122 protein-coding genes, 1 tRNA gene and 1 other RNA gene (2 of these 124 cut by a window edge) are annotated in these 109,530 nt (G+C 70.1%); 57 read left to right on the top strand and 67 right to left on the bottom strand.

What is annotated here, in order from left to right; translation table 11 throughout:
* Positions 1 to 276: the 5' end (the start) of an NUDIX hydrolase gene (locus FK530_RS13305; RefSeq protein WP_146487504.1), read on the bottom strand. It extends 435 nt beyond the left edge of the window; only the first 276 of its 711 coding nucleotides appear in the window; the start codon lies at positions 274 to 276; the stop codon falls past the left edge of the window.
* Complete coding sequence (locus tag FK530_RS13300) at positions 273 to 1,142, bottom strand: ABC transporter ATP-binding protein (protein WP_146487503.1); 870 nt, start codon at positions 1,140 to 1,142, stop codon at positions 273 to 275. The genes FK530_RS13305 and FK530_RS13300 overlap by 4 nt, the downstream gene beginning before the upstream one ends.
* A 40-nt stretch (positions 1,143 to 1,182) precedes the next feature.
* Here FK530_RS13300 and glgX point away from each other — a divergent pair, with 40 nt between their 5' ends.
* Entirely contained in the window at positions 1,183 to 3,330 is a 2,148-nt protein-coding gene (gene glgX / locus FK530_RS13295) for a glycogen debranching protein GlgX (protein ID WP_146487502.1), read from the top strand.
* Between the two features lie 22 nt (positions 3,331 to 3,352).
* On the opposite strand, the gene serB is transcribed toward glgX, so the two are convergent.
* Positions 3,353 to 4,582 carry a phosphoserine phosphatase SerB gene (serB, locus tag FK530_RS13290; protein ID WP_146487501.1) on the bottom strand — a complete coding sequence of 410 codons (1,230 nt, stop codon included), beginning with the start codon at positions 4,580 to 4,582 and terminating at the stop codon, positions 3,353 to 3,355.
* Between the two features lie 87 nt (positions 4,583 to 4,669).
* Positions 4,670 to 6,406, bottom strand: coding sequence for an aa3-type cytochrome oxidase subunit I (ctaD, locus tag FK530_RS13285; protein ID WP_231706622.1), 1,737 nt, complete (start codon positions 6,404 to 6,406; stop codon positions 4,670 to 4,672).
* A 278-nt stretch (positions 6,407 to 6,684) separates the two neighbouring features.
* On the opposite strand from ctaD, the gene FK530_RS13280 reads away from it, so the two are divergent.
* The 4 genes from FK530_RS13280 (at position 6,685) to ligD (ending at position 11,573) form a co-directional block, all read left to right on the top strand.
* Positions 6,685 to 7,596, top strand: coding sequence for a TroA family protein (locus tag FK530_RS13280; RefSeq protein WP_146487500.1), 912 nt, complete (start codon positions 6,685 to 6,687; stop codon positions 7,594 to 7,596).
* A 398-nt stretch (positions 7,597 to 7,994) separates the two neighbouring features.
* Entirely contained in the window at positions 7,995 to 8,999 is a 1,005-nt protein-coding gene (locus FK530_RS13275; RefSeq protein ID WP_191834056.1) for an AurF N-oxygenase family protein, read from the top strand.
* Between the two features lie 93 nt (positions 9,000 to 9,092).
* A complete protein-coding gene (locus FK530_RS13270; protein ID WP_146487498.1) occupies positions 9,093 to 10,616 on the top strand; it encodes an FAD-dependent oxidoreductase in 1,524 nt (507 codons plus the stop codon).
* 9 nt (positions 10,617 to 10,625) lie between these two features.
* Entirely contained in the window at positions 10,626 to 11,573 is a 948-nt protein-coding gene (gene ligD / locus FK530_RS13265; protein ID WP_146487497.1) for a non-homologous end-joining DNA ligase, read from the top strand.
* Between the two features lie 64 nt (positions 11,574 to 11,637).
* Here the strand turns inward: ligD and FK530_RS13260 are convergent, their stop codons facing one another.
* The 5 genes from FK530_RS13260 to FK530_RS13240 form a co-directional block, all read right to left on the bottom strand.
* On the bottom strand, positions 11,638 to 11,877 hold the full coding sequence (locus FK530_RS13260) for a DUF1272 domain-containing protein (RefSeq protein ID WP_146487496.1): 240 nt from the start codon (positions 11,875 to 11,877) through the stop codon (positions 11,638 to 11,640).
* 81 nt (positions 11,878 to 11,958) lie between these two features.
* On the bottom strand, positions 11,959 to 12,657 hold the full coding sequence (locus FK530_RS13255) for a hypothetical protein (RefSeq protein WP_146487495.1): 699 nt from the start codon (positions 12,655 to 12,657) through the stop codon (positions 11,959 to 11,961).
* Positions 12,654 to 13,151 carry a hypothetical protein gene (locus tag FK530_RS13250; RefSeq protein ID WP_146487494.1) on the bottom strand — a complete coding sequence of 166 codons (498 nt, stop codon included), beginning with the start codon at positions 13,149 to 13,151 and terminating at the stop codon, positions 12,654 to 12,656. The genes FK530_RS13255 and FK530_RS13250 overlap by 4 nt, the downstream gene beginning before the upstream one ends.
* Before the next feature lie 35 nt (positions 13,152 to 13,186).
* On the bottom strand, positions 13,187 to 14,191 hold the full coding sequence (gene nrdF / locus FK530_RS13245) for a class 1b ribonucleoside-diphosphate reductase subunit beta (RefSeq protein ID WP_146487493.1): 1,005 nt from the start codon (positions 14,189 to 14,191) through the stop codon (positions 13,187 to 13,189).
* Positions 14,192 to 14,305: 114 nt separating this feature from the next.
* Positions 14,306 to 15,046, bottom strand: a complete 741-nt coding sequence (locus FK530_RS13240; RefSeq protein ID WP_158645095.1) for a maleylpyruvate isomerase N-terminal domain-containing protein — start codon at positions 15,044 to 15,046, stop codon at positions 14,306 to 14,308.
* 118 nt (positions 15,047 to 15,164) lie between these two features.
* On the opposite strand from FK530_RS13240, the gene FK530_RS13235 reads away from it, so the two are divergent.
* A complete protein-coding gene (locus FK530_RS13235; protein ID WP_146487491.1) occupies positions 15,165 to 15,785 on the top strand; it encodes a hypothetical protein in 621 nt (206 codons plus the stop codon).
* 16 nt (positions 15,786 to 15,801) lie between these two features.
* On the opposite strand, the gene FK530_RS13230 is transcribed toward FK530_RS13235, so the two are convergent.
* Positions 15,802 to 16,551 (bottom strand): maleylpyruvate isomerase family mycothiol-dependent enzyme, encoded by a 750-nt coding sequence (locus FK530_RS13230; RefSeq protein WP_146487490.1) that lies wholly within the window; start codon positions 16,549 to 16,551, stop codon positions 15,802 to 15,804.
* Between the two features lie 37 nt (positions 16,552 to 16,588).
* Here FK530_RS13230 and FK530_RS13225 point away from each other — a divergent pair, with 37 nt between their 5' ends.
* Both FK530_RS13225 and FK530_RS13220 read left to right on the top strand, forming a co-directional pair.
* Positions 16,589 to 17,206: an LON peptidase substrate-binding domain-containing protein gene (locus tag FK530_RS13225; protein WP_146487489.1), complete on the top strand. Its 618-nt coding sequence runs from the start codon at positions 16,589 to 16,591 to the stop codon at positions 17,204 to 17,206.
* A gap of 36 nt (positions 17,207 to 17,242) precedes the next feature.
* On the top strand, positions 17,243 to 17,620 hold the full coding sequence (locus tag FK530_RS13220) for a hypothetical protein (protein ID WP_231706621.1): 378 nt from the start codon (positions 17,243 to 17,245) through the stop codon (positions 17,618 to 17,620).
* Here FK530_RS13220 and FK530_RS13215 read toward each other — a convergent pair.
* Positions 17,605 to 18,219, bottom strand: a complete 615-nt coding sequence (locus FK530_RS13215) for a TetR/AcrR family transcriptional regulator (RefSeq protein ID WP_146487488.1) — start codon at positions 18,217 to 18,219, stop codon at positions 17,605 to 17,607. The genes FK530_RS13220 and FK530_RS13215 overlap by 16 nt on opposite strands.
* A 101-nt stretch (positions 18,220 to 18,320) precedes the next feature.
* On the opposite strand from FK530_RS13215, the gene FK530_RS13210 reads away from it, so the two are divergent.
* Positions 18,321 to 18,803, top strand: a complete 483-nt coding sequence (locus FK530_RS13210; protein ID WP_146487487.1) for an SRPBCC family protein — start codon at positions 18,321 to 18,323, stop codon at positions 18,801 to 18,803.
* 13 nt (positions 18,804 to 18,816) lie between these two features.
* Here the strand turns inward: FK530_RS13210 and FK530_RS13205 are convergent, their stop codons facing one another.
* The 3 genes from FK530_RS13205 to FK530_RS13200 all read right to left on the bottom strand — a co-directional run bounded on the left by FK530_RS13205 (position 18,817) and on the right by FK530_RS13200 (position 20,022).
* Positions 18,817 to 19,161, bottom strand: a complete 345-nt coding sequence (locus tag FK530_RS13205) for a hypothetical protein (RefSeq protein ID WP_146487486.1) — start codon at positions 19,159 to 19,161, stop codon at positions 18,817 to 18,819.
* A gap of 127 nt (positions 19,162 to 19,288) precedes the next feature.
* The gene (locus FK530_RS25850; protein WP_158645094.1) at positions 19,289 to 19,465 is read right to left on the bottom strand and encodes a hypothetical protein; all 177 of its coding nucleotides are present in this window, start codon (positions 19,463 to 19,465) and stop codon (positions 19,289 to 19,291) included.
* A gap of 65 nt (positions 19,466 to 19,530) precedes the next feature.
* A complete protein-coding gene (locus FK530_RS13200; protein WP_146487588.1) occupies positions 19,531 to 20,022 on the bottom strand; it encodes an Hsp20/alpha crystallin family protein in 492 nt (163 codons plus the stop codon).
* A gap of 258 nt (positions 20,023 to 20,280) precedes the next feature.
* On the opposite strand from FK530_RS13200, the gene FK530_RS13195 reads away from it, so the two are divergent.
* The 5 genes from FK530_RS13195 (at position 20,281) to FK530_RS13175 (ending at position 22,479) form a co-directional block, all read left to right on the top strand.
* The gene (locus FK530_RS13195; RefSeq protein ID WP_146487485.1) at positions 20,281 to 20,937 is read left to right on the top strand and encodes a PAS and ANTAR domain-containing protein; all 657 of its coding nucleotides are present in this window, start codon (positions 20,281 to 20,283) and stop codon (positions 20,935 to 20,937) included.
* Positions 20,938 to 21,046: 109 nt separating this feature from the next.
* Complete coding sequence (locus FK530_RS13190; RefSeq protein ID WP_146487484.1) at positions 21,047 to 21,463, top strand: CBS domain-containing protein; 417 nt, start codon at positions 21,047 to 21,049, stop codon at positions 21,461 to 21,463.
* A 10-nt stretch (positions 21,464 to 21,473) separates the two neighbouring features.
* A complete protein-coding gene (locus FK530_RS13185) occupies positions 21,474 to 21,716 on the top strand; it encodes a metallothionein (protein WP_146487483.1) in 243 nt (80 codons plus the stop codon).
* Between the two features lie 104 nt (positions 21,717 to 21,820).
* The gene (locus FK530_RS13180) at positions 21,821 to 22,021 is read left to right on the top strand and encodes a hypothetical protein (RefSeq protein ID WP_146487482.1); all 201 of its coding nucleotides are present in this window, start codon (positions 21,821 to 21,823) and stop codon (positions 22,019 to 22,021) included.
* A 125-nt stretch (positions 22,022 to 22,146) separates the two neighbouring features.
* Positions 22,147 to 22,479, top strand: a complete 333-nt coding sequence (locus FK530_RS13175) for a low affinity iron permease family protein (protein WP_146487587.1) — start codon at positions 22,147 to 22,149, stop codon at positions 22,477 to 22,479.
* A 78-nt stretch (positions 22,480 to 22,557) separates the two neighbouring features.
* Here the strand turns inward: FK530_RS13175 and FK530_RS13170 are convergent, their stop codons facing one another.
* A complete protein-coding gene (locus tag FK530_RS13170) occupies positions 22,558 to 22,770 on the bottom strand; it encodes a hypothetical protein (protein WP_146487481.1) in 213 nt (70 codons plus the stop codon).
* Positions 22,771 to 22,801: 31 nt separating this feature from the next.
* Here FK530_RS13170 and FK530_RS13165 point away from each other — a divergent pair, with 31 nt between their 5' ends.
* Positions 22,802 to 23,032 carry a hypothetical protein gene (locus tag FK530_RS13165; protein ID WP_146487480.1) on the top strand — a complete coding sequence of 77 codons (231 nt, stop codon included), beginning with the start codon at positions 22,802 to 22,804 and terminating at the stop codon, positions 23,030 to 23,032.
* Between the two features lie 58 nt (positions 23,033 to 23,090).
* On the opposite strand, the gene FK530_RS13160 is transcribed toward FK530_RS13165, so the two are convergent.
* The 8 genes from FK530_RS13160 to FK530_RS13125 all read right to left on the bottom strand — a co-directional run bounded on the left by FK530_RS13160 (position 23,091) and on the right by FK530_RS13125 (position 28,625).
* A complete protein-coding gene (locus FK530_RS13160; protein WP_146487479.1) occupies positions 23,091 to 23,339 on the bottom strand; it encodes a hypothetical protein in 249 nt (82 codons plus the stop codon).
* 4 nt (positions 23,340 to 23,343) lie between these two features.
* Positions 23,344 to 25,434 (bottom strand): catalase, encoded by a 2,091-nt coding sequence (locus tag FK530_RS13155; protein WP_146487478.1) that lies wholly within the window; start codon positions 25,432 to 25,434, stop codon positions 23,344 to 23,346.
* A 40-nt stretch (positions 25,435 to 25,474) separates the two neighbouring features.
* Positions 25,475 to 25,783: a hypothetical protein gene (locus FK530_RS13150; RefSeq protein WP_146487477.1), complete on the bottom strand. Its 309-nt coding sequence runs from the start codon at positions 25,781 to 25,783 to the stop codon at positions 25,475 to 25,477.
* The gene (locus FK530_RS13145; RefSeq protein ID WP_146487476.1) at positions 25,783 to 26,349 is read right to left on the bottom strand and encodes a hemerythrin domain-containing protein; all 567 of its coding nucleotides are present in this window, start codon (positions 26,347 to 26,349) and stop codon (positions 25,783 to 25,785) included. The genes FK530_RS13150 and FK530_RS13145 overlap by 1 nt, the downstream gene beginning before the upstream one ends.
* 74 nt (positions 26,350 to 26,423) lie before the next feature.
* A complete protein-coding gene (locus FK530_RS13140) occupies positions 26,424 to 26,753 on the bottom strand; it encodes an STAS domain-containing protein (protein WP_146487475.1) in 330 nt (109 codons plus the stop codon).
* 156 nt (positions 26,754 to 26,909) lie between these two features.
* The gene (locus FK530_RS13135; protein WP_146487474.1) at positions 26,910 to 27,731 is read right to left on the bottom strand and encodes a SigB/SigF/SigG family RNA polymerase sigma factor; all 822 of its coding nucleotides are present in this window, start codon (positions 27,729 to 27,731) and stop codon (positions 26,910 to 26,912) included.
* The gene (locus FK530_RS13130; RefSeq protein ID WP_146487473.1) at positions 27,686 to 28,096 is read right to left on the bottom strand and encodes an ATP-binding protein; all 411 of its coding nucleotides are present in this window, start codon (positions 28,094 to 28,096) and stop codon (positions 27,686 to 27,688) included. The genes FK530_RS13135 and FK530_RS13130 overlap by 46 nt, the downstream gene beginning before the upstream one ends.
* 118 nt (positions 28,097 to 28,214) lie before the next feature.
* A complete protein-coding gene (locus FK530_RS13125; RefSeq protein ID WP_146487472.1) occupies positions 28,215 to 28,625 on the bottom strand; it encodes a ChaB family protein in 411 nt (136 codons plus the stop codon).
* Positions 28,626 to 28,816: 191 nt separating this feature from the next.
* On the opposite strand from FK530_RS13125, the gene FK530_RS13120 reads away from it, so the two are divergent.
* Positions 28,817 to 29,614, top strand: coding sequence for an SDR family oxidoreductase (locus FK530_RS13120; RefSeq protein ID WP_146487586.1), 798 nt, complete (start codon positions 28,817 to 28,819; stop codon positions 29,612 to 29,614).
* Between the two features lie 10 nt (positions 29,615 to 29,624).
* Positions 29,625 to 30,302 carry a DUF6328 family protein gene (locus FK530_RS13115; RefSeq protein ID WP_231706619.1) on the top strand — a complete coding sequence of 226 codons (678 nt, stop codon included), beginning with the start codon at positions 29,625 to 29,627 and terminating at the stop codon, positions 30,300 to 30,302.
* A gap of 10 nt (positions 30,303 to 30,312) precedes the next feature.
* Here the strand turns inward: FK530_RS13115 and FK530_RS13110 are convergent, their stop codons facing one another.
* The 3 genes from FK530_RS13110 to FK530_RS13100 form a co-directional block, all read right to left on the bottom strand.
* Positions 30,313 to 30,807 (bottom strand): DUF6098 family protein, encoded by a 495-nt coding sequence (locus FK530_RS13110; protein WP_231706618.1) that lies wholly within the window; start codon positions 30,805 to 30,807, stop codon positions 30,313 to 30,315.
* Positions 30,808 to 30,897: 90 nt separating this feature from the next.
* Positions 30,898 to 31,641, bottom strand: a complete 744-nt coding sequence (locus FK530_RS13105; protein ID WP_146487471.1) for a hypothetical protein — start codon at positions 31,639 to 31,641, stop codon at positions 30,898 to 30,900.
* Positions 31,641 to 32,657 (bottom strand): iron-containing redox enzyme family protein, encoded by a 1,017-nt coding sequence (locus tag FK530_RS13100; RefSeq protein WP_146487470.1) that lies wholly within the window; start codon positions 32,655 to 32,657, stop codon positions 31,641 to 31,643. Before FK530_RS13100 ends, FK530_RS13105 begins: the two co-directional genes overlap by 1 nt.
* A 270-nt stretch (positions 32,658 to 32,927) precedes the next feature.
* Between FK530_RS13100 and FK530_RS13095 the strand changes: the two genes are divergently transcribed.
* Both FK530_RS13095 and FK530_RS13090 read left to right on the top strand, forming a co-directional pair.
* Positions 32,928 to 33,611, top strand: coding sequence for a HemK2/MTQ2 family protein methyltransferase (locus FK530_RS13095; RefSeq protein WP_231706617.1), 684 nt, complete (start codon positions 32,928 to 32,930; stop codon positions 33,609 to 33,611).
* Positions 33,608 to 33,865, top strand: a complete 258-nt coding sequence (locus FK530_RS13090; protein ID WP_146487468.1) for a CDGSH iron-sulfur domain-containing protein — start codon at positions 33,608 to 33,610, stop codon at positions 33,863 to 33,865. Before FK530_RS13095 ends, FK530_RS13090 begins: the two co-directional genes overlap by 4 nt.
* 101 nt (positions 33,866 to 33,966) lie before the next feature.
* Here the strand turns inward: FK530_RS13090 and FK530_RS13085 are convergent, their stop codons facing one another.
* Both FK530_RS13085 and FK530_RS13080 read right to left on the bottom strand, forming a co-directional pair.
* Positions 33,967 to 34,500, bottom strand: a complete 534-nt coding sequence (locus tag FK530_RS13085; protein ID WP_146487467.1) for a Dps family protein — start codon at positions 34,498 to 34,500, stop codon at positions 33,967 to 33,969.
* 66 nt (positions 34,501 to 34,566) lie between these two features.
* Complete coding sequence (locus FK530_RS13080; protein ID WP_146487466.1) at positions 34,567 to 35,172, bottom strand: flavodoxin family protein; 606 nt, start codon at positions 35,170 to 35,172, stop codon at positions 34,567 to 34,569.
* Between the two features lie 524 nt (positions 35,173 to 35,696).
* Between FK530_RS13080 and FK530_RS13075 the strand changes: the two genes are divergently transcribed.
* Genes FK530_RS13075 through FK530_RS13030 form a run of 10 tightly spaced genes read left to right on the top strand, consistent with a single transcriptional unit; the run spans position 35,697 to position 45,897 of the window.
* Positions 35,697 to 36,431 (top strand): MlaE family ABC transporter permease, encoded by a 735-nt coding sequence (locus tag FK530_RS13075; protein ID WP_146431851.1) that lies wholly within the window; start codon positions 35,697 to 35,699, stop codon positions 36,429 to 36,431.
* A gap of 3 nt (positions 36,432 to 36,434) precedes the next feature.
* Entirely contained in the window at positions 36,435 to 37,271 is an 837-nt protein-coding gene (locus FK530_RS13070) for an MlaE family ABC transporter permease (protein WP_146487465.1), read from the top strand.
* Entirely contained in the window at positions 37,271 to 38,605 is a 1,335-nt protein-coding gene (locus tag FK530_RS13065; RefSeq protein ID WP_146487464.1) for an MCE family protein, read from the top strand. The genes FK530_RS13070 and FK530_RS13065 overlap by 1 nt, the downstream gene beginning before the upstream one ends.
* The gene (locus tag FK530_RS13060) at positions 38,602 to 39,693 is read left to right on the top strand and encodes an MCE family protein (protein WP_146487463.1); all 1,092 of its coding nucleotides are present in this window, start codon (positions 38,602 to 38,604) and stop codon (positions 39,691 to 39,693) included. Before FK530_RS13065 ends, FK530_RS13060 begins: the two co-directional genes overlap by 4 nt.
* On the top strand, positions 39,690 to 40,739 hold the full coding sequence (locus FK530_RS13055; RefSeq protein WP_146487462.1) for an MlaD family protein: 1,050 nt from the start codon (positions 39,690 to 39,692) through the stop codon (positions 40,737 to 40,739). Before FK530_RS13060 ends, FK530_RS13055 begins: the two co-directional genes overlap by 4 nt.
* The gene (locus tag FK530_RS13050; RefSeq protein WP_146487461.1) at positions 40,736 to 42,124 is read left to right on the top strand and encodes an MCE family protein; all 1,389 of its coding nucleotides are present in this window, start codon (positions 40,736 to 40,738) and stop codon (positions 42,122 to 42,124) included. Before FK530_RS13055 ends, FK530_RS13050 begins: the two co-directional genes overlap by 4 nt.
* Entirely contained in the window at positions 42,121 to 43,197 is a 1,077-nt protein-coding gene (locus tag FK530_RS13045) for an MCE family protein (protein WP_146487460.1), read from the top strand. The genes FK530_RS13050 and FK530_RS13045 overlap by 4 nt, the downstream gene beginning before the upstream one ends.
* A complete protein-coding gene (locus FK530_RS13040) occupies positions 43,194 to 44,456 on the top strand; it encodes an MCE family protein (RefSeq protein ID WP_146487459.1) in 1,263 nt (420 codons plus the stop codon). The genes FK530_RS13045 and FK530_RS13040 overlap by 4 nt, the downstream gene beginning before the upstream one ends.
* Positions 44,453 to 45,124 carry an Rv1363c family protein gene (locus tag FK530_RS13035; RefSeq protein ID WP_146487458.1) on the top strand — a complete coding sequence of 224 codons (672 nt, stop codon included), beginning with the start codon at positions 44,453 to 44,455 and terminating at the stop codon, positions 45,122 to 45,124. Before FK530_RS13040 ends, FK530_RS13035 begins: the two co-directional genes overlap by 4 nt.
* A complete protein-coding gene (locus FK530_RS13030; RefSeq protein ID WP_146487457.1) occupies positions 45,121 to 45,897 on the top strand; it encodes a hypothetical protein in 777 nt (258 codons plus the stop codon). Before FK530_RS13035 ends, FK530_RS13030 begins: the two co-directional genes overlap by 4 nt.
* A gap of 9 nt (positions 45,898 to 45,906) precedes the next feature.
* On the opposite strand, the gene FK530_RS13025 is transcribed toward FK530_RS13030, so the two are convergent.
* The 5 genes from FK530_RS13025 to FK530_RS13005 form a co-directional block, all read right to left on the bottom strand.
* The gene (locus FK530_RS13025) at positions 45,907 to 46,341 is read right to left on the bottom strand and encodes a B-4DMT family transporter (protein ID WP_146487456.1); all 435 of its coding nucleotides are present in this window, start codon (positions 46,339 to 46,341) and stop codon (positions 45,907 to 45,909) included.
* Positions 46,342 to 46,467: 126 nt separating this feature from the next.
* Positions 46,468 to 48,648, bottom strand: a complete 2,181-nt coding sequence (gene nrdE / locus FK530_RS13020) for a class 1b ribonucleoside-diphosphate reductase subunit alpha (RefSeq protein WP_146487455.1) — start codon at positions 48,646 to 48,648, stop codon at positions 46,468 to 46,470.
* Entirely contained in the window at positions 48,645 to 49,094 is a 450-nt protein-coding gene (nrdI, locus tag FK530_RS13015) for a class Ib ribonucleoside-diphosphate reductase assembly flavoprotein NrdI (protein WP_146487454.1), read from the bottom strand. Before nrdI ends, nrdE begins: the two co-directional genes overlap by 4 nt.
* A 2-nt stretch (positions 49,095 to 49,096) precedes the next feature.
* Entirely contained in the window at positions 49,097 to 49,345 is a 249-nt protein-coding gene (nrdH, locus tag FK530_RS13010; protein WP_146487453.1) for a glutaredoxin-like protein NrdH, read from the bottom strand.
* A 364-nt stretch (positions 49,346 to 49,709) separates the two neighbouring features.
* Complete coding sequence (locus tag FK530_RS13005; RefSeq protein WP_205124208.1) at positions 49,710 to 50,228, bottom strand: NAD(P)H-dependent oxidoreductase; 519 nt, start codon at positions 50,226 to 50,228, stop codon at positions 49,710 to 49,712.
* Positions 50,229 to 50,373: 145 nt separating this feature from the next.
* Between FK530_RS13005 and FK530_RS13000 the strand changes: the two genes are divergently transcribed.
* Positions 50,374 to 50,970, top strand: a complete 597-nt coding sequence (locus tag FK530_RS13000; RefSeq protein ID WP_146487451.1) for a TetR/AcrR family transcriptional regulator — start codon at positions 50,374 to 50,376, stop codon at positions 50,968 to 50,970.
* On the opposite strand, the gene FK530_RS12995 is transcribed toward FK530_RS13000, so the two are convergent.
* The 4 genes from FK530_RS12995 to trhO all read right to left on the bottom strand — a co-directional run bounded on the left by FK530_RS12995 (position 50,953) and on the right by trhO (position 55,398).
* A complete protein-coding gene (locus FK530_RS12995; RefSeq protein WP_146487450.1) occupies positions 50,953 to 51,846 on the bottom strand; it encodes an SDR family oxidoreductase in 894 nt (297 codons plus the stop codon). The two genes, FK530_RS13000 and FK530_RS12995, sit on opposite strands and share 18 nt — an antisense overlap.
* Before the next feature lie 83 nt (positions 51,847 to 51,929).
* Positions 51,930 to 53,306, bottom strand: coding sequence for an N-acetylmuramoyl-L-alanine amidase family protein (locus FK530_RS12990; protein ID WP_146487449.1), 1,377 nt, complete (start codon positions 53,304 to 53,306; stop codon positions 51,930 to 51,932).
* A gap of 159 nt (positions 53,307 to 53,465) precedes the next feature.
* Positions 53,466 to 54,551, bottom strand: coding sequence for a CobW family GTP-binding protein (locus tag FK530_RS12985; RefSeq protein WP_146487448.1), 1,086 nt, complete (start codon positions 54,549 to 54,551; stop codon positions 53,466 to 53,468).
* 10 nt (positions 54,552 to 54,561) lie between these two features.
* Positions 54,562 to 55,398, bottom strand: a complete 837-nt coding sequence (gene trhO / locus FK530_RS12980; RefSeq protein WP_146487447.1) for an oxygen-dependent tRNA uridine(34) hydroxylase TrhO — start codon at positions 55,396 to 55,398, stop codon at positions 54,562 to 54,564.
* An 87-nt stretch (positions 55,399 to 55,485) separates the two neighbouring features.
* Between trhO and FK530_RS12975 the strand changes: the two genes are divergently transcribed.
* From FK530_RS12975 to FK530_RS12955, 5 genes are all read left to right on the top strand, one after another.
* Positions 55,486 to 56,514: an ABC transporter substrate-binding protein gene (locus FK530_RS12975; protein WP_158645093.1), complete on the top strand. Its 1,029-nt coding sequence runs from the start codon at positions 55,486 to 55,488 to the stop codon at positions 56,512 to 56,514.
* Positions 56,515 to 56,523: 9 nt separating this feature from the next.
* Complete coding sequence (locus FK530_RS12970; RefSeq protein ID WP_146487445.1) at positions 56,524 to 57,414, top strand: ABC transporter permease; 891 nt, start codon at positions 56,524 to 56,526, stop codon at positions 57,412 to 57,414.
* A complete protein-coding gene (locus FK530_RS12965) occupies positions 57,390 to 58,175 on the top strand; it encodes an ABC transporter ATP-binding protein (RefSeq protein ID WP_146487444.1) in 786 nt (261 codons plus the stop codon). The genes FK530_RS12970 and FK530_RS12965 overlap by 25 nt, the downstream gene beginning before the upstream one ends.
* Positions 58,172 to 60,475: an arylsulfatase gene (locus FK530_RS12960; protein ID WP_146487443.1), complete on the top strand. Its 2,304-nt coding sequence runs from the start codon at positions 58,172 to 58,174 to the stop codon at positions 60,473 to 60,475. Before FK530_RS12965 ends, FK530_RS12960 begins: the two co-directional genes overlap by 4 nt.
* 93 nt (positions 60,476 to 60,568) lie before the next feature.
* Positions 60,569 to 61,486, top strand: a complete 918-nt coding sequence (locus FK530_RS12955; RefSeq protein WP_146487442.1) for a TauD/TfdA dioxygenase family protein — start codon at positions 60,569 to 60,571, stop codon at positions 61,484 to 61,486.
* Here FK530_RS12955 and FK530_RS12950 read toward each other — a convergent pair.
* The 3 genes from FK530_RS12950 to FK530_RS12940 all read right to left on the bottom strand — a co-directional run bounded on the left by FK530_RS12950 (position 61,450) and on the right by FK530_RS12940 (position 65,191).
* On the bottom strand, positions 61,450 to 62,736 hold the full coding sequence (locus tag FK530_RS12950; protein ID WP_146487441.1) for an esterase/lipase family protein: 1,287 nt from the start codon (positions 62,734 to 62,736) through the stop codon (positions 61,450 to 61,452). The genes FK530_RS12955 and FK530_RS12950 overlap by 37 nt on opposite strands.
* Before the next feature lie 51 nt (positions 62,737 to 62,787).
* A complete protein-coding gene (locus FK530_RS12945) occupies positions 62,788 to 64,092 on the bottom strand; it encodes a UDP-glucose dehydrogenase family protein (protein WP_146487440.1) in 1,305 nt (434 codons plus the stop codon).
* A gap of 139 nt (positions 64,093 to 64,231) precedes the next feature.
* Positions 64,232 to 65,191 carry a hypothetical protein gene (locus FK530_RS12940; protein ID WP_438947251.1) on the bottom strand — a complete coding sequence of 320 codons (960 nt, stop codon included), beginning with the start codon at positions 65,189 to 65,191 and terminating at the stop codon, positions 64,232 to 64,234.
* A gap of 140 nt (positions 65,192 to 65,331) precedes the next feature.
* On the opposite strand from FK530_RS12940, the gene FK530_RS12935 reads away from it, so the two are divergent.
* Complete coding sequence (locus tag FK530_RS12935; RefSeq protein ID WP_146487439.1) at positions 65,332 to 65,778, top strand: helix-turn-helix domain-containing protein; 447 nt, start codon at positions 65,332 to 65,334, stop codon at positions 65,776 to 65,778.
* Between the two features lie 9 nt (positions 65,779 to 65,787).
* A complete protein-coding gene (locus tag FK530_RS12930) occupies positions 65,788 to 66,234 on the top strand; it encodes a VOC family protein (protein WP_146487438.1) in 447 nt (148 codons plus the stop codon).
* Positions 66,235 to 66,346: 112 nt separating this feature from the next.
* Here the strand turns inward: FK530_RS12930 and FK530_RS12925 are convergent, their stop codons facing one another.
* Entirely contained in the window at positions 66,347 to 67,270 is a 924-nt protein-coding gene (locus FK530_RS12925; protein WP_146487437.1) for an NAD(P)-dependent oxidoreductase, read from the bottom strand.
* Positions 67,271 to 67,353: 83 nt separating this feature from the next.
* Here FK530_RS12925 and FK530_RS12920 point away from each other — a divergent pair, with 83 nt between their 5' ends.
* From FK530_RS12920 to FK530_RS12905, 4 genes are read left to right on the top strand one after another with little or no spacing between them, the layout of a single operon-like run.
* On the top strand, positions 67,354 to 67,773 hold the full coding sequence (locus FK530_RS12920) for a winged helix-turn-helix transcriptional regulator (protein WP_146487436.1): 420 nt from the start codon (positions 67,354 to 67,356) through the stop codon (positions 67,771 to 67,773).
* Positions 67,770 to 68,093 (top strand): ArsR/SmtB family transcription factor, encoded by a 324-nt coding sequence (locus FK530_RS12915; protein WP_146487435.1) that lies wholly within the window; start codon positions 67,770 to 67,772, stop codon positions 68,091 to 68,093. Before FK530_RS12920 ends, FK530_RS12915 begins: the two co-directional genes overlap by 4 nt.
* A complete protein-coding gene (locus FK530_RS12910; RefSeq protein ID WP_146487434.1) occupies positions 68,094 to 68,486 on the top strand; it encodes an SRPBCC family protein in 393 nt (130 codons plus the stop codon).
* A gap of 27 nt (positions 68,487 to 68,513) precedes the next feature.
* Entirely contained in the window at positions 68,514 to 69,200 is a 687-nt protein-coding gene (locus FK530_RS12905) for a GNAT family N-acetyltransferase (RefSeq protein ID WP_146487433.1), read from the top strand.
* Here FK530_RS12905 and FK530_RS12900 read toward each other — a convergent pair.
* Positions 69,197 to 70,342, bottom strand: a complete 1,146-nt coding sequence (locus tag FK530_RS12900; protein WP_146487432.1) for a CopD family protein — start codon at positions 70,340 to 70,342, stop codon at positions 69,197 to 69,199. The two genes, FK530_RS12905 and FK530_RS12900, sit on opposite strands and share 4 nt — an antisense overlap.
* A gap of 252 nt (positions 70,343 to 70,594) precedes the next feature.
* Between FK530_RS12900 and FK530_RS12895 the strand changes: the two genes are divergently transcribed.
* Positions 70,595 to 71,902, top strand: coding sequence for an MFS transporter (locus FK530_RS12895; RefSeq protein WP_205124204.1), 1,308 nt, complete (start codon positions 70,595 to 70,597; stop codon positions 71,900 to 71,902).
* Here the strand turns inward: FK530_RS12895 and FK530_RS12890 are convergent.
* The 3 genes from FK530_RS12890 to FK530_RS12880 all read right to left on the bottom strand — a co-directional run bounded on the left by FK530_RS12890 (position 71,836) and on the right by FK530_RS12880 (position 73,681).
* Entirely contained in the window at positions 71,836 to 72,690 is an 855-nt protein-coding gene (locus FK530_RS12890) for a sterol desaturase family protein (protein ID WP_146487431.1), read from the bottom strand. The genes FK530_RS12895 and FK530_RS12890 overlap by 67 nt on opposite strands.
* An 18-nt stretch (positions 72,691 to 72,708) precedes the next feature.
* Positions 72,709 to 73,410: a FadR/GntR family transcriptional regulator gene (locus FK530_RS12885; RefSeq protein WP_146487430.1), complete on the bottom strand. Its 702-nt coding sequence runs from the start codon at positions 73,408 to 73,410 to the stop codon at positions 72,709 to 72,711.
* Between the two features lie 88 nt (positions 73,411 to 73,498).
* Positions 73,499 to 73,681 (bottom strand): hypothetical protein, encoded by a 183-nt coding sequence (locus FK530_RS12880; RefSeq protein WP_146487429.1) that lies wholly within the window; start codon positions 73,679 to 73,681, stop codon positions 73,499 to 73,501.
* Between the two features lie 51 nt (positions 73,682 to 73,732).
* Between FK530_RS12880 and FK530_RS12875 the strand changes: the two genes are divergently transcribed.
* Positions 73,733 to 74,197, top strand: a complete 465-nt coding sequence (locus FK530_RS12875) for an NUDIX hydrolase (protein ID WP_146487428.1) — start codon at positions 73,733 to 73,735, stop codon at positions 74,195 to 74,197.
* Here FK530_RS12875 and FK530_RS12870 read toward each other — a convergent pair.
* Positions 74,112 to 75,521 (bottom strand): MFS transporter, encoded by a 1,410-nt coding sequence (locus tag FK530_RS12870; RefSeq protein ID WP_158645092.1) that lies wholly within the window; start codon positions 75,519 to 75,521, stop codon positions 74,112 to 74,114. The two genes, FK530_RS12875 and FK530_RS12870, sit on opposite strands and share 86 nt — an antisense overlap.
* A gap of 61 nt (positions 75,522 to 75,582) precedes the next feature.
* Between FK530_RS12870 and FK530_RS12865 the strand changes: the two genes are divergently transcribed.
* On the top strand, positions 75,583 to 76,095 hold the full coding sequence (locus FK530_RS12865) for a winged helix-turn-helix transcriptional regulator (protein ID WP_146487426.1): 513 nt from the start codon (positions 75,583 to 75,585) through the stop codon (positions 76,093 to 76,095).
* 13 nt (positions 76,096 to 76,108) lie between these two features.
* Here the strand turns inward: FK530_RS12865 and FK530_RS12860 are convergent, their stop codons facing one another.
* Entirely contained in the window at positions 76,109 to 76,354 is a 246-nt protein-coding gene (locus tag FK530_RS12860; RefSeq protein WP_146487425.1) for a DUF2630 family protein, read from the bottom strand.
* Positions 76,355 to 76,404: 50 nt separating this feature from the next.
* Between FK530_RS12860 and FK530_RS12855 the strand changes: the two genes are divergently transcribed.
* A complete protein-coding gene (locus FK530_RS12855) occupies positions 76,405 to 77,463 on the top strand; it encodes a tellurite resistance/C4-dicarboxylate transporter family protein (protein WP_146487424.1) in 1,059 nt (352 codons plus the stop codon).
* Positions 77,464 to 77,544: 81 nt separating this feature from the next.
* Here the strand turns inward: FK530_RS12855 and ahpF are convergent, their stop codons facing one another.
* The 9 genes from ahpF to FK530_RS12810 form a co-directional block, all read right to left on the bottom strand.
* Positions 77,545 to 79,125 (bottom strand): alkyl hydroperoxide reductase subunit F, encoded by a 1,581-nt coding sequence (gene ahpF / locus FK530_RS12850; protein ID WP_146487423.1) that lies wholly within the window; start codon positions 79,123 to 79,125, stop codon positions 77,545 to 77,547.
* A gap of 90 nt (positions 79,126 to 79,215) precedes the next feature.
* Positions 79,216 to 79,779: an alkyl hydroperoxide reductase subunit C gene (gene ahpC, locus FK530_RS12845; protein ID WP_146487422.1), complete on the bottom strand. Its 564-nt coding sequence runs from the start codon at positions 79,777 to 79,779 to the stop codon at positions 79,216 to 79,218.
* Between the two features lie 360 nt (positions 79,780 to 80,139).
* A tRNA-Ala gene (locus FK530_RS12840) sits at positions 80,140 to 80,212 on the bottom strand.
* Between the two features lie 87 nt (positions 80,213 to 80,299).
* Complete coding sequence (locus FK530_RS12835; protein ID WP_146487421.1) at positions 80,300 to 81,040, bottom strand: DsbA family protein; 741 nt, start codon at positions 81,038 to 81,040, stop codon at positions 80,300 to 80,302.
* 46 nt (positions 81,041 to 81,086) lie between these two features.
* Positions 81,087 to 82,730 carry a phosphoglucomutase (alpha-D-glucose-1,6-bisphosphate-dependent) gene (gene pgm, locus FK530_RS12830; RefSeq protein WP_146487420.1) on the bottom strand — a complete coding sequence of 548 codons (1,644 nt, stop codon included), beginning with the start codon at positions 82,728 to 82,730 and terminating at the stop codon, positions 81,087 to 81,089.
* A gap of 176 nt (positions 82,731 to 82,906) precedes the next feature.
* The gene (locus FK530_RS12825) at positions 82,907 to 84,301 is read right to left on the bottom strand and encodes a GntP family permease (RefSeq protein WP_146487419.1); all 1,395 of its coding nucleotides are present in this window, start codon (positions 84,299 to 84,301) and stop codon (positions 82,907 to 82,909) included.
* Positions 84,302 to 84,328: 27 nt separating this feature from the next.
* Positions 84,329 to 84,961 carry a bifunctional 4-hydroxy-2-oxoglutarate aldolase/2-dehydro-3-deoxy-phosphogluconate aldolase gene (locus tag FK530_RS12820; protein ID WP_146487418.1) on the bottom strand — a complete coding sequence of 211 codons (633 nt, stop codon included), beginning with the start codon at positions 84,959 to 84,961 and terminating at the stop codon, positions 84,329 to 84,331.
* Complete coding sequence (locus FK530_RS12815; protein ID WP_146487417.1) at positions 84,958 to 86,559, bottom strand: N-acyl-D-amino-acid deacylase family protein; 1,602 nt, start codon at positions 86,557 to 86,559, stop codon at positions 84,958 to 84,960. Before FK530_RS12815 ends, FK530_RS12820 begins: the two co-directional genes overlap by 4 nt.
* Before the next feature lie 9 nt (positions 86,560 to 86,568).
* A complete protein-coding gene (locus tag FK530_RS12810; protein WP_231706616.1) occupies positions 86,569 to 87,825 on the bottom strand; it encodes a type III PLP-dependent enzyme domain-containing protein in 1,257 nt (418 codons plus the stop codon).
* Between the two features lie 116 nt (positions 87,826 to 87,941).
* On the opposite strand from FK530_RS12810, the gene FK530_RS12805 reads away from it, so the two are divergent.
* From FK530_RS12805 to FK530_RS12795, 3 genes are read left to right on the top strand one after another with little or no spacing between them, the layout of a single operon-like run.
* Positions 87,942 to 88,973: a sugar kinase gene (locus FK530_RS12805; protein ID WP_231706615.1), complete on the top strand. Its 1,032-nt coding sequence runs from the start codon at positions 87,942 to 87,944 to the stop codon at positions 88,971 to 88,973.
* A complete protein-coding gene (locus FK530_RS12800; protein WP_146487416.1) occupies positions 88,970 to 89,716 on the top strand; it encodes an IclR family transcriptional regulator in 747 nt (248 codons plus the stop codon). Before FK530_RS12805 ends, FK530_RS12800 begins: the two co-directional genes overlap by 4 nt.
* Before the next feature lie 55 nt (positions 89,717 to 89,771).
* The gene (locus FK530_RS12795) at positions 89,772 to 90,176 is read left to right on the top strand and encodes a RidA family protein (protein WP_146487415.1); all 405 of its coding nucleotides are present in this window, start codon (positions 89,772 to 89,774) and stop codon (positions 90,174 to 90,176) included.
* A 1-nt stretch (position 90,177) separates the two neighbouring features.
* On the opposite strand, the gene FK530_RS26895 is transcribed toward FK530_RS12795, so the two are convergent.
* Positions 90,178 to 91,485 carry a GMC family oxidoreductase gene (locus FK530_RS26895; protein ID WP_205124203.1) on the bottom strand — a complete coding sequence of 436 codons (1,308 nt, stop codon included), beginning with the start codon at positions 91,483 to 91,485 and terminating at the stop codon, positions 90,178 to 90,180.
* Complete coding sequence (locus tag FK530_RS26890) at positions 91,457 to 92,062, bottom strand: GMC family oxidoreductase (RefSeq protein ID WP_205124202.1); 606 nt, start codon at positions 92,060 to 92,062, stop codon at positions 91,457 to 91,459. Before FK530_RS26890 ends, FK530_RS26895 begins: the two co-directional genes overlap by 29 nt.
* Positions 92,063 to 92,178: 116 nt before the next feature.
* Here FK530_RS26890 and FK530_RS12785 point away from each other — a divergent pair, with 116 nt between their 5' ends.
* Positions 92,179 to 93,102, top strand: coding sequence for a cation diffusion facilitator family transporter (locus tag FK530_RS12785; RefSeq protein ID WP_146487414.1), 924 nt, complete (start codon positions 92,179 to 92,181; stop codon positions 93,100 to 93,102).
* Between the two features lie 51 nt (positions 93,103 to 93,153).
* Positions 93,154 to 93,903 carry an esterase/lipase family protein gene (locus tag FK530_RS12780; protein ID WP_146487413.1) on the top strand — a complete coding sequence of 250 codons (750 nt, stop codon included), beginning with the start codon at positions 93,154 to 93,156 and terminating at the stop codon, positions 93,901 to 93,903.
* Between the two features lie 32 nt (positions 93,904 to 93,935).
* On the opposite strand, the gene FK530_RS12775 is transcribed toward FK530_RS12780, so the two are convergent.
* Positions 93,936 to 94,883, bottom strand: a complete 948-nt coding sequence (locus FK530_RS12775; protein WP_146487412.1) for an esterase/lipase family protein — start codon at positions 94,881 to 94,883, stop codon at positions 93,936 to 93,938.
* Between the two features lie 215 nt (positions 94,884 to 95,098).
* On the opposite strand from FK530_RS12775, the gene FK530_RS12770 reads away from it, so the two are divergent.
* Positions 95,099 to 95,308 carry an excalibur calcium-binding domain-containing protein gene (locus FK530_RS12770; RefSeq protein WP_146487411.1) on the top strand — a complete coding sequence of 70 codons (210 nt, stop codon included), beginning with the start codon at positions 95,099 to 95,101 and terminating at the stop codon, positions 95,306 to 95,308.
* A 45-nt stretch (positions 95,309 to 95,353) separates the two neighbouring features.
* Here FK530_RS12770 and ssrA read toward each other — a convergent pair.
* The 8 genes from ssrA to FK530_RS12730 all read right to left on the bottom strand — a co-directional run bounded on the left by ssrA (position 95,354) and on the right by FK530_RS12730 (position 101,291).
* Positions 95,354 to 95,724, bottom strand: a transfer-messenger RNA (tmRNA) gene (gene ssrA, locus FK530_RS12765).
* A 360-nt stretch (positions 95,725 to 96,084) separates the two neighbouring features.
* A complete protein-coding gene (smpB, locus tag FK530_RS12760) occupies positions 96,085 to 96,564 on the bottom strand; it encodes an SsrA-binding protein SmpB (protein ID WP_068530451.1) in 480 nt (159 codons plus the stop codon).
* Positions 96,565 to 96,660: 96 nt separating this feature from the next.
* A complete protein-coding gene (gene ftsX / locus FK530_RS12755; protein ID WP_146487410.1) occupies positions 96,661 to 97,566 on the bottom strand; it encodes a permease-like cell division protein FtsX in 906 nt (301 codons plus the stop codon).
* A 54-nt stretch (positions 97,567 to 97,620) separates the two neighbouring features.
* Positions 97,621 to 98,310: a cell division ATP-binding protein FtsE gene (gene ftsE / locus FK530_RS12750; RefSeq protein ID WP_146487409.1), complete on the bottom strand. Its 690-nt coding sequence runs from the start codon at positions 98,308 to 98,310 to the stop codon at positions 97,621 to 97,623.
* A 27-nt stretch (positions 98,311 to 98,337) separates the two neighbouring features.
* Positions 98,338 to 98,883: an Rv3103c transmembrane domain-containing protein gene (locus FK530_RS12745; protein WP_146487408.1), complete on the bottom strand. Its 546-nt coding sequence runs from the start codon at positions 98,881 to 98,883 to the stop codon at positions 98,338 to 98,340.
* Complete coding sequence (locus FK530_RS12740) at positions 98,880 to 99,791, bottom strand: mechanosensitive ion channel family protein (RefSeq protein ID WP_146487407.1); 912 nt, start codon at positions 99,789 to 99,791, stop codon at positions 98,880 to 98,882. The genes FK530_RS12745 and FK530_RS12740 overlap by 4 nt, the downstream gene beginning before the upstream one ends.
* Positions 99,781 to 100,896, bottom strand: coding sequence for a peptide chain release factor 2 (prfB, locus tag FK530_RS12735; RefSeq protein ID WP_146487406.1), 1,116 nt, complete (start codon positions 100,894 to 100,896; stop codon positions 99,781 to 99,783). The genes FK530_RS12740 and prfB overlap by 11 nt, the downstream gene beginning before the upstream one ends.
* A 2-nt stretch (positions 100,897 to 100,898) precedes the next feature.
* Positions 100,899 to 101,291, bottom strand: a complete 393-nt coding sequence (locus FK530_RS12730) for a hypothetical protein (protein ID WP_146487405.1) — start codon at positions 101,289 to 101,291, stop codon at positions 100,899 to 100,901.
* Between the two features lie 62 nt (positions 101,292 to 101,353).
* On the opposite strand from FK530_RS12730, the gene hisN reads away from it, so the two are divergent.
* From hisN to FK530_RS12700, 6 genes are all read left to right on the top strand, one after another.
* Positions 101,354 to 102,154, top strand: a complete 801-nt coding sequence (hisN, locus tag FK530_RS12725) for a histidinol-phosphatase (protein WP_146487404.1) — start codon at positions 101,354 to 101,356, stop codon at positions 102,152 to 102,154.
* A 132-nt stretch (positions 102,155 to 102,286) separates the two neighbouring features.
* Positions 102,287 to 103,663 (top strand): acyl-CoA dehydrogenase family protein, encoded by a 1,377-nt coding sequence (locus tag FK530_RS12720; protein ID WP_410468432.1) that lies wholly within the window; start codon positions 102,287 to 102,289, stop codon positions 103,661 to 103,663.
* 29 nt (positions 103,664 to 103,692) lie between these two features.
* Positions 103,693 to 104,928 (top strand): acyl-CoA dehydrogenase family protein, encoded by a 1,236-nt coding sequence (locus FK530_RS12715; RefSeq protein WP_146487403.1) that lies wholly within the window; start codon positions 103,693 to 103,695, stop codon positions 104,926 to 104,928.
* A 191-nt stretch (positions 104,929 to 105,119) separates the two neighbouring features.
* The gene (locus tag FK530_RS12710; RefSeq protein ID WP_146487402.1) at positions 105,120 to 106,283 is read left to right on the top strand and encodes a sensor histidine kinase; all 1,164 of its coding nucleotides are present in this window, start codon (positions 105,120 to 105,122) and stop codon (positions 106,281 to 106,283) included.
* Between the two features lie 44 nt (positions 106,284 to 106,327).
* Positions 106,328 to 106,984 carry a response regulator gene (locus tag FK530_RS12705; RefSeq protein ID WP_146487401.1) on the top strand — a complete coding sequence of 219 codons (657 nt, stop codon included), beginning with the start codon at positions 106,328 to 106,330 and terminating at the stop codon, positions 106,982 to 106,984.
* Between the two features lie 140 nt (positions 106,985 to 107,124).
* Positions 107,125 to 109,530, top strand: the 5' portion of a protein-coding gene (locus tag FK530_RS12700; RefSeq protein WP_146487400.1) for a tRNA-guanine transglycosylase. The gene runs 1,176 nt beyond the window's last position; only the first 2,406 of its 3,582 coding nucleotides appear in the window; its start codon is at positions 107,125 to 107,127; the stop codon falls past the right edge of the window.

The following is a 109,530-nucleotide window of genomic DNA, read 5'->3' as shown; positions in this document are numbered from 1 at the left end:
GTCCGACGGCTCGATGCCGCCGCCCGGGAAGACCGTCACGTCGGGCGCGAACTCCATGCCACTCGCGCGGATCTGCACGAAGACCTCCAGGCCCTCCGGCGCCGTGCGCAGCAGGAGCACCGTCGCCGCGGGCCGGATCGGGACGTCCGGGAGCGAGCGCGGGTGATGAGCGCCTTCGCCGCGGCCGGCCGCCGGCGAGGCCGCACCGCCCCCGTCGCCCGGCGGTTCCCCAGCGCCCTCCGCCCGGCGGGCCTCCGCCGACTCGCCGCCGCTCATGCCTGCAACCTCCGGCGTCCGGGGCGGGAGGCCCGTCGGGCGAAGAACCGGCCGTCGACCTCGTCGAGCAGGATGCGCTGGCTGAAGGTCTCCGAGAGGACCTCGGCGGTGAGCACGTCGCCGATGAGGCCCTGCGCCACGACGCCGCCCTCCTTGAGCATGAGCGCGTGCGTGAAGCCCGGCGGCACCTCTTCGACGTGGTGCGTCACGAGCACGGTGGCGGGCGCGTCGGGGTCCTGCGCGAGGGTGTCGAGCCGGGCCACCAGCTCCTCACGGCCGCCGAGGTCGAGTCCGGCGGCGGGCTCGTCGAGCAGCATGAGCTCCGGGTCGGTCATGAGCGCCCGGGCGATGAGCACCCGCTTGCGCTCCCCCTCGGACAGGGTGCCGAACCGGCGGTTCGCCAGGTGCTCGGCGCCCATCGACTCGAGCACGTCGACGGCACGCCCGATGTCCACCTCGTCGTACCGCTCGCGCCAGCGTCCGAGCACGGCGTACCCGGCGGAGACCACGAGATCGGTCACCAGCTCGTCGTCCGGCACCCGCGAGGCCAGCGCCGCCGAGCACACGCCGATCCGCGCGGTGAGGTCCTGCACCACCGTCTTCCCGAGCACCTCGCCCAGGATGTGGGCGGTGCCCGCGCTCGGGAAGTCCTGCGCCGAGGCGAGCCGCATGAGCGAGGTCTTACCCGCCCCGTTGGGGCCGATGACGACCCAGCGCTCGTCCAGCTCGACCCGCCAATCGATGGGGCCCACCAGGGTTCGGCCGTCGCGCCGCAGGCTCACCCCGCGGAAATCGATCAGCAGATCCTGGTCGGGCTCGTCGGCGGGGTCTGGGGCGGGCGCGCTGGCGGCGGCGGGATCGGACACATCCCCATCCTGCCGCACGGGACCGGCCGCGGTTGGCAGGATGGTCCCCGTGTCCACAGACCACCGCTCCCCCACTCCCGGCGCCGCGCACCCCCTCGGCGCCGTCCCCCGGCCCGGCGGCGTGAACTTCGCCGTGCACGCCCCGCGCGCCACCGACGTCTGGGTGTGCCTGGTCGAGACCGACGATGCCGGCGTGCGCCGCGAGCAGCGTCTCCGCCTGCCCGCCCAGACCGCTGGAGTCCACCACGGCTTCGTCGCGGGTATAGGCGAGGGCGCACGGTACTGCCTCCGCGCCGCCGGCCCGTGGGAGCCCGATACCGGGCTGAGGTTCAACGAGCACAAGGCGCTCATCGACCCGTACGCCCGCCGGATCGACGGGGCCCTCGGCGACGGCGCGGCCCTCCTGCCCTACGGCGAGGACGGCGGACCGTCGGAGACCGATTCACTCGGCGACATCCCTCTGTGCGTGGTCACGGGGGCGCCACCGGCACCGGAGCCCGGGCCGGGTGTCCCGTGGGACCGGACGGTGATCTGCGAGGTGCACGTCGGCTCCTACACCGCGCGGCATCCGGGTGTCCCCGAAGAACTCCGGGGCACCTACGCGGGCCTGGCGCAGCCCGCGGTGCTCGACCACCTGCGGCGCATCGGCGTCACCGCGGTCGAACTCCTGCCGGTGCAGGCGTGTCTCACCGAGCCCGGGGTGCGCGATCGCGGGATGCGCAATCACTGGGGGTACTCGACGGGGGCGTACTTCGCTCCGGACCCCCGGTACGCGGCGCGGCCGGGCCGCGAGGTCGAGGAGTTCGCGGCGCTGGTCTCCGCGCTGCACTCCGCGGGCATCGAGGTCCTCATGGACGTGGTCTACAACCACACCGCCGAGGAGTCCGTGGCCGGGCCGTCGCTCTCCTGGCGCGGGCTCGACGCGCCCGGCTACTACCTGCTCGAGGACGGCGAGGACCTGGACTACACGGGCTGCGGCAACACGGTCGACTGCGCTTCGCCGGCGTCGGTGCGCATGGTGCTCGACAGCCTGCGGTACTTCGCGGGCGAGTTCGGGGTCGACGGCTTCCGGTTCGACCTCGCGAGCGTCCTCGGCCGCGGCCGCACGGGGACCGGTCCCCAGGGCCCGGTGATCCCGTTCGACCACCGCGCTCCGCTGCTGACGGCCATCGCGGCCGACCCGATCCTGTGTACGCGCAAGCTCATCGCCGAGCCCTGGGACGCGACGGGCGAGGGTTACCGGGTGGGCGGCTTCACGCCGGTGTGGGCGGAGTGGAACGACCGCTATCGCGACACGGTCCGCGACTTCTTCGCCGGCGGCGCGACCGTCGGCGCCCTCGCCTCGCGGGTGTCCGGCAGCCAGGACCTCTTCGGAGCGCAGGGCCGCACGCCCTTCTCGTCGATCAACTTCGTCACCGCCCACGACGGCTTCACCGCCCGCGACCTCGTCAGTTACGAGCGCAAGCACAACGAGGCCAACGGCGAGAACAACCGGGACGGCACGGACAACAACCACTCGGTGAACCACGGCTTCGAGGGCGGCACCACGGACCCCGCGATCCTCGCCGCGCGCGGGGCGCACGTCCGGGCGCTCCTGGCCACGCTGCTGCTCTCCACGGGCACGCCGATGCTGCTCGCCGGCGACGAGCTGGGGCACACCCAGTACGGCAACAACAACGCCTACTGCGTGCCGGAGGGCACCCCCGCGGCCGATGCCTTCGCCGTGGACTGGGACGCCGCGGACGCCGACCTGACGGCCTTCGTGGCCCGCGTCGCCGCGGTACGCCGGGCGGCGCCGGTGCTCCGACAGCACGAGTTCTTCGACGGCCGCGCCACCCGCGACGGCGAACCCGACCTCGCGTGGTTCGGCGCCGACGGGGCCGAGATGTCCGGCGAGGCGTGGCAGTCGCCGGAGGTGCGCACGTTGCAGGCCTGGGTCGACGGTTCCGACGTGCGCGCACCGGGCCGCGACAGCGCCGTCGCGGAGAAGGACGCGCTCATCGTGTGGCACGCGGGCGGCGAGGCCACCGTCGTGCTGGGCGGCCCCGAGTCGTGCACCCACGACTGGGAGCTCATCGTCGACACCACGCTGCCGACCGGCGAGCCCGCGCAGGACCGTACGCTCTATCCGTCGCGCGCCGAAGTCGCGGTGTCCGGCCCGACGGTGCTGGCCTTCCAGCAGGTCTGACCGGCGCAGCTCGCGAGCGGGCTCAGCCCTGGATGGGGACCCGGCGCAGCCGGCCGTCGACGGCGTCGGCCGCCTCGATCTCGTCGCGGGTGACGCCGAGCACGAACAGCACGGCATCCAGGTAGGGGTACGAGAGCGCGGCGTCGGCGACTTCGCGCAGCGCGGGCTTGGCGTTGAAGGCCACGCCCAGGCCGGCGGCGGAGAGCATGTCGATGTCGTTGGCGCCGTCTCCCACGGCCACCGTCTCCTCGACCGGGACGCCGAAGGCGTCGGCGAACTCCTGGAGGGCACGGGCCTTACCCGGCCGGTCGACGACCTCGCCGATCACGCGGCCGGTGAGCACACCGTCGACCACCTCGAGCGTGTTGGCGCGCACGAAGTCGAGTTCGAGGTCCTCCGCGAGCGGCTCGATGACGGCCGTGAAGCCGCCGGAGACGACCCCACAGCGGTAGCCGAGGCGCTTGAGCGTGCGGATCGTCGTCCGCGCCCCCGGAGTCAACTGCAGGCCGGCGGCCACGTCGTCGATGACCGACGCGGGCAGGCCGGCGAGGTTCTCCACGCGGGCGTGCAGCGATTGCTCGAAGTCCAGCTCTCCACGCATCGCTGCCTCGGTCACGGCGGCCACCTCGGCCTCCTTGCCAGCGCGGGCGGCGAGCATCTCGATGACCTCGCCCTGCACCAGGGTGGAGTCGACGTCGAAGCAGATGAGCCGCTTGGAGCGGCGCGCGATGCCGGCGCGCGAGGTGGCGATGTCGACGCCCTGCTCCTTCGCGACGGCCGCGAGCTCCGCGCGGAAGGCGACCTCGTCGGCACCGTCGGGCACCGTCACCATCAGTTCCAGCGCGGTCACGGGGTAGTCGGCGACGCCGGCGATCGACTCGATGTTGACGTTCCGCCCGGCGAGGGCCGTCGCGAGCGCCGAGAGTGCCCGAGCGCTGACGGGTGCCCCCAGCAGGACGACGGCGTGCGTGGGCACGGGCGGACGGGGCGGCTGCTCGGCGGTGATCTCCACCGCGACGTCCATCCCGACGGTCGCCATGGCCTGCTCGACGAGCTCCTGCACGTGCTCGGGGTCGCCGTGGACCGCGGCGAGCACGCCGAGGGTGAGCCGACCGCGGATGACGGTCTGTTCCACGTCGAGGACGCTGACCTCGTTGCGGGCCAGGACACCGAACAGGACCGAGCTGACGCCGGGCTTGTCGCCGCCGGTCACGGTGATGAGGATCGTGGGGGCCGAGGTCGCATCGTGCACGGGGAAAGCGTAGTCGCCGCCCCGTGGAACGCCGAACGGCGCCTCCCGTGCGGGAAGCGCCGTTCGGTTCAGCTCACGAGCCGGGCGTCACACCTTCGCGTCGCCGCGCTCCTGCGAGTGCTTGTCACCCACACCCGGACCCGAGTGGGCCTCGGTGCGCATGCGCTCGACCATGTGCGGGTAGTGCAGCTCGAACGCGGGACGCTCGGAGCGGATGCGCGGCAGCTCGGTGAAGTTGTGGCGCGGCGGCGGGCAGCTGGTGGCCCACTCGAGGCTGTTGCCGAAGCCCCACGGGTCGTCGACCGTGACGACCTCGCCGTAGCGGTAGCTCTTGAAGACGTTCCACACGAAGGGCAGCGTCGAGGCGCCCAGGATGAACGCGCCGACCGTCGAGATCTGGTTCAGCGTGGTGAAGCCGTCCGTGTCGAGGTAGTCGGCGTACCGACGCGGCATGCCCTCGGCGCCGACCCAGTGCTGGACCAGGAAGGTCATGTGGAAGCCGATGAAGGTGAGCCAGAAGTGCCAGCGGCCCAGGCCCTCGTCGAGCATGCGGCCCGTCATCTTCGGGAACCAGAAGTAGATACCGGCGTAGGTCGCGAAGACGATGGTGCCGAACAGCACGTAGTGGAAGTGCGCGACGACGAAGTAGGTGTCGGACACCGCGAAGTCGAGCGGCGGCGAGGCGAGCAGCACACCGGTCAGGCCACCGAAGAGGAAGGTCACGATGAAGCCGATCGAGAACAGCATCGGCGACTCGAACGTTATGTGACCTCTCCACATCGTGAGGATCCAGTTGAAGAACTTCACGCCTGTGGGCACGGCGATCAAGAAGGTCATGAAGCTGAAGAAGGGCAGCAGCACCGCGCCGGTGGCGTACATGTGGTGCGCCCACACCGCGACCGAGAGGGCCGCAATCGCCAGCGTCGCGAGGACCAGGCCGCTGTAGCCGAAGATCGGCTTGCGGCTGAAGACCGGGAAGATCTCCGAAACGATGCCGAAGAAGGGCAGCGCGATGATGTAGACCTCGGGGTGGCCGAAGAACCAGAACAGGTGCTGCCACAGGATGACGCCGCCGTTGGCGGGGTCGTAGATGTGGGCGCCGAACTGGCGGTCGACCTCGAGGCCCATGAGCGCGGCGGTCAGCAGCGGGAAGGCGAGCAGGATCAGCAGCGAGGTCACCAGGATGTTCCAGGTGAAGATCGGCATGCGGAACATCGTCATGCCGGGCGCACGCATGCAGATCACGGTGGTGACCATGTTGACGGCACCGAGGATGGTGCCGAGACCACCGACCGCGAGGCCCATGATCCACAGGTCCGCACCGGGTCCGGGCGAGTGGAGGGCGTCGGTCAGCGGGGTGTACGCGGTCCAGCCGAAGTCGGCCGCGCCACCGGGCGTGATGAAGCCGGCGATCACCATCAGGGCGCCGAAGACGAACAGCCAGTAACCGAAGGCGTTCAGGCGCGGGAAGGCGACGTCGGGCGCGCCGATCTGCAGCGGCAGCACGAAGTTGGCGAAGCCGATGACGATCGGCGTCGCGTACAGCAGCAGCATCACGGTGCCGTGCATCGTGAACAGCTGGTTGAACTGCTCGGTGGAGAGGAACTGCAGCCCCGGGTTGGCGAGCTCGGCGCGCATCAGGAGCGCCATCAGGCCACCGATGAGGAAGAACGCGAAGCACGTGACGATGTACATGATGCCCAGCGTCTTGTGATCGGTCGTCGTCACCAGCTTGTAGATGAACGACCCCTTGGGCCCGGTCCGCTGCGGGTACGGACGTGCGGCGGTCACCTCGACTGCCGGACGATGCGCTTGCGCGGTCACAAATCCTCCTGCCCTGGGCCACCTGCACCGCGGCTGTCGGTACCGGCTTCAGGCCTCTTCAATCAGGTCTTTCGGGCGGTGTTCGCTCACGGCGGACGCCACCCTTGTGGGGTAAGCGTAGCCCCTCGCCCCCGGGCTTGTCCTCGCGGTCCTACTCTGCGTCGTACTCGCGTCGCGGAGCCGGCCGGAAGGGCCGCTACTGCTACCGTGGCGCACGGCCGGAACTACAGGTGAGGACAGTCGTCGTGAACAGGGTCGGAACTATCAGGGCGAGTGCCGTGATCGCACTCACCGTCGTCGCCGGCACCGCCCTCAGCGCGTGCGGCGGCTCGGAACCGATCCAGCAGCCCTTCGCCTCGATCTCCACCACGACCACGCGCCTCGCGTCGGCGAACATCATCGGACTCGACCGCAAGCCCGACGAGGCCTGCGCCGCGCCCGTCACCGGCACCGCCGCGCCGGCCGCGATCGCCGTCGCCGACCCTGCGCTCCTCGACGGGCTGTGCGCCCTCGGGCTGCAGAACCGGGTGAAGGCGGTCGCCGGGGACGTACCCGTCTACCTCGGCACGACTCTCGCGAAGGCCCCGAAGCTCACCGGCGGCGCGCAGGCCGACGTGACCGTCGGAACCGCGCAGTCCGCCGAGGCGAACCGTCGGGCCGGCCGGGCCGTGATCGTGCCGGCACCGTCGGCGGACTGGCGGCGCAGCTTCCTCGCCCTGGCCGACGCGGTGCGGATGCCCGCCGAGGCCCGCGCAGTCCTCGACGAGTACCAGCGCGACGCGGCGGAGAAGTCCGTGAAGATCGACGCGGTGCACAACACCGTCTCGCTGGTGCGGTTCACCGCCGACGGCAAGGCGTGGGCCCTCGGCTCGTCGCCGCTCGCCGCGCAGGTCCTCGCGGACCTCAAGGTGGTGCGGCCCGAGCCCCAACGTAAGCCGGAGGCCGTGGAGATGTCCGATGACGACGTCTCGGCCGCTGAGGGCGACCTGATCTACGTCGGCTACGAGGGCGACAAGGGCCGCGAGCACGGCATGGCCGTGATGATGTCGAAGCCGTGGAAGCAGCTGCGCGCGGTGGTCGCCAAGCGGCAGCTCCTGGTCCAGGACTCCGCATGGTTCTCGGCCGGCGGCCCCGTCGCCGCCGGTGTCGTCCTGCACGACGTGAGCAACACCATCAAGGCGTCCTCCTAACTCCTCGACCGCCCCACGACCGGTCGCCCGCCGACCGGCGCCTCCCGCTGCCCGCCGGGGCGCCCGCCGCCGCGCCCACGCCCGGGAACGGGTGTGCGGTGAACGCGCCCGTGGACGCGCTGTACCAGCACCGGAACGCGAACGTTCCTCCGTGACGCCCCTCACATCGAGCCGCTAAAACCGCTGGCCCAGCGCTCGGTGTACACCTGTTCACGGATTCCGGGCGGAAGACCCTTCATTCATGCTTGTTTGAAGTGATAGTCTGACATCGATTCAATCTCATACACGGCTTCTACCAGCACAGACGTCTGTGGGATTTCCCACAGGGTCACGGAAGAAACACCAGGTACGAGCCGGACGAGGGTGCCAGGAAAGGATCCATCATGGCCCTGCTGAACATGCCCCGGGTGACCCACATGGCCCGCATGCGCGGTCGCTCGTTCCCCGGCCAGGCCGAGTACGAGCAGACGCTGAACGACCTCTCCGAGGCCTCGGTCCGCCGCAACTTCGATCCCTACGTCGACATCGACTGGGACTCCCCCGAGCTGGCGATCGTCCCCGACGACCCGCGCTGGGTCTGCAACCCGCGCTTCGATCCGATCGGCCGCCACCCCTGGTACCAGGCGCAGCCGCTGGCCAAGCAGATCGAGATCGGCATGTGGCGCCAGGCCAACGTCGCCAAGGTCGGCCTGCAGTTCGAGTCGATCCTGATCCGCGGGATCATGCAGTACACCGCCGTGCAGCCGAACAACTCCCCCGAGTTCCGCTACGCCACGCACGAGGCGAAGGAGGAGTGCCAGCACACGCTGATGTTCCAGGAGTTCGTCAACCGCGTGGGCATGGACGTGCCCGGCGGCGCCTGGTGGTTCCGGCGGCTGTCGCCGATCATCCCGCTCGCGGCCACCACCTTCCCGAACATCTTCTACATGGGTGTGCTCGCCGGCGAGGAGCCGATCGACCACCTGCAGAAGCAGTTCCTGCGCTCGGCCGATACGCAGCACCCGGCGATGACCTCGGTCATGCAGATCCACGTGGCCGAGGAGGCCCGCCACATCTCGTTCGCGCACCAGCTGCTGGAGCACAAGGTGCCGACGCGTGGCCCGATCCCGCGCTTCCTGCTCTCGCTGGCGATGCCGCTGGTGATGCGGATCCTGCTCGGCGCGATCATGGTCCCGCCGAAGCAGTTCTGGGACACCTTCGACATCCCGCGGTCGGTGAAGAAGGACATCTTCTGGCGCTCGCCGGAGTCGAAGGCCATGCGTCAGGAGATCTTCGGCGACGTCCGCCTGCTGGCGGAGCGCACGAACCTGATGAACCCGGTCTCCCGCCTGCTGTGGCGCGCCCTGGGCATCCACGGACGTACCTCGCGGTTCCGCAGCGAGCCGTCGTACGCCGCGCAGTAGTCTCGAACCACCCCGAAATCCGGCTCGGCGGTCACCCGCCGAGCCGGACCCGTATCCCGGCCCGGCTACGGCACCCACCGGAGGAGATTCCTCATGCCCCACGTCATCACCCAGTCCTGCTGTAGCGACGCGTCGTGCACCTTCGCGTGCCCCGTCAACTGCATCCACCCGACGCCCGACGAGCCGGGCTTCGCGACGGCCGAGATGCTGTACGTGGACCCCACGACGTGCGTCGACTGCGGCGCCTGCGTGACGGCGTGCCCCGTCGACGCGATCGGGCCGGCGCACCGCCTGCCCGAGGAGCACAAGGTCTACATCGAGCTGAACCGCTCGCTCGCCGCCGCGGACCCGGCGAACTCGTCGCTCGGCGGACCCAACCCGCAGGAGCGCAGCCGGCCGCCGATGGCGCACACGGTCCCGCCGAAGATCCTCCCGATCGAGTCCGGCACCGTCATCAGCGTGGGCGTGATCGGCAGCGGCCCGGCCGCGATGTACGCGGCCGACGAGCTGCTCCGCTACCCCGGCGTCACCGTCGACGTGTACGAGAAGCTGTCCACCCCGTACGGCCTGGCCCGCTTCGGCGTCGCGCCCGATCACACCCGCACCCGCAAGGTCTCGGGCCTGTTCGACAAGGTCGCCGCCGATCCGAACTTCCGTATCCACCTGAACACCGAGGTGGGCGGCGACGTGAGCCTGGAAGAGCTGCGCACCCGTCATGACGCGATCGTCGTCGCCGTCGGTGCGAGCACCGACAAGAAGCTCGGCATCAGCGGCGAGGACCTGCCGAACGTGCGCAGCGCGACCGACTTCGTCGCCTGGTACAACGGCCATCCCGAGCACAAGGGCGACGCCGTCGACCTCACGCACGACCGGATCGTCATCATCGGCAACGGCAACGTCGCGCTCGACGCCGCCCGCATCCTCACGGCGGCGCCGGAGGAGCTCGAGGGCACCACGATCTCCCCCGCCGCGCTCGCCGCGCTGCGCGAGTCGAAGGTCGAGGAGGTCGTGATCGTCGCGCGCCGCGGCCCCGAGCACGCCGCCTTCACCCTCCCCGAGGCGCTGGGCCTCGCCGACGAGCGGACGGTCATCGTCCATCCGGACCCCGATGTGGCCGAGACGCTCGTCGCCGGCAGCGATTCCGAGCTGATCGGGCACAAGCTGCAGCTCCTCGAGTCGCTGGAGACCCAGTCGGACGCGCCGCGCCGCATCCGCCTGCGTTTCCTCACCACGCCGGAGTCCATCGAGGCGACCGACGACGGCCTGATCCTGCACGCGAAGCACACCGTGACCGGCGAGGCCATCGACCTGCCGGTCGGGATGGTGCTCACCTCCGTCGGCTACCGGGGCGTCCCGGTCCCGGGCCTGCCCTTCGACGACCGCCGCGCGGTGCTGCCGAACGAGGCAGGCCGGGTCCTCGGGGACGACGGTGCGCCGCTCCCCGGCGTGTACGTCACGGGCTGGATCAAGCGCGGCCCCAACGGCTTCATCGGCACGAACAAGACCGACTCGCAGGAGACGGTCGAGAAGTTCGCCGAGGACGTCGTCGCCGGAGTCGTGAAGGGACGGCCTTCGGGTAAGCGCAAGCGGCCGCTGAGCAGGATCCTCGGCGCGTAACCTCGTCCCGTGGCCTCCTCCGAGCACGGCGCGCCGATCGAACTCACCGTCGGCGAGCACGTGGTGCGCGTCTCCAGCCCGGAGCGCGTCTACTACCCGAGGATCGGTGCGACGAAGCTCGATGTCGTGCGGTACTACGAGGCCGTGGGCCCGGGGATCGTCCGGGCGCTGCGCGATCGCCCGACGATGCTGCACCGGTATCCGAAGGGCGTCGACGGGCCGAAGGTCCACCAGAAGCGGATCCCCGCGGGCGCCCCGGACTGGCTCGAGACGGTGGAGATCTACTTCCCCCGTTTCGGTCGGACGGCCGACGAGGTGGTGGTCACCGAGCTCGGCTCGGTGATCTGGGCGGCGCAGATGTCGACGGTCGAGTTCCACCCGTGGAACTGCCGCGCCGGTGACGTCGAGCATCCCGACGAGTGGCGCATCGATCTCGATCCGATGCCCGACTGCTCGTGGGAGCGGGTGCAGCGGGTGGCGGGCGTCGTGCGGGAGGTCCTGGACGAGTTGGGCATCCGCGGCTTTCCGAAGACCTCGGGCGGGTCCGGGCTGCACGTGTACGTGCGGATCGAGCCCCGCTGGACCTTCTCGGAGGTCCGACGGTGCGCCCTCGCCTTCGCCCGCGAAGTGGAGCGCCGGGCACCGTCGGACGTCACGACGGTGTGGTGGCGCAAGGACCGCGACCCGGCGGCGGTCTTCCTCGACTACAACCAGAACGCGCGCGATCACACCATCGCGTGCGCGTACTCGCTGCGCGGCACCCCGATCGCCACCGCCTCCGCCCCGATCACGTGGGACGAGGTGCCGGACGTACACCCCGACGATTTCACGATCCGCACCCTGCCCGGGCGCTTCACCGAGCTCGGCGATCTGCACGCGGAGATCGACGACGTCGCCCACTCCCTCGACACCCTCGTCGAGTGGGCCGACCGCGACGATCTCCCCCTCGCCGATTGAACACCGTTTCTGCTCACCGTGACCTGGTCTTTCACCGACCGAAACGGTGTTCGATCGCCGTGGGTCACGCCCGGCAGGAGTCGCTGACGATGCGGACCGTCGAGGCGGGGTGGGCTTCGAGCAGGGACGCGGGCCGGACGGGGCGGCGAACCAGCTCTCCGCCGCAGTTCGGGCACGTGCCGTGCAGCTTCTCGTCGTTGCAGTCCCCGCACCAGGTGCACTCGAAGGTACAGATGAACGCCTCGCGCGAGTCCGGCGCGATGTCGCGCCCGCAGCATTCACAGTTGGGCCGGATCTCCAGCATTTCTTCTCCGCTCGTCCCGTTCAGCATCCCAGTCCCCAGCGGTTTCGGCGCAGAAGTCCCAGGAAGCGATCGCCGAAACCGCTAGGAACCGCCAAGGAAGTCGAGCAGCCCGCGGATGGGATCGAGAGTGTTCGTGACGTTCGCGGCCGTGACGACCCCGGCGACGATGGCGCCCACCAGCGTCGCCACCGCCCACCGTCGACGATCCTGCCGCCAGGCGCGGACGGCGAACGCCACCAGCACGACGGTCAACACCGCCGCCATGATCACGACGGCGAGGTGGTAGCGCGCGAAGTCATCGACGAGTTCTTGGACCGCCGGCGATCTCGCACCGCGCAACTGCCGGCGCATCGACGACAGCGCCTCCGCCAGCGGTCCGTCGGACTCCGAGACCCGATCGCCGAGCAGCGAAAACGCCGACGAGAGCGGCGCCACCGAACCCTGGACGTTCGCGATGAGGAGAACCGTCGGAATCAATGCCAGCGCACGGTGTCCCAGGTACAGCGCGAGCGCGACGAGCAGAGCCGCGAAGACCGCCTTGATCACGTGGTACCACTGCCAGTCGTCGACGAGCGATGCGAGGCCCGGCGTGAATTCGGCACGCCCGTCCACGATGTACCGCGGGAACTCCTCGCCGGCGCGTGCGGCGAATCCCGTGCCCACGATCTGCCGTGGTGCCATGAGGAACCCGAACACCAGAGCCAGAGCCAGCGCGAGGCCGACCACTACTTCCGGGCGCCGCACCACTCCGAACACCGCGTCCTGCTGGGTCGCGCTCATGGTGCGATGGGTGTTTCGGGCGAGGCCACTCGGACGGCTCGGATCGCCTCGTCGAACGACGGGCGCGTGCCGATCTGCCAGGTGACGCGATGCGCACGGGCCTCCGGCGGCAAACCCATGAGGGCGGCGTTGAATCCGGACAGAGGCAACCGTCGCCCAGTCCGGATCGGACGCCCCGCGACGCCGAGCACGTACAGGGTGGGGCCGAATCGGCCGCCGCGGTAACAGCCGACGTGCACCGCATCGGCGCCCTGCCAATCGAAGTCGAACCCGCCTCTGGGTGAGCGGATTCCGCGACTATCGACGACGAGCACCGTGCGGCGCACCGTCAGCGCGACGATTCCGAAGACGAGCGATCCGGCTCCGAGCAGAACTGCGACGAGCCCTACTACCGGTATCGGTACGAGGCTGCGCCACTCCGACTCGGGCGAGACGATCATCGCCAGGCCGATGACGCCGAAGATCGGGGCCACGACGAAGTGAAGCAGCAGCACACCGATGGTGGGCTGCTGCTTCGCGACGAACTCCGTCAGAAGTCCCAGTCCTCGTCCTCGGTGTTGACGGCCTTGCCGATCACGTACGACGAGCCGGAACCGGAGAAGAAGTCGTGGTTCTCGTCGGCGTTGGGCGACAGCGCGGAGAGGATCGCGGGGTTCACGTCGGTGGCGTCCTTGGGGAACAGCGCCTCGTAGCCCAGGTTCATCAGGGCCTTGTTGGCGTTGTAGCGCAGGAACTTCTTGACGTCCTCGGTGAGGCCGACCTCGTCGTACAGCGACTCGGTGTAGTCCTCCTCGTTGGAGTACAGCTCCATGAGCAGCTCGAACGTGTAGTCCTTGATCTCCTCGCGGCGCTCCGGCGTCTGCGTCTCCAGCCCGCGCTGGAACTTGTAGCCGATGTAGTAGCCGTGCACGGCCTCGTCGCGGATGATCAGGCGGATCATGTCGGCCGTGTTGGTGAGCTTGGCGCGCGAGGACCAGTACATCGGCAGGTAGAAGCCGCTGTAGAACAGGAACGACTCGAGCAGCGTCGAGGCGACCTTGCGCTTGAGCGGGTCGTCGCCGCGGTAGTAGTCCATGACGATGGACGCCTTGCGCTGCAGGTGCTCGTTCTCCTCCGACCAGCGGAAGGCGTCGTCGATCTCGCGCGTGCTGCACAGCGTGGAGAAGATGGAGCTGTAACTCTTCGCGTGCACCGACTCCATGAACGCGATGTTGGTGTACACCGCCTCCTCGTGCGGGGTGATCGCATCGGGGATCAGCGAGACGGCCCCGACGGTGCCCTGGATCGTGTCGAGCAGCGTCAGGCCGGTGAAGACCCGCATCGTGAGCTGCTTCTCGTGATCGGTGAGCGTGCCCCACGACGGGATGTCGTTGCTGACCGGCACCTTCTCGGGCAGCCAGAAGTTGCCCGTCAACCGGTCCCAGACCTCGGCGTCCTTCTCGTCCGGAACCCGGTTCCAGTTGATCGCCGAGACCCGGCTGACCAGCTTGAGCGGCGCTCCGTCGGCAGGGCTGTGAGCGGCGATTTCAGACATGACACCTCAGTTTTCGCGGAGCTGGATTTCAACGCCCATGACACTACCCCTTGGGGCCGACAAGACCGAGGAACGCAAGACCTAGTGCCATCGGGCCAGTTCGGCGTGTCGGCGTCAGATGATCACGACATCGAGCAGCCCGTCGAGTACGGTCCGGTCCCCCACCAGGTCGACGGTGCCGGGCTCGGTCCGCCGCCACAGCACCAGGTCCAGGTCCGATGCGGCGCCGCGCAGCGTCACATCGGCGGGCACGGACTCATCGAGCACGTCGATGCCGTCGGCGCGCAGGCGCAGCGTCCACCGGTCGCCCGTGTCGGTCGCCTCGATCACGATGACCTTCCCCACCAGAGCGTCGGGCAGCCCCTTCTTGCCGACGATCAACGGGATCTGCATCTGCGTCAGCTCCGTGATGCCGTCGGCCGCGGTCCAGGCGGGAAGGGCTTCGGCGCCGCCCGGCAGTGAGTTCTGCAGGTCCCAGCGGTGGATGGAGACCTCCTGCGTCATCCGCCGCATCCAGAACGCGGCGACGGTACGGCCGATGAAGGCGCGAGCGGGCTCGTCGGGCTCGTGCCGCCGCAGCTCGTCGAGCAGCGCGGCATTGACCCCCGCGTACCACTGCAGCACGGCGTCGCCGTCGGGCACGTCCGAGACATCGGGGACGAACCGCTCCTTCGAGTCCGCGCCCGCTTGCAGGAAGGCGGTGGCCCAGCGGTGGGCGCCGGCGGTGTGGACGACACCGTCGCGCACCGTCCACCCCGGGCAGCTGGGCACGGGCAGACCGAGGGAGGCGGGGGCGATGGCGGCGATGCGGGCGCCGTCGGCGGCGATGGAGTCGAGCCAGAGCTGCTTCGTCATGGCCACGACCCTACGAACCCGGAGGCCGGTCGCGCTGCGCGATGCGGATTCGTCCCGCCCGATTCCCCACTCAATGTTAATTTCCAACACATCATGCAGTATTGAGGATTGGGGAGAAATGGGATTCCGGAACGTCACCGTCGCGGCGGTCGCCGCCACCACTGCCGCACTCGCTGCGCTCATGCCGCCGACGGCGCAGGCCGAGCCGAACACCGTCACCTGCAGCCAGTCGCCCGATGTCGGTGCGCCGTCGACCGCCGGTGGTCTCTTCGGCACCGCTCCCCTGACCTTCCCCGCAGCACTGGTCGGCGGATGGGACCTCGACACCGGCTACTCCGCCGGTGCGGCGACGACCGCCGCGGCCCGGTACTCGCCGGGCGGCAACGTGATGAACCTCGTCGAGGTCGGGCGACTCCGGGTCAGCCCCGGCAGCCACGACACCACGTCCATGGCGCTCGCGTTCTCGCTCTGCCGCTTCCCGGACCGGTCCGGACAGGCGCAGCGCACCACCACCGATCGACGGGCCCGGCCCGTCGTCATCGACGGCGTGAAGGGCACGCGGCTCGACCTCAACGCGAATACCCCGCGGGGAGCCGGAGGCGCCCCGGAGTCGGACTGGTTCACGATCATCGTTCTCGATACGACCCCGACGTCGTACTTCCTCGGTGGCGCGAACAAGACCAACACCGACGCGCGCGGCAAAGTCGACGCGGTGATCCGCGCCCTCCAGGTGCGTTAGCGGCGGCCGGGCGCAGTCACGTCACCTGCACCGCGTCCAGCAACCGCGGGACGACGGTGCCGTCACCGAAGGTCTCGAGCCGGGTCACCGGGACGCGGCGCCAGAGCGCGAGGTACAAGTCGGACGTGGCGCCCCGGAGCGCGGCATCGCCCTTCGCGTGCCCGCGCCCGACGGCGACGGCCTGCCGGTCGAGCGCCAGAGTCCACTCCGCGTCGTCGCGATCGGTGCCGTGCAGGTGGATGGTCCGCCCGACGAGTTCGTCCGGTAGGCCGGGGCCTCGGGAGAGGAACCGTCCGGCGAAGACCTGTGCCCACTCCTCGATCCCGTCACCGGCGAGGACGGACTCGACCGGGACCGCTGCGTCCCACGCGTTCTCGGCATCCCACCTGTGCACTGCGGTCTCGAGGGCCTGGCGGCGCATCCAGAAGGCGGCGGTCACGCGGCCGTTGAAGGCACGGGCCGGCTCCTCGGCGCCGTGCCGTCGCAGTTCCCGCAGGAGCCCGTCGAGCCGGTCGCGGTACCAGGCCGTCACGGCCGCACCGGAGGGCGCGTCGTCCTCGATCGGGGCCAACCGGGTGGTCGAGTCGGGCCCCTCGGCGAGGAAGGTCGCGGCCCAGCGATGCACTCCCCCGAGGTGCACGACGAGGTCGCGCACGGTCCATCCGGGACACGTCGGAACGTCGAGGTCCAGGTGCTCCGGGGACGTCGCCGCGATCGCGCCGCCGTCGCGCTCCAGGGCCGCGAGCCACTCGTTCGGGGCGGTCATGCCGGTGACGATACCGCGGACGGTGCATGCTGTAGCGGTGACCGAACTGCCGATGTTCCCGCTCGGTGCCGTCCTCCTCCCGGGCGAGGAGCTGCCGCTGCGCGTCTTCGAACCTCGGTACCGCCGGATGGTGGAGCAGTGTCTCGCGACGGACGGCCGGTTCGGGGTGGTGCTCATCGAGCGCGGCAGCGAGGTGGGCGGCGGCGACGTGCGCACGGACGTCGGCACCGTGGCGCTCATCGACCGGTACGTGCGCCGCGCCGGCGGCGAGTTCACGCTGCTCTGCCGGGGCGTCGAACGAGTGCGGGTCGCGCGGTGGCTGCCCGACGATCCCTATCCCCTCGCGGAGGCCGACCTCTGGCCGGACGAGGTGCAACGCGCCGTGGACCTGATCCCGCTGTTGAGCAAGCGCGGCGAGGCCGAAAGGCTGGCGGCGCGGCTCGCGCGCGCCGAGGGCGTCAAGCCGCGGGCATGGCCGAAGTTGACGCTCCCGGAGGATCCGGTCGAACGCAGCTACTACCTCGCGCGTGCGCTGCCGCTCTCGGATGCCGACCGGCATCGCGCGCTGGCAGCGGCCGGCCCCGCCGACCGCGTTCGCGTGCTGGGCGACGCGCTCGACGACCTACTCGCGACGCTGCGTTTCCGGTTGCAGTAGGAGCAGTCCCATGCCCCACGACCCCCTCCCCGGCGGATGATCGGGCTCGATGAGGTGCGCGCCACGCGGCCCGCGTGGCGCCACACGGGGTTGCGGTACTTCCCGTACGCCGCCGTCGTCGACGACGCTTGGTGGGTCCTGCGGGTCAATCATGGCTTCCCCGAACACGATCTGTACACGGTGTTCGTCGACGGGACAGCGGTCGCCGATGCCACGCCGGGCCGCGGCTCCTCCCCGTTCGACGCGAGCCTCGCACGGCTCGACCAGCTGAGTAAGGGCCGAGGACCGCAGGTGGAACCCGCCGTCGCGCACGCCGCGATCGCCCCGATCGCCGCGTTCGCGGACTACGGCAGCGAGAACGACGACACCTGCGATTTCTGCTTCGGCGACAAGGACGGCTACGCGCCGATGTGACGCCCACCGGCGGCGTCGATGACCTCCGCGGCCAACGCACGGGCGCGGTCGAGTTCGGCGTCGTCGCCGAAGAGTTCGCGTCGGGTGTTCGCCGCTGCGAGGTAGGCGTCCAGCCGGAACGCGGCCGCCGCGGGGTCGGCGGCCCCCTCAGCCGCGAACTCGGACTCGAGGAGATCGAGCCATTCCCGCTTCAGGTTCCGGACCGCTTCGGCGACCGCGCCTGTCCGGTGGCCGTACTCCGTCGCGGTGGCCGTCACGAAGCAGCCACCCGGAAAGGTCTCGGCGCGGAGGTACCCGACCCACGCGTCGAGGAGGGCGTGCAGCCTGTCGGCGCCGGGCGACACCGCCAGCGCGGGCCGGATCACCACGTCGATGTAGACACGGCGCGCCTCCGCGACGGCGGCGACCTGGATCGCCTCGCGCGTCGGGAAGACGGTGAGGATGCCGCTCTTGCTGACGCCGGTCGCGGCGGCCAGGCCACCCACGGTGATCGTGTCCAGGCCGTGGACGGTCGCCAGGTCGGCGGCGGCCCGCGCGACGCGGCGCCGGGTGGCGTCGCCGCGCGCCCGCCGGCGGTCGGCGGTCGCCGGTGTGGTCATGGGTTCAACTGTAGCCACGCGATCGCTCTGGACGGGGCGCGGCGGACGGAGTACCGTCGAGCCATGTTTACGACCGATCGGTCGTACTGATTGGGAGGGCCATGTCCGACAACGCTTTCGCACCGCTCCTGGAGCGCACGGTGACCATCGCCGCCCCGCCGGCCACCGTCTGGGAGGCGGTGGGCGATGTGCGGCGCATGCCCGAGTGGAGCCCCCAGGTGGCCTCCGTCAGGCTGCGCGCGCCCGCGGCCGACGTCCGCCTGGGCACGCGCTTCACCAACCTCAACCACCTGGGAGAACTCGAATGGGTCACGCACGGCGAGGTCGTACGACACGAGCCCGCGCACGCGATCGCCTTCCGCATCGAGGAGAACTACACGATCTGGTCGTTCACGCTCGAATCCGAGGGCGACGGCACCGTCCTGACGCAGCGCCGGGAGGCGCCGGACGGGATCTCGCAGTTCTCACTCGACCTCACCGAGAGCCACCTCGGCGGGCAGGAGGCGTTCACGGCCCTCCTGCTCGAGGGCATGGAGCGCACTCTCGCCGGCATCCGGTCGGCCGTCGAGGCCACCGACCGGTGACCACCCGTCCCGATCAGGAGGCGAGCTGCGCCGCCGCTGGCGGTGGCGCGTCGAGGTCGTCGCAGAAGTAGAACGCGGCGTCGGGATCGGCCTGGGCGGGCGGGGGCAGGTGAGTCAGCAGCCGGGACAGGGTCGCCGAATGATGGAACGGGAGGTCCGCCGGATCCCGCAGGTCGGCGCTGCCTCCCGCGACGGGATGCCAGGTGTCGTCGCCCACGGCGCGACAGCGCATTTCAGCCCGGCCGGACGGAGCGCACTCGCTGACGACCTCCACCGTGCCGATGACGCGGGCGCCGTCGGCGGTGGGGATCGGGTGTTCGGCCTCGATCGTCGTGGTGAGCCGATGCAGAGATCTCATGACGTCTTCTTCCTCATGGACTCCAGGGGCCGGTCGGAAACACGAGGGAATCGGGTCGGGGGCTCCGACCAGCCCGTCAAGGGGCCCCCGACCCTCGCAGCGTGGCCTGTGTGCCGCGGGACGTCGTCTAGATGAAGAACCGCCGACCGTCGATGGTCAGCACCTCGTCGCGGCGGACCCAGGGGTAGTCCTCGACCACGGCGTCGAGGTCGACGCTGCGCGCCTGCTCGGCGAGATCCGCCGGGTCCGCGTGGGGCACGCCGATTCCCAGGTCCCGGATACGGGGATCGTTGCTCTGTTGCATGTCCGCCCTCCGATCACGGTCGGGTGGTGGCGAGCCGGTCGCGCCCGCCCGCCACCACTCCGGAACTATCCGGCTACGTCGACGCGTGCGTCGTCGTCGGCCGCACTGGACTCGACGGCGAGTTGTTCGCACTGCGGTTCGTCGGAGCCCTGCTCGACGACGATCCGGCGGGGTTTCGCGCGCTCGGCGATCGGAATCGTCACCGTGAGAACACCGTTGTCATAGCGCGCGGCGATCCCAGCGGTGTCGATGCTGTCGCCGAGGGTGAGCTGCCGGCGGTAGACGCCGGAGAAGCGCTCACTGGCCAGCCACCTCACCCCGGAATCGGGCATCGCCGTCCGCCGGCCCGTGAGAGTGAGGACACCGTTCTCGACGTCGACGTCGATGGAGCCGGGGTCCGCGCCCGGTAGGTCGGCTGTGAGGACGTAGTGGTCGTCCACCTGGTAGAGGTCCATCGGCATGAACCGCGGCGAGCGCGGCGATCCGGTTTCCCGGTTCGCAGTCAACAGGCCCTGGGCCACAGCATCCAACTCGGAGAATGGGTCGAACCTCAGCACAGCAAACACCTCCCGTGAACTCCAGGCCGCCCGCCACTCTGACGAGCGACTCTTCAACTGTGCAGTACTAGTTTTAGCACTCTCTTCGCACGAGTGCTAGATGTTGACGAGAGGCGTTCTCAGACCTTGCGCGAAGCACATCGCGACGTCCGGCAGCGGGACGGGGCTGGCACGAATCGCAACAGGGGTTCACTCCGCTTTCGCTCTGCGAGACCGAATAGGGCTGGTGGGGAGAGAATTTCGCCGTATGATCAGCACATGCAATCCCCTCGCCACGAGGCACTCGATGCGGTGGGCGGGGCTCCACAATCCTTCGGGAGCTTCCGCCTCACTTTCGACGAGGAGCGCTGGTACTGGTCCGACGAGGTCGCGGCGATGCACGGCTACGCGCCGGGCGAGGTCGTCCCGACGACCGACCTGATCCTGTCCCACAAGCACCCCGATGATGCCCCGGCGGTGCGCGAGCAGGTGCGCCGCACGATGGATTCCGGAGAGCCCTTCAGCAGCCGGCACCGCATCATCGACACCGCCGGAACGGTGCACCACATCATCGTGATCGCTGACCGCATGGAGTCGGAGGACGGCGCCGTGATCGGCACCGAGGGTTACTACATCGACATCACCGACACCGTCCGGTCGGAGATCCGCCAGTCACTCGCGGAGACCGTGCCCGACATGATCGCGGCCCGTGAGGACATCGACCGCGCCAAAGGCGTGCTGATGTTCGTCTACGGCGTCTCCGCCGACCGAGCCTTCGACATCCTGCGCTGGCGCTCCCAGGAGACGAACGTCAAATTACGACTGCTCGCCGCGCAGCTCGTCGACGATTTCGCCGCGCAAGAGCCGCTGCTCTCCCGCAGTGCCCGGGAGCGCTTCGACCATCTCCTCCTCACCGCCCACCGCCGGGTCCACTGACCGCGGGCGCGAAGGGCCCTCTCCGGTGTTTGCCGCGCCGAGCTGCGGGGTAGGCCCGTGCCGCGGGCCACCGGGGCTCGGACCGGAACGGAACGGAAGGAGAGTAGACATGACTCGAGCACGAGACATCATGCAGCCGAGCGTCGAATGCATCGGCAGCACGGATACGGCGGCCGACGCGGCACGGCGCATGAGCGAACTGCACGTCGGCGCACTGCCGATCTGCGGCGAGGACGGCCGCCTGAAGGGCATGATCACGGACCGCGACATCGTGACCAAGGTGGTCGCACGCGGGCACGATCCTGCAAGTGTGCGCGCCGGCGAGCTCGCGCAGGGCGAAGCGGTCACGATCGGTGCGGACGACGACACCACGGAACTCCTCTCGACGATGGCGGACCACCAGGTACGCCGAGTACCCGTCATCGACGGACACACCCTCGTCGGGATCATCGCGCAGGCGGACATCGCCCGAGCACTCCCCGATCAGCGGGTCGGCGACCTCGTCGCCGCCGTGTCCTTCGATTAGGAGCAGGACGATGACGACGTGCGACACCTGCGGCAACGAGTACGACGACATGTTCACGATGACGCGCGGTGACGAGACCCGGCATTTCGACAGCCTCGAGTGCGCGATCACTTCGTTCGCCCCCTCCTGCGCACGGTGCGGGTGCCGGATCATCGGGCACGGCGTCCAGGTCGATGAGACCGTGTACTGCTGTGCCCACTGCGCCCGTGATCGTGGGCACCACACGCTCACGGACCGGGCGTCGACGACGTGAACAATCCCTCCGCCTGGGTTTGAAACACTGCGCGCCGGGTATCCCATCACCGGGGATGAACACGAATCCCCTTCCCACAGAACCACTACCAGGAGGTATGCACCATGGCAGACCCCAACAACCCCGGACAGTTCGGCAACCGCTCCGACACGGAGGAGCAGGCCCGTAAGGGCGGCGAGGCGAGCCCCGGCCAGTTCGGTTCGTCGGAGGGCGCGGACCCGCACGAGGCCGGCCGCAAGGGCGCCGAGGCGCAGCCCGAGGAGGCCAAGGCACGCGGTGGCGAGCACAGCCACTCCGGCCGGTGACGCGCACTCCGCGTGAGGAACCGGCGACGGCGGGGCCCGATGGGGTCCCGCCGTCCGCTGCGTCTGACCGCGAACACGCGAGCAGCCACCGTCCCCCGCTTCTCCCCGGCTCGGTCGACTCACACCTGTCGATCTTCGATCGCTTCGCCGATCTCACTGGCCGCTGGGTCTCGCAGGCGTGGTTCTTCAGCTTCTGCGTGCTGTTGGTGCTGATCTGGGCCCCGTCGATCCTCGTTCTGCGCGATGTCGACACCTGGCAACTGGTGATCAACACCGCCACCACGATCATCACGTTCCTCCTGGTGGCCCTGGTGCAGAACCAGTCGACCCGGGCGGACGCGGCGACCCAGCAGAAACTCAACGCCCTGATCGAGGCGACTCTCGATCAGGAGCCGTCGGAGGCGGTGCGCCGGCAGCTCCGCGAAGCCATCGGCGTGGAACGCCGGGAATCCTCATGAGAAGCACAGCGACAACAGCACGGCATCGGAGGGCCACCTCGCGCGCCTTCCGATGCCGTGCTGCCGGGTCTCCGATGATCAGACCTCGTCCCGAGGGATCTCCCGGTGCCAGCTATCGGCGAACACCCGGCGCGGCCCGCGGTCCCCGTCGCTCTCGTAGGCGTCGAGCTCGGCTGTCACGACGAAGGCGCGCACGGTACTCGTGAGGACCGTGCGGGTACGCACCTCGACGTCCCAGTCCTCGCGACGGAAGCGCCGCAATGTTCGGGTCTCCCCCCGCGCGGACGTCACGTCATCACGGTGGAACCCGAACCATTCAGTAGTGGAACGCGTGACCCCGGTGCCCGTCTCGTCGATGACGTACTCACCATCGTCGTCCACGATCTCCAAGGTGGTTCCGCCCCGCGTCGGCGGCGTGATGCTGACGCACGGGGTGCCGTCCACCACCGCCGATCTGACCTCGACGCCCCGGCGGATCCACCACGGCGGCATAGCCGACGACATGCGCTGTCGGGCCGCGAGGCTCGCGACCATGATCTCCGGGTCACGGTAGAACGTCTTGCTCCGCCGGGCCCGGAGGGACGCGGCCACACATCGGGCTCGGACCGAGATCACAGGCCGTCCTCGTCCGGCTCCTCCTGCGCCAGTCGCTCGTCGAGCGAAGGGCCTTCTCGTTGCTCGGGCCCCGTCACTCCGCGCCGATCACTCTCCGCCCAACCGTCGGGAGGATCGATCGCCGTGGCCCACGGGTCGTGCTCGAGGAGGTCCTCGTCGAGGGCTTCCGCGTCGGCGGACACACTCGCGGACTGATCCTCGACGGGCCCGTCCGCGCCCGCGTGGTCGTCGGGTTCCGGTGTCATCGGATCACTCCTTCGGTGGGTTGTGGCCGCCGATGGCGGTGCGCGGCCAGTACCGCAGGTCCGCACAGGCCTCGATGAAATCCGCAGCGACCCGCTCGGAGTCGAGCGGGAAGCACCCGTCGTCGACACTGTCGACGAGCCCGGTGCGGCGCAGCAGCGGCCCGCAGTGCTCCCCGATCGCGACGAACTTGCTGTGATGGAAGGCGTCGGTGATGAAGTCCCGCGCCGCCGGGTCCGCCGCGAGTTCCTCGGCTCCGGCGGCTGAGGTCAGGATCGCCGCCGCGTCGAACAGGACCGACGGGGCGCCCGCCAACTGAGCATCGGCGCCGAGGCTCCCGCCGTCGTCGGCGACCACGCCCCCCACCCTCGGCGCGACGATCACCACCGAGGCTCCGGCGTCGGCGGCGTGGCTCCGCAGTGCGTCGACGAGCGAGCGCTCGACCCCGTCGGTCACCAGCGCGCCCACCGTTCGCCCGGCGAATGTCCTTGGCGCATTGCGCATCATGCTGACGGCTGGTGATCGAGGGATGTCGGTCCGCACCGGTACCGCGGCCGGGGAGGGCGCCGGCAACGGCATGCCGAGCCCCGCGGCGACACGAGAGGCGAGACCGTCGTCCACGTTCATCAGATTCGAGACCATCCTCGTCCTGATCGCAGGTTCCCCCACCTTGCTCAGTTCGAAGACGTAAGCGGCGACGATGTGGTCCTGCTCCACGGCGGTCTGGCTGTCCCAGAACATCTTGGCCTGGCTGTAATGATCGGCGAAGGAGTCCGGACGCAATCGGGTCTTCGTTCCGGTCACCGGCTCGGCGAACGTGGTGAGCGCCTTCGCGCCGGTCCGTTCGCGCGGACCGCCGTGATCGCTCGAGTTCGGCTCGTAATTGATCTGGCCGGACGGTACGTCGTGTTGCATGTGTCCGTCCTGGTGGAAGAAGGCCATCGGGCATCGGGCACTGTTCACCGGCAGTTGCGTGAAGTTGGGCCCGCCCAGTCGGGACAGTTGGGTGTCGAGGTACGAGAAGTTCCGTCCCTGCAACAGCGGATCGTCGGTGAAGCCGATGCCCGGGACGATGTTCTGCGTGCAGAACGCGACCTGCTCCGTCTCGGCGAAGTCGTTGTCCACGGTCCGGTCCAGCGTGAGGCGACCGACCACCTGCAGCGGCACCGTCTCCTCAGGAACGATCTTGGTGGGATCGAGTACGTCGAAGGGGAGAGCGTCCGCCGTCGCTTGGTCGAACAGCTGCACGGCCAGGTCCCACTGCGGATACTCGCCCGAGGAGATCGCGTTCCACAGGTCTCGGCGATGGAAGTCGGGATCGGCGCCGTTGATCTTGACCGCCTCGTCCCACACGACGGATTGGCAACCGAGCACCGGCTTCCAGTGGAACTTCACGTACGTGGACGCACCGTCCTCCGCGAGGAACCGGAAGGTGTGCACACCGAACCCCTCCATGAATCGGAAGGAGCGCGGAATCGCTCGGTCCGACATCTGCCACAGGGTCATATGGGTCGATTCGGGAAGGCACGAGACGAAGTCCCAATAGGTGTCGTGCGCGGACTGGGCCTGGGGGAAGCCGCGGTCGGGATCCTCCTTGACCGCATGCACCAGGTCCGGGAACTTCATCGCGTCCTGGATGAAGAAGACGGGGATGTTGTTGCCCACGAGGTCCCAGTTCCCCTCGCGGGTGTAGAACTTGACCGCGAAACCGCGGACGTCGCGTGCCAGGTCGAACGATCCTGCACGGCCGGCGACGGTCGAGAAGCGGACGAAGACCTCGGTGCGCCTTCCCACTGCGCCGAAGAGATCTGCCACCGTCACACCGGTGAGCGACCGGGTGCACTCGAAGACGCCGTGCGCGCCGTATCCGCGGGCGTGGACCACGCGTTCCGGGATGCGTTCGTGGTCGAATCGGAAGATCTTGTCGCGGAGGACGAAATCCTCCAGCAGCGTCGGCCCGCGCTCCCCCGCTCTCAGGGAGTTCTGATTGTCCGGCACCGGCGCTCCCTGGGAGGTCGTCAGCGCCTCGGCCGCGACTTGGTGAGGCTCCCCGCCCTGCCCCACCGCCGTGACCGCCTCGATCTGCTCGTCTGCCATGTTCGCCTCCTAGGCTGATTCGTCGTCGGTTGGTCCGCCGTCACCCTCGGCCACGCCCGCCGCGCCGGCGGTATCGCCGGAAGTACTGACGTTCCTCGGCGGGTGTGAGTTCCTCCCCGAGGACCGGGTCGCGCTGTCCGCGGTCGTCCCATGCGTTCCTCCTGCGACTGAGCGAGACCGCCGTCATTGCCGCGCCGCCCACGACGATCAGGAGGATCCCGATGCCGACAGCGGCCCACGCCCAGGGCGTGCCGATGGCCGTCGCGCTGATCCCGATCGCGAGGACGCCGATGCCCACGAGCACGCCGACGAAACCTGTTCCACCCCATTGCCGTGCGATGCGCTGCATCAGTGGGCCCCCTGCCGCATCCGGTCGGAGATCACGTCACGGGCTCGGTCCAGCATGGCGGCGAACGGCCCGACGAGGAGGTTCGCCGGTGCGGACTCGATGGCGGGGTGCGGGCGCGTCGGCGCGATCGCCTCGATGGCCTGCACCGCATCCGCCATCCGCGCCGCCTCGTCGTCGTCGATCTCGTTACGCAGAGCGATGAACTCCTCCCGCTCCTCGCGCTCGACGTGTCGTTCGACCGCGGCGCGCAGGGCTTCGATCTTGGCGTCGAACTCGGCGGACCGGAGGTCGAGATCCTCGAGCTCGGCGAGCAGCCGCTTGGCGGCGCGCTCCTCGCCGAGCCGCTCGTCCACCACGGTGCCGCCGGCCGCGATCACCGCGCGCGCCTTCGGGTGCACGATGATCTCCTCGGCCGCCTCGTGCACGGCCAGAAGCCGTCGCAGTTCGAGGAAGGCCTCGTCACGGTCCTCCGCGTCGCTGGCGAGGACGCGATCGAAGAGTTGCAGGATCCGCTGGTGTTGGAAGGCCAGCTCATCGATGAAGGTGTACGGATTGATGAACGTCACGGTGCTCGTCCTCTCTGTCTCGTCGGTCCGCTCGCGGCGGTGCTGCAGCAGAGGTCTACCCCGGAAGAGCGACGTCAAACGTCGGCGATGCCGCCGAAGCCGGTGACGACGAGCGAGCGGGATGCAGCGTCGCTCGCGGCGCTGATCTCCACGGTCGGGGCACCGGGAGAGGCCACTCGCTGCCACACGTACGCGGCGGCGGCGATGCTCATGAAGTCGACCCCGGACAGGTCGAGCTCCACCCTGGCGCTCGTCCGCACGGCCTCGTCGACGGCGCGGACGAGCACGGGCAGAGTGAAGGCGTCGAGGTCCCCCTCCGGGACCACCTCGGTGCAGAGCCGCGACGGAGCCCGCGACCCGCCCTTCCGGAGAGCGTCGGGATGTTCGATGACAGACAGTGACATGGGAGCCTCCAGCAACAGATCGTGATGTTCCGGCTGCGGCACTCAACCTCCTTCGTTCGTACCACAGGCACACCGTGCTGTACAGGCACAGCCGAGTCGTTGGAGATCGAAAACGACTACACCGCTGAATGTTCGCGGTTCGACATGAGTGATTCGCTACTCGGCGACGTGCGACCGGAGGCTGCCGAGCGCCCTGGACAGGATCCTCGACACGTGCATCTGCGAGATGCCCAGCTGTGCCGCGATCTCGGTCTGCGTCATCGACCGGTAGAACCGCAGCGCGAGAACGGCACGCTCGCGTTCATCGAGCCGCTCGACCGCGGGGCGTAGCGACGCGAACTCCTCGACGAGCTCGAACCCCGGGTCGTTCTCGCCGATCCTGTCCACCGGTGCGGACCGCTCGTCGTCACCGACGGGCTGGTCGATCGACCTCGCTCGGTAGCCGTTCCCCGCACGTGCCGCCTCTCGGACGTCGTCCACACTCACGTCCAAGCGCTCCGCGAGCTCGCGGTAGGTCGGTGTCCGCCCGAGCCCCTGTGCCGTCTCGGCGATCGCGGAGTTCATGCGCAGGTGCAATTCCTGCATGCGCCGCGGCACGCGGGTCGCCCAGCCGGTGTCTCGGAAGTGGCGCCGCAGGCCACCCAACATAGTGGGCACCGCGAAAGACAAGAAATCGGTGCCCTTGTCCGGATCGAAGCGGTCCACCGCGTTGACCAGACCGACGCGGGCGACCTGCACCAGGTCGTCGTGGGGCTCACCTCGGCCGGAGAACCTCCGCGCCAGGTTCTCCGCGAGGGGCAGGCACCGGGTGATCACATCATCCCTGGTGGCGGCGGCGCGTGTCCCGCCCTGACGACGCGCCGATCGGAGGATCTCCGCCACGTCGGAGTAGTCCTCGCTCGAGTGCCGCGGCTCCCGAGATTGCGGCGGCACTACACGGCACCCCGACCCGAGCGGAACGACACGCTCGTCGACCATCCACCGCCCGGCGCCGGTGCACGTTCGACCTCGAGCCCCTCGGTGAGCGTATTCAGGACTCGCCAGCCGAACCCGGATCGGTCCGGCGCGCGGTCGCTGCGGGTGCGCGCCGTGACCGTCGTCGTGAGGTCCGCCGCGGCGAGCTCGATCCGGAGTTCGACGTTCGCGCCCTGCTGGGCATCGGCGATCAGCTCGGTGCAGATCTGGTCGATCGCGAGCCCGAGGTCGGACACGATGTCGATGTCGAGGTCGAGCATGATGGCGAGCGCCTCCGGTACCGCACGCACCACCGGCAGGTACGAGAGGTCGGCCGGAACGCTCAGATCGACGGGATGGGCCGGTGCGGTCCGTGCCGTGTACGCCATGAGACTCCGTTCATCGAAGGGCGCCTTCCGTGCTAACACGGGGCGCCCTCCCCTGTACAGCGAAACGCGGGACGGAGCCGGCGATCCGCACCGCCGCCCCCGACCGCCGCGGCGACCATCAGTCGCTGCTCCTCGCTCGTTCGTTGGCGTCTTCGATCGCATCGATGAGTTCCGCCTTCCGCATCGTGGAGCGTCCGTGGATGTCCAAGCGCCTGGCGACGTCGAGGAGGTGTTCCTTCGTCGCGTTCACATCGACACCCTCGTGCGTCGGGCCGCCCCGGCGCTGTCCCGGCCGTTCGGATGTGCCGCGCTTCCCGCCGGGCTTGCGCTCCCACCGGTCGCCGACCCGCTCGTAGCTGTGCTTGAGGGCCGCATAGGCGACGCGATGCGCCCGCTCCTCGTCCCCGTACTCCTCCAGTGCGGAGTCGTGGGCCTTGGCGAACGTCCGCTGGGCCTTCGCGCTCGAGCGCTGCAGGGTACCCGGGAGTTCGTCCTCATCGGCCGAACCCTGTTCTGTGGTCTTCGGCATCGATCCGTCTCCTTCCGCGTCGTTTCGGCACTGTCAACGGCCGGGTACCCCGCGCCCCGTCGTGGCAAACCCGGCGCGGGGGTTTGCCGGCGGACGCGGGCGGGTAGCCGAGCCACGGCGAGCGACCGCCACCGTCGAAGGAGGAGAACGTGCGAAGCCAGACCATCCGGTACCCCGGCGATACGGCCGAGATGAAGGATCAGCCCCGCGACGAGATGCGCGAGTACCACGGCCGTGGCCTGTTGAAGGGTAAGAAGGCGCTCATCACCGGCGGTGACTCCGGGATCGGCCGCGCGACGGCGATCGCGTTCGCGAAGGAGGGCGCGGACGTGGCCATCGCCTACCTCGAAGAGGGGGACGACGCCGCCCGGACCGTCGACCTCATCGAGCGCGAGGGCCGCCGGTGCGTGCGGTACGCGGGTGATCTCGGGGACGCCGCACACTGCCGCGACGTGGTCGAGCGCGCCCACTCCGAACTGGGCGCGCTCTCCATCATCGTCAACAACGTGGGTACCCAGCAGCCGGCGGACGATCTCACCGACATCACGCCCGAGCAGTGGCGTCGCACGTTCGCGGTCAACATCGACAGCTTCTTCCACGTGACCCGCGCCGCGCTCCCCCGTCTGGCGTCGGGCTCGTGCATCATCAACACCGCCTCCATCAACGGACTCCGGGGCAATCGCCACCTCATCGACTACTCCGCCACGAAGGGGGCCGTGCTCGCGTTCACCTACGCGATGGCGCAATCCCTCGTCGACCGGGGCATCCGCGTCAATTGCGTCGCCCCCGGCCCGGTGTGGACTCCACTGATTCCCGCGACCTTCGACGAGGAGACGGTGGCGGACTTCGGCGAGCAGGCGCCGTACGGACGAGCGGCGGATCCCGACGAGATCGCGCCGTCCTACGTCTTCTTCGCCTCGACCACCATGTCGTCGTACTACTCCGGTGAGACCCTCGCACCCATCGGCGGCGAAACCCTCCCCGGTTGAGCGTGTTCCTGTGGACCCGCGGGACCATCGCACGGGCCGCCGAGCCGAGGAACTCGATTCCCCTCCGCGCGCCGCACACGGCGGCGATGGGGCGATCGACGGAGGCGACTCGTCGTCGGCGCACGGTCCCGGCGACGAGCTCGCCGAAGCGGTGCACTTCGATCCCGGTTCGCCGTACCGGGACCAGCCGTGGAACCTGCGTGCGCGCAACGAGACCCCCACGGAGCGACTGGACCGCAACTGGACCTCGCTGTTGCAGGAGGTACGAGTGCTCCAGATGAGTGTGCAGTTGCTCTCCGGCTACCTCCTCGTGCTGCCGTTCCAGCCGCGCTTCGCGACGCTGAGCACTCCTTGCAGGGTGCTCTACTACCTGACCATGACCGCGTCGCTCGCCGCCGTCATCGTCTTCCTCACACCGATCGCGCTCCACCGGATGCTGTTCCGGACACACAATCTGTCCGTCGTGGTCACCGCGACGCACCGTCTGGTGCTGCTCGGCACCTGCGCCGTGGGCCTCGCACTCACCGGAGCCGCGGCGCTCGTCGTTGCTGTGGGGTCCACGTCGATGCTGATCGGCGCGATGGCAGCGATCGCCGGCGGCGCGTGCGCGGGCTTCTTCTGGTGGTGGCTACCCCGGCACCTGTTCCGGCGTTACGGCCACGGTCCCGGGGCGCCGGCCGAGCGTTGAGCCGGGCTCGTCATCGACGCATCTGCTCGCGCGAGTCCCGCCCGGCCGCGAAGCGTCGCCGGTACTCCGTCGCCGCCTCGGCGATCAGTGCTCGGGTCAGCCGCCCGACCGGGCTGACGGAGCGCACCAAGGGCTCGTGGTCCGGTCCCCGTCCGACCTGCCGTCCCGTCAGGACCCAGGCGTACCTGTCGGCGACGTCGAGTTCGCGATACGTGCAGACACGACGGACCACCCAGGTCCGCGTCTCAAGGGACCACCACGGCTCCGGTGTGAGCGTGGCGACGGACAGGCCGGGGAGGACGTACTCGGCCTCGTAGTCCCGGCTCGGGCCGTTCCGGCGATCGGCGTCGGGTCCCTCGGAGTAGCGGACGTACAGGACGCGTCGTGCGTCGACCTCGTGGACCAGGGCCGCGAGCTCGCCGATGACCGGGACTTCGCGCTCCTCACCTCGCCAGGCGAACAGTGGCTCCTCGTCCGGGCCTCCGCCTCGCACCTCGTCCCTCACCAGCGCTCCCCTCCGTGTTCGAGGACCCGAACACCGACTCGATCCGGCCCGTACCCGTTCCGGGACGCAGCGAAACACGCTCGGCGGGACCTACCGGCCACTTCCACCGCCGGGTACCCCCGGCATCCACCCGGTCCGTACCGGTTCCCGCGGATGCACCGGTTCCCACCTGCCCGCCTGGAGCCATCGGCGACCGAGACGTCCGGTCCACCCGCTCGCCGCCTGCATGTGCTCCCACCGAACGGGGAGCAGGGACCACAGCCAGTAGCGGGCCTTCCAGGTGCGATCCCAGCGCCATTCCTCGAGATCCGGGACCGCGAACGCTTCATCGTCGAGAAGCGGGGCGACCGCCGCGTGCGACGGGAGCGCGCGCTTCCGAGCGTGCGACGGGCTGGTGCCGGTCCCGCGAACGCGGATCCGATAGGCCTCTCTGCGGATCCCCGCACCCCGAGGTGCGAGCCAATCGACCACGAACCAACTGGTATCCAGGTCACGGGTGCGTATCTGCATCGTCGCAGTGACGGCCTCGGCCGTGTTGTCCAGCCGCGGCACGCGATCCACCACCACGTCCTGTCCGTCGCTCCGGAGCACCGTCCCGACCACGTCGTACCACGTGCCCGGGCCGCGCGCGACGATCCGGAACTCGACGGCGTTCCACTGGTCGTCACGAGCGACGCCGACCGCCGTCACACCGGGCACCCGCTCGATGCGCCGCGCGCCGATGGTCAGCCCGTAACCGCCCGTGGTGGTTTGCGACAACGTGAGCTGTTTCCACGCGACGGCGAGGGCGAACAGCGGAATGACGATCAGGGGGATGTAGACGACGATGTTCATCACAGATCGCGTACGAGGGTCTTCCCGTCACGCCACGCGGTGAGCAGTGCGTCGTCGAGGCGGTCCTCGGCCAACCGCCAGGCTGCGATACCACGAACGATGTCGCGCTCGCTGCACGGATCGGCGGCGATCATGGCGCCGACGACGTCGTGCCGCATCACGAGTTCATGCACGGCGTCGGCCTCCACGTGCTCACGGTAGAACCGGATCGCCGGCTCCGGCGCTCCTATCCGCTCGAGTGCCGCCACCATGCGCGCGGACCCCGGCGGCGACGTGACCTCGGTGGCCGCGAAATGCCCGATCGCAGCGCCCATTTCCGCACGGCGGAGACCGAACGCGCTCATCAGCGTCACCGGAGCGATCGCCGCGGCCGGTGCGCGGTCCAGGTAGTCCAGATAGCCGTGGTCCATCCCCATCGCCTCGAGTAGGTCCGCGTACAGGCACTGGTGGACGTCCTCGCCGCGACCGGCACCGTACTCGTCGAACTCGACCGCCACGAACGGCGCCTTGGATGCCGGCGCGAGCCGGGGAATGACCCAGGCGTGGGGATCCGCCTCCTTGAGGTGATAGAGCGACCGAGCGGCGAAGTAGTCGCGGAAGCGAGTCCCGTCGGCGGCGCCCCGGAGACGCTCCACGGCGCCGCCGGCTCGCAGACTGTCGCGCGCCAGTCCCTCGAGCGCGTCGGCCGCGGATACTGCCGTGGAGTGGGGCTCCAGTTCCCGGTCGACCGCCGCGAGAAGGACGTTCTCGAGAGCCACTCGGGCGGCGATGATCGACGGATCCCATTCCAGGGCCGGGTCGATCCCGCGCCACCCGCGGTAGTGCATCTCCTGGCAGATGAAGAGCGCCAGCTGTGCATCGTCGGACCAGGCGTCGACCCCGGTCATGTCGGGCGCCGACGCCGAAGCCGGGTCGCCGGATTCCAGGGCGTTGATCACCCACTGCGAGATCGTCCCTCGCGCAGAGGGCAACGGCACCGCGTGCCCGCTGCGCACGGACTCGGCGATCCGCGTCATGTTCCACCATCACTTCCTGTCGACGTCGTCCCGGTTCCGGTACCCGCTTCGGTCCTCCTCGAAACCGCAGGACGCGTGCGGCGTTTACCGGGGCACGGCAGCGGGTAGACCGCATCGTCAGCCGCAGTGCAGCATCCGGTGCGCTCGACGTCGACCGCGCCGGCGGAAGGAGAGACGATGTCGAGCAGTACCCGTTCGGTACTCGTAACGGACCGGGGCGGGGACGGTACACCACGTGCCTTCGGCCCCGGGATACCGCGGAGCGGCCCAGTGGAAGCAGTCGGGTCCGCCGCCGGGCCGGACGACGTCTACCTACCCCAGGCCGACACCCTCCTCCTCATGGAGGCGCTGGGAGATCTCCCCGTCCGGGGTTCACGCGTGCTCGACCTCTGCACGGGCACCGGGGTCGTGGCCGTGGAGGCCGCGGCGCGCGGCGCGCACGTCACCGCGATCGACTCATCGCCCGCCGCGGTACGCGCGGCGCGAGCGGTCAGCACCGGTGCGGGAGTCGACGTCGACGTGCACCTCGCCGATGTGGCCGAGTTCAGCTCGACGCTCGCCTTCGACGTCATCACCTGTAACCCCCCGTACGTGCCGACGCCCGTCGGGGCGGAGAATCTCCGGGGAGCCGCGGAGGGCCCCGTCGAGGCCTGGAACGCCGGCCCCGACGGCCGTGCCGTACTCGATGTGGTCTGCGGCCGGTTCGATGACCTCCTGTCGCCGACCGGTACCGCGTTGATCGTGCAGTCCGCCTTCGCGGGCTGCGATCGAACCCTCGCCGTCTTGCGCGAATCGGGATTCGTCGCCGACGTGGTACGCCGCCGGGCGATACCCTTCGGCCCCGTGCTGCTGGCGCGGCGCGACCTGCTGCGCCGCGCCGGCGCGATTCCCCCCGACTGCCGCCTCGAGGAGATCGTCGTCGTCCGCGCACACCGCCCGGTCGGTGCCTCATGACCGCCGCGCAGTCCGATGGAGAGCCCCGCACGACCGCAGAGCGCCGCCGCCGCGTGCGCGTCGTTCCCGGCGGGCCCATCCTGGTCGAGGGCCCGGTCGAGGTTCTCGGCGCCGACGGCACACCGCGGACCTGCGACCGCTTCGTCGTCGCGCTGTGCGCCTGCGGCGGCTCCCGGATCCCGCCGCTGTGCGACAGCAGTCACCGTAGGCGACGCTCACGCGGACCGGCGGCGAGCGGACCGGGAACGACGTGATTCGCGCCGGCCGACCATCCGCTTCCGGCGCACGCGCACTGCGCGCGGAACGGACACCGCCCCGGGGAGATCTCCCCGGGGCGGTGCGCTCCGCTGCACCGTTACGGCGTGCGGCCGATCTCTCCGTTCTCGCCTTCGAGATGCGCACGCACCATCCAGTGCAGCTGTTCCAGCGCACGGCAGTGGTCGATCAGCATGTCCTGGGTCATGGGGTCGCGATCCGCGCTCGCGGAGACGGCGGCCCGGTACGACTCGATCACACCGACGTAGACCGCGTCGAGCGCGGTCATGTGAGCGACGGTATCGGCCCTGTCCACCGGGTAGTCGTCCCAATTCCGTTGGGTGACCACGGCGCCGGGAGTGCCGCGAGGGACGCCCCCCAGCGCGGCGATCCGTTCGGCCGTCTCGTCCACCATGCGGCGCACCGTCCCGACGTGGTCGTCCACCATGTGGTGAGCGGCGATGAAATGCGGTCCGACCACGTTCCAATGCACGTGTTTGAGGGTCAGCGCCAGGTCCACCAGCGCGGTCAGACGGTCCTGCAGGAGGCCGACGAGCTCATCGGCGTCGGCTGCGACGAGGCCCGGAACGCTGAACTCGACAGTGGCGGGGACGTTCTCGTCGAATGTGGTCATCGGTGTGCTTCCTTTCCGTCGTCCCACCGAAGATCGGCGGTGGGTGTTTCCGATCCGCCTGATGCCTCAGCGGTACGGCGGGTAGGGCGAGCGACTCACGAGAGCGGCGAGGTGCGCCGCGTTGCGTGCCGCGTTGGCCGTGGTCGTGGCGACCGCGTCCGGGGTACGTTCGAGATCCTTGTAATCGCGGCCGCCCATCGCCTCGTCGTTCCAGTACGTGGCACCCTGCGCGGGCACGGTGAAGCCGATATCGCCCAGCGCGCCGAACACGTCCGCGATGATCTTGTGCGCCCCGTCCTCGTTGCCGACGACGGCGCACATCGCCACCTTGCCGAGCATGGCGGGGCGCCCCTCGTCGTCGGTCTCGGACAGCTCCGCATCGAGTCGCTCGAGAACCCGCTGGGCGACGCTGGACATGTGCCCGAGCCAGGTGGGCGTGGCGAGGAGCACGATGTCGGCCGCGCGAACCCGCTCGAGCACCTCCGGCCACTGATCGCCCTCACCCATGTCGCGCTGCACCCCGGGCCTGATGTCGTGGTCCACCGCGCGGACGGCCTCACCGGAGACGCCGTGTCGGTCGAGCTCCTCCAGAACCTGCCGGGCGAGGACTTCACTGCTCGACGCGGACGGCGAGGGTGTGAGAGTGCAGATGATCGCGAGTGCTGAAGTCATACCTTCGGGTAGCCGCCCCGCGAACGGTTCAAACATCGGCGCCGGCACAGGCTTCGGCAATGATCTTACTCACACGTAAAGATCCATTGTGACGTCGAGCACATCGCGGCACGCGCGCCGAGGGCCGGCAGCACCGTCGGGGGCGCGCCGCCGCCGGCCGTCGACGCCCGCCACGAACGGTGCGATCACGCCGCATGATCCAGCAGGTCAGAGGGGAACCGGCGAGCGGATCCCGGCGCGGCGAGAGCGGAGGCCGCCGGCGAGTGCACCATCACAGCCCCGCGGTGCCGCCCGCTCCACCTCCGGCCGGCCCCGCGCAGTTCGGGATCCCATCACAGAACGAACGTGTGGTTCGGCATGGGCAGGAGCTAATCTACCCCTGCTCCGAGGAGGTTCGGGGCACGGCGGTCTCGGCTCCCCGGGATACTTCCGTGCAGCTAGCAGTGTGAGGGCCCGTGTCGATCATTCAATCCGGCGTCACCAAGGTCGCGCAGGGCAGCGTCTCCGCGCTCACCCAGGTGGGCATGATCTTCCAGCTGTTCGCGAGCATCGTCCGCAACACCTTCCGGCGCCCCTTCCAGTTCCGCGAGTTCATCGAGCAGTCCTGGTTCATCGCGAGCGTGACCATCCTGCCGACGGCGCTGGTGGCCGTCCCCTTCGGCGCGATCGTCTCCCTGCAGACCGGTTCGCTCATCGGCCAGCTGGGCGCCGAGAGCTTCACCGGTGCCGCGAGCGTCCTCGCCGTCGTCCAGCAGGGCGCGCCGGTGGTCACTGCCCTCCTCGTGGCCGGCGCCGCCGGCAGCGCGGTGTGCGCCGACCTCGGCGCACGCACCGTCCGCGAGGAGATCGCGGCGATGGAGGTGCTCGGTATCGACCCCGTGCATCGCCTGGTCGTACCCCGGGTCCTCGGGATGATGCTCGTGAGTGCCTTCCTCAACGGACTGGTCTCGGTGGTCGGCGTCGTGGGCGGCTACTTCTTCAACGTGGTCCTGCAGCACGGCACCCCGGGTGCCTACCTCGCCTCCTTCTCCGCGCTGGCCCAGCTTCCGGATCTGCTGGTCGGGGAGCTCAAGGCGCTCGTCTTCGGCCTCATCGCCGGCGTCGTGGCCGCCTACAAGGGCCTCAACCCGGGCAGTGGCCCGAAGGGCGTCGGCGACGCCGTGAACCAGTCCGTGGTGATCACCTTCCTGCTGCTGTTCTTCGCGAACATCATCCTCACCGCGGTGTACCTGCAGATCGTCCCGGCGAAGGGCTCGTAGACCATGACGAACTTCACCAATAGGGCCCGCCGGGCCGCCGCGGCCCCGCTCAAGGTGCTCGACGGTGCCGGTGAGCAGATGTCCTTCTACGCGCGGTCGATCGGCTTCATCCCGCAGTCGTTGCGGCGCTACCCGAAGGAGGTCGGGCGTGTCCTGGCCGAGGTCGCCTTCGGCAGCGGCGCGCTGGCGGTGATCGCCGGCACCGTGGGCGTCGTCCTCATGCTCTGCGGCTTCACCGGCGTCGTCGTCGGTCTGCAGGGCAACGCCGCCCTCCAGCAGCTCGGCGCCTCCGTGATGACCGGCTTTCTGTCCGCGTACGTCAACACCCGTGAGCTCACGCCGCTCGTCGCCGCGCTCGCGATGTCGGCGACGGTCGGCTGCGGTTTCACCGCGCAGCTCGGCGCCATGCGGATCTCCGAGGAGGTCGACGCGCTCGAGGCCATGGCGATCCCCTCGATCGCCTTCCTCACCGCGACCCGCGTGATCGCGGGCTTCGTCGCGGTCATCCCCCTGTACATCGTGGGGTTGCTGTCGTCGTACGTGATGACGAGGTTCGTCAACACCACGCTGCTCGGCCAGTCGACGGGCACCTACGACCACTACTTCAATCTGTTCCTCTCACCGGCCGACGTGCTGTGGTCCTTCGGCAAGGTGCTGGTCTTCGCCTTCGTACTGGTGCTCGTGCACTGCTATTACGGCTACCACGCGTCGGGCGGCCCTGCGGGCGTCGGCGTCGCGGTGGGCCGGGCGGTGCGCACCTCGCTGGTCGCGATCGCGCTGCTCGACTTCTTCCTCAGCCTCGCCATCTGGGGCACCACGACGACGGTGAAGATCGCCTGATGCGCACGCTCCGCCGCCGCCTCCTGGGCCTCGCCTTCTTCGGCGTGTGCGCCCTGTTCCTCGTCGTCACCATCGGCAAGTACCAGCAGCGTTTCGAGACCTTCACGTGGGTCGAGCTGAACACCGACACCGCTGGCGCGTCGCTGCCCGTGAACTCCGAGGTCCGGGCGCGCGGCGTCGAGGTGGGCACGGTCCGCGACGTCTTCGTGCGCGACGGGCACACGGTCATCCGGATGGGTCTCAAGCCCGAGCAGGCACGCCAGCTGCCCGGCGATGTCACCGCCCGGATCCTGCCGAAGACCCTGTTCGGCCAGCGCTACGTGGCGCTGCAGGTGCCGGCCGGGCAGGGCGGCACCGGCACCCCCGGCGCGTCGGCGCTGCGCGACGGCGCGACGATCCGCACCGACACGTCCGGCAACGCCACCGAGCTGAACCAGCTCTTCGACAAGCTCCTCCCCCTGCTGCGCGCGGTCCCGCCGGAGGACCTCAACGCCACGCTGGGTGCGCTCGCGAACGGACTGTCGGGCAACGGGAAGAACCTGAACACCGCCTTCGAGCAGTTCACCACCATCTTCACTCGGGTCAACGCCGTGATGCCGGACCTCCAGGCGTCGCTGCGCTCGCTCGCCACCGTCACCGACACCTACGCCGACGCCGTCCCCGACCTGATCACCGCGCTCGACACCTTCCGCACCACGAACACGACCGTCGTGTCCGGGAAACAGGCCTTCCACGCCTTCTGGACCTCGGTGGCCGACGGTGCCGGGCGCACCGCCGGGCTGCTCGAGGCGAACCGGTCCGAGCTGGTCACCGTCGCCAACAAATCGCACACGACGCTGACCATCCTGGCCCGCTACTCCCCCGAGTTCGGTTGTACCTTCGAGCGTTTCGCGACGCTCCTGCCCGAGGCCAACCGCATCGTCGGCGAGGGCACGAACCAGCCGGGCGCCCGGATCTCGATGATCATCGCCAACTCCCGCGGCCGGTACCTGCCCAACCAGGACGAGCCGCGCTGGTTCGACGACCGCGGACCGGCCTGCTACAACGCCGCCAAGGGCAAGCCGACCCCCGGCTACAAGGGCGGGCCGCACGCCGGCGGTTCCTTCGCGCCGCCGCTGCGCAACGTCGGCCCCCAGGACGGCCGGTTCCAGCTGCCCGAGCCGAACGTCTCGGCACCGTCGCAGATGCCGACGGTCGGTGTCGCCGCGCAGAACTCGCGGGCGACGCGGATCGCCTTCGCCGCGGCGTCCGGCACCGATGCGAACGACGTCCCCGAATGGCTGACCGCGGCCTTCGTCCCCGCGCTCGCGGGCAAGGAGGTGGAGATCCGATGAAACCCATCACCGGTCCGCTGCTCAAACTGATCGCCTTCGCCGTGATCACGGCGGCGGCGACGGGCGTCCTCGGTTCGTCGATCGCGCAGAGCGACCTGTCCTTCTCGCGGGCGTACCACGCGATCTTCTCCGATGCGACGATGGTCCAGTCCGGCGACGACGTGCGGATCGCGGGCGTCCGCGTCGGCCAGGTCAAGGACGTGACGATCCACGATCGGGGCCAGGCGGACGTGGCCTTCACCCTCACCGACCGCGACTCCATCCCCGGTACGGCGACCGCGGCGCTGCGGCTGAAGAACCTCGTCGGCCAGCGCTACCTGGAACTGCTGCAGAGCCCCACCGACGACGAACCCGCGCGCGGCGCCGCGCGCACCTCGCCGTACAAGCCCGGCGACACCATCCCGATCGAGCGCACCCGGCCGGCGGTGAACCTCACCGACCTGTTCAACGGGTTCCGGCCGCTGTTCAAGCAGCTCACCGCCGACGACGTGAACACGCTCGCGAACCGCATCATCACCGTCTTCCAGGGCCAGGGCGGCACGGTGAACGACCTGCTGGTGAACACCGCGTCGCTGACCAACACCATCGCCGACAAGGACCGCGTGATCGGCGAGCTGATCACGAACCTAACCAGGGTGCTGGGCACGATCAACGAGCGCGACAAGCAGTTCACCGACCTGCTGACCACCACACAGCAGCTCGTGACGGGGCTGTCGCAGGACCGGGGCGCGATCGGCTCGTCGCTCGGCTCGCTGGCGCAGCTGACGACGGTGACCGAGTCGATCCTCACGCCCACGCGCGGCGCGATCAAGGACGACATCGCGGGCCTGAAGGCGCTCACCGACAAGCTCAACGGGCGCAGCGCCGACGTCGCCCACACTCTGAACTTCCTCCCGGGGAAGATCGAGGCCGTCGGTCGTCTCGCGTCCTTCGGCGGCTGGTTCCAGTTCTACCTGTGCGGCGTCGATCTGGTGGCGGGCACCGGCAAGGGGGACCGGCTCTCGCTGGCGATCGACGTCCCGTCGGTGAACCAGCCCGTGTACACCAACACCGCCACGCGGTGCTACCGGGACGGGAATCCGCGATGACCCACTCCTCCACGACCTCCACCGGCGAACGCCGACGCGGGCAACGTCGTTCCCCGATCCAGACCGGCGCGATGGGCATCGTCCTGCTGCTGATGGCGACGGCCTCGGCGTTCTTCATCGACCGCCTCCCCCTGATCGGCGCGGGAACCACGTACACCGCGCTGTTCAGCGAGGCCGCCGGCCTGCTGCCGAGCAACGAGGTCCGCGTCGCCGGGGTCAAGGTCGGCACCGTCCAGTCCGTCGACCTCGACCTCAAGGCCGCGAAGGCACGGGTGAAGTTCCGCGCCAAGGACGTCTGGCTCGGCGACAACACGTCCGCGAGCATTCAGATCAAGACGGTCCTCGGCCAGAAGTACCTGGCCCTGGACCCCCGCGGCGCGAACCGCCTGGACCCGAAGCACACGATCACCGACACCACCTCCCCGTACGACGTGGTGGCCGCCGTCTCCGACGCGTCCAGCACCATCGACAAGACGGACACGAAGCGGCTCGCGCAGAGTATGCACACCCTCGCGGACGCCTTCCGCGAGACGCCGCCGAACGTCCGTGAATCGCTCACCGGCATCACCCGGCTGTCCGAGACGATCAACAAGCGCGACGAGGACCTGCAGCGCCTGCTGGCCGAGACCGGCAAGACCTCGAAGCTGCTGGCGGACCGCACGGAGAACTTCCGCAAGCTGATCGGCGACGCGGGAGCGCTCCTCACCACCCTGAACCAGCGCCAGGACGACATCTCGCGGCTGCTCGAGACCACGCAGTCGCTCTCGACGACGCTCACCGGCATCGTGCGAGACAACGAGAAGCAGATCGGTCCGGCGCTCACCTCGCTGCGCCAGGTGGTGCAGTTGCTGCAGGACAACAAGAAGGGCTTGGAGAGCACGATCACGCTCCTCGCGCCGTTCTACAAGGTCTACAGCAACGTCTTCGGCAACGGCCGGTGGCAGGAGTCGGTGGTCACCAACCTCACGCCGCCCGGTCTGCCGGTGATCCCCGGCAGCCGCCCTCCGATCCGCACGGACTTCCTGACCAACGGAGGCCAGAAATGACGAGCCTCGAGAAGTTCGGCCTGACCCCGCGCCGCCTCGCCTACGCCGCGGCCGCGCTGGTGGCGGTCGTCGTCATCGCGAGCTGCGGCTGGTGGTTGGTGCGCACGATGGGCGCCACCCGCGTCACCGCGTACTTCGACCGCGGCGTGGGCATCTACGCCGGCTCGGACGTGCGCATCCTCGGAGTCAAGGTCGGCGAGATCGACGAGGTCACGCCCGAACGCGACCGCGTCCGGGTGCAGCTGCAGGTGAATCGAGGGGTGAAGCTGCCCAAGGATCTCTGGGCCGCGCAGGTCACCCCGTCGGTCATCTCGGACCGCTACGTCCAGCTCCTGCCCGTCTACACCGACGGCCCCACCGCGAGCAGCGGCGCCGTCGTGAACCAGGACCACACGATGACACCGGTCGAGATCGACCAGGTGTACGCGTCGATCAGCACGCTCGCCCAGGCCCTCGGCCCCGAGGGCGCGAACAAGGCGAAGCCGGGCGAACAGGGCGCGCTGACCGACCTGCTCGACGTCTCCGCCGAGAACCTCGCGGGCAACGGCCAGGCGATGGCCGATGCCATCGCCGGCCTGTCGAAGGCGAGCACGACCCTGTCGAACTCCCGCGACAACATCGCGGCGACCGTCAAGGGGCTCAACACCTTCGTCACCATGCTCGCCGAGAACGACAAGCAGGTGCGCACCTTCAACACCCAGCTCGCGGACCTCACGAAATACCTCGCCGGCGAACGCGACGACTTCACGAAGGCGCTGAACCTCCTGGCGACCGCCCTCGGCGACGTGGGCGCCTTCGTCCGGGACAATCGCGACGCACTGAGCTCGAACGTGCACGGTCTCACCGAGATCACGAAGGTGCTCAACGACACGAAGACCGCACAGGCGCAGATCCTCTCCTACCTGCCCGTCGCCGCGAGCAACCTGGACCAGGCCTACGACCCCGACTCCGGAACGCTGACCCTGCGCCCCAACCTCCCCGACCTGCAGGACCCCCTCGGCACGGCGTGCAAGCTCGCCGACCTCGGCAAGCTCATGCCCGGCAACCCGCAGTTCGCGCAGATCACGACGACGCTCGGCCCGCTGCTCTCGCAGTGCACCAACATCGCCAAGCAGATCACCGACGGCGTGCGGGTGCCCTCGCTGAACCTGCCGCTCGGCATCCTCTCCGGCGCCAACCTGCAGCGCGGCTCGGTGCCCGGCACGGTGCCCGGGCGCACGGCACCGTCGGTCGACGGTGTGCTCCCGCCGACCCCGGCGGGCACGGGGCCGTCGACCACCGCGGCCGCGCCCAGCACCTCGGTCGCCCACGGCACGCCGGCGAAGCCGGCCCCGAGCGGTTCCGCGAAGCCCGCCGCTCCGTCGACGTCGGGAGGCGCACGATGACGCGGCGGCTCCTGGCCGGCGGCGCGCTGGCGATGACCTCGGTCCTGCTCACGGCCTGCGGCGGCATCTACTCGGTGCCACTGCCCGGCGGCCCCGCGCTCGGCGCGCACCCGACGACGCTCCACCTGCAGTTCGAGAACGTGATGGACCTCGTGCCCGAGTCCTCGGTGCGGATCGGCGGCGCCACGGTCGGCAAGGTCGAATCGATCGGCCTCGCGGAGGACGGGTGGACCGCAGACGTCGTGGTCAAGGTGCGCGACGGGGTGAAGGTGCCCGCCGACAGCAGAGCCGCGATCGAGCAGTCGAACCTGTTGGGCGAGAAGTACGTCACGCTCGTCTCCTCCGGCGGATCCGACGGTGCCGCCCTGCAGAGCGGCGCGACCCTCCGGGCCGCGGCGAACAAGACGAACGCGTCCATCGAGCAGGTGCTCGGCGTCCTCTCCCTGGTGCTCAACGACGGCGGCGTGGGCAAGCTCAAGCCCATCGTCGACGAGATCAACACGGCGACGAGCAACCCGCAGCGCGTGCGCTCGCTCATCACGCAGACCGACCGCCTTATCGCGGGGCTGAACAAGCAGCGCTCGGACATCACGGCCGCGATCGACGGCGTCGCGAAGCTGTCCGAACGCGCCGCGAACCAGACCGTGCAGATCAGCCGGATCCTCGCGGAGCTGCCGCGCGGCACGGCGGTCCTCAACGAACAACGGCCCGAGATCATCGAAATGATCAAGCAGCTCGACCGGCTCGGCAAGGTCGGGACGGAGGTGCTGTCGAAGTCGCAGAAGGAACTCATCGAGGACCTGCTCTCGCTGCGTCCCACGCTCCGCGCGCTCGCCGGCGCGGCAGACGACATCGTCACGGCCCTCCCGTTCATCGCCACCTTCCCGTTCCCGGACGCCGGTGTCGACGCGATCAAGGGCGATTCGATGAACCTGTTCATCTCGCTCGACACCCGCCTGATCAACCAGCTCGAGGCTCTCGGCGCGGGTGCCGGTCCCCCGACCCCGGTCACCCCGAAGTACGGTCCCGGCTCCGGTCGGGCGACGACCACCACGCAGGGAGGCACGCGATGATCCCCAAGCTGCAGCGGCGCCAGCTGTTGGTCTTCGCCGTCCTGGCCGTGGTGGGCATCGCCTTCGTCGGTGCCCAGTACGCCCGCATCGACAAGATGCTCGGATTCGGCGTCTACACCGTCAAGGTCATGCTCAAGGACTCCGGCGGCATCTTCACCAACGCCGAGGTCACCTACCGCGGCACGCCCGTCGGCCGGGTCGGGCAACTGCACCTCGTCCCCGACGGCGTGCAGGTGGACCTGCAGCTCGACAAGAGCCGGCCGTCGGTGCCCGATGACGTCCAGGCCGTCGTGGCCGAGCGCTCGTCGATCGGCGAGCAGTACCTCGACCTCGTGCCGAAGAAGCTGCCGGAGGGCGGCACACCGTCGAAGACCGTGCTGGCGGACGGCGCCGTCATCCGGGACACCCGGGTCCAGGAGCCGATCGAGGATTTCCTCAAGCACGTCACGGTGCTCAGCGAGTCCGTCGATCCGGCGAAGCTCAACACGGTGGTCACCGAGCTGTCGGTGGCGCTCGGCGGCAACGGGCAGAACCTTCGGGCCCTCGTCGAATCGCTGTCGCGCCTCGCGCAGACCGGGAGCGACACGCTCGATCCGACGCTCTCGCTCATCACCAACGGCCGCACCGCGCTCGCGACGCAGGCCGAGCAGTCCTCGGCCATCCGACAGTGGGCGGACAGCCTCACGGTGGTCACCGCGACCCTGGCGAACAGCGATCCCGACCTGCGCAAGCTGCTCCAGACCGGCAACCTGTCGGCGACGCAGCTCAGTGCGCTGGTCCAGCAGTCCGGCGGTGACCTCACGAAGGTCGTGCACGATCTGGCGGCGCAGCTGACGGCCGTCGACCCCGTGGCGCCCAACCTCAAGCAGATCCTGATCCTGTTCCCGATGATCGCGTCCGGCGCTTTCGCCACCTCGCCGGGCGACGGTCTGCTGCACTACGGTGTGGTCCTCGAAGTGAACAATCCTCCGGCGTGCACCGTCGGCTACGAATCGACGCAGAAGATGATCGACGCGATCAAGAAGCAGAACCCGGATTTCGACATCAACCGGGATCCGTTCCCGTTCAACACGCAGGTCGGTTGTGATGTGCCGCAGGGCAACCCCACCGGCGTCCGCAGCGCGGATCGGGCCCGCTACGCCGATCCGCGCGTCCCGCAGCCCTGGGACGGCAAGCCGAAGGTGATCGCGCCGGACCGTCTCGACCTCGGCCCCGTCGCGCAGGCCGCCGCCACGATCCTGGGAGGGCACCCGAAGTGACGCAGCCCGCCGCCGACCGCAAACCCCTCGCCCTGGCCCTCGTCCTCCTCGCGATCGCCGTGATCGTGGCCGTCGTCGTGGGCGTGAACTGGTGGGGCCGGCACACGGATCACGAGCGCGCCGCCGCACGCGATGCCGCCGTCGACGGGGCCCGTCAGTCCGTCATCGACATCCAGAAGATCGACACCAAGGACGTCGACGGCACGCTGCGCCGCATGGGCGAAGCGATGACCGGCGACCTGCGGAAGGACTGGGACGAGCGCGAGCGGGTCTCCACCGAGGACATGCTGAAGCAGTACACGGGCGTCGCCCTGCAGACGGACCCCGTGGTCGCCTCGGCCGCGCCGATCGAGTTCGACGAGGACGGCGGCGCCGCGAAGGTGCTGGTGTACCTCGTGGTCCGCCAGTCCGAGAACGGGAAGCAGGCCGACAACGCGTACCGCTGGACCTATGTCATGTCGATGACCAGGGTCGACGGCGCCTGGAAGGCGTCGGGGATGCAGCCCCTCCAGGAGCGCGCCGCCATCGGTCCCGCCGACCCGTCGCAGCCCGCGACCGGCGCCGCCCCCGAGGCGACGACCGGCGCGCCGCAGTCGCCTGCGCCCGCACCCCCGACCGCCGACCCGTCGACGGCCGCTCCGGCGCCGAGCGAAGGAGGCACGCCATGACCGACGACGCGAAGCCGGAGAGCACCGAGCCCACCGAGGCCTCACCCCCGCCGTCCCCGGACAAGGCCGATATCGACGCGCAGTCCCCCACGACGAAGCGACGCCCCGTCGCGCGCGGGACATCGCTCCGCCGCCCCGCCACCGCGACACCACCCGAGGGTGACACCGGCGCGGCCGACGGGGCGCCCTCTCGTGCGACGGATCGCACCGACGCGACGGCGACGGCGGCCGCGGAGACGTCGCCCAAGGACGCCGTCCCGACGCCCGCGGCCACCTCGAACCGCATCCCGCTCGCGATCGGAGCTGCAGCGGTGGCGATCCTGGTCCTCGCGGCCCTCGTCGCGTGGCTCCGGCCGTGGGCGGCCGCGGTGGACAATCGCGCCTTCGTGGACACCGCACTGACGACGCAGGTCACGTCGGTCGCGAAGCAGGCCGCGAAGGACATCTACACGATCGACATGAACGACCTCGGCCCGTGGGAGAAGCGACTCGACGCGGTGCTGACGCCGGGCATGATCACGGAGGCGAAGAAGCTCCGCACGGCGATCACCCAGACCGCCGGCGCGCTGCAGGACGTGAAGGTCAAGGTCGACGACGGCGACCTCACCGCAGGTGTCTCCCTCGCGCGGCCGGGTCACGCCGAGGTGCTGCTCAACGTGCGCCAGCAGGTGTCGACGCAGGGCGTGCCCTTCGCGACGATGCAGTCGCCGATGAAGTTCGTGCTCGACCGCTTCGACGGGACGTGGAAGGTCAGCTCGATCACGCCGCTGTAGGGACGCCGATCAGGCGGTGGCGGGACGCTTCGCGGCCAGTCGTCGCCCGACGACGGTGCCGAGGGACGCGGGGATCACGATGAGCAGCGCGGTGAAGCACGCCCCGATGACCAACTCGAAGGGCAACGAGCCCTGTCCGATTCCCGGCAGCAGCCAGGTACCGACCGCCCAGCACACCGCGCCGGAGACCACCCCGGCGAAGAGCGCCGCCTTGAACCAGCGGCCCACGAGGTCGATTCCCTGCTCCGCGACCGGGTTCGCGCGTGCGTCGGTGAGTCCGTCGTAGCCACCGAAGACGATGGCCACGGCCATCACGACCGCGACCGCGGCGAATCGCTGCGCCGTCCCCTGCGTCGGGAAGGCCACGATGCCCCAGGCCAGCACGGAGCGCACGACGACCTGCACCGCCGCGAGGGCGATGCCACGGATCAGCCACGGTTTCATGGGATGGATTCTATCCGTCTTCACAGTGCCCGCCCGTCGTCGCCCCTGGTGAGCGACACCGTCCGGCGGCGGAACGACGAAGCGCCGGCCGGGCATCCCCCGACCGGCGCTTCTCGTTCGTCGCTCCTAGAGCATGCAGCTGACGCAGCCCTCGACCTCGGTCCCCTCGAGCGCCATCTGCCGCAGGCGGATGTAGTAGAGGGTCTTGATGCCCTTGCGCCAGGCGTAGATCTGCGCGCGGTTCACATCGCGCGTGGTGGCGGTGTCCTTGAAGAACAGCGTCAACGACAGGCCCTGGTCCACGTGCTGTGTGGCGGCGGCGTAGGTGTCGATGATCTTCTCGTAGCCGATCTCGTACGCGTCCTGGTAGTACTCCAGGTTGTCGTTGTCCATGTACGGCGCCGGGTAGTACACGCGGCCGATCTTGCCCTCCTTGCGGATCTCGACCTTCGCTGCGACGGGGTGGATCGAGCTCGTGGAGTGGTTGATGTAGCTGATCGAGCCGGTGGGCGGCACCGCCTGCAGGTTCTGGTTGTACAGGCCGTACTGCTGCACATCCGCCTTGAGCTCGCGCCAGTCGTCCTGCGTCGGGATGTGGATCTCCGCATCGGCGAAGAGCGCGGCGACCTTGTCGGTGGCCGGCTTCCACTCCTGCTCGGTGTACTTGTCGAAGAACTCGCCCGAGGCGTACTTGCTGTTCTCGAAACCGCCGAAGGACTGGTCGCGCTCGCGGGCGATGCGGTTCGACGCGCGGATCGCGTGGAACAGCACCGTGTAGAAGTAGATGTTCGTGAAGTCGACGCCCTCGTCCGAGCCGTAGAAGACCCGCTCCCGCGCCAGGTAGCCGTGCAGGTTCATCTGCCCCAGGCCGATGGCGTGGCTCAGCTTGTTGCCGTACTCGATCGACGGGACGGAGCTGATGTCCGTCTGATCGGAGACGGCCGTGAGTCCGCGGATCGCGGTCTCGATGGTGGCGCCGAAGTCGGGGCTGTCCATGGTCTTCGCGATGTTCAGCGAGCCGAGGTTGCAGGAGATGTCCTTGCCGATCTCGGCGTAGGACAGGTCGTCGTTGTAGGTCGACGGGGTGGAGACCTGCAGGATCTCGCTGCACAGGTTGGAGTGGGTGATCTTGCCGGCGATCGGGTTCGCGCGGTTCACCGTGTCCTCGTACATGATGTACGGGTAGCCCGACTCGAACTGCAGCTCGGCGAGCGTCTGGAAGAACTCGCGCGCGTTGATCTTGGTCTTGCGGATCCGCGAGTCGTCGACCATCTCGTGGTACTTGTCGGACACGTTGACGTCCGCGAAGGGCACGCCGTACACGCGCTCCACGTCATACGGGGAGAACAGGTACATGTCGTCGTTGTTCTTGGCGAGCTCGAACGTGATGTCCGGGATCACCACGCCCAGCGACAGGGTCTTGATGCGGATCTTCTCGTCCGCGTTCTCCCGCTTGGTGTCGAGGAAGCGGTAGATGTCCGGGTGGTGCGCGTGCAGGTACACCGCGCCCGCTCCCTGCCGGGCGCCCAGCTGGTTGGCGTAGCTGAACGAATCCTCGAGCAGCTTCATGATCGGGATGACGCCCGAGCTCTGGTTCTCGATCTTCTTGATCGGTGCGCCGTGCTCGCGAATGTTGCTGAGCAGCAGGGCCACACCGCCGCCGCGCTTGGACAGCTGCAGCGCCGAGTTGATGGAGCGGCCGATCGACTCCATGTTGTCCTCGATGCGCAGCAGGAAGCAGGACACGGGCTCGCCGCGCTGCTTCTTGCCCGAGTTGAGGAACGTGGGGGTGGCGGGCTGGAACCGGCCGGCGATGATCTCGTCCACCAGGTTGACGGCGAGCTTCTCGTCACCGTCGGCCAGCGTGAGGGCGACCATGCAGACCCGGTCCTCGAAGCGCTCCAGATAGCGCTTGCCGTCGAAGGTCTTCAGCGTGTAGCTCGTGTAGTACTTGAACGCACCCAGGAAGGTGGGGAACCGGAACTTCTTGGCGTAGGCCGCGTCGAAGAGTCCCTTGACGAACTCGCGGCTGTACTTGTCCAGCACCTCGGGCTCGTAGTAGTTCTCCTCGACGAGATAGTCGAGCTTCTCGTCGAGGTTGTGGAAGAAGACCGTGTTCTGGTTGACGTGCTGCAGGAAGTACTGCCGCGCGGCCTCCCGGTCCTTGTCGAACTGGATGCGCCCGTCCTTGTCGTACAGGTTGAGCATCGCGTTCAGGGCGTGGAAGTCCAGCTCGCTGTGGCCGGGGCCGCCGTGGACGCCGGACTGGCTCGCGGAGGGGACGAGGTCTTCCTGAGTTGCGGTCATGAGCGCGCGCTTTCCTTGAGGTCGTTGCGGGTGAAGAAGTCGACGAGACCGCTGCGGACGCGCTCGACGTCCTCGGTGGTGCCCATCAGCTCGAAGCGGTACAGGTACGGGACCCGGCATTTGCGGGAGATCACATCACCCGCGTAGCAGAACTCTTCGCCGAAGTTGGTGTTCCCCGCCGCGATCACCGCGCGGATCAGGGAACGGTTGTGCTGGTCGTTGAGGAACCGGATCACCTGTTTGGGGACGTATCCCCCGCCGGAGACCGCGGTGGCCTGCTTGCCCCCGCCATACGTGGGGGTGATCAGGACGAAGGGCTCGTCGACGGTGATCGGCTCGGCCGCCCGCGTCACCGGGATGCGCACGGCGCGCATGCCCAGCTTCTTCACGAATCGGTGCGTGTTCTCCGACACCGACGAGAAGTAGACGACGAGGGGCGAGGGCATCGCTACGCCGTGGCGGCGACGGCGGCGAGCGCCTTGACCCGGTCCGGGCGGAAGCCCGACCAGTGCGCATCGCCGGCGACGACGACGGGGGCCTGCAGGTAACCGAGGGCCATCACGTAATCGCGGGCCTCCGAGTCCTCGGTGATGTCCACCACGCGGTACTCGAGGCCGGCCTTGTCGAGCGCCTTGTAGGTGGCGTTGCACTGCACGCAGGCGGGCTTGGTGTAGACGGTGATCTCGACCTGGCTCATTGGATGGCACCCCTTCGCTGGACGGTCCCGAAGACTGCTCGGAACCCGATTATCGACCTACGGACTGACAAGTTTTCTCGCCACGTTTACCTGCGTGAACTCGGTCGGCCCGCGGACCCCTCAGCGACGTCCTCATGCCTCCCGGACGGCCTCTCGGCCCGTCCGCTCTCGCAGTGGACTGAACACTACACCTAGTGGTGGCCCCGAGGAAGCGACACAACCACTTGCGAACAACATTCGTGAAATTACCAGCTCGAAAGACGCTCTTTCGGGCGTTTTTCATCGTGAATCCCCAGGACACGCCGAGGATCAGCGACACGCCGAACCGACACGCCCGGCACCGTCGGAACCCGTCCCGGTGGCGCTATCGGACGGGCGCCACGAGTCGCTCCAGAAGCTCCCCCGCGCGCTGCGCGACCACGTCGTGCTCGCGCACCGACTTGCCGTCGAGACCGGAGATCGGGAACTCCTCGACGAGCCCCTCGGGGACCTCGCCGCCGGCGATGGTGACGGCCCGTTCCGCATCGGCCAGAGTGGTGTCCAGGCGGTGCCCGACGCCCGCGAGCGCGACCCGCTTGCCGGACAGTGCGCTCGCGCCGTAGGGGCGCGAGCCCCAGTCGATGACGTTCTTGAGCACGGCGCTGACGGTGCCGTTGTTGGGCGGCGCCAGGAGCAGGAGGGCGTCCGCGGCGGCGATCCGGTCGCGGAGTGCGGCGGCCGCGGCGGGAGCCGCGTCGCCGTCGATGTCCTCGTTGTAGAAGGGCACGTCCGCGATCCCCTCCGCGATCTCGACGCGCACGCCCTCCGGCGCGTTCGCGACGGCGACCTCCGCCAGCTCACGGTTCAGCGAACTGCTGCGCAGCGATCCGACGACGGCCAGCACGGTGATGTCCGACATGTTCCTCAGTTCTCCTGACGTTCTCGCGCGGCCCCACCCGGACCGCATCCGCACAAATTAACGGACTTCGGTCCGGATTTCTTCCCCAGGATCATGGTGAGTCGAAAACCCGCGCGGTAGGCTCCATCCGATGACCGGACCACTCCTGCCCCTCGCGCAGCCGCAGACCGAGCCGCGGCGCGACGCGGCCCGCAACCGCGAACTGCTGATCGACGCAGCGCAGCGCCTGTTCGCCGAGCACGGCGTCGACGCGGTCAGCATGGACGCCGTGGCGCAGGCCGCGGGCGTGGGCAAGGGCACGGTCTTCCGCCGTTTCGGCTCGCGCGCCGGACTGCTGCAGGCCCTCCTCGACCACGACGAGACCGAACTGCAGCACCGCTTCATGTTCGGCCCGCCGCCGCTCGGGCCGGGCGGCGACCCCGTGCACCGACTGACCGAGTACGGCAAGGCCCGGATGCAGCTCATCGCGCGCCACGGCGACCTGCTGCGGGGCGCCGAGCAGGCCGCGCGCGATCCGTACGACGCCCCGCCGTGGCGCGTATCGACGATGACGGTGCGCGCGATGCTGGTCGAGGCGGGCCGCGCGGCGCAGACCGAGGTGTGGGCGGCGGCGCTGATGGCGACGCTCAGCCCCGCGTGGGTGCTCCATCAGCTCGGCACCGGCGTCTCGCCGGAGGAGCTCGAGGCCGTGTGGACGGAGCACGTGCGCCTAGTCGCCGCGCTCTGAGATCCTCGCCAGGTAGGCGAACCGGTCGTTCGCAACGCGCATCGCGATCTCGTAGGGCAGCGCGAACTTCCGCTTCCAGAAGTAGCCGAACCGCGTGTCGAACGAGGTGTACACGATGAAGCGGTTGTGCAGCACGCCGTCGACGATCGCCTGCGCCGCCTTATCTGCCGTGACCTTGGGGAAGGCGTCGATCCCCTTGTTCACCGTGGGGTTCGACCGGTCCACCCCGTTGATCTCGACGGTCTTCACCAGCCCCGTCTCCACCGCCCCCGGCACGACCACCGACACACCGATACCGTGCCGGCGGAGGTCGTAGCGAAGCACTTCGGAGACCCCGACGAGACCGAACTTCGCGGCCGAGTAGGCGGCGTGCCAGGGCAGCGCGATGAGGCCCGCGGTGGACGAGACGTTGACCAGCTGACCACCGCGGCCCGCGGCGATCATCGGCGGGACGAAGGTCTCGATCACGTGGATCGGTCCCATCAGGTTCACGTCGACGGTCTTGCGCCACTGCTCGTGGGTGAGGTTCTCGACGGTGCCCCAGACCGCGATGCCCGCGACGTTCATCACGACGTCGAGCGAGCCCGCGGCCGCGTGCACCTCGTCGGCGAACGCCCGCACCGCGTCGTAGTCGGAGACGTCGAAGGCCCTGGACGCGATGACGTTCGCGCCCAGGGCGGTGACGTGGCGGGTGACGTCGTCGAGCTGTTCGGCGTTGATGTCGGTCAACACCAGCTCGGCGCCGTGCGCCGCGAGAAGATTCGCGGTAGCGCGGCCGATCCCGCTGGCGGCGCCGGTGACGAGGACCTTCTTCCCCTTCAGGTCCTTGATCGGCGGGGCCATGTGGACGAGCCGGACGATATCGCGGAGTGCCATATCAGCCAGCTTGCCAGATCGGACCGCGCTACCGCTTCCCGCCGGGGCGTGACGTCCCCGACGGAAGACGGTGCAGCGTGGTGCTACTTCGGCAGGATCGCGCCGGCGCTCAGGATCGCCTTGAGGATCTCCTGTGCGGCGGCCGGGCCCTGCGCGGACTGCAGGGAGTTGAAGGCCTGCGGGCTCGAGATCAGGGTGTTGACGAGCTGCTGCCCCTGCGAGCTGGTGAGGAACTCGGCGGCCTTGGGCCCCATCTCGAAGAGCGAGTTCACACCGAGCGGCTGAGCCTGACCGGGGATCGAGATCGTCGGGAGCTGCGGGAGCGCCACCTGCCCCAGCCCGGGGATCGTCACGGACGTCCCCTGCGGCGCGGTCGCCGCGGGCGCGGTGGCCTGCGGTGCCGTGGCGCTGGACGGGGTCGCGCCGCCCTGCAGCATCGGCACACCCGAGACGATCGGGGAGGTGGTGGTGCCGGTGCTCGGGGTGACGGGGGCCGCCGCGGCGGGCGCACCCGGCACGGCCGGGACGATCGGGGTCTGCGCGGGAGCCGTCGGAGCCGCGGCCGCCGGAGCGGTCGCCGCCGGAGCGGTTGCCGCCGGAGCAGCCGGGGCTGCCGGGGTGACCGGGACCGCGGGATCGACCTGCGGCGCGACCGGCTGGGCCGCAACGGGCTGATCGACCACGCCGCCCGGCTTGATCTTGCCGGTCAGCTGCTGGATCACGCCGTTGGTCAGGACGGAGGCGTACTGCGTCTGTCCCTCCCGGGAGGTCAGCAGAGCCGCGTCGTCGGCGTTGGCGAGGTTGCCCAGGTTCGCGTAGACGAGCGGGATGTTCACCAGCGACGCGAGGGCGTTGGTGGTCTTCGCGATGCCGTCCTGGCCGCCCAGGTACTGCGCCGGCACGAAACCGCCGGCACGGGAGGCGTCGCGGATCACCGTGGTCGCGGGGTCGCTCACCGCCTGCTGCGCGGTGACCTTGGCATCGGCACCGGGGGCCGGGGTCTCGAGCAGGAATCCGCGCTTCGTGGCGTCCTGGACCGCGCTGTTGATGCTCACGGCGAGGTCGGCGCCGGACTTGTTGGCGGCCGTCGCGCGCTGGTCGACGCAGCCGCCGAAACCGGCGTCATCGGCGCGGGACAGGATGACCTTGGCGCCCTGGGTCTTGAGCGCGGCCTCGACCATCTTGGCGACGGCGAAGTTGATGGAGTGGTCGGGGGTGCCGTTGGAGGCGATCGCCACCGGGTTGACGCAGGGCACCTGTCCGCCACGGCCGTCGGCGACCTTGCGGGCCTGTTCGACGGCCGACGCGACGGAGGAGCCGGCGTCGAGGAACACGGTCTTGCCGGACAGCGGCTGGGCCGGTGCGGCGGGAGCGGGGTCGGCGGACGCGAGGCCGGGCGCACCGAACAGCGCGACGGCCGCAGTCGCAAGCGAACCTGCGAGGACACGGGTCTTCTTCATGGGCAGCTGGGCGCCAGGGGAAGTGGCGCCGCTCTCCTTCCAATTCTCTTGTGCAACTTTCGTCACATCAGTCACACGAGAAACAGTCAACCATCAATTGAGACTTTAGGAAAATCTCATCCCTGATCGTTACCGAAACGTTATCTGAATCGGTGGGCCTCAGTCTTCGAGGATCGCCGAATCCGACTGCGCCGCAGCCGAGTAACGCAGCAGGGAGAGCACTGCCTGCGGGTCAGCGGGAGCGTCCGGACCCGCCAGGCAACCCTGAACTCGTCTGCGAACGGCGTCCTCGTCGAGCCCGATCCCCAGGAAGACCAGCACCGACGCCGCCCCTCCCCTCCGGCCGCGCTCAACGGCAGTCCGGACGTGCCGGCCCACCGCGTGCACCTCCAACCGCGTGCCGTCCGCGACGGTGACGAAGCCCTTCGCGCGGAAGACGCCCTGCGGCGGGTCGGTGAGCAGCGCCGCGACCGCCCGTGCGTCGAGCGGCCCGGTCTCGACGGTGACCGAGGAGTACTCGTCGTGCAGGTGCGCGTGCCGGTGCTCGATCGTTCCGTCCTCGTCGTGCGTATGTGCGTGCTCCCGCAGGGCCTCGTCGAGAGTGAGCTGGCGCGGCGAGTCCCGGCGGTCGGCGGCACGACGCGCGAGTACCTCGGCGTCGATGAGCAGGTCCACCGGCACCGCGGCGTCCACGGTCCCGACGACCGGAGCGGACGGTGCGTGCCGGCGGACCAGCGCCCGCACGGCATCCGGATCGGCGGTGAGGTCGATCTTGTTGAGGACGACGAGGTCGGCGAGCGCGAGATGGTGTCGCAGTGAAGGGTGCCGCTCCATGGTTCCGGCGAGGTGCGCGGCGTCGGCGACGTAGACGAGGCCGCCGTAGTCGATCCGCGGCTCCTGCGCCAGCACCACCCGTCGCACCATCGCCGCCGGCTCGGCGAGACCGGAGGCCTCGACCACGATCAGGTCGAGGCCGCGCGCGGCGAGCGATCCGAGAACGTCCTCGAGTTCCTCGTCGTCGACCGTGCAGCACACGCACCCGTTGCTGAGCGAGACACTCCGGACGGAGCCCCCGCCGGAGACGCCGGCGACCAGCATCGCGTCGATGTTGACCGTGCCGAAGTCGTTCACCACCACCCCGATCCGGGCGTCGCCGGCCCCGGAGAGAAGGTGGTTGAGCAGTGTGGATTTGCCCGCGCCGAGGTAGCCCGCCACCACGACGACCGGGACGGGACCGGCGCTCACGACGGTGTCCTCACGGCGCGCAGTCCTCGCACAGAACGGCGAGCTCGCGGTCCTGCGGCGGCGCGAGGTTCGCGACGTTCGACGTCGGCGCACCGCACCGCGTGCAGCGGCCGATCCGCCGGGCCTCGTCGGAGAAGTCGATGCGCATCCGCCGGTCGAAGACGTACATCGACCCCTCCCAGAGCCCGCGGTCGCCGAACCGTTCGCCGTAGCGGGCGATACCGCCGTCGAGCTGATAGACCTCGCCGAAGCCCCTGTTCCGCATCACCGCGCTGAGTACCTCGCAGCGCACGCCCCCGGTGCAGTAGGTGATCACCGGGCGGCCCTTGAGGTGGTCGTACTCCCCCGAGTCGAGCAGGGTCACGAAGTCCCGCGTGGTCTTCGCCGGGGTCACCACGGCGCCGGCGAACCGGCCGATCTCCGCCTCGATCGCGTTGCGCCCGTCGAAGAAGATCGCGTCGGGCTTCTCCTCCAGCAGGGCGTGCAGCTCGTCGGGCGTGAGATGCACGCCACCACCCCGCACGCCCGACCCGTCCACGACGACTTCGTCGGGCACACCGAAGGTGACGATCTCGTCGCGCACCTTGACCGAGAGTTTCGGGAAGTCCTCGGCGGCGCCGTCCGACCACTTGACGTCCGCGGCCTTGAACGCGGGGTACTCCCGGGTGGCACGAACGTACCGCTTGACGGCACGGATCTCCCCGCCGACGGTCACGTTGATCCCGTGGCGGGAGACGATGATCCGGCCGCGGAGACCGTTCGCCTCACACAGCGCCCGCTGCCAGAGCCGGATCGCGTCCGGGTCGGCCAGCGGGGCGAACACGTAGAACAGCACGACCTTGCCCATGACAGTGCCGATTCTATCGGTGCCGCCCTACACTCAGCCTGCGTCCAAGGGTTCCGGCGGCGGGCCCGGTCCCCTTCAATGGCCCCCATGCCATTTCGCCTCCCCCGCCGCGCCGCGGCGCTGACCACCGCACTCGTCGCCGTCCTCGGCGTCGCCGCGTGCGCGCAGTCGACGGGGCCCGCGTACGACCCGTCCGCACCGATCCCCGACCGCGTTCCCGCGGGCACCGTCATCACGGTCGCCGATCAGCAGTCCATCCTCAAGACCATGCTCACGGCGTCCGGGGAGGCCGCGAAGCTCGGCTTCCCCGTGAAGTTCGCCGACTTCGCGGGCGGTCCCGCGATCCTCGAGTCCTTCCGCGCCGATGCGACGCAGGTCGCGATCGTGGCCGACGTCCCGCCGATCCACGCGCAGATCGCCCGCTTCCCCAGCCCCATCATCAAGGCCTGGCAGCTCGAGCGGGGCGGCGTCTCGACCGTCGCGCGACCGGGCGTCACCCTCCGCACCCCGTCCGACCTGCGCGGACGCAAGATCGGCTACGCCGAGGGTACGGCGCACCAGGCCATGGTGCTGCGCCTGCTCCGCACCGCGGGCCTGACCAAGCACGACGTCCAGCTGGTGCCGCTGCAGCTCACCGAGGTGGGCGAGGCACTCGGGGCAGGACAGATCGACATCGCCCCGCTCATGGAACCGATCAGCACCAAGTACCGCCTCGCGCACCCCGACGCGCAGGTGCTGCCCGACGCGATCTCCCAGGCCGCCCAATCCGGACTGATGTTCCTCTACTCGCCGCGGTCGGCGCTCGCCGATCCCGCCCGCGCCGCGGCCCTGAAGAAGCTCTCCGCCGCCATCGACCGCGCGCGAGCCTGGGCCGACGCCGACAAGAACCGCTGGATCGACACCTACTACGCGGGCGCGCTCAAGATCCCCGCCGCCGTGGGCCGCATCGCCTACGAGGGCCAGGGCTCCTGGCGGTCGATCCCGCTCGACCGTGCGCTCGTCGCGCGCCAGCAGGACACCATCGACACGCTCGCCGCGTTCGACGAGATCCCCGGCGGCCGCATCTCGGCCGACGGTTCCGTCGACTTCCGTTTCGCCACCGACCCGACGACCTAAGGCCTCCCCGTGACCTCACCTCCTCTCGGCCGCCTCGGTAGCGGCCTCGCCGCCGACACGCCTCCGGAGCAGCGCCCCGGCGCCCTCGATCCGGACCACGAGCTGCTCCCGCGGGCAGCGACCCGCCGGGCGCTGGTCGACTCCCGCCCGATCGGCGCCTGGATCCTCGCCGGCCCCGCCCTGGTGGTCGCGCTCTGGGCCGCGGGCTCGGCGACCGGGGTCATCCCCGACACCGTCCTCTCCGCACCGTGGACCGTGGTGAACACCGCGTGGCACCTCGCGCTCGACGGTTCTCTGTGGTCCAACATCTGGGCGTCCGCGCAACGCGCGATCGTCGGCGGCGTTCTCGGCGTGAGCCTGGCGGTCCTCCTGGCCCTCCTCTCCGGCCTCACCCGGCCCGGCGAGGCCCTCATCGACGGCACCGTGACGATCTACCGCGCGATCCCCGCCCTCGCACTGCTGCCCCTGTTCATCGTGTGGTTCGGCATCGGCGAGGAGATGAAGATCGTCCTCATCACCCTCGCCGTCGCGACGCCCGTCTACCTCAACACCCACGCCGGCTTGCGCGGCATCGACCGCAAGTACGTGGAACTGGCGGAGACGGTCGGCCTGAGCCGCGCCGGCTTCGTGCGCCACATCGCGATCCCCGGGGCGCTGCCCGGGTTCTTCACCGGACTGCGCCTCGGCGCGACGGTGGCCTGGCTCGCGCTGGTGGTCGTCGAACAGGTCGGCGCCTCCGACGGCATCGGTTACCTCATGTACAAGGCCCGCCTGTACGGCCTCACCGACGTCATCGTCGTCGGCCTCGCCGTCTACGCACTCCTCGGTTTCGGCACCGACCTCCTCGTCCGCTTCTCCGCACGAAAGGCACTCTCATGGCAGAGCACCCTGGCCCACTGACCACGCCGGAGGCCTCCTCGACCGCCCCGGACGCCGGCGCTCCCGTGATCGAGGCGCGGAATCTGGTGCGCGGTTTCGACGGCCGTGCCGTCCTGCGCGGGGTCGACCTCACCATCCGCCGGGGCGAGTTCGTCGCCCTGCTCGGGCGGTCCGGGTCGGGCAAGTCGACGCTCCTGCGCGCGATCGCGGGCCTCGACGACGGAGTACCCGGTTCGGGTGTGCTCGAGGTCGATCCGCGACGCGCGGTCGTCTTCCAGGATTCGCGGCTGCTCCCCTGGTCCCGCGTCCTGTCCAACGTGATCCTCGGCCTCCCGGGCGCCGACGCCGAGGAGGTCGGCCGTGCGCTCCTGCGGGAGGTGGGGCTCGAGGGCCGGGAGAAGGCCTGGCCGCGCGAGCTGTCCGGCGGGCAGCAGCAGCGGGTCGCCCTCGCGCGCAGTCTGGTCCGCGAGCCGGCGGTGCTCCTCGCCGACGAGCCCTTCGGCGCACTGGACGCGCTGACCAAGCTCAAGATGCACGACCTGCTCACGGGGTTGGTCGCGCGGCACCGCCCCGGCGTCCTGCTCATCACGCACGACGTCGACGAGGCGATCGCGCTCGCCGACCGGATCCTGGTGCTGGACCACGGGATCCTGTCGGTAGACGTCACCGTCGGCGACGGTGACGGGCGGCGCCCCGGTGAGCCGGGCTTCGCCGAGCTCCGGGGACGGCTGCTCGACGCGCTCGGCGTCGAGCAGGAGACGGCGGTGGTCGCGACCGCATGAGCATCCCCGATCACGCCCGCGGGTACGAGGGTTTCGCCGGGCGGATCGGCCGCTCCGAAGCGGAGTCGGAACCGTCCTGGCCCGCGGAGACCCGAGCCCGGGCCGGGGCGCCGAACATCATCGTCGTCCTGGTCGACGACATGGGATTCTCCGACATCGGGCCGTACGGTTCCGAGATCCCGACACCGCACCTCGACGCGCTCGCGGCGCGCGGCGTGCTGTCGACCAATCACCACACGACGCCGGTCTGCTCCCCCGCCCGCGCGGCGCTGCTCACGGGACTCAACCCGCACCGCGCGGGCTACGGCTCGGTCGCGAACTCCGATCCGGGCTTCCCCAACCTGCGGCTGAGCCTCGCGGACGACGTGCTCACCCTGCCGGAGATCCTGCGCGCCTCCGGTTACGCGACCTACGCGGTCGGGAAATGGCACCTCGCCAAGGACTCCCGGCTCGGCCCGGACGCCGACCACTCTTCCTGGCCGGTGCAGCGCGGCTTCGACCACTACTACGGCTCGCTGGAGGGCCTGAACTCCTTCTTCCACCCGAACCAACTGGTGCGCGACAACACCGTCGATCCGGTCGCCGAATACCCCGAGGGCTTCTACGTCACCGACGCCCTGACCGACACCGCTGTCTCGTGGATCAAGGACCTGCGGGCGCACGACGCGGACAAGCCCTTCTTCCTGTACTTCGCGCACATCGCGATGCACGGCCCGCTGCAGGTCAAGGACGAGGACCTGCCCCGCGGCGACCTCGACTACGCCCGCGGCTGGGACGCCGTGCGCGAGCAGCGGTTCGCCCGCCAGCGGGAGCTCGGGTTGTTCGGCCCGGAGGTGCGCCCGGCCCGCCGCAACAGCGAGCCCGGTTACGACGTGCCGCCGTGGGACGAGCTCGATCCCGAGCGGCAGCGCCGCTTCGCGGCGTACATGCAGGTGTACGCGGCGATGGTGCGCACCGTCGACGACAGCCTGGGCCGGCTGCTCGAGACGGTCGAGCAACTGGGCGAGCTGGAGAACACGATCGTGGTGTTCACCTCCGACAACGGCGGCACCGCCGAGGGCGGGCCGGAGGGCACGCGCAGCTACTTCGCCGAGTTCGTGAAGTTCGCCGACGGCATCGGTCCTTCGGGGTGGGAGGGCGACGTCGATCACCCCGAGGAGCTGATCGGCACCGCCCGACTCGGCGTGCACTACCCGCGCGGCTGGGGCCAGGTGTCCAACACGCCCTTCCGGTTCTACAAGGGCCAGACCTTTGCGGGCGGCGTGCGCGTGCCCCTCGTGCTGTCGTGGCCCGCGGGCCTCCCGGACGCACGGGGTGTCCGCGAGCAGTTCTCGTTCGTCACCGACGTCGCCCCGACCCTGCTGGACCTGGCCGGGGTCGCGACGCCCACCCATCGGCACGGGCTGCTCGCGCAGGAACGCGACGGCGTCTCGCAACGCGCCGCCTGGGCGGACCGCTCCGCGGATTCCGCCCGGACGCGGCAGTACTCGGAGTTCCGCGGGCACCGCGGGTACTACCGCGACGGCTGGAAGCTGCTCAGCCTGCACGGCCGCGGCGACGATCCACTGGCGCCGCGCTGGCAGCTCTTCGACAACCGATCGGATCCGGCCGAGACCGCCGACCTCTCCGCCGAGCACCCCGACCTCGTCGCGGAACTCGCGGCGGAGTGGGAGTACGAGGCCTGGCGCAACACCGTCTTCCCGATCGTGATCGACGGATCGACCCGTCACCCGGCCGAACGGCGACTCTCCGAGCCCGTGCGGCTCCTCCCCGGCACCCCCGTCCTCGAGCGGTACCGGTCGGCGAAGCTCGTGCAGTACCGGGACTTCCGCATCGACATCGACGTCGAACTCGACGGCGCCGAGGGCGTGCTCGTCGCGCACGGGGACGCTCTCGGCGGCTACCTGGTCTACGTCGAAGACGGCGCGGTCGTGTTCGGCTACAACGCCTACGGCCGCTACTCGGAAACGCGCACCGGCCCCGTCCCACCGGGCCGCCGGACCGTCTCCGTCGCCGCGTCGGTGCGCCCGAACCTCCGGTGGGACTTCGCCGTCGAGATCGACGCTGCGGAAGTCGCCGTCCTCCCGGACCGTGTCCAGCTCATCGGCATGGCGCCGTGGACCGGCATCTCGGTCGGCCTCGACGCTCGCGGCCCGGTGGCGTGGGAGCTGCGCGAGCGCCGCGGCACCTTCCCGTACTCCGGTGCGCTGCACACGGTCACGTACACGCCCGGACCTGTCGGGGTCCCGTCGGACGACATCGACCGACTGCAGCAGGAGGCCGAGGAGGAGGCGGACTGAGCGGATTGCGTCCCGGTGAACGCAACCCTGGCACCGTCGGCCCGGATCGAGTGAGCTGAGGGCACACCGCAACCACCACCGACGGAGGCCGCCATGACCGCAACGCTCGAGCCCACCACCACCGCGCCTGATATCACCGTGACCCGGCTGGGCGAGCACATCGGCGCGATCGTGCACGGCGTGCGGCTCGGCGGCGACCTCGACGACGCCACCGCGGACACCGTTCTGGACCTGCTCGCCGAGCACGAGGTGATCTTCTTCCGCGACCAGCACCACCTCGACGATGCGGGCCAGCACGCGCTCGCGCGCCGCCTGGGTGTGCCGACCACCCCGCACCCGACGGTCCGCTCCGACTCCGACCTGCTGCCCATCGAGGGCGCGGCGAACAGCTGGCACACCGACGTCTCCTTCGTCGACCGCGTGCCCAAGGCGTCGATCCTGCGGCCCGTCGTCCTGCCGCCGCACGGCGGGAACACGACGTGGGCCTCCACCACCCGCGCCTACGACCGCCTCCCCGCGCCGCTCAAGACGCTGGCCGAGAACCTGCGCGCCATCCACACCAACGACTACGACTACGCCGGGCACAACGCCACCTACCAGCGCGCGGAGTACCACCAGGAGTTCATCCGCAACATCTTCGAGTCCGAGCACCCCGTGGTGCGCGTGCACCCGGAGACCGGCCGCCGATCGCTGCTGCTGGGCCACTTCGTGAAGTCCTTCGCCGGCCTGAGCTCGCAGGACTCGGCCCCGATCCTCGCGCTCCTGCAGCGCCGGATCGAGAACCCCGACAACACCGTCCGCTGGGCCTGGCAGCCCGGCGACGTGGCGATCTGGGACAACCGCTCCACCCAGCACTTCGGTATCAACGACTACGGCGACCACAAGCGCCTGCTGCGCCGCGTGACCCTCGCGGGCGATCTCCCCGTCGGCGTCGACGGCCGGGAGGGTGTGGCGCTCAAGGGCGACGCCTCGGACTACTCGCCGGTGACCCCCGCGCGCTCGCGGGGCTGATCGAGCCAGCCGCGGATCCGGTCGTAGACGGCGTCGGACTGCAGCAGGGTGAAGTGGTGCGCACCACCCAGATGCATTCCGGCGTCGTCGGTGAAGCCGATCCGCCGCGCCCTCCCACGCCCGCCCGCGCTCGGTGCCAGCACCAGACCATCGCCCAGCAGCCGGCCCACCGGGTGCCGGGCGTCCCGGGTGAACGTGGCGGCGACGAAGAAGTGCTCCGCCCCGTCGAGCAGCGGGACCTCGGCGGCCGCGGCCGCGCCGAGCGCGTCCGCGTCGCGGTCCCGCCAGTCCTCGTCGACGATCGACCCCGCGCGCAGGTCGCGGATCCCCGCGCTGCGGCGCCGCAGCAGTCTCCCGAAGGGAGCGGTCTCGGGCACCGCGGCCAGCGCGGCGCTACCGTAGTGCGCGGCCTGCTCCAGCGGGGCGCCCAGGTGCGGCGTGCCCAGGCTGACGGTGGCCGACACGCCCGCGGGCCAGGCCATCTCGTCGCGCTGCGCCCGGTGCGCGGCGCTGCGAGCCACGAGACCGCCCATCGAGTGCCCGATCAGCACGAGCTCGGTCACGGGGACCGGCCATGCCGCGACGAGCGCCTCGAGCAGGCCCGCGAGGTCTCGCCCGTTGTCGCTGATGTGCCGGCCGCTGTTGTACCGCACGTACACCGGGGTGGCGCCCAGATCGACGGCGAGCCGCACCCCGTAGTCCTCGGCCTCCAGTCCGCCGACGCCCCAGGCGTGCTCGGTTTCGGTGAGTCCGTGCAGGAGCACCACGACGCGACCGGTCGCACCGTCGAAGACCTCCGCGGGGTCGAGCCGGTCGGCGGGCACGGGACCGTCGCCGAGGTGGACGATCGCGCCGTCGACCCGGACCGTGACGGGGTCGGCGGCGAGCGGTGACGCCTGCGCCTCGAGGTCGTCGCCGATGAGGCCGAGCAGCACGCCGATCAGTGCGGCGCCGCGCGGCGTCTCCGACGGCGGCCGCTCCCCCGGCCAGTCCGCGCCGGCGGCGGCGACCCGACCCACGGTGCGCGCGACGGTACTGATGGTCGCGTAGACGCCGTCCGTGATGCCGTCGTGCAACGCGCGCACCGGCGCCACCGCGGGCCCGACGCCGAGCCGGACGTAGCGGAAGACCCGGTCGGAGACGGCCCGGTGTACGCCGTGGACACCGTCCACGGTTCCGGCGAACTCGGTACAGCCCAGCTCAGCGAGAGCGCGCACCTCCGCGCGCCGCCGCCCCTCCGCGATGTTCATGAACTTCGAGTGTACGAGTGTTCACTCGAGCTGTCCAGCGGCACCTCGGGCTCAGGCGCGGTACTCCCACCCCGCGGCCACCCAGGCCTGAGACGGCATGCAGTTCCGGCCGTCGAGCAGCACGGGGTTACGTACGACCGCGCCGACCACCGCCGGATCCAGCTCCTTGAACTGGGTCCACTCGGTGAGAACCAGCACCACATCGGCACCCTCGCAGGCCTCGAGCGCGGTGGTGGCGTAATCGAGCGTCGGGAAGACGCGGCGCGAGTTGTCCATCGCCTCGGGGTCGTAGACCGAGACGGCCGCGCCCTGCAGCTGGATCTGCCCCGCGATGTTGAGTGCCGGCGAATCGCGCACGTCGTCCGAGTCGGGCTTGAAGGCAGCGCCCAGCACGGCGACCTTCGCGCCGAGCAGCGAGCCGCCGCAGGCCTCGCGCGCCAGGTCGACCATCCGGGTCCGGCGGCTCATGTTGATCGCATCGACCTCGCGGAGCAGGCCGTGCATGTGGCCGGCGCCGAGCTCGCCCGAGCGTGCCATGAAGGCGCGGATGTCCTTGGGCAGGCAGCCGCCTCCGAAGCCGATGCCCGCACCCAGGAACTTGCGGCCGATACGCGAGTCGACACCGATCGCATCGGCGAGTGCCACCACGTCGGCGCCGGCGGCCTCGCAGACCTCGGCGACCGCGTTGATGAACGAGATCTTGGTCGCCAGGAAGGCGTTCGCGGAGATCTTCACCAGCTCGGCGGTCGCGGTGTCGGTGACGAAGAACGGGGTGTCCCGGGTCAGCATCTCGGCGTAGATCTCACGCGCGACCTCCTCGGCGCGGCCGCCGGGCTCGACACCGAGCACCAGGCGATCGGGCTCGAGAGTGTCCTTGACCGCGTGGCCCTCGCGCAGGAACTCGGGGTTCCAGGCGAACTCGACGCTGACACCGGCGGGAACCAGCTCGGCCGCGCGCGCTCGCAGCAGGTCGGTGGTACCGACGGGGACCGTCGACTTGCCCAGGATCACGGCGTCGCGGTGCAGGTGCGGCACCAGCGAGTCGATCACGGAGTTCACGTAGGTCATGTCGGCGGCGAACTCGCCCTTGCGCTGCGGCGTGCCCACGGCGATGAAGTGCACATCGCCGAACGCACCGGCCTCCTCGTAGGAGTCGGTGAAGCGCAGGCGCCCCGCCTCGATGTTCCGCTTGAGCACCGCGGGAAGACCCGGTTCGTGGAAGGGCACCTTGCCCTCCGACAGCGCAGCGATCTTGCTGAGGTTGACGTCGACACCGAGCACCTCGTGGCCCAGCTCCGCCATGCACGCCGCGTGCGTGGCTCCGAGGTACCCCGTACCCAGCACTGTGATCTTCATGCGCCGAAAGTAGGTCGGCGCCACGGCGACACGGAAGAGCCGCACGCCGGAGTTGGGCAAGGGTTACGCGGAGATTCACGAGCGCGCCCGCCGCGATCCCCCGCGTTCGCCTCGGAGTGGTCTCGGGTTCGCCTCGGCGTTACTGGGGCGGGCCGGCCGGGCCGTCGGCCTCCGGCGCTGCTGGACCGGGCTCCGGAGTGCTCGGACGGGACGCCGACGCCGACGGGGATCCGTCGTACGACGAGGACCCGCGGCGCGGTTCACGCCCCTCACGCCCCTTGAGGATGCGTTTGGGGAGGCGGTTGACCAGATCGCTCATCGGGTTCACCGCCGCCGTCATCAACGCGACGGCCTCGTTGAGCTCCGCGACGACGTCCGGGAGCTGAGAGACGGCGTCGAGGGTGCCGCCGGGCGCGATGGCGCGCTCGATCGCGCCCTCCTGGCCGAGCAACTGGTCGACGATGCCGCCGTCGGCGATCGCGCGGTCGATGACACCGTTCGGTTCGGTGAGCTTGTCGATGAGGCCGTCCTGGCCGGTGAGCTTGTCGAGCACGCCGTCCTTGGCGGCCAGCTTGTCGAGCACGCCGCCCTTCTCGGTGAGCTTGTCGAGGACGCCGTCCTTGGACATGAGCTTCTCGAGCACGCCGTCCGGCGCGGTGAGCTTGTCGATCACACCGCCCTCGGAGGTGAGGCGCTCGAGCACCCCCTCGGACTCCGTGATCTGGTCGACGACGCCGCCGGGCCGGGTGAGCCGGTCCAACGGCCCGCCCTCGGTGGTCAGGCGGGTGACGGGGCTGTCCTCCTTGGTGGCCTGATCGAGCAGGCCACCGGGGGCGGTGAGCTTCTCGAGCATGCCGCCGGGCTCGGTGAGGCGGTCGACGACCCCGCCGGGCTTGAGCACGCGATCGAGCGGCCCGCCGCGCGAGAGGATGATGCCGACGGGGCGGTCGGGTTCGAGCAGGGAGGCGAGTCGTTGCAGCAACTGCATCGGCGTGACCGAGCTGATCTCGGCGTCGACGTGCAACGCGTTGCTCACCTCCGACTCGACGTTCTGCACGGCGAATCGAGTCACGGCGACGCCGCCCTCGACCGCCGACATCGCGGCGTCGGCGGTGGAGAAGACGACGCGCAGCGGGGTGGTGACGATGCCCTTGAGGTCCATAGCCGCCCATCGTAGGCGGCGGAGTGAGAGGATCTGCGGTGAATCCACTCATTGAGCGAAGGGCGGAGGCGACCCCCGTGACCGTACGCGCGTCGGACGATCTGCTGCCCCATCTGCGGCGTGCGCGGGATCATGCGGACCGCAATTACGCGGAACCCCTGGACCTCGCCGCCCTGGCCGCGATCTCGGGGATCAGCAAGTACCACTTCCAGCGCCTGTTCGTCGCGACCTACGGCGTCTCCCCCGCCGAGCACCTGTCGCGCCGGCGCATCGAGCGCGCCCAGGACCTGCTTCGCGCCACGAATCTCACGGTCACGGAGATCTGCACCGCGGTGGGGTTCACGAGCCTCGGCTCGTTCAGCAGCCGGTTCCGGGAGCTGGTGGGCGAATCGCCCACGGAGTTCCGGACGCGGTGGTCCGACGGCGCACCGCGCATCCCGAGTTGCTTCGTGTTCATGGCGGGCCTGGCCGAGCGCCACGACACCGCAAGCGAGGAGAAGCGCGCGGCACCGGGGCGCTCCTAGGCTCGGTCCATGACCATCAAGAACATCTCGCTCGTGTCCGTGTGGGTCCGCGACCTCGACGAATCCCTGGCGTTCTACACCGACATCCTCGGCTTCGAACCCAAGGACGACATCACCATGGGCCCGGACTTCCGGTGGGTCACCGTCCGCCACCCGGCACAGCCGGAACTGCAGATCCACCTGACCACCCCGTCGAGGCCGCTGTCGGACGACCTCATCGCCGCGATGCAGCGGGCGCAGGCCGACGGCGGGCTGCCCGGCCTGGGCCTGGCCGTCGAGGACTGTCGCGCGACGTACGAGGCCCTCTCCGCCAAGGGCGTCGAGTTCATCCAGCCGCCCGAGGAGCGCCCGTACGGCGTCGAGGCGCTGATGCGCGACAACTCGGGTAACTGGATGGTGCTCGTGGAGGCGCGCGAGTACACGCCGGAGGACTTCGAGGGCGTCTCCTTCGATTAGGCGCTACGCGGGTTTGCGCACCGCCTCGAACGTCGCGGTCCACGACGCCACGACGAGCGTGCGTCCCCCGGCGCCGAGTCCGCGGACGGCCATGGGAGCGGCGTCACCCCGGTCATGCGACGGCCTCCGCCGCGTCATCGCGGCCGGCGTGCGGGCGGCGCAGGCTCTCGTAGATCCTGGCCATGCCGTCGTCGCCGAAGCCGAGGTCGACCTGTTCGGCGATGAGCGCCTGGACGGCGCGAATGGTCGACGAGTTCGCACCCGCTTCGTCGCTGGCACGGATGATGTCGGACAGGTCCGAGAAGTGCAGACTCTGCTGGCCCGGCACCGAGTAGTCCCCGCCGTCGACGATCTCGGCGTCACCGGCGAAGTGGGGCACCATCGCGGTGACGAACGGCACCGCCCGGGCGGCGAAATCGGTCGCGCGCATGCCCGCCGTCGCGGCCATCGCCGCGCCGTGGAACAGGCCCGCGAACATCTGATACATCGCCGCGAGCATCGCGAGGTCGATGAGGGACGCGGCGCCGGGGTCGGCACCGTCGTAGACGATCTCGGCCCAGGCCTCGAGAACCGTGCGAGTGCGCGCAAGGACCTCGGCCGACCCGCTGACGAACAGCTGCGCGCCCGGTGCGCCGATCATGGGCGGCGTGGCGAGGATCGCTCCGTTGAGGTACTCGATGCCGTGTTCCTCGGCCCACGCTCCGAGTGCACGGGCCTCCGCCGGTGTGGTCGTGGTGAGGTCGAGAAGAGTGCGGCCACGGAGCCGCTCCGCGACCGGGTCGAGGGTCTCGCGCACCGAGGCGTAACGGAGCAGGCAGGTGACGATCAGCCCGCTGCGGTGCACCGCATCGGCGACGGTACCGGCGCGGCGCGCGCCGCGCTCGACGAGTTCCTCGCCCCGGCCGGGGCTGCGGTTCCACACCGTGACGACGTGGCCGCGGTCCAGTAGAGGGGCGGCGAGGGCGGAGCCCATGGCTCCCAGTCCGAGGATCGAGACGGTCTGCGGTTCGTGTGCTCTTGCGCTCTGCTGTGTCATGCCTCGATCATCGATACCGGCGGTCCGTTCCGTAAGTACCCACTAATTGCTGGGGTACTTACCTTCTGGTGAGTGAGGTGGTCATGGCGAGATCGACGCGATCGGGCCCGTACATCTGCGGCATCGACGCCGCGCTGGACGTGGTCAGTGGGAAGTGGAAGGGCCTCATCCTGTGGGAGCTCGACGCCCATGGCGTGCGCCGCTTCGCGGAGCTGCGCCGGGGGCTGCCGGGGGTGAGCGAGAAGATGCTCACCCAGCACCTGCGGGAGATGGAGGAGGACGGGCTGGTGACGCGCGAGGTGTACGCACAGGTGCCGCCCAAGGTCGAGTACTCACTGACCCGGTCCGGTCTGGCGCTGAACGCGGCACTCGCGCCGCTCGGAGCCTGGGGGCGCGATCGCCTGCAGCGCGAACAGCTCGTCACGGTGCCGTCCGCCCACGACGGAGAAGCGTCGGAGAGAGTTGACATGTCGGAGATATCCGACGTAACGTCGACAGCGTGACCACCGAGACGGAGAGCACCGATCGCGTCTTCCTCGCGCTCGCCAATCCCGTTCGCCGCGAACTCCTGCGCATCCTCGCCGAGGGGCCGCTCGCCGCGGGCGAGCTCAGCGAGCGGTTCACGCTGAGCCGCCCGGCCGTCGCGGAGCACCTCAAGGTGCTCCGCGAGGCGGGACTCGTCACCGACTCCCCCGACGGCCGCCGCCGGATCTACCGGCTCACGGCCGAGCCGCTGGCGGATCTCGGCGAGTGGTTGCACCCGTTCGAGAAGTTCTGGCGCGCACGACTGTCCGCGCTCGCCGAGATCGCAGAGGAGTTGTGAATGGCCGTCATCATGCTGGATCGGTTCGTCGCCGCCACCCCGGCCGCCGTGTGGCGCGCCCTCACCGAGCCGGAACTGGTCCGCCGGTGGTGGGCCGAGGGTGACATCGGGCCCGACGTCGGCCACGAGTTCACCCTCGACATGCCGGGGTTCGGCGCGCAGCCGTGCCGGGTCCTGGAATCGGTCGCACCCGAGCGCTTCGTCTACACCTTCACCGCCGAGTGGACGCTCGCCTGGACGCTGAGCGCCGAGGGCCGCGGCACCCGCGTCTTCCTGGAACACAGCGGATTCGACCTGGACGACAAGCGCATGGCCGCCGCCTTCGACCGCATGGGGCCCGGCTGGCGCGACGCGGTGCTGCCGCGCCTGGCGGAGACCGCCGCCGGACTCTGACGCCACCGCGTCTGCCATGATCTGGACGTGACCGACCGTTCCGTTCTGGCCGACCCCGTCAACGCCGCACTCTCCGGCCCGCACGCGCGGTTCCGGCTGTCCGCGGGCCGGATCCAGCGGTACCACCCCGACGTCTCCGTGTTCTACGGACACCCGCGCGCGCTCACCGACGAGGACTACGCCGACGTCGCACGCCTGACCGGCCGGGACCGGACCGCGCTCCTGCGCGACCGGTCGGCACCGCTCCCGGCGGGGTGGTCGGTGGTCGAGACGATCGGCCTGGTCCAGTACGACGGCAGCGCGGTGGAGACCGCACCCGAACCGGAGGCCGTACGCCTCATGGCCGCCGACGTGTCCGAGATGACGGCCCTCGTCGAGCGGACCAAGCCCGGGCCGTTCCTACCGCGCACCATCGAGCTGGGCACCTACCTCGGCATCCGCGACACCGACGGGACTCTCATCGCCATGGCCGGCGAGCGCATGCACCCGCAGGGGTGGACCGAGATCAGTGCGGTCTGCACCGCGCCCGAGGCGCGCGGGCGAGGCCTCGCCTCCCGCGTGATCCGCGCCGTGGCTCATGGCATCCGCGAGCGCGGCGACATCCCCTTCCTGCACACCTCGGACGACAATCCGGCGCGGAGACTCTACGAGGCGATGGGCTTCGTCCACACGAGCACGGTGCCGCTCGAGGTGATCCGCGTCCCGTCGAGCTAGGAGGCGGGGGCACCGGCGGCGCCGGCCGAGCGCGTCGATCCCACCCGGACCGCCGCCGTGCACCCGACGACCAGCAGAACCACCAGCAGCGCGCCGACGCCGAAGGTCTCCCAGTCGAACGGACCCGCAGCGGCTCCGTCGGCCTGCTTGCGCGCAGACCCGGAGAGGAAGGGCACGATCAGGAGGACACCGATGCCCGCTGCGGCCTCGGCCGCGACCACCCTCGGGAAGCGGTGCAGGGCCAGCCGGATCACAGTGGGCCCGTCGCCGGCCAGCCGGGCTCGCCGGATCGCGGGGATCAGCACGCGCACGTTGTAGGCGCCCGCGACCACCATGCCGACGACGAGGAGCAGCTTGATCAGCAGGTACCGCCCGTACGGCGTCGTGACGAACTGCGCGAACGATCCGACGTGCACCCACGTCAGCCAGAGCCCGCTGACGCCGACTGCGATCACCGCGCCCATCGCCCACGCGCTGAACCGGCCCCACATGCGCGCGAAGGCTCCGGCGCCGTCGGCCCCGGAGCGCCGCGCCCGCAGGCCGGCCGCCGCGAGCACGAACAACCCGCCGAGCCAGACGACACAGGCCAGGATGTGGGCCAGCTTGAGTATGCGGTTCGCGGCGGCGTCCATGCCCACGACCGCGGTCGTCAGACTGGGCGCGGAGGCGGCGAGCACGATCACCGCGAAGCCGGCGCCCGCGAGGACCGCCATCGCCCGGCCGTCGACCAGGCGGAGGGCCACCAGGAGAGCGACCGCGAGCGCGAAGAGGCCGAGCTGCGCCGTGGCCATCACCGGCGCCGAGATCCACGCCCCCTTCTCCTTCGGCAGATCGAGGTACGCGCCGAACCGGGACGGCGCGAGGGATTCGGTGAACGAGAGCCCCAGCTTGCTCCGCGCGATCCGCCCCGCGTACTGCGCGTAGCCGGCGATCAGGGTCACGGCGGCGACGTACGGCACGAGGCCGCGTACCGCGCGCTCGGCCGCGCCGCCCCGCGCGGCGACCGGCAGCAGGAAGGCCAGCACGAGGAACACCCCACCGGACAGAGCGAGGGCACCGAAGTACCCCACCTGGGTGAGGATGCGCCAGAGCGGAGGGGTCGCCGGAGCGCCCGCCGCCAGATAGTAGGTAAGGCTCGCCATAGTCGAGTGAGACTAGCCTTACTAACGCGGTGTGACCAATCGGACAAAACCCCTCTTTACCTGGGGTTTTATTAGTCTCGACAAGATGTCCGGTTCACGCGCGGGCGCGTCCCGCATCGAGAATTGATAGGATGATTCGGCTGCGGCGACGCCGCGGCGACAGCTCGTGTATCTACCTGGCACAGCCCTCCGGGCCCCAAGGCGGCACGTCGAAACGATGGCGGCCGCGCGCCGCGGAAAGGCCCGACGACGGTGACCGCCACCATGTCCCACGAGACGCCCCCCAGGGAGACCTCCTCGCCCACACCGACACTGCTGTCGGTCGCCGGGCGCAGCTACTTCCCCGTCGCGTTCGTCGCACGGCTCCCGTTCGCCATGATGGTGGTCGGCGTGCTCACGCTCGTGGTCGCGGGCCGCGACTCGCTGGCGTTCGGCGGATTGAGTTCGGCCATGGTGGGCATCGGCTCCGCCGTCGTGGGGCCGCTCGTCGGCGCGGCGGCGGACCGGTTCGGCCAGCGGCGGACGGTGCTCGCCGCCGGCATCGCGAACAGTCTTGCGCTGCTGCTCATGACCTGGGTCGTCTTCAGCCCGCTGCCCGGCTGGGCGGTGCTCGGCTCGGCCGCCCTGGTGGGCGCGAGCGCGCCGCAGGTCGGCCCGATGTCGCGCAGCCGGCTGGTCACCATGATCACCACGAAGCTCCCCGAGGGGCGCCGGGTGCGCACGCTGCTATCGGTGATGGCCTACGAATCCGCGGCCGACGAGGTGATCTTCGTCTTCGGCCCCGTCATCGTCGGCCTGCTCGCGACCACGATGTCGCCCGCCGCCCCCATGGTCGGCGCGGCAGTACTGACCGTCCTGTTCGTCTCGGCCTTCGCCCTGCACCCCAGCGGCCGCGCCGCCGAGCAGCACGGCGACGGCGCCGTCGTGCAGGCACCGGCGCGCGAACTCGCGAACCCCCTGCTGTTCACCGTGATCGCGGGCGTCTTCGGCATGGGCCTGTTCTTCGGCTCCACCCTCACCGGTCTCACGGCCTTCATGCGCGATGCGGGCAACGCGGAGTCCGCAGGGCTGTTCTACGGCGTCATGGGCGTCGGCTCCGCTGCGCTCGCCCTCGGTTCCGCACTGCTGCCCGAACGGTTCAGCATCGCGGCGCGCTGGGTGAGCTTCTCGACCGTGCTCGTCCTCGGCGCCGCCCTGATCGCCGCCGCGCCGTCGCTACCGCTGCTCGTGGCAGGTCTGGCCATCGCGGGGATCGGCGTGGGACCGACGCTGGTGACCGAGTTCAGCCTCGGCGCCGAGCGCAGTCCGCTGGGCCGCTCGGCCACCGTCATGACGATCCTCGGCAGCAGCCTGATCCTGGGCCAGTCCCTCGCGTCCGCGGTGAACGGGGCGCTTGCGGAGAACCTCGGCACTGCCGTGGCGCAGTGCGCGCCGCTCGTCGCCGCCCTCGTCGTGCTGAGCGCGGGCGTCGCGAACGCCGTGCTCTCGCGGCGTCAGTCGGCCGCGGCGACCGACTCCGCCGGCGGCACCGGCGACCAGCCCGGTCCCTTCGCCACGTAACCCCACCGCTCGCGCCAGGAGGGCGTCCCGCGGACGTCCCGCACGATCGCCGCGTACTCGTGCGTCGCCACCTTGAGCGGATTGTGCGTGTCGATGTTCTTCGTCAGACCGAAGCGCACTCGCTCGCCCTCGGGCTCGAAGGTGCCGAACAGGCGGTCCCAGACGATCAGGATGCCACCGTAGTTGCGGTCGAGATACGCCGCGTTCGAGCCGTGGTGCACGCGGTGGTGCGAGGGGGTGTTCAGCACGAACTCGATCGGCCGCCACAGCCTTCCGACGCGCTCGGTGTGGATGAAGAACTGGTAGACCAGACTCACCGACTGCTGCAACAGGATCATCCACGGCGGAATTCCCATGAGCGCCAGCGGGATCCAGTACGGCAGCGCCGTGAACGGGGTCCAGGTCTGGCGCAGCGCCGTGGACAGGTTGTAGAACCGGCTCGAGTGGTGCACCACATGGCTCGCCCACAGCACCCGGACCGTGTGGTGGGTGCGGTGGTACCAGTAGTAGGCCAGGTCGTCGGCGACGAACAGGAGCACCCACGTCAGCGGGTCGGTCGCCGAGAGGTGCACGGGCGCGAGCAGATAGGAACCGGCGAGGGCCGCGAGCACCACCAGCTTCCACCCGAGGTTGATGATCACGTTCCCGATGCCCATGGTGAGGCTGGTCCGGGAGTCACGCAGGTCGTAGCCGAGTTCGTCGTCGTCCGGCAGGAAGCGGAACGAGAGATACTCGAGCACCAGGCAGAGCACGAAGATCGGTATGGCGGCACGGATGAGGTCGAACACGGTGGCACCTGTGACTTTCTAGGAGTTCGCCGCGGCGGCGTCGAGGGCGGCAACGATGCCCGCCAACAGTTCTGAGGTCCTGGCGTGCGCCGCGTCGGCGTCGCCGACGGCGATGCTCGCGGCGAGGTCGAGGTGCGCCTGCCGGTCCAGCAGCTCACCGTCGAGCCCGAGAGCGCCGAAGGTCTGCTCCCCCACGCCCCTCATGCCCGCGAGCAGCGTGTTGAGCGCGAGCCGGTAGGCGAGGTTGTCCGAGCCGTCGACGACCGCTGTCCAGAACGCGGCGTCCGCGGCGTACCCGCCGTCCGGGTACCCCTGGGCGAGGGCCGTGATCGCGGCCCTCTGCTCGATGGTGGCCCGCTCCGCGCAGAGGCGTGCGGCGTCGGCGGCGATCGTGCGCCGCATCTCGGTGACGTCGCGCAGCACGCGCAGCGGCGGGACGACGCCGGCGCCGGCGACCGCACTGAGCACGTCGAGACCGGCACTCACGCGCCAGTCGAGCACACGGGTCTTACCGCCCTGCGCGATGTGCACCAGGCCCGCCTGCCGCACGCCCTTGAGCGCTTCGCGGATCGCGTGGCGGTTCACGCCGAAGCGCTCGGCGAGCTCGCGCTCCGCGGGCAGCGGATCGTGCGGCGCGAGACGCCCCGACAGGATCTCGTCGACGATGCGCGCGAAGACCTCATCCGAGACCGCGGTCCTGGCGATGGGGGTCAGGTCCATGGCGAGCAGCATGACACCCGGCACCCCCTCTGGTCAACTGGTTGGACCAGTTGTGCGACGCCGGCGTGGCCCGCGGGATGGTGCGCGGTCAGTCCGTCGTCGGCGGGCGCTCCGATGCGCGGGCCAGTCCCTTCGCGTCGTGCTGCCGGCTCAGCGGTTCCACCGGGACGGCGACGATCTCGCCGTCCGGCAGGATCGTGGACACCCGAACCTCACGGTCCGGCGACGACGCCGCTCGCCGCGGGTCCGGCGCTCGCCTGATCTCCGACATCGCGCCTCCTTCGCAGGACGGTCCCGTGACCGCTGACGCTACGCTGCGGACGTGACCACGACCAGTGCCGGACTCCTGCTGTACCGCCGCGCCGGCGGAGCCGTCGAGGTGCTCCTCGGGCACATGGGCGGCCCCTTCTGGAGCCGCAAGGACGCGCACGCCTGGTCGATCCCCAAGGGCCTGCACACCGATGAGGAGCCCCTGGCCGCCGCGGAACGCGAATTCGCCGAGGAACTGGGTACGCCGCCGCCACCCGGCCCGACGGTGCCGCTGGGCTCCGTCCGCCAATCCGGCGGCAAGACCGTGACGGCGTTCGCACGGGAGGGCGACTTCGACACGACCACGATCCGCTCCAACGAGTTCGAGCTGGAGTGGCCGCGCGGCTCCGGCCGGATCCTGATCGTCCCCGAGATCGACCGCGCCGGCTGGTTCAGCCTCGAGGAGGCCGCGGAGAAGCTGGTGAAGGCGCAGACCGCTTTCCTGGACCGACTGCGCGAGCACCTGTCCCCCGAGTGAGGGCGGCAGCCACTGCAGCACAGACGAGGGACACGCCCGCCGCTGCCAGCGCGATGCGGTTCCACCCCGCGACCGGGTCGACGCCCACGGCGAGCAGGCCGGCGATCGTGATCCCCAGCGCCGATCCCACGTACCGCGCCGTGTTGTTGGCACCGCTCCCCATCGCTGCATCGCCGGCCGGCACGCTCGCGATCGCCTCCCGCGCCAGCCCCGTGTTGAGCAGTCCCGATGCGACGCCGGCGACCATCAGGCCCGGCACCAGACGCAGCGGTGAGGCACCGTCGGACAGGCCCGCGGCGAGCAGGAGGCCCAGCGCCACGCCGGTGAGTCCTCCCACCAGGTGGGTTCGGCCCGACAGTACTCCCGCCAGGCGCGAGAACCCCAGTGCCGCCACTGCACTCGTCCCCGACCACACCGCCAACAGGCCGCCGGCCTGGAGTGTCGTCAGCCCGAGACCACCGACGGCGAAGGTACCCGCGACCGACATCGCGGAGATGACACCGATGCCCGTACCGAAGGCGGCCGACGTGGCGGCGAGGAACCGGCGGCGCCCGAACAGAGCGGGGTCCACCAGCCGCGCGCCCTTCCACTGACTCAGCGCCAACGCCGCGCCGAGAACGACCGCCCCCGCGCCGAGCCCGGCGGCGAGGGCCCCGGCACCGGCTCGCACCTCGACGAGCGCCGCGACCGCGGCGGTGAGCGCACCCGTCAGCAGGAAGAAGCCGGCGACGTCGAGCGGTCGGTCCGGATCGTGCGCCGGCCGAGCGGGGATCCGGCGGCCCGCCCACCACAGCACCGCACCGCCCGCCGCGAGCAGCACGTAGTACACGCGCCACGCGCCCGCGAGGTCGAAGAGGCCGGTGAGCACGGGCCCGAGCGCGATTCCGGCGCCCATCGCGGAGCTCCACCAGACCGCCGTGCGGGCGCGATGCCCGTCGTGCTCACTCTCGGCGGCGACCAGGCCCAACCCGGTGGCGATCATGCCCGCGGCACCGACGCCGGCTCCGATGCGAGCGGCCACGAACAGCGGCGCCGAGACGACGACGGCGCAGGCCAGGTTCGCCGCGACGAAGATCGCCGCGCCGGCGAGGAAGACCCTCCGGTGCCCGACTCGGTCGGCGACGACACCCGCGGTGACCAACGCGGCGGCGAGCCCCACGCTCATCGAGGCGAGGATCCACGTGGCGCCCGCGGGCGTGGCACGCAGCGCGTCGTTGAGCGTCACCGCATTACCCAGCGGGCCGGCGTACGCGAGCATCGCGACGAGGGTGCTCGCCGCGACGGTCGCGAGCACCCGCTCGTAGGCCGTGTCGAGTCTATTCATGGAACTCATCATGACCGACGGTCAGTCTGTTCACAAGACCTATCGCGCGTAGACTGGGACCATGGCACTGGGTACCGGCTACGAGGCGCAGGCGTGCTACCTGGCACGCGCCCTGGAGGTCGTCGGCGAACGCTGGACGCTGCTGATCCTGCGCGACTGCTTCCTCGGCGTGCGCCACTTCAGCGACCTGCTCGCCCACCTCGACGTCTCCCGAGGCGTACTCACCGATCGCCTCGAGACGCTGGTCGAGGCGGGCGTCCTCGCCCGTAGGAAGGTGGGGCGCACCGTCGAGTACGAGCTGACCGCCGCCGGCGAGGAGCTGTGGCCCACCGTCTTCAGCCTGCTGCGCTGGGGTGAGCGGCATCTGGAAGCGGACTTCCCCGCCCGGATCTTCACGCACGCGTCGTGCGGCACCGACCTCGAGCCGTCCGGACTCTGCGCGTGCTGCGGCGTCGTGCCGACGGTGCGCGACCTCGAGACCCGCCCGGGTGACGGGCCGAACCCCCGGAGGCGGGACGACCCGGTCGCCGTTGCGCTACGCGGACGGCACCGGATGCTGACACCGGTCCCCTGACGGGCCCGCCGCGTCAGTTGCGGTAGTTCTCCACGGTGTTCGCCGACCGCGCGGCCGCCTCGTCCGGGTTCTCACCGAACTCGCGTCGCGCGCGACGCTGCCGGAGCAGGTCCCAGGCCTGGTCGAGCTGCGTCTCGAGCACCTGGAGCCGTGCCTGCTCCTCGCTCTCGGTGATCTCGCCCGCGCCGAGCCTGTTCCGCAGCGCGTGCTCCTCCGCGATGAGGGCGTCGATCCGGGTGTGCAGTGCGTCGTCGGTCATGTCCCGATCCTGCCACCGATCGCCGAACGGCGTGGGGCCACAATCAGAGGGTGTCCAACCGAGCCCTGTACCGCCTGCTGCACCCACCTCCCGGGCACGCCCTCGGCCGGTTCGCCGTCGTGATGGCGACGGCCATCATCGCGACGCTGTTGTACTCGGTCGGTGCGACGGTGCCGGGCGACGTCCTGTTCGTCCTCGCCGCCCTCGCCCATGTCGCCCTCGCCGCGGCGGGCCTGTCCCGGGTGCACGGCGTCCACGCGATCAAGGCGGAGATCGCCGCCGCGGGCTTCACGGCGATGGCGGTGCCGGCGGCGACCTCGGTGCTCGCGGGCTACCTGGCTCTTCGCGGAGCACCGGGGGCGGCCCTCGCGGTCGGCGCCGTGGCGCTGGTGGTGTGGCTCGTGCTCGGCTACCTCGTTCCGGCGCAGCGCGTCCTCGACAACACCGCGGCACCGGAGGGCGACCGGCTGGCGGGCGCCGACGGCACCTGGTTCCTCTGGGGCGTCGCGACGCAGTCGGTGGCGGTCGTGGCGGGACTGCTCGCGCCGCAGCTCCCCGGCCACGGACTCGGTACCGTCGCGACGCTGTGGTGGGGTCTTGGGATGGCGCAGCTGGTGCTGGTGGCGGCGCTGGTCGCGGCACGGATGATGCTCTCCCCGCTGCGGCCGGGCGAGGAGGTCGCGCCCTACTGGGTGTTCTTCGGATCCGCGGCGATTTCGATCCTCGCGGGATCCGAGCTCGCCGCGCTGCCGCCCGGCGAGCGGATCCTGGCCCCGGACTTCGTGATCGCCGTCTGCGTCTGCCTCTGGGCGTTCGCGTCGTGGCTGGTCCCCCTGCTCCTCGCGCTCACTGCCTGGCAGTGGCGCCGCTCCCCCGAGTCCGGCTTCCTCCGCCTCGCGCTGTGGTCGATCGTCTTCCCCATCGGCATGTACGGGCAGGCCACGCTGCGCCTCGCGGGCGTCACCGGAATGGAGTGGATGGCGGGGATCGCGCACGCCGACGCGTGGATAGCACCCGCGACCTGGCTGGCCGTCGCAGCCGGCATGGTCGCACTGGTGGTGCGCGGGCAGGGCCGCCGCGGCGCCACCCCGCCCGATCCCACCGCCTGATCGAGTGAGCACCGGTCCGTCTCGACCGCACGACGGGCCGGGTGGTGGCCCGGCCCGTCGTGGTGATCCTGCGGTGGCCCGTCAGCCGACGGTGGTCGCCTCGACCGGAACGTCCGTGCGGATCAGGTGGTCGAAGGCGCTCAGCGCCGCGGTCGCACCGGATCCGGCGGCGACCACGATCTGCTTGAACGGGACCGTCGTGCAGTCGCCGGCCGCGAAGACACCCGGGAGCGACGTGCGCCCGGCCTCGTCGACGACGATCTCGCCGCGCGGGCTCAGCTCGAGCGTGCCCTCGAGCCACTCGGTGTTCGGCAGGAGACCGATCTGGACGAAGACGCCGTCGAGCTCCAGCGCATGCGCCTCGTCGGTGGTACGGCTCGTGTAGTTGAGGCCGGTCACCTTGCGGCCGTCGCCGACGACCTCGGTCGTCATCGCGCTGACGAGCACGTCGACGTTGGGCAGGCTGCGCAGCTTGCGCTGCAGCACCTGGTCGGCGCGCAGCTCCGAGTCGAACTCGATGAGCGTGACGTGGGAGACGATGCCCGCGAGGTCGATCGCGGCCTCGACGCCCGAGTTGCCGCCGCCGATCACGGCGACGCGCTTGCCCTTGAACAGGGGGCCGTCGCAGTGGGGGCAGTAGGTGACGCCCTTGTTGCGGTACTCGGTCTCACCGGGCACGTCCATCGAGCGCCAGCGGGCACCGGTCGAGACGACGACGGTGCGCGACTGCAGCCGCGCCCCGCTCGCGAGGTCGACGGTGATCACGCCGGTCTCCTCGTCGCGGGCGAGCTTCGCACCGCGCTGGGAGTTCATGATGTCGACGTCGTACTGACGGACCTGGCTCTCGAGCTCGGCGGCGAACTTCGGGCCCTCGGTGTACGAGACCGAGGTGAAGTTCTCGATCGCCATGGTGTCGAGCACCTGGCCGCCGAACCGCTCGGCGACGATGCCGGTGCGGATCCCCTTGCGGGCCGCGTAGACCGACGCGGTGGCGCCCGACGGGCCGCCGCCGACGACGAGCACGTCGAACCGCTCCTTCTCCGACAGCGACGCAGCAGTGCGCTCGGCCGCACCGGAGTCGAGCTTGCCGACGATCTGCTCGAGGTTCATCCGGCCCGAGTCGAAGAGCTCACCGTTGACGAAGACCGTCGGCACGGCCATCACCTGGCGGTTGTCGACCTCGTCCTGGAACAGCGAACCGTCGATCGCGGTGTGGGTGATCCGCGCGTTGAGGACCGCCATGAGGTTGAGCGCCTGCACCACGTCGGGGCAGTTCTGGCAGGACAGCGAGAAGTAGGTCTCGAAATGGTAGTCGCCCTCGAGGTCGCGCACCTGCTCGAGCAGGTCGGCGGCCTCCTTGGACGGGTGACCGCCCACCTGCAGCAGGGCGAGCACGAGCGACGAGAACTCGTGCCCCAGCGGGATTCCGGCGAACTGCACCGCGATGTCGGTGCCGGCGCGACGGATCAGGAACGACGGGGTCCGCGGGTCATCGCCGGTCCGGTCGTGCTGGATGTGCTCGGACATGCCCGCGATCTCGTCGAGCAGCTCCGCGAGTTCGGCCGACTTGGCACCGTCGTCGAGCGTCGAGACGAGCTCGACCGGCATCGTGACGTTGGTGAGCAGACCCTTGAGTTGAGTGGCGAGCGCGGCTTCGAGCATGGTGATCCGATCCTCTTCTTCTTCAGATTCGAGCGAGGTGGTGGACGACGGCGGGGCGGGAGACGACTCCCGCCCCGCGGCCGTCGGCGACTAGATCTTGCCGACGAGCTCCAGCGACGGAGCGAGGGTGTCGGCGCCCTCTTCCCACTTGGCGGGGCAGACCTCGCCCGGGTGCGAGCGCACGTACTGGGCGGCCTTGACCTTGCGGACGAGCTCGGCGGCGTTGCGGCCGATGCCCTCCGCGGTGACCTCGGTGAACTGGACGACGCCGTCGGGGTCGACCAGGAAGGTGCCGCGGTCGGCCAGGCCCTGGCCCTCACGGAGCACCTCGAAGTCGGTGCTGATCTGCAGGCTCGGGTCGCCGATCATCGCGTACTTGATCTTGGCGATGGTGTCCGACGAGGCGTGCCACGCCTTGTGGGTGAAGTGGGTGTCGGTCGAGACCGAGAAGACCTCGACGCCCAGGCCCTGCAGCTCCTCGTAGTGATCGGCGAGGTCGCCGAGCTCGGTGGGGCACACGAAGGTGAAGTCGGCCGGGTAGAAGTAGAAGACGGCCCACTTGCCGGCGATGTCCTGGTCGGAGACGGTGACGAAGTTGCCGTCCTTGAATGCCTCAGCGGTGAAGGGCTTGATCTGCTTGTTGATCAGCGACACGTGCTTCCTCGTTTCGTTCGGGTACCTGTGGGTTCGAGATCGAGATTAGGTCGGACCAATTTATTGGACAAATCGATACACCTTGGATCACCCATCATGAATACCTATCGTCGCTGGCAGGGCGATCATGGTAGCGCAATCACATGAAGGTGATTCTCGTCACGAGCGCCTCCGATGGACGGTTCCGATGCGACTCGGCGAGCATGTCATCGCAGGTCACATGCGGTTCCGCAGCGGACGGGCACCCCGCGTGCGGATCCGGACGGCCGCAGTGTTCCCTCGGCCACACTCGTCGTCCGACCACGGCCCGCCCGACCACGAAAGAACCCCTCCGACCGAAGTCGGAGGGGTTCTTCTCTGTGGAGCTAAGGGGACTCGAACCCCTGACCCCCACACTGCCAGTGTGGTGCGCTACCAGCTGCGCCATAGCCCCGTATTGCGTTGTTCACCTGCGGTTTCCCGCCCGGAGAACATTACAGGAGGCAGCTCGCGTGCACCAAATCGGCTGGTCAGCGCCCGTTTACTTGAGGAGCGGCGTCAGCCAGTCGCCCTGCACGGTGATCTTCTCGCCGTTGTGGATGACGGTGGGCGTGCCGGTGCTGTTGACCTGCTGCATGAGCTGGCTGCCGGCGCCCGCGTTCTGCGCGGACTCGACGGTGTACTTGCCGTCGCGGATCGCCGCCGTCACGTCGGCGGGCAACTCGACGCCCTTGGCCTTGGCGCCGTCGGACAGAACCGTGGCGATCTCGGCGTTGGTCTTGTCGCCCTTGCCCTCCTCGGGCTGGTTCGCGTACATCGCGGTGTGCGCGCCCAGCCACGCCTTCTGCTTCTGGTCCTCGGGGAGCGAGGACTTCGCGATGGCCAGCAGGCCTCCGGCCGCGCGGTCGGAGTAGTCGCCCGACGGGCTGTTGCGGTTCAGGAAGGAGAGCATGAAGTACTTGATCTGCAGCTTGCCGTCCTCGATGGCCTTGGTGATCTGTTCGCCGTTGGCGCGCTCCATGTTGCCGCAGGCGGGGCAGTACGGGTCCTCGAAGAACGTCAGCTTCGTGGGGGCGTCGGCCCTGCCGAGCACGAAGGCCGGGGTGGCCTTGTCGATGGCGGCCTGCGCCTTATCAGCGGGCGTGCCCTCCTTCTTGCTCAGCAGCAGGACGCCGCCGATGACGACCACGATGACCACGAGGACGGCGATGCCGCCCAGCACGTAGGTCATGGTGTTGGACTGCTTCGCGGGAACGTACTTCGCGTTCTTACCCTTGCTCACGCCGACCACAATAGCGGCCGCACACGACTGTGCAGGTCAGGCGGGTTCAGGACCCGAGAACTCCGTCCACGAGCGCCTTCGCCTCCGCCTGCACCTGCGCCAGGTGATCCGCCCCGCGGAAGGATTCGGCGTAGATCTTGTACACGTCCTCCGTACCCGACGGCCTGGCCGCGAACCAGGCGCTCTCGGTGGTCACCTTGAGGCCGCCGATGGGCGCGCCGTTGCCGGGTGCGCGGGTGAGTTTGGCCGTGATGGGCTCCCCGGCGAGCTCGTCGGCGGTGACCTGCTCGGGCGAGAGCTTGGACAGGACGGCCTTCTGCTCGCGGCCTGCGGGCGCGTCGGTCCGGGCGTAGGCGGGCACGCCGTACTGCTCCCCCAACACGGCGAAGTGCTGGGACGGGCTCCTACCGGTGACGGCCAGGATCTCGGAGGCGAGCAGCGCCAGGATGATGCCGTCCTTGTCCGTGGTCCACACGGAACCGTCGTGGCGCAGGAAGGACGCACCGGCGGACTCCTCCCCGCCGAAGCCGACGCTCCCGTCGAGCAGGCCCGGGACGAACCACTTGAAGCCGACGGGGACCTCGAGCAGCTTCCGCTGCTGCTCCGCGACCACCCGGTCGATCATGGACGAGCTCACCAGAGTCTTGCCGACGGCAGCGTCGTCGCGCCAGCCGTTGCGGGAGGCGAAGAGGTAGTCGATGGCGACGGCGAGGTAGTGGTTGGGGTTCATCAGCCCGCCGTCGGGGGTGACGATGCCGTGCCGGTCGGAGTCGGCATCGTTGCCCGTCGCGATGTCGTACTGATCCTTGTTCGCGATCAGCGAGGCCATCGCGTTCGGCGAGCTGCAGTCCATCCGGATCTTGCCGTCGGTGTCGAGCGTCATGAACGCGAACTGCGGGTCGACGGTCGGATTCACGACGGTCAGATCGAGGTTGTAGCGGTCGCCGATCGCGCCCCAGTAGCCGACTGCCGCGCCGCCGAGCGGGTCCGCGCCGATGCGGACGCCGGCGTCGCGGATCCGGTCGAGGTGCAGTACGGAAGGGAGGTCGCCGACGTAGGAGTCGAGGAAGTCGAAGCGCTGGATCACGTCCGATGCGAGGGCCCGCTCCAGCGGGATGCGGCGCACATCGCGCAGCCCGCTCTCGAGGATCTCGTTGGCACGCGCCGCGATCGCCGAGGTCGCATCGGTGTCGGCCGGCCCGCCGGTGGGCGGGTTGTACTTGAAGCCACCGTCCGCGGGCGGATTGTGCGACGGGGTGACGACGATGCCGTCGGCCTCGACGCCTCCCCCGTGCTTGCGGTTGAAGGTCAGGATCGCGTGGCTCAGGGCGGGGGTCGGCGTGTACCGGTCGTCGAGGTCGATCAGGGTGTCCACGCCGTTCCCGGCGAGGACCTCGACGGCGGTCTCCCAGGCCGGACCGGACAGCAGGTGCGTGTCCTTCGCGAGGTAGAGCGGGCCGCGGACGCCCTCGGCCGCGCGGTACTCGATGATCGCCTGCGTCGTGGCCGCGATGTGGTTCTCGTTGAAGCTGCCGCTCAGCGACGTCCCCCGGTGTCCCGATGTGCCGAACGCCACCCGTTGGTCCGGATCGCCGGGGTCCGGCGCGACCGAATAATACGCAGCACGAACAGCTTCGACATCGATCAGGTCGTCGGGAAGAGCCGGTCGGCCGGCACGCGAATGAGCCATCGTCAGTCCACCTCATCATCCGGATGCGGCCACGGATCGCGCGGCCACTGGCGTCCAACGTATCGCCGGGACGGCTTCCGCGCGCGGTAATCCGGTGGCCCGTCGGGCACAACGGGCGGAACGGGAGGAGGCTCGGTTCGGCGTCGCGACGGCGGACCGCCGCGACGCCGAGGCCGTCAGACGATCGCCCAGACGATGAGCACCATCGCGAAGCCCACCACGGACAGGACGGTCTCGAGCACCGACCAGGTCATGAGCGTCTGCTTGACGGTCATGTTGAAGTACTTGGCGACGATCCAGAAACCGCCGTCGTTGACGTGGCTGAGGATGATCGACCCGGCCGAGATCGCGATGACGATGAGCGCGATCTGCGCCTGCGAGTAGTTGCCGGCCGCGACCGTCTCGCCGATGATGCCGGCGGTCGCGGTGATCGCCACCGTGGCCGAACCCTGCGCGATGCGCAGTGCGCAGCTGACCAGGTACGCGGTCACGATGAGCGGCAGGCCGAGGTCCGACATCGAGTCGGTGAGTGCCGTTCCGACGCCCGTGGCCCGCAGGACCGCGCCGAACAGGGCGCCCGCGCCGACCACGAGGAGGATCATGCCGATCGGCTTGAGCGCCGCGCCGGTCATCTCGGCGAGCTGCGTGGCGTTGATCCCCCGGCGGATGCCGAGCAGGTAGAAGGCCAGCACCACGGCGATGGTCAGGGCGATCGCGGGCGTGCCGAGGAAGACGAGGATCGAGAAGGGCTTCGTTCCCGGGGTCAGCCACACCGAGCCGAAGGTGCCGCCCAGGATCAGCAGCATCGGCACGGCGATGATGAAGGCGATCAGCGCCAGCGGCGGCCGGTCCTTGCTGGCGTGCTCCTCCTCCGGGACGAACTCCTCCGGCACGTCGACGATCACGCGCTTGCCGATCCACGTGCCCCAGACGACGCCCGAGGCGAACCACGCCGGGATGCCGCAGACCAGGCCCATGACGATGATCCAGCCGAGCGAGGTGTGCAGCAGGCCCGCCGCGGCGACGGGGCCGGGGTGCGGGGGCAGGAAGGCGTGGGTCATCGACAGGCCCGCCAGCATCGGCAGTGCGTACATGACCAGCGATTTGCCGCCGCGCTTGGCGGCGACGTAGACCAGCGGCGCCAGGATGAAGATGCCGATGTCGAAGAACACCGGGATGCCCAGGATGAGGCCGGTGACCCCCATGGCGAGCGGCGCCCCCTTGGGCCCGAACAGCCTGAGCAGCCAGCTGGTGAGCACGTCGGCGCCGCCGGATCGCTCGAGGATCGCGCCGAGCACCGTGCCGAGGCCGATGATCGGTGCGATGTGCCCGAGGATGCCGCCGAAGCCGGTCTCCAGGATCGATTGCGCCGCCCCCTTCTGCGGCGACCCGACGAGCTTCTCGACGGAGACGCCGGCCACCAGTGCGAGGGCGACCGACACGATGATCAGCGCGATGAAGGGCTCGAGCTTGACCTTGATGATGAGGACGAGCAGGACCGCGATCGACACCGCTGCGAGGGTCAGCAGACCCCCGGTGTCGTGCTGCAGCCAGTCGATGGCCGAGGACATGAGTGGTACTCCCGTTCTGGAAGAAGGTCAGAGCGCGGCGACGAAACGCGCGGCGCGGACAGTGATGTCGGCCCAATCGCCGGCGGCGACGGTGTCGGGGGGCACGACGGACGTGCCGGCGCAGACGGCGACGGCGCCGGCGCCCAGGAACTCGCGGGCATTGGCCTCGCTGACGCCGCCCGAAGGCAGCAGCGGCAGGCCGGGGAACGGACCGTGCAGGTCCTTGAGATAGCCCGGGCCGAAGGCGCGCGCGGGAAAGATCTTCACGGCCACCGAGCCGAGCGCGGCCGCGCGGGCCACATCGGTCGGGGTCAGTGCTCCGAGGAAGACGGGGACGCCCAGGTCGCGCGCAGCCTGCGCGACCTCCTCGTTGACGTCGGGGGTGACGAGGAAGCGCGCGCCCGCGTTCACCGCGTCGCGGGCCTGCGCGGCGGAGCGCACCGTGCCCACACCGAGGTTCGTGCCCTCGACGGAGGCCGCCCGTTCAAGGTGGCCGAGCACGTCGGGCGTGGTGAAGGTCAGTTCGACCGTGCGGATCCCGCCCTCGGCGAGCGCCCGGCACAGGGCGGCCGCGTCCGGGAGGTCGGGGGCGCGCACCACGGTGAGCGCCCGGTCGGCGGCCAGCGCGTCGAGCAGGCCGGATGGGTCGTCGGTGGTCACAGGACTCCTTCTTCCGTGAGGCGCAGCGCGCCGCCCGCGAGCGCGCCGGTGGTCTCCCCGTCGTCGAGCGCGGCGACACCGCGGACGAAGACGTGCGTGAATCCCGCTGCGGGCGTGCGCGGGGCGTCGTAGGTGGCACGGTCGATCACCACGTCGGGGTCGAACAGTGCCAGGTCGGCGGCGTAGCCCTCGCGGACCAGGCCCCGTCGGACCAGGCGGAGGCGACGGGCGGCCCGGCCGGTGAGATGGCCCACGCACTCCTCGAGGCTCATCAGGCCGAGGTCGCGGCTGTAGTGGCCGAGGTAGCGGGCGAAGGTGCCCCACGCGCGCGGGTGCGGTTTGCCGCCGACGAGCAGGCCGTCGCTGCCGCCGGTGTGGGTCCGGTGGCGCATGATCGCGCGCACGTTCTCCTCGTGCCCGACGTGCTGCAGGATCCCGGTCGCGAGCCGATCGTCGAGCAGGATGCCGATGCACACGTCGAACGGGTCGCGGCCCTCGTCGGCGGCGATCCGCGCGACGGTCCGGCCCACGTAACCGGCCAGCGCATCGTCGCCGACGCCGCTGATCTCGATGGTCTCCCACTCCGCGATCACGCCGTGGCAGCCGTCGGATCCGGTGTGCTCCAGGTGCTCCCGGATGCGGGCGAGATCCTGCGGGTCGCGCAGCCGCACCAACGTCGCGTCGGCGCCGCCGGCCGCGGCCCAGCTGGGCAGGATCGCGGCGAGGGTGGTGGCGCCCGGCAGGTAGGGGTAGGTGTCGAGGGAGACGTCCGCCCCGGCGGCGACGGCCTCGTCGAGCAGCGTCAGCAACTCGGGCGCGCGCCCCTTGTTGGGGCCGAAGTTGAGGGTGGCGTGCGCGAGGTGCAGCGGGCAGCCGGTGCGGCGCGACAGGTCGATCATCTCGGCGTAGGCCTCCATCGCGCCGGCGCCGTAGCTGCGGTGGTGCGGCGAGAAGTAGCCGCCGAGTTCGCCGGTGGTCCGCATGAGCGCAGCGAGCTCCGCGTCGTCGGCGTACATCGCCGGGGTGTAGGTGAGGCCGGTGGACAGGCCTACGGCGCCCTCGCGCAGGCCCTGCGCCAGGATCTCCTGCATCCGTTCGACCTCGGCCGGGGACGCGACACCGTCGTCGAAACCGCGGGTGAGGGCGCGGAGCAGGCCGTGCGGTACGAGATAGGCGAGGTTCGTGGCGGTCCCGGCCGCGTCGAGATGGTCCAGGTACTCGCCGACGGTCCGCCAGGAGAAGTCGAAGTCCTCCGGGTCCGTGTTCCAGCCGGCGATCTGGCGCCGCACCACGGCCAGCGTCTCGTCGGAGACGGGCGCGTAGCTCAGGCCGTCCTGGCCGATCACCTCGCACGTGACGCCCTGCGTGATCCGCGAGGGATGCTCGGGATTGAGCAGGACCTGCAGGTCGGAGTGGGCGTGCATGTCGATGAAGCCGGGGCTGAGCACCAGCCCGTCGGCGTCGATGACGCGGCGCGCGGGCCCGAGCTCGCTGCCGATCGCGGCGATGACGCCGTCGGAGATCGCGACGTCGGCGGTGTAGCGCGGCGCCTCGGTGCCGTCGACGACGGTGGCGGCGCGGATGACTGTGTCGTGCATGGTGCGCCTCTAGAAGTAGGTGGAGATCATGTCGACGACCCGCGGGTTCGCCCCGTCGTCCGCGACCACGGGGATGACGCGCCACTTGTCGAAGACGGTGCAGGGATGGCTCAGGCCCAGGCGCACGACGTCGCCGACGGCGAGCGGATCGCCGGCGGGCAGGCGCAGGAAGGCGTGCTGGTCGTTGACGGCGGAGATCTCCGCGTCGATCGGGCGTGCGGGCTCGCCGAGGCCCGCGGCGGCGACCTGCGGCTCGGGCAGGCCCTCGTCGAAGGAGACGTCGCGCCGGCCCACGTCGAGGAGGGCGAGGCCGGGCTCGGGCCGCGAGATCACGCGGGCCCAGACGTGCATGGCCGACCGCAGGCGGGGCGCGCCGGCCTCGCGGCCCGACGGCGTGATGCCGCGGTAGAAGCCGTCGTCGTGGATGATGTACGCCCCCGAGCGGATGACGACGCGTGCGTCGTCGATGTCGCCCAGGATCGCGGCGACGCGGTCGAAGTAGGCGCTCCCCCCGGCGGAGACGACGATCCGTCCCTCCGGGTAGAGCGGGCGCAGGCGGGCGTGCAGCTCCTTCAGCGTGCGGAGGTAGTCGTCGACGGTGCCGAGCGCCGCGGACGAGGTGTCGTGCGCGAAGGCACCCTCGTAGCCGGTGACCCCGCCGAGGCGCAGCCGCGGAGAGGCGGCGATGCCCTCGCCGATGGCGAACGCCTCGTCGACGGTGCGCGCGCCGGTGCGGCCGCCGGGGCCACCCAGTTCGACGAGCACGGTGGGCTGCCGGGTCGCGGCGGCGAGCCCCCGCTCGAGCACGTCGACGGTGCCGAGGCCGTCGGCCCAGAGGGTGACCTCGAGCGCCGGGTCGGCGTCGAGCGCCTCGCCGAGCCAGCGGATCCCGGCGGCGTCGGCGATCGCGTTCGCCACGTGCAGGTTCCGGAAGCCGGTGGCGACGGCCACCTGCAGCTGCGGCAGGTTGGCGACGGTGATCGCCGTGGACCCGGCGTCGAGCTGGTCCTGCCAGAGCGCGGGCGCCATCGTGGTCTTGCCGTGCGGCTCGAGATCGAATCCGTGGGTGGCGGTCCACCGGGCGAACTCGGCGACGTTGCCGGCCATCGCCGCCCGGTCGAGCACGAGAACGGGCGTGGAGAGTTCCGCCAGACGGGGCTCCCGGGCGAGGAAGTCGGCCGTTGTCATGCCGTTCGCCCATGCGGGTACTGCCTTGTCGAGCACACTCAACTCCACCGGCCGGGCACCGTTCCCGTTGACCATCATGCGTCCCAATCTGCTATGTTGCGTATATTGCAATCATCGTTGCGTGATGCGTGTCACAGACGCTAGCATTGCGGCGAGGACCTGCACAACCACGAGACCGAAGAGGGGCACGACGCGTGACTGGAGCTCGGATCGCGTGCCTCGGGGAGCCGCTGGCACTGGTCGCCGCGGCGGACCTCGACGCCGCCGCTCCCGCCATGCACGCCGGCGGCGCGGAGGCGAACGTCGCCGCGGGCACCGCGGCCCTGGGCACTCCCACCGCGTTCCTCAGCCGGGTCGGCGGGGACGCCGAGGGGCGGCGGATCGTCGAACACCTGCGCGCGCACGGTGTGCGGACGGAGGGCGTCGAGGTCGACGAGACGGCGTTCACCGGTCGGTACGCCAAGACCGAGGGCGTCGACGACGCGGGCGAGCCCGTCACCGCCAGCACGTACCGGCGCGCCGGCAGCGCGGCCGCGGCGATGGGCCCCGACTTCCTCACCCGCCCCGCGGTCGCGGCGACCCTCGAGGCCGCCCGCATCGTGCACACCAGCGGGATCACACCGGCCCTCTCCCCGTCGTGCGCCGCCCTCACCCGCGCCCTGCTCCGCGACCGCACCGGCGTGCGCGGCACCGTGACCTTCGACGTCAACTGGCGCGAGCAACTCTGGCCCGATGGTGACCCGTCTGTCGTCATCGAGCTGGCCCGCTGCGCCGACGTCGTGCTGGTCGGGTCCGACGAGGCCGAGCGCGTGCTCGGCACCGGCTCCGCCGCCGAGATCCGCGCCCTGCTCCCCGAGCCGCGCACCGTCGTCGTCAAGGACGGCGCGCTGCGCGCCATCGTCGTGGACCGGGCGGGCGCGGAGATCGCGGTCCCCGCCCTCTCCGTCGACGTGGTCGAGCCCGTGGGGGCCGGCGACTCCTTCGCGGCGGGTTTCCTGCACGGGCTCGCGCGCGACGAGGACCTACGCAGCTGCCTGCGCCGCGGGCACGCCGGCGCCGCCGCGACCCTGACGGTGCGAGCCGATTTCGCCACCCTGCCACCCGAGGCGATGACGGCCCTGCTGGCCTGCGACGACGACGCCTGGTCGGACGCGCACGTGAGCCCGGACGGGATCCGCATCGCCGGCGCGGACTTCCCGCCGCCCCGGGAGAGCCGAGCACCATGAGCCAGAGCCTGACCCGCGCGCTGGAGATCCTCCGCCTACTGGGCGAGGGACCGGCCTCGCTCGACGAACTGGCCGACGAGCTCGGCGTGCACAAGACCACCGTGCTCCGCCTCCTGCGCCCGCTCACGGAGGCACGCTTCGCGTACCACGACGAGGCGCACCGCTACCACCTCGGCTCGCGCGTCTTCGACCTGGCCGCGCGCGCCTCGGAGCAGCGCGGGATCCGCGAGATCGCCGCGCCCCATCTCGTCGCGTTCAACCGCGAGTACGGCCGGACCACCCATCTCGCGGCCCGCGAGGGCGACGCGGTGGTCTACATCGACAAGCTGGAATCGCGCGACCTCATCCGCATGTACTCGCGGGTGGGGATGGAGGTCAATCTCAACTCCAGCGCCGTCGGCAAGCTCATGCTGTCGACGCTCCCCGACGACGAGCTGCGGCGGTTCGTCGCCGGAATGGACTTCACCCGGCGGACCGCGAACACCATCGTGACGCCCGAGGACTACCTCGCCGAGATCGACCGCGTCCGCGCGCAGGACTGGGCCGCCGACCGCGAGGAGAACGAGCCGACGATCAATTGCATCGGCGCGCCGGTCCGGGACGCGACCGGCACCGTCGTCGCCGCGGTGTCCGTCTCGGTGCCCGACGTGGTCCTCCCCTTCGACGAGCTGTTGGAACTGCTGGAGCCGCTGCGCGCGACGTGCGCGGCGATCTCCCGCGACTGCGGGTACCGCCCGCGCTGAACCTCCCGGACACCCCGGGAACATCCGAAACACCCACGAGAGCAAAGGAATCACCATGACCGCGACCGCCGTCTCCACCACCGACGCACCCGCTCCGGCCCACTTCTTCTCCCAGGGCGTGCGCCGCGGTAACATGCTGCAGGTCTCGGGCCAGGGCCCGATGGACCCGGCCACCAACCAGTACATCGCCGCGGGCGACGTCAAGGAGCAGACCCGGCGCACCCTGGAGAACGTCAAGGCCATCCTCGAGGCCGGCGGCGCGTCCGTCGCCGACGTGCTGATGTTCCGTGTGTACCTCACCACCCGCGACGACTTCGCCGCGATGAACGAGGTCTACGGCGCCTTCATCGCCGAGAACGTGCCCGAGGGCGCCGCGCTCCCCTGCCGCACGACGGTCTTCGTCGACCTCCCGCACGAGGTGATGCTGGTGGAGATCGACGCCCTCGCCGTCCTGGACTGACTCACGCGCCGGCCGGCCGGCCGTACTCGGACAGCAGGTCGTCGGCGGCCTTCTCGCTCGCCAGGTAGACGGCGGAGGCGATGAAGAACCCCGGGATGTCGGGGAACACGGAGGCGTCCACCACGCGCAGGCCCGGGACTCCGCGCACGCGGAACCGCCCGTCGAGCACGGCCGACGGATCGTCGGCCGCGCCGATCTTCGCGGTCCCGCACGCGTGGTGCCCCCACGCCTCGTCGCGGACGAACTCGGCGATCTGCTCGCGGGTGGACCTCGCCGTTCCCGGGGTCAGTTCCTCTCGGACGCCGATGGTCTCGAGGTTCCGCGCGATGGCGCGGGCGATCTCCACCCCGTCGACGACACCGGTCAGGTCGCGCTCGAATCCGGGCGACCCCTCCTCGAAGTAGCGGAAGGCGATGTGCGGCGCGTCGCGAGCGTCGGCCGACCGTAGGGTCACCGAGCCGGCACGGTTCTGGGTGTGCGCCTTGAGGACCAGGATCGACAGCCGGTCGTGGTGTTGCGCGCCCTCGCGGGCGTACCCCGGGTAGTAGCCGTGGAAGTCGATCGGGAGGGCGAAGACGATCAGGTCGGACGCCTCCCCCGCGACGCTCGACTTCGCGATGAGCGCGGCGAGCGAGCCGTTCGTCGCATACGGGCCGTCACGGCTGTCGGTCCACTCCTGGTACAGCGCATCCGGATTCGACGGGTCGGCCGGGACGTCGAGCGGCGAACCGTCGAACAGTGGGTAGTCCCGGTCGAGGCCGAAGGTGACCGCGACCTCGTACCGGTCGTGCAGGTTCGCCCCGACACCCGGTGCGTCGACGCGGACCGGGACGCCCCACCGTTCGAGTTCGGCGCGCGGGCCGATGCCCGAGAGCTTGAGGAGTTGCGGCGTGTTGAACGCGCCGGCCGCGAGGATCACCTCCTTCCGGGCCCGAACGATCGTGGGCTCCGGATCCGCGGGCACGTCCGGCACCCGCCTGCCCGGGTCGCGGGGATCGGAGCGGCGGGGCGCCGCGGTGTAGAGACGCCGCCCCGACCGGTACTCGACCCCGTGGGCCCGCCCGCTGTCGTCGAGCAGGACTTTCGTGACGAGGGCGTCGAGCCGTACCTGCAGGTTTGGCGTGCGGGAGACGGTGTCGGCGACGCGTTCCCGCGCCCCGTTGCGGACGCCGCCGCGGACGGCGACGGGGATGAACGACATCCCCTGGAAGTCCTGCGGCGTGTCGGCGGCGTTCGCATCGCGCGGGAGACTGACATCCTCGGGGATGCCGAACATCTGCCTACTGGTGGTCTCGATCGCGGCGATCACGTCGAGGAAACGCGGCTCGCGGCCCGCGAGCTTCGGGGCCGCGCGCGTGACGCCGAGCCAGCCGGCCGCGTCCGTGCCGCGCCTTCCGGTCGCGAGCGTGGGCGTCGTCGCCGGGGAGGGGTTCCGCGTCCACGGCCCGCCAATCCTCCAACCGCTCGATCCGCCGGCGCATCGCCTCCGGTCCCCAGGAATCGTCACTCGTGAGGTCGGCGAGCCGCTCCCAGTCGCTCGAGTGCGGGTAGATGTGCACCATCGCGCTGATCGCGGTGCTCCCACCGAGCGTGCTCCCCCGTGGGTAGAGCACGCCCGCCTCGGCCCCGACGTACTTCGCATCGCGCCGCGCCTGCCGCGGATCGTCCCAGTGGTCGACGAAGAAGTCCCATCGCATGTCCGCGTCCTCGCTCGCGTGGCCCTGCATGATCGGGACGCTGTAGTACGGGCACTCGTGATCGTCACCCGCTTCCAGAACCAGCACGGTGTGCCCAGCGAGAGCGAGCGCGGCGGCGAGCGGCCCTCCACCCGCACCCGATCCCACGACGACGAAATCGAACTCCTCCGTGCGCTCCGGTGCAGCCATCGGTACTCCCGTCGGCGTGGTCCATCGATCTCGCCAGCGTAGACCGTGATTGATACATGCGCATGTTGCAATGTATGGTCGTCCGGTGATCTCACCGATCGAGGGGCGGAGCTGACATGAGCGGACACGCGGGACACGACCACGGGGTGTCGGCGGACGCCGACAAGCGCTGGCTGAGCCTGGCGCTGGGACTCATCGTCGCCTTCATGGCGATCGAGGTGACGATCGGCATCATCGCGAGCTCGCTCGCGCTGATCACCGACGCCGCGCACATGCTCACCGACGCTGCGGCGATCGTGCTCGCGCTGGTCGCGATCAAGATCGCCGCCAAGCCGGCGAAGGGCGGGTACACCTGGGGCCTCAAGCGGGTGGAGATCCTCTCGGCGCAGGCCAACGGCATCACACTCCTCCTCCTCGCGGCGTTCTTCGTCTACGAGGGGATCTCGCGGCTGATCACGCCGCCCGAGGTGGACGGGCGGCTGGTCTTCTTCACCGCGCTCGCCGGGTGCGCCGTGAACCTCGCCGCCACGTGGTGCATCCGGCGCGCGAACCGCACCAGCCTCAACGTCGAGGGCGCCTACCAGCACATCCTCAACGACCTCTACGCCTTCATCGCCACCGCCATCGCCGGCGCAGTCATCTGGGCCACCGGCTGGGGCCGGGCGGACGCGATCGCCGCGCTCGTCGTGGCGGCGCTGATGCTCAAGGCCGGCTGGGGACTGGTCAAGGCGTCGGGGCGGATCTTCCTCGAGGCGGCGCCCGAGGGCATCGATCCCGCCGAGGTCGGACGCGAGGTCGCCGCCGTCCCCTCGGTGACCGAGGTGCACGACCTGCACATCTGGGAGATCACGTCGGGCCAGCCGGCGCTCTCGGCGCACGTCCTCGTCGACGCCGTCGCGGACTGCCACGCCGTGCGCTCGAAGATCAGCGGCATGCTCCACGACGAGTACGGCATCGAGCACGCCACGCTGCAGGTCGATCACGCGGGCGCCGAGGACCACTGCGACGACCCGCACGGCGAGTCCTACCGGGCGGAGTGAGCCGCGCCACGAACCTTCTCAACCCTGGTTGTTTAGGTTAGGCTCCCCTCCATGAATGCAGGACGTTCCCTCCTCGCCGCGGCGGCCGTGGCCGCCACGATCGGCACCGCAACGACGCCCGCCGTCTTCGCCGCCCCGACGCCGGGCACCGTCGTCATCGTTCCCGGCCAGTACATCGGCGCCCTGCCGTACCAGCCGATGAAGGCCGCGTTGGAGCGGTCCGGATACCGAGTGGACGTGCTGAGCCTGGCCGGCCTCGATCTCCGGGCCGATGCCTCGGCGATCGGCACGGCCGTGGATCGCGCCCGCGCGAACGGCGGTGGTGTCTCGCTCGTCGGCCACAGCGTGGGCGGCCTCAGCGCGCGCTACTACCTCAAGGCGCTCGGCGGAGCCCCCAAAGTCGCGCGGTACGTCGCGATCGGCACGGCGCAGTACGGCAGCCCCGCTGCCTGTTCCCAGTCCGGCACGGCCCGAGAGGTGTGCCCCGGCTCCGGCTTCCTCACGACGCTGAACAGCGGCGTCGGCGCCGCGGGCCCGACGCAGTACTACTCGATCCGGAGTGCCAAGGAATGGGCCGACGGGCGCATCACCGGACCGCAGTGCCGGATGACGCCGGTGCCGTCCGCCACCGGGAACGGGGGCTTCGACCACACCCTCGAGCCGGTGGACCCGCGGGTCATCGCACAGGTCCAGGCCGCGGTTGCCGGACGGTGCGAGGGCGTACGCGCCAACGACCCCGCGGGATCGATCCGGGTCGAGAACACCCTCTATCCCGCCGGCAAGGCCGCCAGCGGAGGCTAGCGAGCGCCGCCCATCGGCCGGTGCCGACCGGCTCAGGATCCGGTGAAGGGCGGCACCACATAGCAGGGCACCGGCCTCGGATGCTGCGGATCGAGCGCGTTGAGCACGAAGTACGCCGCCCGGCGTGACCCCGCGATCGCCAGGTGGTCCGAGAAGTCCTGGCCGCACGTGTCCTGCACGACGACGTTGGTGACCTTGGTTCCGGGCGGCCCGGCGAGCTGCCCGCTCGTGTACGGCAGCACCAGCTCGTCGAACCGGGTGGAGATGTTCGTGTACTCGACGCCGCGCACGTAGGGCGTGCCGCCGGCCCAGATCTTGTCCAGGAACCGCGATCCCGGCAGCATGTCGCCGATCGACTCGAAGATCGGGAAGTACGGATCGGGCGCGTTCAGGCCGCGCACGAAGACCGAGACGGCCTTGCCCAGATCACCCCCGGTGCCGCGCCACAGCGGCGCGAGCGAGACGTACCTGCCCACCTTCTCGGCACCGCCGAGGTACTTCACGAAGTACGACGGCATGAGCGTGCCCTGCGAGTGCCCGATCAGGTCCACCTTCGCCGCGCCCGTCGCTGAGAGAACGCGTTCCACCACCGCCTTCAGCTGCTGGGCACTGGTCGCGAGCGGCCGCGTCCCGCCGATCTGGTTCACCGGCCAGGGCGCGCCGGGCAGGGCGCCGTAGGTGAACGAGAAGACGCAGTAGCCGTCGTTCTTGAGCAGCGGCGCGTAGGCGCCCCAGTTGGTCTGCGAGCCGCCGCCGGTGCCGTGCACGAGCACGACGGGATGGGGGTGACGCACCGTCGGCCTGCAGGAGTAGTCGTTCGTCCCGGGCAGCGAGCCGTTCGGGTTCGTCAGCTCCGACGGTATGCCGCCGAAGAAGTTGAAGTTCTCGGGCAACGGCGCCGCGGTCGACGGGGCCGCGACCAGGAGCGCGATGCCGGCAGCCGCGACGACCGCGCGTCGCCATGCGGAACGCAGGTTCATGGTCACCGAAGCTAACCCACCGGACCTCTCCCGGACGGAGATTCCTAGAACTTGTTCCACCGCATCGAAACTCCGGCCGACGGTGAGCAGTACTCAGTTTCCCGACTAATTACCCATATGCGACATTGTGTGTGATCTCGCAAAGGCGTACACCGTAAAGACCGCGGGAGAGGGACCGTCCCGCGGTCGTCGTCCCCCGGTCTGCAGGAGTTCCCATGTCCACTTCCCTCATCCGCGCCGCCGCCGTGGCGTTCGCCGTCGCCGCGCTCGCCCTTCCGGCCGCGGTCTCGAACGCCGATCCGACCTATAAGAACTGCACCGAGGTGCGCCAGGCCGGCAAGGCGCCGCTCCTCAAAGGCCAGCCCGGATACAGCTCCAAGCTCGACCGCGACGGCGACGGCATCGCCTGCGAGGTGAAGAAGTAGCACCGGACACGGAAGCGCCCCCGACCAGCGGTCGGGGGCGCTTCGCTGTGGAGCCGCCGGGAATTGAACCCGGGTCCTCCGTCATTTCTACGGGGCTTCTCCGTGCGCAGTCCGCTCTGCCTCTACTCGGATCTCCCGGTCTCACGGACGAGCCGGGATGACGATCCCAGTCGCTGTTGAATGTCCCCCGCGATGCCGCGACCGCACCGCGGGGTGAATCCCTCTAGCTGATGCCAGTACCCGGGCCGAGGGCGAACCCGGACTGACAGACTCGCCTGGCTGCTTAGGCAGCGAGAGCGAAGTCGCGCTGATTGGAATCGGCGCTTATAGGGTTGCTGCGACGCTTACGGTGGTCTCCAGCCTGCACCGGCACGCTTCCCCCGCGTCAACAAACGAAGTCGAAACCGATCGGCCCCTCATCGTCCGCCTCAGCGGAAGCCCTCCTCTTTCGAGGTGGAGATTCCACGATACCTCACCGCGCGGGGCCCATGTCCAATGGTTTTCCGGTAGCCCTCGTCACACCGGTGATTGTCGCCGAAGCCCTGATCAGACGGTGCGCGGGCGCACGCCGGCGGCGGAGGCGTTCATGTTCATCAGCACCGTGAGCAGCACCGCACCCACGCGATGCGCCAGCGAAACGACCTTGGCCCGATTCTCGACACTCATTGGATCCGCTCCTCACTTGAGTCTCACGAGTCACATCAGTAACTCGTATCCCAAGTGAACGCCCGCGGAGGCTCGATCTCAACGCGCCACGCCGGACACCGTCGGAAGAATCAGCCGCGCATGCCCTTGACGCGCCGGCCGAGCTCGCGGACCAGCTCACGCTCAGCGGTGCGGCGCGCGATGTCCTGCCGCTTGTCGTAGTCCTGCTTCCCCTTGGCGAGCGCCAGCTCGACCTTCACCCGGCCCTCGTTGAAGTACATCGACAGGGGCACCAGCGTCTGATTGCCCTCGCGGATCTTGCCGGTCAACGAGTCGATCTCACGGCGGTGCATGAGCAGCTTCCGCGTGCGCCGCGGGGTGTGGTTGGTCCACGAGCCGTTCCCGTACTCCGGGATGTGCAGGCCGCGCAGCCAGACCTCGCCGTCGTCGATGGTGGCGTAGGCGTCGACCAGCGAGGCCTTGCCCTCGCGGAGCGCCTTCACCTCCGTACCCACCAGCACCACACCGGCCTCGAAGGTGTCGAGGATGGCGTAGTTGTGGCGCGCCTTGCGGTTGCTCGCGATCACCGAGCGCCCCTTCTCCTTCGCCATCGTCCCTTCCCTTCCGTTTCGGCCGCCGGAGCGGCTGGACAACCACTCCATCGTACGGGTGTCCGACGGTGCGCGGAAAGCGACTTTCGTCCGCGGCTACTCGCGCACGTAGAAACGGAGGGTCACGTAGGCCGTGACCGCCGCGAAGCCCGCGCCCACCACGTACAGCCACGGCGAGACCAGCAGGACGTCCGTCACGGTCACACGGGCGAGGAGGTTCTTCGAATAGAACTCGCTCATCGCCCAGTCGAAGACGAGCTTGTTGCCGACGAACAGGCCCACGACGGCGAGCGTCGCGCCGATCACCGCGGAGAGGACGGCTTCGAGCAGGAACGGGAGCTGCGTGTACCAGCGCGTGGCGCCCACGAGCCGCATGATCGAGACCTCTGTGCGCCGCGTGTAGGCGGCGACCTGGACCATGTTCGCGATCAGCAGGACGGCCGCGATCGCCTGGATCAGCGCCACGAAGAACGCGGCGTTGCGCGCACCGTCGAGCACGGAGAACATGCGCTTGACCACCTCGCGCTGGTCGAGCACGCTCGAGACGCCCGGCTCGTTCTTGATGGCGTCGATGACACCGCCGAACTGCTTGTCGTCGTTGATCCGCACCTTGAAGGACGCGGGCAGCACGCCGGGACGCACCAGGTCCGCGAGGTCGGGCTGGTTCGCGAAGGTCTTGGTCTTGGCGATCTCGTAGGCCTTGTCCTTCGAGATGTAGTCGATCGAGTCGACACCGGGCTGCGACTTGATCTTCGACTCGAGCGCCTGGCACACGGACTTCTGGCAGTCCGGATCGTCTGCGGCGACCTTGTCGTCCACGAAGACCTGGATCTCGACGCGCTGCAGGAAGATGTCCTGGCTCTTGTCGGCCATCCGCACCACGAGCAGGCCGCCGCCGAACAGGCCGAGCGAGATCGCGGTGGTCAGGATCATGGCGATCGTCATGCTCACGTTCCGGCGCAGGCCGGTGACGACCTCGCTGGTGATGAAACTGGCACGCACTGGGAATTCAGTCCTTCGGTTCGTCGTCGGTGGGCGGGGCTGCGGCCGCGGCCGTCAGCGGCCCAGCCCGTACACGCCGGTCGCGTCGTCGCGCACCATCTCACCCATGCGGAACTCGATGACGCGGCGGCGCATCGAGTCGACGATGTGACGGTCGTGCGTGGCCATGACCACGGTGGTGCCGGCCCGGTTGATCCGGTCCAGCACGTCCACGATCTCGGCAGAGGTATCGGGATCCAGGTTGCCGGTGGGCTCGTCGGCCAGGAGCAGCAGCGGCCGGTTCGCGATGGCGCGGGCGATCGCGACGCGCTGCTTCTCGCCGCCCGAGAGCTCGCTCGGCATCCGGCTCGCCTTGCCCCCGAGACCGACGTAGTCGAGCACCTGCGGCACCGTCCGGTCGATGACGTTGCGCGGCTTCCCGATCACCTCCAGGGCGAACGCGACGTTCTCGGCCACCGTCTTCTGCTGCAGCAGCCGGAAGTCCTGGAAGACGCATCCGAGCGACTGCCGCAGCTGCGGGACGCGCCGGCCGGACAGCTTGTTCACGTGGTAATCGCCCACGTAGACGTCGCCGTTGGTCGGCTTGTCCTCCTTGAGCAGCAGCCGGAAGAACGTCGACTTCCCGGAACCCGAGGGCCCGATCAGGAAGGCGAACTCCCCCTTGCCGATCTCGAGCGACAGGTCGTGGAGCGCCGGCCTGGCCGACGCCTTGTACATCATCGTGACGTTCTGGAGCGTGATCACGAGCGCCCAGTCTACTGACGCCGCCGACTAGCCCGCCGGAACCGTCGTCGTCGGTGCGCCGCCCGAGGCCGGCGGCTCCGTGCTCGCCCCCGGAAGGCCGGGCACCGGCACCCCGCCCGGCAGCACGATCCCGCCCGGTGACGTGGTGGTCGTCGTCGCCCCCGCCGGCGCGGAGGAGCCCGGTTCGCCCGAGCGGCCCGGCACCGTCGACGACGGTGCGCCGGACTCCCCCGGCGCGCCGGACGGGCGAACGGTGCTCGACGGCGCCCGCGGGGTCGTGGTCACCGGCGCGTCGTAGGTGGGCTCCGGAGTCGCGGGAGGCGCCGTGGCGCCCGGCCGCGGCCCCAGGGTTTCGCGCTGTTCCTTCGGGACGAACTGCGCGTACAGGTCGAGATACCACCACAGCAGCCCGACGAAGAGCAGCAGTAGGACGACGGTGCTGGTACGCGCCCGGGTGTGCGGGATCGTCTTCGGGATCCGCTCCCAGGCGGCCGGGAGGATCCGCGTGGGTTCGGCGGGCTCGGCCGGCTCGGTGACCGTCCGGTCCTCCGGAGGGTTCGGATTCTCGGTCACTGGGGCTTCACCTCCTCCTCGTCCTCGACGGTGTCGGTGACGGGGGTGACGTCGATGCCTGCGGTCGCGAGGCTGCGGACGATGCGCTCGCGCAGGTTGCGTCCCACCTCGAACTGCTTACCGGGGAGCGTGCGCGCGACCATCCGCAGGTTCACCTGATCCAGGTCGATGGACTCGATGCCCATGAGTGTGGGCTCGTCGAGGAGCAGCGTGGACATCTTGGGGTCGTGGTAGGCCCGCTCCCCGACGCGGTGCAGCAACGCGTTGACCTTGCCCATGTCGACCGTCTTCGGGAGCGGGATGTCGACCACCGCGCGCGCCCAGTCCTTGGACAGGTTCGTGGCCTTGACGATCTGGCCGTTCGGCACGGTGATGACCTCGCCGTCCGTGTTGCGCAGCTTGGTGACCCGCAGGGTCACGTCGGAGACGGTGCCCTCGGCGATCGATCCGCCGGTGAGCGACAGGTTCACCACGTCGCCGAAGCCGTACTGCCGCTCGGTGATGAGGAAGAAGCCGGCGAGCAGGTCCTGCACGACGCGTTGCGCGCCGAAGCCGAGGGCGGCGCCGATGACGGTCGCGGGGGCGACGAGCGCGTTGATCGGCACGCCGAGCGCCTTGACGATCTGGTACGCGGCGAACAGGTAGATCGCGGCGATCGCGACCCAGCTGATCACCTGGATCAGCGCGTGCTGATGCTTCGCCGACTCCGAGCGGACGAGCGAATCACTGTTCTTGAACTGGGCGTCGATGCGCATGGTGACGCGGGCGGACGCCCAGTTGACGAACCGGTTCGCCAGCACCGCCGCGAGCACCCACAGCGATACCGGCAACACCCGCTCGAACATGAGGTACCGCCACCCCGTGAGATCGGGGAGGATCGAGTTCGCGAGCAGCGTGCTACTCGTCATCGCCACGCATCCGCCAGCGGATGCCGGCCTCGACGAAACCGTCCAGGTCACCGTCGAGCACGGCCGACGGGTTGTTCACCTCGTACTCGGTGCGCAGGTCCTTGACCATCTGGTACGGGTGCAGCACGTAGGAGCGCATCTGGTTGCCCCACGAGGCGCCCTCGTTGGTCTTGAGCGCGTCCATCTGCGCGCGCTCCTCCTGCCGCTTGCGCTCGAGCAGCTTGGCCTGCAGCACCTTCATGGCCGAGACCTTGTTCTGCAGCTGGCTCTTCTCGTTCTGGCAGGTCACGACGATGCCGGTCGGGATGTGTGTGAGGCGCACGGCGGAGTCGGTGGTGTTGACCGACTGGCCGCCCGGACCCGACGAGCGGTAGACGTCCACGCGGACCTCGTTCTCGTCGATGTCGATGTGGTCGGTGGTCTCCACCACGGGCAGCACCTCGACCTCGGCGAAGGAGGTCTGACGGCGCCCCTGGTTGTCGAAGGGGCTGATCCGCACCAGCCGGTGCGTGCCCATCTCGACGGAGAGCGTGCCGTAGGCGTAGTCGGTCTTGACGGCGAAGGTGGCCGACTTCAGGCCCGCCTCCTCGGCGTAGCTGGTGTCGTAGACCTCGACGCCGTAGCCGTGTTTCTCGGCCCACCGCACGTACATGCGCATGAGCATCTCCGCCCAGTCCGCGGCGTCGACGCCGCCGGCGCCCGCGCGGATGTTGACCAGCGCATCGCGGGCGTCGTACTCGCCCGAGAGCATGGTCTTGACCTCCATGGCCTCGATCTCGGTGCGCAGCTGGGCGCGGTCGCCGTCGGCGTCCTCGAGCGCGGCGGCGCGGTCGTCGCCCTCCTCGGCGTCGGCCAGCTCGTAGAGCACCGGCAGGTCGTCGAGCCGCTGCCGCAGGTCGGTGACGCGGCGGAGCTCGGCCTGGGCGTGCGAGAGCTGGCTGGTGACCTGCTGCGCGTTGGCCTGATCGTTCCAGAGCTCGGGGTCGGACGCCTTGTGTTCCAGCTCGTCGACGCGCCGGCGCAGCTCGTCGAGGTCGATCACCTTCTCCACCGTCTGCAGGGTGGTGTCGAGGCTCTCGATGTCTGCGGCTACGTCAGGTTGCACAGTCACTCAGGATACTGGCCCGGGCCGCCGTACGAGTCCGGTGGCGGGGTAAGGCTGCCGAGCTGCCACGAGCTGTCGATCTTGCCGACCTTGTAGAACACGGGCAGCCGGTCCCCGACCTCCGGCCAGCGCTCGGCGAAGTCGATCACGAGCCGCCGGTAGACGTGCGTCGGCGGCGTGCTCGGGCCCTCGACGGTGCCCGACACCGTGACGAAGGCCTGCCCCTTCTGATCGGGCTCGACCGGCCGCGGGCTCACACCGCTGAGCGTGAGCGTGCCGTCCTCCATCCCGGGGCCCGCGGGCGCGGTGCCGAGCGTGCCGCGCTTGGAGCGCTGCCACATCACCACCAGCGCACCCACCATCGCCGCGAGCATGAGCACCCAGATCCATTCCATATGTCCAGATTACCGACGGGGACGGCCCCGCGCCCGTACTCCACCTCCGCTACCGTTCTCGCATGTCGAGCGCATCGTCGAATACTTCGCACCCCGATCTGGCCCTGGCCCTCTCCCTCGCGGACGCCGCCGACGAACTGACCATGGCCCGATTCGGCGCCCTGGATCTGCGGGTCGACGCCAAACCCGACCTGACGCCGGTCTCGGACGCGGACCTCGCGACCGAGACCCTCATCCGGGAGCGGCTCGCCGCGGAGCGCCCCGGCGACGCCGTGCTCGGCGAGGAGTTCGGCGGCGAACCCGCCTTCTCCGGGCGGCAGTGGGTGGTCGACCCGATCGACGGCACGAAGAACTACGTGCGCGCGGTCCCGGTGTGGTCCACCCTGATCGCCCTGTTGGAGGACGGCGTGCCCGTGGTCGGGGTGGTCTCCGCCCCCGCGCTCAAGCGCCGCTGGTTCGCCGGCGCGGGCCTCGGCGCGTTCGTCGCGTTCGACGGTGCCGAGCCCCGCCGGATCTCGGTCTCGGGCGTCCGGGAGATCGCGGACTCGTCGATCTCCTTCTCCGACCTGTCCTACTTCCCCGACTCCGGCTCGCGCGAGCGCTTCCTCTCCCTGGCCGCCGACGCCTGGCGCCTGCGCGGCTACGGGGACTTCTGGAGCTACTGCCTGGTCGCCGAGGGGGCCGTCGACATCGCGGTGGAACCGGAGGTCTCGCTGTGGGACCTGGCAGCGGTCGAGATCGTGGTCCGCGAGGCCGGCGGTGTCTTCACGGGCACCGACGGGACGCCGGGACCGCACGCGGGCTCCGCCGTCGCCGCGAACCCCGTGCTGCATCCCCAGGTCCTGCGCCGTCTCACCCGCTGACACGGCGACACGTCTTTCGTCCCACCTCTTGGCACGCAACTTACCGAGGAGTAAGGTCTCATCTGACTGATGAGTAAGTTGGCGGCGAGGACGTCGGGAACAGCCCTCGACCTGCGTCGCCACGACGACGAGATGGTGGAGATGAGCACGTCAACCGATCCCCGGGACACCAGCGCCATCGGGAAGAACCCGATCCGGCGGAACCCCACGGGCCAGCTGATCCGCGCCCTGATGGCCGTAGTGCAGACGCCCTTCGTACAGAACCGCGGCCTGCAGGACCTCGTGAACCGCGTCGCGTACGAGGGCACGAAGACCGGTTTCAAGGCGCTCGGCGCGGCGAACCGCACCTTCAAGGTCGTCGCCGGCACCGGTAAGCCGAAGCGGCTGGCCTCGAGCACGAAGTCGAACTACGACCTGACCCCGGATGACGAGCAGCAGATGATCGTCGACACGGTGAAGGACTTCGCCGCCGAGATCGTCCGACCGGCGGCCTTCGACGCGGACGCCGCGACCGAGGCGCCCGAGTCGCTCCTCGGCCGCGCCACCGAGCTCGGCATCACGATGATCAACGTGCCCGAGGAGCTCGACGGCGCCGGCAGCGACCGCGGCACCGTGACCAACGCCCTCGTGGCCTCGGCCCTCGCCCACGGCGACATGGGCCTCGCGCTGCCCATCCTCGCCCCCAGCGGCGTCGCGGTGACGCTCGCGCAGTTCGGCTCCGACGGCCAGCAGCAGACCTATCTCACGGAGTACGCGGGCGAGTCCGTGCCGCAGTCCTCCGTCGTGATCGCCGAGCCCGGCGCCCTGTTCAACCCGTTCGCGCTCGCCACCAAGGCGACCCGCACCTCGGGCGGCTATGTGCTCAGCGGCGTGAAGTCGATGGTGCCGCAGGCCGGTTCGGCCGAGCTCTTCGTGGTCGGCGCCGAGCTGGACGGCAAGCCCGCGCTGTTCATCGTGGAGTCCGGCACCGACGGTGTGATCGTGGAGGGCGACCCGAGCATGGGCCTGCGCGCCGCATCGCTGGGCCGCCTGAACCTCAACAACGTCAAGGTCCCGGCGACCGCACTGCTCGGCGAGGTGGACCTGGACACCGCGGCGCAGAACTACACCGACGTCGTGCGCCTTGCCCGGCTGGGCTGGTCGGCGCTGGCGCTCGGCACCTCCCGCGCCGTCCTCGATTACGTCACCCCGTACGTCAAGGAGCGCGAGGCCTTCGGCGAGCCGATCGCCCACCGCCAGGCCGTCGCGTTCGCCGTGGCCGACATGGCGACCGAGATCGAGGGCCTGGAGTTGCTGGTCTGGCGGGGCGCCTCGCGCGCCGAGCAGGGCCTGTCCTTCGGCCGCGAGGCCGCGCTCGCGCGGAAGTTCGCGACGGACAAGGGCATGCGGATCGGCCTGGACGGCGTGCAGCTGCTCGGCGGCCACGGCTTCACCAAGGAGCACCCGGTGGAGCGCTGGTATCGCGATCTGCGCGCCGTGGGCATCGCCGAGGGCGTCGTCGTCCTCTAGACCGACCTTCTGAGACCGAAAGAACCATCATGGCAATCAATCTGGAACTTCCCAAGAAGCTGAAGGCGTCGGCCGAGATGTCGCACCAGGGTGCGGCCGAGATCTTCCGCCCCATCTCGCGCAAGTACGATCTGGCCGAGCACGAGTACCCCAAGGAACTCGACACCATCGCCGCGCTCTACGACGGCCTGGCCGATGCCGGCCAGGCGCCGTCGGCCGCCTCGGGCGACCGCAAGAAGGGCGAGGGCGAGGAGAAGCCCAAGCCCGTCGACGTCACCGCCGGCAGCCGCAACGGCGGCACCATGGAGTCGATCATCAACGCGATCGAGATGTGCTGGGGCGATACCGGTCTCATGCTCGCGTTCCCCTACCAGGGCCTGGGCAACGCCGCGATCGCCGCGGTCGCCACCGACGAGCAGCTCGAGCGCTTCGGCAAGGTGTGGGCATCGATGGCGATCACCGAGCCGTCCTTCGGCTCGGACTCGGCGGCCGTCACCGCGACCGCCGTCCGCGACGGCGACGAGTGGGTCCTCAACGGCACCAAGATCTTCGTCACCTCGGGCTCGCGCGCCGACCACATCGTGGTCTGGGCGACCGTGGACAAGAGCGCCGGCCGTGCCGCGATCAAGTCCTTCGTGGTGCCCCGTGAGCACCCTGGCGTCACCGTCGCCCGGCTCGAGCACAAGCTCGGCATCCGCGCCTCCGATACGGCGGAGATCCGCTTCGAGGACTGCCGGATCCCGTTCGAGAACATCCTCGGCAGCCCCGAGGTGAACGTGGAGAAGGGCTTCGCCGGGGTCATGCAGACCTTCGACAACACCCGTCCGCTGGTGGCCGCCATGGCCATCGGCTGCGCGCGGGCCTCGCTCGAGGAGCTCCGCACCGTGCTCGAGGACGCGGGCATCGTCATCGACTACGACGCGCCCGTGAACACCCTGCCGCACGCCGCGGCGGAGTTCATCCGCCTCGAGTCCGACTGGGAGGCGGCCTACCAGCTGACGCTGAAGTCGGGTTGGATGGCCGATAACAAGCTGCCGAACTCGATGAACGCGTCGATGGCGAAGGCGAAGGCCGGCCGGGTGGGCTCGGACGTGACCCTCAAGGCGGTGGAGCTCGCCGGCGCGCTCGGTTACTCGGAGCGGACGCTGCTGGAGAAGTGGGCCCGCGACTCGAAGATCCTCGACATCTTCGAGGGCACACAGCAGATCCAGCAGCTGATCATCGCGCGTCGCCACCTGGACCTCACGAGCTCGCAGCTCAAGTAGACCAGGGGAGGTACGACGGGGCGTCGGCGCGGATCGCGATCCACGACGGCGCCCCGTTCGCGTGCGCGGGCCCGACGGTCCGCACGGTCGTACTTCCGCCGGTGCCGTCCGACGAAAGTCGTAGCGGCACCCGACGGGGCCGCGACCTTCGGCCGCTCCCCCGCGGCGGAGCGCCCCAGTACCGTGAACCCATGGATTCGAGCGCGGCGGTCCCGCGGTGGCAGCGGTGGTGGACCGCACCGCGCCTGCGGGATTGCGCGTGCGTGCTGTTGTCCGCGCTGCTCGCAGTCGCCACCGCGGCGGTGGAGTGGCAGAGCGGCTCCATCGGCTACGGCAACCTCGTGCTCACCGTGGGTCTCGGCGGCTCCCTGGTCCTGTGGTGGCGGCGGCGGTGGCCGCTCGAGGTCACCGTGGTCGGTGGGATCCTCATGCTCGCCGTCGGATTCCCGGGCGTCGCCCTGCTCGGCCTGTTCACGCTGGCGGTGCGGCGGCGCGACCGCGTACTGGTGATCGCGACCGTCGTCACCGCGGCCTGCCTCGCGCTGCCGCACCCGTGGTCGAGCACCCCGTGGCGGCTCGCGGACACCCTCACCAGTGTCGCGCTCACCGCCGCCTTCGCGCTCTGGGGCTCGTACGTGGGCGCGCGCCGCGACCTGATCGAGTCACTGCGCGAGCGCGCGGTGCGCGCCGAGGCCGAACGCGAGCTGCGCGCCACCCAGGCACGGACCGCCGAGCGTTCGCGCATCGCCCGCGAAATGCACGACGTTCTCGCGCACCGGGTCTCGCTCATCGCCTTGCAGGCGGGGGCGCTCGAGGTGAACGCGGGCGCGGCGTCCGACGCCGTGGAGCGGGCGGCGGCCGAGATCCGCTCCACCGCGCACGAGACCCTGGAGGACCTGCGCGGCGTGCTCGGTGTGCTGCGCGGGTCCGACGCGGAACCGCTCGCACCGCAGCCGGACCTGCGGGACCTCGCGCGCCTGGCGGCGGACTCCCGGGTGGGCGGCACCACCGTCGATCTCGAGATCGACGAGTGCGCCGCCGCACCGCACGCCGTGCCGGAGGCGTTGGGCCGCACGGCGTACCGCATCGTCCAGGAGAGCCTGACCAACGTGCGCAAGCACGCCGGTCCCGCGGCGGTACGAGTCGCGGTGCGGCTGCGCGAGCACCGCCTCTCGATCGAGGTGGTCAACGATCGGCCGCGGTCGGCGGCGCCTCCGCTGCCCGGGTCCGGCTCCGGCTTGATCGGCCTGGCCGAGCGCGTGCAGCTCGCGGGCGGCGAGATCACCTCCGGCCCCACCGGTACGGGCGGCTGGCGGGTGTTCGCCGAGCTCCCCGTCCCCGCCGAACGGGCCTGATCCGCCGGCGCCGTGGCAGGATGGTCACGACCCCAGGAGGCTCCGTGACCCGCATCGTCATCATCGACGACGACCCGTTGGTGCGGTCCGGCCTGCGCATGATCATCGAGTCCGCCGCGGACCTGACGATCGTCGGCGAGGGCGGCGACGGCGCGGAGGCGGTGGGACTGGTCCGCGAGCACCGGCCCGACGTGGTGCTCATGGACATCCGGATGCCCTCGGTCGACGGGCTCACGGCGACCGCGCTCGTGCGGTCGGAGCCGGAGCCGCCGCAGGTCGTCGTGCTCACCACCTTCGACCTCGACGACTACGTGATGCGCGCGCTCCAGGCGGGCGCCGCCGGGTTCATGCTCAAGGACACCCCACCCCGGCAGTTGCTCGACGGTGTCCGGGTGGTCGCCTCGGGCGAGGCGATGCTGTCACCGAGTGTGACGCGCAAGCTCATCGAACGGTTCGCCACGGACCCCCGGGAGGATCGCCGCCGCGAGGCCCTCGCCCGCGTCGCCGTGCTCACCGACCGGGAGCACGAGGTCTTCCTCGGCGTCGCCGCGGGCGGCTCGAACGCGCAGATCGGCCGCGACCTCTTCATGAGCGAGGCCACCGTGAAGACCCACGTCTCGCGCCTGCTGGACAAGCTCGACGCCGCGAACCGCGTGCAGTTGGCGATTCTCGCGCACGACGCCGGGCTCACCCACGGCTAGGCCCCTCGGCGACGACCGTACGACTTTCGTAGGGGGTGTTCCGCGGCGCGGTGCGACCATCGTCTAGGAAGCGGGCATCGGTCGTCCCCAAGGGCTTTCGAGACCTACCGTGCACGGTAACCGGCGGCCAGACTGGGAGCATGGCATCCCTCCTCTACAAGCTCGGACGATTCTGCTACCGGAAGTGGTGGCTCGTCCTCGTGCTCTGGATCGTCGCCTTCCTCGCGATCGGTGCGGCCGGCTCGTCCCTGTCGAAGCCCTTCAAGGACGACTTCAACCTCCCCGGCAGCCGCGCCGTCGAGGCGCAGAACGTGCTGCAGGAGAAGTTCCCCGAGACCGCGAAGACCCAGGCGCCCACCGCGACCGTCGTCCTGCAGTCCACCGACGGGCAGCGGCTGGACCAGGGCGGCAACGCAGCGGCGGTGAACGCGGTGGTGAGCAAGCTGCGCGAGGTTCCGCAACTGACCGCCGCGGAGAAGGGCGCCATCGTCAACCCCACCGTGGGAGCCGCCGCGGCCGAGAACCTCAGCAGCGACGGCCGAACGGCGCAGATCCACTTCTCCTTCGGCGACGTCAAGGAGGTCTCCGACGAGTCGATCGAGGCGGTGACGGCCGCGAAGAAGGCCGGCACCGATGCGGGCCTGCGCGTGGAGAGTGCCGGGTCCGCGAACGAGACCGAGGCCGAGCCACCGGCCGAGATGATCGGCATCGTGGTGGCCGTGATCGTCATGATCATCACGTTCGCGGCGCTGCTCGCCGCGTTGATGCCGCTGGGTGCCGCGCTGATCGGTATCGGGCTCTCGACGTCGATCATCGCGATCGGCACCTCGTTCCTCACGCTCGGCACCTCCACCACCGGCCTGTCGATGATGATCGGGCTCGCGGTGGGCATCGACTACTCCCTGTTCGTGATATCCCGGTACCGGCAGGAGCTGATGACCACCACGGACCGGGCGCACGCGGCCGGCCTCGCGGTCGGCACCGCGGGCAGCGCTGTGGTCTTCGCGGGCGCCACCGTGATCATCGCGCTCTGTGGCCTGTCGATCACGGGCATGTCCTTCCTGTCCCAGATGGGCCTCGGTGCCGCGATCACCGTCGCCCTGGCCGTTCTCGTCGCCCTGACGGTGCTGCCCGCCCTGCTGGGCCTGTTCAAGTCGACGGTCTTCAAGCCCCGGCTGCCGCTGCTGTGGACGCCGGAACAGACCGAGAGGCGCCCCATGGGGCAGCGCATCGGTGACCTGCTCACGAGCAAGCCGCTCCCCTTCCTGGTGGGCGCCGTCGCGATCCTCGCGGTCGCGGCGATCCCGATCGGGAAGATCGAGCTCGGGCTGGACTTCGCGGCACCGTCGGACAAGGCGGCCGTGCAGATGCAGAGCGAGGCCTTCGGTGCGGGCAAGTCGTCGCCGCTGGTCGCCGTCGTCGACACACAGGGGCGGGGCGACCTCAAGGCCGCGACCCAGCGCTTCGCGGACGAGGCGCGCACGCTGCCCGGGATCGCGCACGACGGCGTGATCGGCCCCGTGCCCAACGCGACCGGTGATGCCGCGCAGTTCGTCATCGTCCCCGAATCGGGCCCGTCGACGAAGCAGACCGCGACGCTGCTCGACGAGCTGCGCGACCGCGCGGAGTCCGTGGGCGGCGCGACGTCGACCTACATCGGCATCGGCGGCGCGGCCGCGATCAACGCCGACTTCTCCGAGACGCTCACCTCGAAGCTGCCGCTCTACCTCGTCGTGGTGGTGGGACTGGCGATCCTGTTGCTGATGATCGTCTTCCGCTCGGTGATCATCCCCGTGATCGCGGCGCTGGGCTTCCTGCTCTCGATCGCGGCGACCTTCGGCGTCACCGTCGGATTCTTCCAGGACGGGTGGCTCGGCTGGATCGCGCCCGAGGAGCGCGGGCCCATCCTCGTGTTCATGCCGATCTTCCTCATCGGCATCGTCTTCGGCCTCGCGATGGACTATCAGGTCTTCCTGGTGAGCCGGATGCGTGAGGAGCACCATCACGGGGCGCCGGCACTGGAGGCGATCCGCATCGGCTACCGGTCCGGTGCGCGCGTGGTGACCGCCGCGGCGATCATCATGATCTCCGTCTTCGCCGGCTTCACCCTCTCCTCCATGACCTTCCTCAAGTTGATGGGCTTCTCGATGGCGGCGGCCATCGTCTTCGACGCCTTCCTCGTCCGGATGATCATCATGCCCACCGCGATGGCCGTGCTCGGCGAGCGCGCGTGGTGGATCCCGCGCTGGCTCGACAAGGTGCTCCCCCGCATCGACGTCGAGGGCGACGGTCTGCGCGCGAAGAGTGAGGGCGCCGAGGCGGACACCGCGCCGGTGGCGCACGTCCCCGCGCCGGTGACGGCCGGCGCGATCGCGGAGACGGGTACCCCCGCACAGGTGCCCGCCGTGCCCCGCGCGGTACCGGCCGCCCCGCACCCACCCGCGCGGCCGTCCGCCCCGCGGACGCCCAGCACACCGGTCCGGATCACGACCGCCGTCGACGCCCGGGCATCCCGAGGCGTCCCCGGCGGCACGACGGAGATCGCC

The sequence above is a fragment of the Tsukamurella conjunctivitidis genome (genome assembly GCF_007858475.1).
Classification (GTDB): Bacteria; Actinomycetota; Actinomycetes; order Mycobacteriales; family Mycobacteriaceae; genus Tsukamurella; species Tsukamurella conjunctivitidis.
The sequence above is the reverse complement of the archived record's forward strand: the minus strand, read 5'-3'. Positions and strand labels throughout refer to the sequence as shown.

Excerpts from the sequence above, each read along its gene's own strand:
- glgX (WP_146487502.1), top strand. The coding sequence starts at position 1,183 with ATGGTCCCCGTGTCCACAGACCACCGCTCCCCCACTCCCGGCGCCGCG.
- FK530_RS13275 (WP_191834056.1), top strand. The coding sequence starts at position 7,995 with ATGCCCCGGGTGACCCACATGGCCCGCATGCGCGGTCGCTCGTTCCCC.
- FK530_RS13270 (WP_146487498.1), top strand. The coding sequence starts at position 9,093 with ATGCCCCACGTCATCACCCAGTCCTGCTGTAGCGACGCGTCGTGCACC.
- FK530_RS13260 (WP_146487496.1), bottom strand. The coding sequence starts at position 11,877 with ATGCTGGAGATCCGGCCCAACTGTGAATGCTGCGGGCGCGACATCGCG.
- FK530_RS13255 (WP_146487495.1), bottom strand. The coding sequence starts at position 12,657 with ATGAGCGCGACCCAGCAGGACGCGGTGTTCGGAGTGGTGCGGCGCCCG.
- nrdF (WP_146487493.1), bottom strand. The coding sequence starts at position 14,191 with ATGTCTGAAATCGCCGCTCACAGCCCTGCCGACGGAGCGCCGCTCAAG.
- FK530_RS13240 (WP_158645095.1), bottom strand. The coding sequence starts at position 15,046 with ATGACGAAGCAGCTCTGGCTCGACTCCATCGCCGCCGACGGCGCCCGC.
- FK530_RS13235 (WP_146487491.1), top strand. The coding sequence starts at position 15,165 with ATGGGATTCCGGAACGTCACCGTCGCGGCGGTCGCCGCCACCACTGCC.
- FK530_RS13230 (WP_146487490.1), bottom strand. The coding sequence starts at position 16,551 with ATGACCGCCCCGAACGAGTGGCTCGCGGCCCTGGAGCGCGACGGCGGC.
- FK530_RS13220 (WP_231706621.1), top strand. The coding sequence starts at position 17,243 with ATGATCGGGCTCGATGAGGTGCGCGCCACGCGGCCCGCGTGGCGCCAC.
- FK530_RS13215 (WP_146487488.1), bottom strand. The coding sequence starts at position 18,219 with ATGACCACACCGGCGACCGCCGACCGCCGGCGGGCGCGCGGCGACGCC.
- FK530_RS13210 (WP_146487487.1), top strand. The coding sequence starts at position 18,321 with ATGTCCGACAACGCTTTCGCACCGCTCCTGGAGCGCACGGTGACCATC.
- FK530_RS13205 (WP_146487486.1), bottom strand. The coding sequence starts at position 19,161 with ATGAGATCTCTGCATCGGCTCACCACGACGATCGAGGCCGAACACCCG.
- FK530_RS25850 (WP_158645094.1), bottom strand. The coding sequence starts at position 19,465 with ATGCAACAGAGCAACGATCCCCGTATCCGGGACCTGGGAATCGGCGTG.
- FK530_RS13195 (WP_146487485.1), top strand. The coding sequence starts at position 20,281 with ATGCAATCCCCTCGCCACGAGGCACTCGATGCGGTGGGCGGGGCTCCA.
- FK530_RS13190 (WP_146487484.1), top strand. The coding sequence starts at position 21,047 with ATGACTCGAGCACGAGACATCATGCAGCCGAGCGTCGAATGCATCGGC.
- FK530_RS13185 (WP_146487483.1), top strand. The coding sequence starts at position 21,474 with ATGACGACGTGCGACACCTGCGGCAACGAGTACGACGACATGTTCACG.
- FK530_RS13180 (WP_146487482.1), top strand. The coding sequence starts at position 21,821 with ATGGCAGACCCCAACAACCCCGGACAGTTCGGCAACCGCTCCGACACG.
- FK530_RS13160 (WP_146487479.1), bottom strand. The coding sequence starts at position 23,339 with ATGACACCGGAACCCGACGACCACGCGGGCGCGGACGGGCCCGTCGAG.
- FK530_RS13155 (WP_146487478.1), bottom strand. The coding sequence starts at position 25,434 with ATGGCAGACGAGCAGATCGAGGCGGTCACGGCGGTGGGGCAGGGCGGG.
- FK530_RS13150 (WP_146487477.1), bottom strand. The coding sequence starts at position 25,783 with ATGCAGCGCATCGCACGGCAATGGGGTGGAACAGGTTTCGTCGGCGTG.
- FK530_RS13140 (WP_146487475.1), bottom strand. The coding sequence starts at position 26,753 with ATGTCACTGTCTGTCATCGAACATCCCGACGCTCTCCGGAAGGGCGGG.
- FK530_RS13135 (WP_146487474.1), bottom strand. The coding sequence starts at position 27,731 with ATGGTCGACGAGCGTGTCGTTCCGCTCGGGTCGGGGTGCCGTGTAGTG.
- FK530_RS13130 (WP_146487473.1), bottom strand. The coding sequence starts at position 28,096 with ATGGCGTACACGGCACGGACCGCACCGGCCCATCCCGTCGATCTGAGC.
- FK530_RS13125 (WP_146487472.1), bottom strand. The coding sequence starts at position 28,625 with ATGCCGAAGACCACAGAACAGGGTTCGGCCGATGAGGACGAACTCCCG.
- FK530_RS13120 (WP_146487586.1), top strand. The coding sequence starts at position 28,817 with ATGAAGGATCAGCCCCGCGACGAGATGCGCGAGTACCACGGCCGTGGC.
- FK530_RS13105 (WP_146487471.1), bottom strand. The coding sequence starts at position 31,641 with ATGAACATCGTCGTCTACATCCCCCTGATCGTCATTCCGCTGTTCGCC.
- FK530_RS13100 (WP_146487470.1), bottom strand. The coding sequence starts at position 32,657 with ATGACGCGGATCGCCGAGTCCGTGCGCAGCGGGCACGCGGTGCCGTTG.
- FK530_RS13090 (WP_146487468.1), top strand. The coding sequence starts at position 33,608 with ATGACCGCCGCGCAGTCCGATGGAGAGCCCCGCACGACCGCAGAGCGC.
- FK530_RS13085 (WP_146487467.1), bottom strand. The coding sequence starts at position 34,500 with ATGACCACATTCGACGAGAACGTCCCCGCCACTGTCGAGTTCAGCGTT.
- FK530_RS13080 (WP_146487466.1), bottom strand. The coding sequence starts at position 35,172 with ATGACTTCAGCACTCGCGATCATCTGCACTCTCACACCCTCGCCGTCC.
- FK530_RS13075 (WP_146431851.1), top strand. The coding sequence starts at position 35,697 with ATGATCTTCCAGCTGTTCGCGAGCATCGTCCGCAACACCTTCCGGCGC.
- FK530_RS13070 (WP_146487465.1), top strand. The coding sequence starts at position 36,435 with ATGACGAACTTCACCAATAGGGCCCGCCGGGCCGCCGCGGCCCCGCTC.
- FK530_RS13065 (WP_146487464.1), top strand. The coding sequence starts at position 37,271 with ATGCGCACGCTCCGCCGCCGCCTCCTGGGCCTCGCCTTCTTCGGCGTG.
- FK530_RS13060 (WP_146487463.1), top strand. The coding sequence starts at position 38,602 with ATGAAACCCATCACCGGTCCGCTGCTCAAACTGATCGCCTTCGCCGTG.
- FK530_RS13055 (WP_146487462.1), top strand. The coding sequence starts at position 39,690 with ATGACCCACTCCTCCACGACCTCCACCGGCGAACGCCGACGCGGGCAA.
- FK530_RS13050 (WP_146487461.1), top strand. The coding sequence starts at position 40,736 with ATGACGAGCCTCGAGAAGTTCGGCCTGACCCCGCGCCGCCTCGCCTAC.
- FK530_RS13045 (WP_146487460.1), top strand. The coding sequence starts at position 42,121 with ATGACGCGGCGGCTCCTGGCCGGCGGCGCGCTGGCGATGACCTCGGTC.
- FK530_RS13040 (WP_146487459.1), top strand. The coding sequence starts at position 43,194 with ATGATCCCCAAGCTGCAGCGGCGCCAGCTGTTGGTCTTCGCCGTCCTG.
- FK530_RS13030 (WP_146487457.1), top strand. The coding sequence starts at position 45,121 with ATGACCGACGACGCGAAGCCGGAGAGCACCGAGCCCACCGAGGCCTCA.
- FK530_RS13025 (WP_146487456.1), bottom strand. The coding sequence starts at position 46,341 with ATGAAACCGTGGCTGATCCGTGGCATCGCCCTCGCGGCGGTGCAGGTC.
- nrdE (WP_146487455.1), bottom strand. The coding sequence starts at position 48,648 with ATGACCGCAACTCAGGAAGACCTCGTCCCCTCCGCGAGCCAGTCCGGC.
- nrdI (WP_146487454.1), bottom strand. The coding sequence starts at position 49,094 with ATGCCCTCGCCCCTCGTCGTCTACTTCTCGTCGGTGTCGGAGAACACG.
- nrdH (WP_146487453.1), bottom strand. The coding sequence starts at position 49,345 with ATGAGCCAGGTCGAGATCACCGTCTACACCAAGCCCGCCTGCGTGCAG.
- FK530_RS13000 (WP_146487451.1), top strand. The coding sequence starts at position 50,374 with ATGACCGGACCACTCCTGCCCCTCGCGCAGCCGCAGACCGAGCCGCGG.
- FK530_RS12995 (WP_146487450.1), bottom strand. The coding sequence starts at position 51,846 with ATGGCACTCCGCGATATCGTCCGGCTCGTCCACATGGCCCCGCCGATC.
- FK530_RS12990 (WP_146487449.1), bottom strand. The coding sequence starts at position 53,306 with ATGAAGAAGACCCGTGTCCTCGCAGGTTCGCTTGCGACTGCGGCCGTC.
- trhO (WP_146487447.1), bottom strand. The coding sequence starts at position 55,398 with ATGGGCAAGGTCGTGCTGTTCTACGTGTTCGCCCCGCTGGCCGACCCG.
- FK530_RS12975 (WP_158645093.1), top strand. The coding sequence starts at position 55,486 with ATGCCATTTCGCCTCCCCCGCCGCGCCGCGGCGCTGACCACCGCACTC.
- FK530_RS12965 (WP_146487444.1), top strand. The coding sequence starts at position 57,390 with ATGGCAGAGCACCCTGGCCCACTGACCACGCCGGAGGCCTCCTCGACC.
- FK530_RS12960 (WP_146487443.1), top strand. The coding sequence starts at position 58,172 with ATGAGCATCCCCGATCACGCCCGCGGGTACGAGGGTTTCGCCGGGCGG.
- FK530_RS12955 (WP_146487442.1), top strand. The coding sequence starts at position 60,569 with ATGACCGCAACGCTCGAGCCCACCACCACCGCGCCTGATATCACCGTG.
- FK530_RS12950 (WP_146487441.1), bottom strand. The coding sequence starts at position 62,736 with ATGAACATCGCGGAGGGGCGGCGGCGCGCGGAGGTGCGCGCTCTCGCT.
- FK530_RS12945 (WP_146487440.1), bottom strand. The coding sequence starts at position 64,092 with ATGAAGATCACAGTGCTGGGTACGGGGTACCTCGGAGCCACGCACGCG.
- FK530_RS12940 (WP_438947251.1), bottom strand. The coding sequence starts at position 65,191 with ATGTCGGCGGTCGAGGGCGGCGTCGCCGTGACTCGATTCGCCGTGCAG.
- FK530_RS12930 (WP_146487438.1), top strand. The coding sequence starts at position 65,788 with ATGACCATCAAGAACATCTCGCTCGTGTCCGTGTGGGTCCGCGACCTC.
- FK530_RS12925 (WP_146487437.1), bottom strand. The coding sequence starts at position 67,270 with ATGACACAGCAGAGCGCAAGAGCACACGAACCGCAGACCGTCTCGATC.
- FK530_RS12920 (WP_146487436.1), top strand. The coding sequence starts at position 67,354 with ATGGCGAGATCGACGCGATCGGGCCCGTACATCTGCGGCATCGACGCC.
- FK530_RS12910 (WP_146487434.1), top strand. The coding sequence starts at position 68,094 with ATGGCCGTCATCATGCTGGATCGGTTCGTCGCCGCCACCCCGGCCGCC.
- FK530_RS12900 (WP_146487432.1), bottom strand. The coding sequence starts at position 70,342 with ATGGCGAGCCTTACCTACTATCTGGCGGCGGGCGCTCCGGCGACCCCT.
- FK530_RS12885 (WP_146487430.1), bottom strand. The coding sequence starts at position 73,410 with ATGGACCTGACCCCCATCGCCAGGACCGCGGTCTCGGATGAGGTCTTC.
- FK530_RS12880 (WP_146487429.1), bottom strand. The coding sequence starts at position 73,681 with ATGTCGGAGATCAGGCGAGCGCCGGACCCGCGGCGAGCGGCGTCGTCG.
- FK530_RS12870 (WP_158645092.1), bottom strand. The coding sequence starts at position 75,521 with ATGAATAGACTCGACACGGCCTACGAGCGGGTGCTCGCGACCGTCGCG.
- FK530_RS12865 (WP_146487426.1), top strand. The coding sequence starts at position 75,583 with ATGGCACTGGGTACCGGCTACGAGGCGCAGGCGTGCTACCTGGCACGC.
- FK530_RS12860 (WP_146487425.1), bottom strand. The coding sequence starts at position 76,354 with ATGACCGACGACGCACTGCACACCCGGATCGACGCCCTCATCGCGGAG.
- ahpF (WP_146487423.1), bottom strand. The coding sequence starts at position 79,125 with ATGCTCGAAGCCGCGCTCGCCACTCAACTCAAGGGTCTGCTCACCAAC.
- pgm (WP_146487420.1), bottom strand. The coding sequence starts at position 82,730 with ATGGCTCATTCGCGTGCCGGCCGACCGGCTCTTCCCGACGACCTGATC.
- FK530_RS12825 (WP_146487419.1), bottom strand. The coding sequence starts at position 84,301 with ATGTCCTCGGCCATCGACTGGCTGCAGCACGACACCGGGGGTCTGCTG.
- FK530_RS12815 (WP_146487417.1), bottom strand. The coding sequence starts at position 86,559 with ATGCACGACACAGTCATCCGCGCCGCCACCGTCGTCGACGGCACCGAG.
- FK530_RS12810 (WP_231706616.1), bottom strand. The coding sequence starts at position 87,825 with ATGATGGTCAACGGGAACGGTGCCCGGCCGGTGGAGTTGAGTGTGCTC.
- FK530_RS12800 (WP_146487416.1), top strand. The coding sequence starts at position 88,970 with ATGAGCCAGAGCCTGACCCGCGCGCTGGAGATCCTCCGCCTACTGGGC.
- FK530_RS12795 (WP_146487415.1), top strand. The coding sequence starts at position 89,772 with ATGACCGCGACCGCCGTCTCCACCACCGACGCACCCGCTCCGGCCCAC.
- FK530_RS26890 (WP_205124202.1), bottom strand. The coding sequence starts at position 92,062 with ATGGCTGCACCGGAGCGCACGGAGGAGTTCGATTTCGTCGTCGTGGGA.
- FK530_RS12785 (WP_146487414.1), top strand. The coding sequence starts at position 92,179 with ATGAGCGGACACGCGGGACACGACCACGGGGTGTCGGCGGACGCCGAC.
- FK530_RS12780 (WP_146487413.1), top strand. The coding sequence starts at position 93,154 with ATGAATGCAGGACGTTCCCTCCTCGCCGCGGCGGCCGTGGCCGCCACG.
- FK530_RS12775 (WP_146487412.1), bottom strand. The coding sequence starts at position 94,883 with ATGAACCTGCGTTCCGCATGGCGACGCGCGGTCGTCGCGGCTGCCGGC.
- FK530_RS12770 (WP_146487411.1), top strand. The coding sequence starts at position 95,099 with ATGTCCACTTCCCTCATCCGCGCCGCCGCCGTGGCGTTCGCCGTCGCC.
- smpB (WP_068530451.1), bottom strand. The coding sequence starts at position 96,564 with ATGGCGAAGGAGAAGGGGCGCTCGGTGATCGCGAGCAACCGCAAGGCG.
- FK530_RS12740 (WP_146487407.1), bottom strand. The coding sequence starts at position 99,791 with ATGACGAGTAGCACGCTGCTCGCGAACTCGATCCTCCCCGATCTCACG.
- FK530_RS12730 (WP_146487405.1), bottom strand. The coding sequence starts at position 101,291 with ATGGAATGGATCTGGGTGCTCATGCTCGCGGCGATGGTGGGTGCGCTG.
- hisN (WP_146487404.1), top strand. The coding sequence starts at position 101,354 with ATGTCGAGCGCATCGTCGAATACTTCGCACCCCGATCTGGCCCTGGCC.
- FK530_RS12720 (WP_410468432.1), top strand. The coding sequence starts at position 102,287 with ATGGTGGAGATGAGCACGTCAACCGATCCCCGGGACACCAGCGCCATC.
- FK530_RS12715 (WP_146487403.1), top strand. The coding sequence starts at position 103,693 with ATGGCAATCAATCTGGAACTTCCCAAGAAGCTGAAGGCGTCGGCCGAG.
- FK530_RS12710 (WP_146487402.1), top strand. The coding sequence starts at position 105,120 with ATGGATTCGAGCGCGGCGGTCCCGCGGTGGCAGCGGTGGTGGACCGCA.